Annotated in this window: 100 protein-coding genes and 4 pseudogenes (1 of these 104 running past the window's edge); 23 read left to right on the forward strand and 81 right to left on the reverse strand. The window is 57.9% G+C overall.

Annotation, left to right across the window (positions count from 1 at the left end; translation table 11 throughout):
- The 6 genes from MTR72_RS14645 to MTR72_RS14670 all read right to left on the reverse strand — a co-directional run.
- On the reverse strand, positions 1-408 hold a 408-nt coding region (locus tag MTR72_RS14645; protein WP_341510436.1), incomplete at its 3' end, for a methylmalonyl-CoA mutase family protein.
- 23 nt (positions 409-431) lie between these two features.
- On the reverse strand, positions 432-896 hold the full coding sequence (locus MTR72_RS14650; protein WP_122404163.1) for a GFA family protein: 465 nt from the start codon (positions 894-896) through the stop codon (positions 432-434).
- The gene (locus MTR72_RS14655; RefSeq protein WP_280969084.1) at positions 893-2,758 is read right to left on the reverse strand and encodes a methylmalonyl-CoA mutase family protein; all 1,866 of its coding nucleotides are present in this window, start codon (positions 2,756-2,758) and stop codon (positions 893-895) included. Before MTR72_RS14655 ends, MTR72_RS14650 begins: the two co-directional genes overlap by 4 nt.
- A gap of 83 nt (positions 2,759-2,841) precedes the next feature.
- Complete coding sequence (locus MTR72_RS14660) at positions 2,842-4,857, reverse strand: acetyl/propionyl/methylcrotonyl-CoA carboxylase subunit alpha (protein ID WP_341510437.1); 2,016 nt, start codon at positions 4,855-4,857, stop codon at positions 2,842-2,844.
- Positions 4,858-4,865: 8 nt separating this feature from the next.
- Positions 4,866-6,398: an acyl-CoA carboxylase subunit beta gene (locus MTR72_RS14665; protein ID WP_341510438.1), complete on the reverse strand. Its 1,533-nt coding sequence runs from the start codon at positions 6,396-6,398 to the stop codon at positions 4,866-4,868.
- 445 nt (positions 6,399-6,843) lie between these two features.
- Positions 6,844-7,824 carry a SphA family protein gene (locus MTR72_RS14670; protein ID WP_280969081.1) on the reverse strand — a complete coding sequence of 327 codons (981 nt, stop codon included), beginning with the start codon at positions 7,822-7,824 and terminating at the stop codon, positions 6,844-6,846.
- A 560-nt stretch (positions 7,825-8,384) separates the two neighbouring features.
- Between MTR72_RS14670 and MTR72_RS40345 the strand changes: the two genes are divergently transcribed.
- Entirely contained in the window at positions 8,385-8,633 is a 249-nt protein-coding gene (locus tag MTR72_RS40345; RefSeq protein ID WP_445819589.1) for a hypothetical protein, read from the forward strand.
- Between the two features lie 445 nt (positions 8,634-9,078).
- Here MTR72_RS40345 and MTR72_RS14680 read toward each other — a convergent pair whose 3' ends face one another.
- From MTR72_RS14680 to MTR72_RS14810, 27 genes and pseudogenes are all read right to left on the reverse strand, one after another.
- Positions 9,079-9,969, reverse strand: coding sequence for a helix-turn-helix domain-containing protein (locus MTR72_RS14680; RefSeq protein ID WP_280969079.1), 891 nt, complete (start codon positions 9,967-9,969; stop codon positions 9,079-9,081).
- 402 nt (positions 9,970-10,371) lie between these two features.
- Positions 10,372-11,256 (reverse strand): pirin family protein, encoded by an 885-nt coding sequence (locus MTR72_RS14685; RefSeq protein ID WP_280969078.1) that lies wholly within the window; start codon positions 11,254-11,256, stop codon positions 10,372-10,374.
- Between the two features lie 253 nt (positions 11,257-11,509).
- The gene (locus MTR72_RS14690) at positions 11,510-12,907 is read right to left on the reverse strand and encodes an NAD(P)(+) transhydrogenase (Re/Si-specific) subunit beta (protein ID WP_280969077.1); all 1,398 of its coding nucleotides are present in this window, start codon (positions 12,905-12,907) and stop codon (positions 11,510-11,512) included.
- A gap of 39 nt (positions 12,908-12,946) precedes the next feature.
- Positions 12,947-13,264, reverse strand: a complete 318-nt coding sequence (locus tag MTR72_RS14695) for a proton-translocating transhydrogenase family protein (RefSeq protein ID WP_024337650.1) — start codon at positions 13,262-13,264, stop codon at positions 12,947-12,949.
- A gap of 11 nt (positions 13,265-13,275) precedes the next feature.
- Complete coding sequence (locus MTR72_RS14700) at positions 13,276-14,403, reverse strand: Re/Si-specific NAD(P)(+) transhydrogenase subunit alpha (RefSeq protein WP_341510630.1); 1,128 nt, start codon at positions 14,401-14,403, stop codon at positions 13,276-13,278.
- Between the two features lie 331 nt (positions 14,404-14,734).
- Positions 14,735-15,391 (reverse strand): 3-oxoacid CoA-transferase subunit B, encoded by a 657-nt coding sequence (locus tag MTR72_RS14705; RefSeq protein ID WP_280969075.1) that lies wholly within the window; start codon positions 15,389-15,391, stop codon positions 14,735-14,737.
- A gap of 9 nt (positions 15,392-15,400) precedes the next feature.
- Entirely contained in the window at positions 15,401-16,108 is a 708-nt protein-coding gene (locus tag MTR72_RS14710) for a CoA transferase subunit A (protein ID WP_341510440.1), read from the reverse strand.
- A 70-nt stretch (positions 16,109-16,178) separates the two neighbouring features.
- Positions 16,179-16,901 (reverse strand): acetoacetyl-CoA reductase, encoded by a 723-nt coding sequence (gene phbB, locus MTR72_RS14715; protein ID WP_280969074.1) that lies wholly within the window; start codon positions 16,899-16,901, stop codon positions 16,179-16,181.
- A gap of 35 nt (positions 16,902-16,936) precedes the next feature.
- On the reverse strand, positions 16,937-18,664 hold the full coding sequence (locus MTR72_RS14720) for a PHA/PHB synthase family protein (protein ID WP_280969073.1): 1,728 nt from the start codon (positions 18,662-18,664) through the stop codon (positions 16,937-16,939).
- Positions 18,665-18,794: 130 nt separating this feature from the next.
- Positions 18,795-19,037, reverse strand: a complete 243-nt coding sequence (locus MTR72_RS14725) for a helix-turn-helix domain-containing protein (RefSeq protein ID WP_280969072.1) — start codon at positions 19,035-19,037, stop codon at positions 18,795-18,797.
- Between the two features lie 58 nt (positions 19,038-19,095).
- Positions 19,096-20,058, reverse strand: coding sequence for a VOC family protein (locus MTR72_RS14730; protein WP_280969071.1), 963 nt, complete (start codon positions 20,056-20,058; stop codon positions 19,096-19,098).
- 21 nt (positions 20,059-20,079) lie between these two features.
- Positions 20,080-20,946 (reverse strand): fumarylacetoacetate hydrolase family protein, encoded by an 867-nt coding sequence (locus tag MTR72_RS14735; protein ID WP_280969070.1) that lies wholly within the window; start codon positions 20,944-20,946, stop codon positions 20,080-20,082.
- 30 nt (positions 20,947-20,976) lie between these two features.
- Entirely contained in the window at positions 20,977-21,975 is a 999-nt protein-coding gene (locus MTR72_RS14740; protein ID WP_280969069.1) for a branched-chain amino acid ABC transporter permease, read from the reverse strand.
- Positions 21,976-22,067: 92 nt separating this feature from the next.
- Entirely contained in the window at positions 22,068-22,934 is an 867-nt protein-coding gene (locus MTR72_RS14745; RefSeq protein ID WP_280969068.1) for a branched-chain amino acid ABC transporter permease, read from the reverse strand.
- Positions 22,935-22,941: 7 nt separating this feature from the next.
- Entirely contained in the window at positions 22,942-23,646 is a 705-nt protein-coding gene (locus tag MTR72_RS14750; RefSeq protein ID WP_280969067.1) for an ABC transporter ATP-binding protein, read from the reverse strand.
- The gene (locus MTR72_RS14755) at positions 23,643-24,356 is read right to left on the reverse strand and encodes an ABC transporter ATP-binding protein (protein ID WP_445819580.1); all 714 of its coding nucleotides are present in this window, start codon (positions 24,354-24,356) and stop codon (positions 23,643-23,645) included. The genes MTR72_RS14750 and MTR72_RS14755 overlap by 4 nt, the downstream gene beginning before the upstream one ends.
- Positions 24,357-24,380: 24 nt before the next feature.
- Complete coding sequence (locus MTR72_RS14760) at positions 24,381-25,718, reverse strand: ABC transporter substrate-binding protein (RefSeq protein ID WP_280969066.1); 1,338 nt, start codon at positions 25,716-25,718, stop codon at positions 24,381-24,383.
- 170 nt (positions 25,719-25,888) lie between these two features.
- Positions 25,889-27,691 carry an FAD-dependent oxidoreductase gene (locus MTR72_RS14765; RefSeq protein WP_280969065.1) on the reverse strand — a complete coding sequence of 601 codons (1,803 nt, stop codon included), beginning with the start codon at positions 27,689-27,691 and terminating at the stop codon, positions 25,889-25,891.
- Between the two features lie 1,140 nt (positions 27,692-28,831).
- Positions 28,832-29,418: pseudogene (locus MTR72_RS14770) on the reverse strand (IS66 family transposase zinc-finger binding domain-containing protein); the annotation flags it as partial.
- Between the two features lie 176 nt (positions 29,419-29,594).
- Complete coding sequence (locus MTR72_RS14775; protein ID WP_280969064.1) at positions 29,595-30,035, reverse strand: nuclear transport factor 2 family protein; 441 nt, start codon at positions 30,033-30,035, stop codon at positions 29,595-29,597.
- Between the two features lie 223 nt (positions 30,036-30,258).
- Complete coding sequence (locus MTR72_RS14780) at positions 30,259-31,197, reverse strand: SphA family protein (protein ID WP_280969063.1); 939 nt, start codon at positions 31,195-31,197, stop codon at positions 30,259-30,261.
- A 748-nt stretch (positions 31,198-31,945) separates the two neighbouring features.
- Positions 31,946-32,449 carry a MarR family winged helix-turn-helix transcriptional regulator gene (locus tag MTR72_RS14785; RefSeq protein ID WP_341510441.1) on the reverse strand — a complete coding sequence of 168 codons (504 nt, stop codon included), beginning with the start codon at positions 32,447-32,449 and terminating at the stop codon, positions 31,946-31,948.
- Positions 32,450-32,609: 160 nt separating this feature from the next.
- Entirely contained in the window at positions 32,610-33,083 is a 474-nt protein-coding gene (locus MTR72_RS14790; protein WP_341510442.1) for a hypothetical protein, read from the reverse strand.
- 169 nt (positions 33,084-33,252) lie between these two features.
- Positions 33,253-33,600 (reverse strand): hypothetical protein, encoded by a 348-nt coding sequence (locus MTR72_RS14795; RefSeq protein WP_341510443.1) that lies wholly within the window; start codon positions 33,598-33,600, stop codon positions 33,253-33,255.
- A gap of 806 nt (positions 33,601-34,406) precedes the next feature.
- On the reverse strand, positions 34,407-34,718 hold the full coding sequence (locus MTR72_RS14800; protein WP_280969059.1) for a hypothetical protein: 312 nt from the start codon (positions 34,716-34,718) through the stop codon (positions 34,407-34,409).
- A gap of 44 nt (positions 34,719-34,762) precedes the next feature.
- Positions 34,763-35,929 carry a Rieske 2Fe-2S domain-containing protein gene (locus tag MTR72_RS14805; RefSeq protein WP_280969058.1) on the reverse strand — a complete coding sequence of 389 codons (1,167 nt, stop codon included), beginning with the start codon at positions 35,927-35,929 and terminating at the stop codon, positions 34,763-34,765.
- Positions 35,930-36,107: 178 nt separating this feature from the next.
- A complete protein-coding gene (locus MTR72_RS14810) occupies positions 36,108-37,082 on the reverse strand; it encodes a LysR family transcriptional regulator (RefSeq protein WP_341510444.1) in 975 nt (324 codons plus the stop codon).
- Between the two features lie 267 nt (positions 37,083-37,349).
- Between MTR72_RS14810 and MTR72_RS14815 the strand changes: the two genes are divergently transcribed.
- From MTR72_RS14815 to MTR72_RS14825, 3 genes are all read left to right on the forward strand, one after another.
- Entirely contained in the window at positions 37,350-38,705 is a 1,356-nt protein-coding gene (locus MTR72_RS14815; protein ID WP_280969056.1) for an MFS transporter, read from the forward strand.
- Between the two features lie 42 nt (positions 38,706-38,747).
- The gene (locus MTR72_RS14820) at positions 38,748-39,716 is read left to right on the forward strand and encodes a PDR/VanB family oxidoreductase (protein ID WP_341510445.1); all 969 of its coding nucleotides are present in this window, start codon (positions 38,748-38,750) and stop codon (positions 39,714-39,716) included.
- 233 nt (positions 39,717-39,949) lie between these two features.
- The gene (locus MTR72_RS14825; RefSeq protein WP_280969054.1) at positions 39,950-40,294 is read left to right on the forward strand and encodes a VOC family protein; all 345 of its coding nucleotides are present in this window, start codon (positions 39,950-39,952) and stop codon (positions 40,292-40,294) included.
- Positions 40,295-40,614: 320 nt separating this feature from the next.
- Here the strand turns inward: MTR72_RS14825 and MTR72_RS14830 are convergent, their stop codons facing one another.
- Together MTR72_RS14830 and MTR72_RS14835 are read right to left on the reverse strand one after the other, a co-directional pair.
- Positions 40,615-42,126: an aldehyde dehydrogenase family protein gene (locus MTR72_RS14830; protein ID WP_341510446.1), complete on the reverse strand. Its 1,512-nt coding sequence runs from the start codon at positions 42,124-42,126 to the stop codon at positions 40,615-40,617.
- Between the two features lie 41 nt (positions 42,127-42,167).
- Positions 42,168-42,830: a GntR family transcriptional regulator gene (locus tag MTR72_RS14835; protein WP_280969052.1), complete on the reverse strand. Its 663-nt coding sequence runs from the start codon at positions 42,828-42,830 to the stop codon at positions 42,168-42,170.
- A 97-nt stretch (positions 42,831-42,927) separates the two neighbouring features.
- Here MTR72_RS14835 and MTR72_RS14840 point away from each other — a divergent pair, with 97 nt between their 5' ends.
- From MTR72_RS14840 to MTR72_RS14850, 3 genes are all read left to right on the forward strand, one after another.
- Entirely contained in the window at positions 42,928-43,713 is a 786-nt protein-coding gene (locus MTR72_RS14840) for an enoyl-CoA hydratase/isomerase family protein (RefSeq protein ID WP_280969051.1), read from the forward strand.
- A gap of 89 nt (positions 43,714-43,802) precedes the next feature.
- Positions 43,803-45,311: a malonate--CoA ligase gene (locus MTR72_RS14845; protein WP_280969050.1), complete on the forward strand. Its 1,509-nt coding sequence runs from the start codon at positions 43,803-43,805 to the stop codon at positions 45,309-45,311.
- A 252-nt stretch (positions 45,312-45,563) separates the two neighbouring features.
- Positions 45,564-46,325 carry a glucose 1-dehydrogenase gene (locus tag MTR72_RS14850; RefSeq protein WP_280969049.1) on the forward strand — a complete coding sequence of 254 codons (762 nt, stop codon included), beginning with the start codon at positions 45,564-45,566 and terminating at the stop codon, positions 46,323-46,325.
- Positions 46,326-46,361: 36 nt separating this feature from the next.
- On the opposite strand, the gene MTR72_RS14855 is transcribed toward MTR72_RS14850, so the two are convergent.
- The 3 genes from MTR72_RS14855 to MTR72_RS14865 all read right to left on the reverse strand — a co-directional run bounded on the left by MTR72_RS14855 (position 46,362) and on the right by MTR72_RS14865 (position 50,343).
- The gene (locus MTR72_RS14855; protein ID WP_280969048.1) at positions 46,362-46,961 is read right to left on the reverse strand and encodes an NADPH-dependent FMN reductase; all 600 of its coding nucleotides are present in this window, start codon (positions 46,959-46,961) and stop codon (positions 46,362-46,364) included.
- Positions 46,962-47,570: 609 nt separating this feature from the next.
- Complete coding sequence (locus MTR72_RS14860) at positions 47,571-48,545, reverse strand: SphA family protein (RefSeq protein WP_280969047.1); 975 nt, start codon at positions 48,543-48,545, stop codon at positions 47,571-47,573.
- 202 nt (positions 48,546-48,747) lie between these two features.
- Positions 48,748-50,343 (reverse strand): Na+/H+ antiporter, encoded by a 1,596-nt coding sequence (locus MTR72_RS14865; RefSeq protein WP_341510447.1) that lies wholly within the window; start codon positions 50,341-50,343, stop codon positions 48,748-48,750.
- A gap of 422 nt (positions 50,344-50,765) precedes the next feature.
- On the opposite strand from MTR72_RS14865, the gene MTR72_RS14870 reads away from it, so the two are divergent.
- The 3 genes from MTR72_RS14870 to MTR72_RS14885 all read left to right on the forward strand — a co-directional run bounded on the left by MTR72_RS14870 (position 50,766) and on the right by MTR72_RS14885 (position 54,005).
- The gene (locus tag MTR72_RS14870) at positions 50,766-51,908 is read left to right on the forward strand and encodes an LLM class flavin-dependent oxidoreductase (protein WP_280969045.1); all 1,143 of its coding nucleotides are present in this window, start codon (positions 50,766-50,768) and stop codon (positions 51,906-51,908) included.
- Positions 51,905-52,534 carry a CE1759 family FMN reductase gene (locus tag MTR72_RS14875; protein WP_280969044.1) on the forward strand — a complete coding sequence of 210 codons (630 nt, stop codon included), beginning with the start codon at positions 51,905-51,907 and terminating at the stop codon, positions 52,532-52,534. The genes MTR72_RS14870 and MTR72_RS14875 overlap by 4 nt, the downstream gene beginning before the upstream one ends.
- Before the next feature lie 805 nt (positions 52,535-53,339).
- Positions 53,340-54,005: a GntR family transcriptional regulator gene (locus MTR72_RS14885; protein ID WP_280969043.1), complete on the forward strand. Its 666-nt coding sequence runs from the start codon at positions 53,340-53,342 to the stop codon at positions 54,003-54,005.
- Between the two features lie 19 nt (positions 54,006-54,024).
- Here the strand turns inward: MTR72_RS14885 and MTR72_RS14890 are convergent, their stop codons facing one another.
- The 21 genes from MTR72_RS14890 to MTR72_RS14990 form a co-directional block, all read right to left on the reverse strand.
- Positions 54,025-54,771, reverse strand: a complete 747-nt coding sequence (locus MTR72_RS14890) for an ABC transporter ATP-binding protein (protein ID WP_280969042.1) — start codon at positions 54,769-54,771, stop codon at positions 54,025-54,027.
- 2 nt (positions 54,772-54,773) lie between these two features.
- Positions 54,774-55,556 (reverse strand): ABC transporter ATP-binding protein, encoded by a 783-nt coding sequence (locus tag MTR72_RS14895; RefSeq protein WP_280969040.1) that lies wholly within the window; start codon positions 55,554-55,556, stop codon positions 54,774-54,776.
- Positions 55,557-55,563: 7 nt separating this feature from the next.
- Positions 55,564-56,496: a branched-chain amino acid ABC transporter permease gene (locus MTR72_RS14900; protein ID WP_341510449.1), complete on the reverse strand. Its 933-nt coding sequence runs from the start codon at positions 56,494-56,496 to the stop codon at positions 55,564-55,566.
- Positions 56,497-56,499: 3 nt separating this feature from the next.
- Positions 56,500-57,384 carry a branched-chain amino acid ABC transporter permease gene (locus tag MTR72_RS14905; protein WP_341510450.1) on the reverse strand — a complete coding sequence of 295 codons (885 nt, stop codon included), beginning with the start codon at positions 57,382-57,384 and terminating at the stop codon, positions 56,500-56,502.
- 166 nt (positions 57,385-57,550) lie between these two features.
- Positions 57,551-58,684: an ABC transporter substrate-binding protein gene (locus MTR72_RS14910; protein WP_280969037.1), complete on the reverse strand. Its 1,134-nt coding sequence runs from the start codon at positions 58,682-58,684 to the stop codon at positions 57,551-57,553.
- A gap of 61 nt (positions 58,685-58,745) precedes the next feature.
- Positions 58,746-59,585 (reverse strand): fumarylacetoacetate hydrolase family protein, encoded by an 840-nt coding sequence (locus MTR72_RS14915; RefSeq protein WP_280969036.1) that lies wholly within the window; start codon positions 59,583-59,585, stop codon positions 58,746-58,748.
- Between the two features lie 1,147 nt (positions 59,586-60,732).
- Positions 60,733-61,440, reverse strand: coding sequence for an ABC transporter ATP-binding protein (locus MTR72_RS14920; RefSeq protein WP_280969035.1), 708 nt, complete (start codon positions 61,438-61,440; stop codon positions 60,733-60,735).
- Positions 61,433-62,164 (reverse strand): ABC transporter ATP-binding protein, encoded by a 732-nt coding sequence (locus tag MTR72_RS14925; RefSeq protein WP_280969034.1) that lies wholly within the window; start codon positions 62,162-62,164, stop codon positions 61,433-61,435. Before MTR72_RS14925 ends, MTR72_RS14920 begins: the two co-directional genes overlap by 8 nt.
- The gene (locus MTR72_RS14930) at positions 62,161-63,120 is read right to left on the reverse strand and encodes a branched-chain amino acid ABC transporter permease (protein WP_280969033.1); all 960 of its coding nucleotides are present in this window, start codon (positions 63,118-63,120) and stop codon (positions 62,161-62,163) included. Before MTR72_RS14930 ends, MTR72_RS14925 begins: the two co-directional genes overlap by 4 nt.
- Before the next feature lie 130 nt (positions 63,121-63,250).
- The gene (locus MTR72_RS14935) at positions 63,251-63,982 is read right to left on the reverse strand and encodes a branched-chain amino acid ABC transporter permease (protein WP_341510451.1); all 732 of its coding nucleotides are present in this window, start codon (positions 63,980-63,982) and stop codon (positions 63,251-63,253) included.
- A 51-nt stretch (positions 63,983-64,033) separates the two neighbouring features.
- On the reverse strand, positions 64,034-65,197 hold the full coding sequence (locus MTR72_RS14940) for an amino acid ABC transporter substrate-binding protein (protein ID WP_280969031.1): 1,164 nt from the start codon (positions 65,195-65,197) through the stop codon (positions 64,034-64,036).
- A gap of 174 nt (positions 65,198-65,371) precedes the next feature.
- Complete coding sequence (locus tag MTR72_RS14945; protein WP_280969030.1) at positions 65,372-65,821, reverse strand: DoxX family protein; 450 nt, start codon at positions 65,819-65,821, stop codon at positions 65,372-65,374.
- A gap of 72 nt (positions 65,822-65,893) precedes the next feature.
- Positions 65,894-67,651, reverse strand: a complete 1,758-nt coding sequence (locus MTR72_RS14950) for a CocE/NonD family hydrolase (protein WP_280969029.1) — start codon at positions 67,649-67,651, stop codon at positions 65,894-65,896.
- Positions 67,652-67,940: 289 nt separating this feature from the next.
- Complete coding sequence (locus MTR72_RS14955) at positions 67,941-68,849, reverse strand: LysR family transcriptional regulator (protein ID WP_341510452.1); 909 nt, start codon at positions 68,847-68,849, stop codon at positions 67,941-67,943.
- A 154-nt stretch (positions 68,850-69,003) separates the two neighbouring features.
- Positions 69,004-70,119 (reverse strand): adenylate/guanylate cyclase domain-containing protein, encoded by a 1,116-nt coding sequence (locus tag MTR72_RS14960; RefSeq protein ID WP_280969027.1) that lies wholly within the window; start codon positions 70,117-70,119, stop codon positions 69,004-69,006.
- Between the two features lie 85 nt (positions 70,120-70,204).
- Positions 70,205-71,143: a lactate/malate family dehydrogenase gene (locus MTR72_RS14965; RefSeq protein WP_280969026.1), complete on the reverse strand. Its 939-nt coding sequence runs from the start codon at positions 71,141-71,143 to the stop codon at positions 70,205-70,207.
- A 62-nt stretch (positions 71,144-71,205) separates the two neighbouring features.
- Complete coding sequence (locus tag MTR72_RS14970; protein WP_280969025.1) at positions 71,206-71,775, reverse strand: NADPH-dependent FMN reductase; 570 nt, start codon at positions 71,773-71,775, stop codon at positions 71,206-71,208.
- 116 nt (positions 71,776-71,891) lie between these two features.
- Complete coding sequence (locus MTR72_RS14975) at positions 71,892-72,278, reverse strand: nuclear transport factor 2 family protein (RefSeq protein ID WP_280971337.1); 387 nt, start codon at positions 72,276-72,278, stop codon at positions 71,892-71,894.
- 17 nt (positions 72,279-72,295) lie between these two features.
- On the reverse strand, positions 72,296-73,039 hold the full coding sequence (locus MTR72_RS14980; RefSeq protein WP_280969023.1) for an SDR family NAD(P)-dependent oxidoreductase: 744 nt from the start codon (positions 73,037-73,039) through the stop codon (positions 72,296-72,298).
- Between the two features lie 120 nt (positions 73,040-73,159).
- The gene (locus MTR72_RS14985) at positions 73,160-74,077 is read right to left on the reverse strand and encodes a glyoxalase (protein WP_280969022.1); all 918 of its coding nucleotides are present in this window, start codon (positions 74,075-74,077) and stop codon (positions 73,160-73,162) included.
- Positions 74,078-74,108: 31 nt separating this feature from the next.
- Positions 74,109-74,963, reverse strand: coding sequence for a fumarylacetoacetate hydrolase family protein (locus MTR72_RS14990; RefSeq protein WP_341510453.1), 855 nt, complete (start codon positions 74,961-74,963; stop codon positions 74,109-74,111).
- Between the two features lie 393 nt (positions 74,964-75,356).
- On the opposite strand from MTR72_RS14990, the gene MTR72_RS14995 reads away from it, so the two are divergent.
- Positions 75,357-76,730, forward strand: a complete 1,374-nt coding sequence (locus tag MTR72_RS14995) for an alginate export family protein (RefSeq protein WP_280969020.1) — start codon at positions 75,357-75,359, stop codon at positions 76,728-76,730.
- A 431-nt stretch (positions 76,731-77,161) separates the two neighbouring features.
- Here MTR72_RS14995 and MTR72_RS15000 read toward each other — a convergent pair whose 3' ends face one another.
- From MTR72_RS15000 to MTR72_RS15005, 3 genes are all read right to left on the reverse strand, one after another.
- A complete protein-coding gene (locus MTR72_RS15000) occupies positions 77,162-77,791 on the reverse strand; it encodes a response regulator transcription factor (RefSeq protein WP_341510454.1) in 630 nt (209 codons plus the stop codon).
- Positions 77,792-78,607: 816 nt separating this feature from the next.
- Entirely contained in the window at positions 78,608-78,928 is a 321-nt protein-coding gene (locus MTR72_RS40350) for a 2Fe-2S iron-sulfur cluster-binding protein (RefSeq protein ID WP_445819581.1), read from the reverse strand.
- Entirely contained in the window at positions 78,823-79,566 is a 744-nt protein-coding gene (locus MTR72_RS15005; protein WP_280969018.1) for a ferredoxin reductase, read from the reverse strand. The genes MTR72_RS40350 and MTR72_RS15005 overlap by 106 nt, the downstream gene beginning before the upstream one ends.
- Positions 79,567-80,022: 456 nt before the next feature.
- Between MTR72_RS15005 and MTR72_RS40355 the strand changes: the two genes are divergently transcribed.
- Positions 80,023-80,382: a LysR family transcriptional regulator gene (locus MTR72_RS40355; protein WP_445819582.1), complete on the forward strand. Its 360-nt coding sequence runs from the start codon at positions 80,023-80,025 to the stop codon at positions 80,380-80,382.
- Between the two features lie 298 nt (positions 80,383-80,680).
- Here the strand turns inward: MTR72_RS40355 and MTR72_RS15010 are convergent, their stop codons facing one another.
- The 4 genes and pseudogenes from MTR72_RS15010 to MTR72_RS15025 all read right to left on the reverse strand — a co-directional run bounded on the left by MTR72_RS15010 (position 80,681) and on the right by MTR72_RS15025 (position 85,156).
- Positions 80,681-81,733, reverse strand: a complete 1,053-nt coding sequence (locus tag MTR72_RS15010) for an HlyD family secretion protein (RefSeq protein ID WP_280969017.1) — start codon at positions 81,731-81,733, stop codon at positions 80,681-80,683.
- Positions 81,734-81,737: 4 nt separating this feature from the next.
- Positions 81,738-83,450: an MFS transporter gene (locus MTR72_RS15015; protein WP_341510455.1), complete on the reverse strand. Its 1,713-nt coding sequence runs from the start codon at positions 83,448-83,450 to the stop codon at positions 81,738-81,740.
- 198 nt (positions 83,451-83,648) lie between these two features.
- Positions 83,649-83,903, reverse strand: a pseudogene (locus tag MTR72_RS15020) (hypothetical protein); the annotation flags it as partial.
- 323 nt (positions 83,904-84,226) lie between these two features.
- The gene (locus tag MTR72_RS15025; RefSeq protein ID WP_280969015.1) at positions 84,227-85,156 is read right to left on the reverse strand and encodes an AraC family transcriptional regulator; all 930 of its coding nucleotides are present in this window, start codon (positions 85,154-85,156) and stop codon (positions 84,227-84,229) included.
- 118 nt (positions 85,157-85,274) lie between these two features.
- Here MTR72_RS15025 and MTR72_RS15030 point away from each other — a divergent pair.
- Positions 85,275-86,245: pseudogene (locus MTR72_RS15030) on the forward strand (SDR family NAD(P)-dependent oxidoreductase).
- Positions 86,246-86,622: 377 nt separating this feature from the next.
- Here the strand turns inward: MTR72_RS15030 and MTR72_RS15035 are convergent.
- The 13 genes from MTR72_RS15035 to MTR72_RS15095 all read right to left on the reverse strand — a co-directional run bounded on the left by MTR72_RS15035 (position 86,623) and on the right by MTR72_RS15095 (position 99,651).
- Entirely contained in the window at positions 86,623-87,030 is a 408-nt protein-coding gene (locus MTR72_RS15035) for a carboxymuconolactone decarboxylase family protein (protein ID WP_280969013.1), read from the reverse strand.
- A 434-nt stretch (positions 87,031-87,464) separates the two neighbouring features.
- Positions 87,465-89,279, reverse strand: a complete 1,815-nt coding sequence (gene nifA / locus MTR72_RS15040; RefSeq protein ID WP_280969012.1) for a nif-specific transcriptional activator NifA — start codon at positions 89,277-89,279, stop codon at positions 87,465-87,467.
- Positions 89,280-89,454: 175 nt separating this feature from the next.
- Entirely contained in the window at positions 89,455-90,291 is an 837-nt protein-coding gene (locus MTR72_RS15045) for an SDR family NAD(P)-dependent oxidoreductase (RefSeq protein ID WP_280969011.1), read from the reverse strand.
- 651 nt (positions 90,292-90,942) lie between these two features.
- Positions 90,943-91,131, reverse strand: a complete 189-nt coding sequence (locus MTR72_RS15050) for a hypothetical protein (RefSeq protein ID WP_280969010.1) — start codon at positions 91,129-91,131, stop codon at positions 90,943-90,945.
- Entirely contained in the window at positions 91,128-92,237 is a 1,110-nt protein-coding gene (locus MTR72_RS15055) for a nodulation protein NodZ (RefSeq protein WP_280969009.1), read from the reverse strand. The genes MTR72_RS15050 and MTR72_RS15055 overlap by 4 nt, the downstream gene beginning before the upstream one ends.
- A 273-nt stretch (positions 92,238-92,510) precedes the next feature.
- Entirely contained in the window at positions 92,511-93,299 is a 789-nt protein-coding gene (locus tag MTR72_RS15060) for an ABC transporter permease (protein ID WP_280969008.1), read from the reverse strand.
- 3 nt (positions 93,300-93,302) lie between these two features.
- Positions 93,303-94,223, reverse strand: coding sequence for a nodulation factor ABC transporter ATP-binding protein NodI (gene nodI / locus MTR72_RS15065; protein WP_280969007.1), 921 nt, complete (start codon positions 94,221-94,223; stop codon positions 93,303-93,305).
- A gap of 1 nt (position 94,224) precedes the next feature.
- Positions 94,225-95,934 (reverse strand): nodulation protein NodU, encoded by a 1,710-nt coding sequence (nodU, locus tag MTR72_RS15070; RefSeq protein ID WP_341510456.1) that lies wholly within the window; start codon positions 95,932-95,934, stop codon positions 94,225-94,227.
- A 13-nt stretch (positions 95,935-95,947) separates the two neighbouring features.
- Complete coding sequence (gene nodS / locus MTR72_RS15075) at positions 95,948-96,577, reverse strand: nodulation methyltransferase NodS (protein ID WP_280969005.1); 630 nt, start codon at positions 96,575-96,577, stop codon at positions 95,948-95,950.
- 11 nt (positions 96,578-96,588) lie between these two features.
- Positions 96,589-97,965, reverse strand: a complete 1,377-nt coding sequence (nodC, locus tag MTR72_RS15080) for a chitooligosaccharide synthase NodC (protein ID WP_280969004.1) — start codon at positions 97,963-97,965, stop codon at positions 96,589-96,591.
- A gap of 16 nt (positions 97,966-97,981) precedes the next feature.
- A complete protein-coding gene (gene nodB, locus MTR72_RS15085; RefSeq protein ID WP_445819583.1) occupies positions 97,982-98,641 on the reverse strand; it encodes a chitooligosaccharide deacetylase NodB in 660 nt (219 codons plus the stop codon).
- On the reverse strand, positions 98,638-99,270 hold the full coding sequence (locus MTR72_RS15090; RefSeq protein ID WP_280969003.1) for a NodA family N-acyltransferase: 633 nt from the start codon (positions 99,268-99,270) through the stop codon (positions 98,638-98,640). The genes nodB and MTR72_RS15090 overlap by 4 nt, the downstream gene beginning before the upstream one ends.
- Positions 99,271-99,324: 54 nt before the next feature.
- A complete protein-coding gene (locus MTR72_RS15095) occupies positions 99,325-99,651 on the reverse strand; it encodes a hypothetical protein (RefSeq protein ID WP_280969002.1) in 327 nt (108 codons plus the stop codon).
- 454 nt (positions 99,652-100,105) lie between these two features.
- On the opposite strand from MTR72_RS15095, the gene nodD1 reads away from it, so the two are divergent.
- From nodD1 to MTR72_RS15120, 5 genes are all read left to right on the forward strand, one after another.
- Positions 100,106-101,050, forward strand: a complete 945-nt coding sequence (gene nodD1, locus MTR72_RS15100; RefSeq protein WP_280969001.1) for a transcriptional regulator NodD1 — start codon at positions 100,106-100,108, stop codon at positions 101,048-101,050.
- Positions 101,051-101,691: 641 nt separating this feature from the next.
- Positions 101,692-102,672, forward strand: a complete 981-nt coding sequence (nodD2, locus tag MTR72_RS15105) for a transcriptional regulator NodD2 (RefSeq protein WP_280969000.1) — start codon at positions 101,692-101,694, stop codon at positions 102,670-102,672.
- A gap of 644 nt (positions 102,673-103,316) precedes the next feature.
- Complete coding sequence (locus tag MTR72_RS15110; RefSeq protein WP_280968999.1) at positions 103,317-103,526, forward strand: hypothetical protein; 210 nt, start codon at positions 103,317-103,319, stop codon at positions 103,524-103,526.
- A gap of 121 nt (positions 103,527-103,647) precedes the next feature.
- The gene (locus MTR72_RS15115) at positions 103,648-104,361 is read left to right on the forward strand and encodes a MerR family transcriptional regulator (RefSeq protein ID WP_280968998.1); all 714 of its coding nucleotides are present in this window, start codon (positions 103,648-103,650) and stop codon (positions 104,359-104,361) included.
- Between the two features lie 337 nt (positions 104,362-104,698).
- Positions 104,699-105,811 carry a branched-chain amino acid ABC transporter substrate-binding protein gene (locus MTR72_RS15120; protein WP_280968997.1) on the forward strand — a complete coding sequence of 371 codons (1,113 nt, stop codon included), beginning with the start codon at positions 104,699-104,701 and terminating at the stop codon, positions 105,809-105,811.
- Positions 105,812-106,312: 501 nt separating this feature from the next.
- On the opposite strand, the gene MTR72_RS15125 is transcribed toward MTR72_RS15120, so the two are convergent.
- On the reverse strand, positions 106,313-106,534 hold the full coding sequence (locus MTR72_RS15125; protein ID WP_280968996.1) for a hypothetical protein: 222 nt from the start codon (positions 106,532-106,534) through the stop codon (positions 106,313-106,315).
- 1,580 nt (positions 106,535-108,114) lie between these two features.
- On the opposite strand from MTR72_RS15125, the gene MTR72_RS15130 reads away from it, so the two are divergent.
- The 3 genes from MTR72_RS15130 (at position 108,115) to MTR72_RS15140 (ending at position 110,963) form a co-directional block, all read left to right on the forward strand.
- Positions 108,115-108,495 (forward strand): NolY, encoded by a 381-nt coding sequence (locus MTR72_RS15130; protein ID WP_280968995.1) that lies wholly within the window; start codon positions 108,115-108,117, stop codon positions 108,493-108,495.
- A gap of 655 nt (positions 108,496-109,150) precedes the next feature.
- The gene (locus tag MTR72_RS15135; protein ID WP_280968994.1) at positions 109,151-109,396 is read left to right on the forward strand and encodes a hypothetical protein; all 246 of its coding nucleotides are present in this window, start codon (positions 109,151-109,153) and stop codon (positions 109,394-109,396) included.
- An 841-nt stretch (positions 109,397-110,237) separates the two neighbouring features.
- Positions 110,238-110,963 carry an outer membrane protein gene (locus MTR72_RS15140; RefSeq protein WP_280968993.1) on the forward strand — a complete coding sequence of 242 codons (726 nt, stop codon included), beginning with the start codon at positions 110,238-110,240 and terminating at the stop codon, positions 110,961-110,963.
- A gap of 361 nt (positions 110,964-111,324) precedes the next feature.
- On the opposite strand, the gene MTR72_RS15145 is transcribed toward MTR72_RS15140, so the two are convergent.
- Positions 111,325-112,053 (reverse strand): helix-turn-helix transcriptional regulator, encoded by a 729-nt coding sequence (locus MTR72_RS15145; protein WP_280970893.1) that lies wholly within the window; start codon positions 112,051-112,053, stop codon positions 111,325-111,327.
- A gap of 1,357 nt (positions 112,054-113,410) precedes the next feature.
- Between MTR72_RS15145 and MTR72_RS15150 the strand changes: the two genes are divergently transcribed.
- Positions 113,411-114,127, forward strand: a complete 717-nt coding sequence (locus MTR72_RS15150; RefSeq protein ID WP_280968992.1) for a sulfite exporter TauE/SafE family protein — start codon at positions 113,411-113,413, stop codon at positions 114,125-114,127.
- 445 nt (positions 114,128-114,572) lie between these two features.
- Positions 114,573-115,343, forward strand: a pseudogene (locus MTR72_RS15155) (IS630 family transposase) (it continues 348 nt past the right edge of the window).

Raw genomic sequence — 115,343 nt, forward strand, 5'->3', positions numbered from 1 at the left:
GTAGATGGAATCGATCGCAACGCCGGCCATGCCGACGTCGCCGCCGACGCGCGGATGATCAGAGTCATAGCCGCGATGGGTGGCGAGATCGAAGGCGACCGAGAGGCCTTTCTGCCCCGCCGCGAGGTTGCGGCGATAGAACGCGTTGGAATCCTCAGCCGTCGAGAAGCCGGCATATTGCCTGACGGTCCAGGGCTGGTTGACGTACATGGTCGGGTAGGGCCCGCGCAGGAACGGCGCGATGCCCGGATAGGTCTCGAGGAAATCGAGCCCGGCGAGATCCGCCTCGCCATAGACGGGCTTCACCAGAATGCCCTCGGGCGTCAGCCACGGCTCGGCGCTGCCGGCTGGCGCAGCGGGGGCGGTCCGGTCGAAGGCGACGTCGGCGAAATTGGGAATGCGGCTCATGGCTTCAATCATATCAAAAGCACTCAATCATGATCCGGATGCTGATAGCTGACGATGGTCGCCATCTTCTCCGGTCCGTAATTCTGCTGCGTGGTCTGGCTCGGCAGGTTGGCGATGCCGACCACCCAGCCGAGGCGGGATTCGGTGCCGAACTGCCGCGTCGGGATGACGCGGTCGGGGTGGTCGAAGGTACCGGTCATGATCTCGATCCGGTCGCCGTCGATGCGGCCAAAACTCAGTGGCGTGCCGCAGCCGGCGCAAAAGCCACGCTCGGCGATGGTGGAAGAGCGGAAGAATGAGGGCTGTCCCTTCGTCCAGGCAAAGTCCGTCTTGTTGATATCGGCAAAGGAGGCGAACGGCGCGCCGCTCGCCTTCTGGCACATCCGGCAATGGCAGATCGAAATCCTGGTCGGTGCCGTCATGACTGCAAAGCGCACGGCACCGCATTGGCAGCCGCCGGTGAGAACGGGTTTGCCGGTTTCAGTCATGGCTGCTCCATCCGTCGATAGGCGTCTTGCAGCGTCGCAAGCGCGTCGCCTCCGGCGAAGACAAAGCCCGTGACGCCGGCCGCGCGCAGCGCCGCCTCGCCATCGGTCGGGCGGCCTGCCAGATAGATATGGCGGCCGCCCACCGTTTGCAGCGCCCGGGCGGCCGGTTCCGCCTGACCGGCATAGACCTTGTCGCTGGAACAGAGGCAGGCCAGCGCAGCGCCGGAGGCCTTGAAGGCGGCCACCAGCTCGGCCGGATCGGCAAAGCCTTCGCTCTCGACGGCCTGGATGCCGCCGGCCTCGAAGAAGCTTTTCGCAAAGGTCGCGCGCGCCGTGAAATCGGCAGGCGTGCCGAGATTGGCTAGGAACACGCTGGGCCGCGTGCCGCGCGCCTTCAGCGCCGCATCGGATTTGTCGCGCAGCTCTTCGAACGGTTGCGCCAGCCGGATCGGCGCGAGGGCATCGAATTTGTATTTGGCCTCGCCACAAGGCGCGAGCGCGACGGGCGTCGTCTTCAGCACCGCCGTCTCGCTCTCATTCAGGTTCGGAAACTCGCTGGCGCCGGTCAGGACTTCGCGTCGCTTGGCGATGTTGGCCGCGCGCGCATTTCGCGTCGCCGCGACCTTCCCCTGGAACAGTCCCTGCTGAAGTGCTGCGAAGGCGCCACCGGCCTTCTCGCTCTCCTGGAACAGCGCCCAGGCTGCGTCGCAGAGCTGCGCCGTCAGCGTCTCGATGCCGCCGGCGCCGGCGGCGGGATCGCTGACCTTGGCGAGGTTGCTCTCTTCCAGCAGCAAAAGCTGCGTGTTGCGCGCCACGCGCCGCGCGAACGGATCGGGTAGCCCGAGCGCCAGCGTATGCGGTAGTACGGTGATCGCGTTGGCGCCGGCGACGCCTGCGGCAAATGTCGCGATGGTCGCGCGCAGCATGTTCACGTAAGGGTCGCGCTGCGTCAGCATCCGCCAGGCAGTCTCGGCGGCGATAAACAGCGGCTTCGGCGTTAGGCCGCAGGCCTGCTCAATGCGCGCCCAGAGCAGTCGCAGGGCGCGGAATTTTGCCATCGTCAGGAACTGGTCGGCATCTGCGGCAAGCCGCGCATAGATGCCGCCTTGCGCCTGCTCCAGTGGAATGCGGGCGGCCTCCATAGCGTGCAAATATGCGACGCTGGAGGCAAGCACGAAGGCGAGCTCCTGCACTTCCGATCCGCCGGAATTGTGGATTACCCGCCCATCGCTTGAGGCGAAGGGCCCCCTGAAGCCGAGCGCTACAAGCCCGTTGACCACGCTGGTCACGGACCGTGCAATTTCGTCCCAAGTATATGAGCTTTGGCCCTGGACTGCGCACGCGCCTAAGGGATCGAGCCCGAAGCGGATGTCGCAGGCCCCGGGATCGAGACCAACTGCATCTACATACTCGGCAACGTGAATTGCGGCCTTGCGCGAGTGCTTGCCAACCTGAAGTTCGATGCCGATGCCAGCATCCAGGTGAACGTCCTTCAATGCTCGTGCGACCACGCTGGCCGTTTGATCCAGACCGAAGCCGTGGCTGCCATTGCCTCCCGCGAAAACGAGCGATAGGCCTGTCGCCCCATTCTTCAGATCCTGAAGTGCCTGCGCATTGGCCATCGCCGGGTCCGGGTGGTCGATCCGTTGCACGATCTGCCAAGGCGCCGCGGCCGGGCGCCCTACCAGCGGTACGAAATCCTGAGCCCGCTCGTACAAGGGATCCATCGCGAGCCCATCGTAGGTCTTATTGATCAGCCTCTCGAACGGCGCTCCTTTCAGCACCTCGTTGACCAGCTTGCGCCAGTCGTCATACTGCGATTGCCGAAACTCAGCCGCCAGCGACAGATCAGACGAACTCATCTCAGCCCTCACTAATACGATCCGAAACCTGACAGTCGTCAGCAACCCGATGATTAGGTAGACACGGCGGCTCTGGTGGCACTCTAAGCAAACTCCAAGATCAGCGCGTCCACGGCGAGCGTCGCGCCGACGATGGCGTGGATCTTCTTCACGGTGCCGTCCTGCTCGGCGCGCAGCACGTTCTGCATCTTCATGGCTTCGACGACCGCGAGCGTCTCGCCGGCCTTGACCTCCTGCCCTTCGCTCACCGCGATCGAGACGATCAGGCCGGGCATCGGGCAGAGCAATTTCTTGCCGCTATCGGACGCCGTCGTTACCGGCATCAGCCGCGCGGAAGCCGCCTCAGATTCGGTCCAGACATAGACCGGCACGTCGACGCCCTGATGCGCAAGACGGACGCCGTTGGCAATCGGGCGCACCTGCACCGCAATGAGGTGGTCGTCGACTGTGCCCTGCCAGACCGGATCGCCCGGCTTCCACGGCGACTGCAACAGCTGCGGGTTGCCGACCTTGCCCTCGGCGTCAACGAAGCGGATCGCGATTGCATCGCCCTCGCGGCCGACCTCGAGCGAGATCTCCTGGCGGTCGAGCCACACCGCGCGGCGGCGCTCGCGCTGCACGACGCGCCCACCCATTTGGCCCGAGATCTGCCGCTTGCGCTCCCCGAGCACGTGATCGATGGCAGCGCCAACCGTGGCGATCCGCCGCGCGACCTCGCCCTCGGGCACGCGCACGGCAAAGCCCTTGGGGAATTCCTCGGCGATGAAGCCGGTCGACAGCCGGCCCTCGCGCCAGCGCGGATGATGCATCAAGGCCGACAGGAACGGGATGTTGTGACGGATGCCGTCGATATAGAACGCGTCGAGTGCGGTCGCCTGCGCTTCGATCGCGGCCGCGCGCGAGGGCGCATGCGTGACGAGCTTTGCGATCATCGGATCGTAGTGGATCGAGATCTCGCCGCCCTCCTGCACGCCGGTATCGTTGCGGACCGTGATGCCGTCCTTGCTGGCTTCCGCCGGCGGGCGGTACTTCACAAGCCGTCCGATCGAAGGCAGGAAATTGCGGAACGGGTCTTCGGCATAGAGGCGCGATTCCACAGCCCAGCCGGTGAGCGTGACGTCCTTCTGCGCGATGGCGAGCTTCTCGCCGGCGGCGACGCGGATCATCTGCTCGACGAGATCGGTGCCGGTGACGAGCTCGGTGACGGGATGCTCGACCTGGAGGCGCGTGTTCATCTCCAGGAAGTAGAAGCTCTTGTCCTGCCCTGCGACGAACTCGACGGTGCCAGCGGAATCGTAGTTCACGGCTTTCGCCAGCGCGATCGCCTGCTCACCCATCTTGCGGCGGGTGGCTTCGTCGAGCAGCGGCGACGGCGCCTCCTCGATGACCTTCTGGTTGCGGCGCTGGATCGAGCATTCGCGCTCGCCGAGATGGATCACGTTGCCATGCTTGTCGCCCAGCACCTGGATCTCGATGTGGCGGGGATCGACGATGAATTTTTCGACGAAAACGCGATCGTCGCCGAACGAGGCCTTGGCCTCGGCCTTGGCCAGGTTGAAGCCCTCGGCGACCTCGGCCTTCGAATGCGCGATGCGCATGCCTTTGCCGCCGCCGCCGGCGGAGGCCTTGATCATCACGGGATAGCCGATCTCGTCGGCGATCCTGACCGCATGCTTGTCGTCCTCGATGACGCCGAGATAGCCGGGCACGGTCGAGACCTTGGCCTTCGCCGCGGCCTTCTTGGACTCGATCTTGTCGCCCATCGCAGCGATCGCGCCGGGGTTCGGACCGATGAAGACGATGCCGGCCGCCTCCAGCGCGCGCGGAAACGCCTCGCGCTCGGACAGGAAGCCGTAGCCGGGATGGACCGCTTCGGCGCCGGTCTTGCGGCAGGCCTCGACGATCTTCTCGATCACCAGGTAGCTCTCGGCCGCAGCCGGCGGGCCGATCAGCACCGCCTCATCGGCCATCTCGACATGGAGGGCATCGCGGTCGGCCTCGGAATAGACCGCAACCGTCTGAATTCCCATCTTGCGGGCGGTCTTGATGACCCGGCAGGCGATTTCGCCGCGGTTGGCGATCAGAATCTTCTTAAGCACTGTTATTCTCACAAGGGCAAATTGTCGTGCTTCTTGACCGGGGCCTCCACCCTCTTGTCCTTCAGCATCGCCAGCGCCCGCGCGATCCGCTTCCGCGTCGAATGCGGCATGATGACGTCGTCGATATAGCCGCGCTCGGCGGCGATGAAGGGCGACAGGAACCGGTCTTCGTATTCCTCGGTGCGGGCGGCGATTTTCTCGGGATCGCCGAGGTCGGAGCGGAAGATGATCTCGACCGCGCCCTTGGCGCCCATCACCGCGATCTGGGCGGTCGGCCAGGCGTAGTTCATGTCGGCGCCGATCTCCTTGGAGGCCATGACGTCGAAGGCGCCGCCATAGGCCTTGCGGGTAATGATGGTGACCAGCGGCACGGTGCACTGCGAGTACGCGAACAAGAGCTTGGCGCCGTGCTTGATCAGGCCGCCATATTCCTGCGCGGTCCCTGGCAGGAAGCCCGGCACGTCGACGAAGGTGACGATCGGGATGTTGAAGGCGTCGCAGAAGCGGACGAAGCGCGCCGCTTTGCGCGAGGCGTCGCTGTCGAGCACGCCGCCGAGCACCATCGGCTGGTTGGCGACGAAGCCGACCGTGCGCCCCGCAATGCGGCCAAACCCGGTGACGATGTTCTTGGCGAAGGCTTCCGCGATCTCGAAGAAGTCACCCTCGTCCACGACCTTGAGGATTAGCTCCTTCATGTCATAGGGCTTGTTCGGATTGTCGGGGATCAGCGTGTCGAGCGACATGTCGACCCGCTCGATGTCATCGAAGCTCGGCCATTCCGGCACGCCGTCAGTGTTGTTGGAGGGCAGGAAGTCGATCAGGCGCCGCATCTGCAAGAGCGTCTCGACGTCGCTCTCGAAGGCACCGTCCGCGATCGAGGAGCGCGTCGCGTGCACCGAGGCGCCGCCGAGTTCCTCGGCGGTGACGACCTCATTGGTCACGGTCTTCACGACATCGGGGCCGGTGACGAACATGTAAGAGGTGTTCTTCACCATGAAGATGAAGTCGGTCATCGCCGGCGAATAGACGTCGCCGCCGGCGCAGGGGCCCATGATGACGGAGATCTGCGGAATCACGCCTGAGGCGAGCACGTTGCGGCGGAACACATAGGAATAGCCGGCGAGCGCGGCGACGCCCTCCTGGATGCGGGCACCGCCGGCGTCGTAAAGGCCGATGATGGGCGCCCGCGCCTTCATCGCCATGTCCTGAAGCTTGGTGATCTTCAACGCGTGGGTCTCGGACAGCGAGCCGCCGAACACCGTGAAGTCCTTGGCGAACACAAAGGTCTTGCGGCCATTGACGGTGCCCCAGCCGGTGACGACGCCGTCGCCGGGCACCTTGGTCTTCTCCATGCCGAACTCGGTGGAACGGTGCTCGACGAACATGTCGAACTCCTCGAACGATCCCTTGTCGAGCAGAAGCTCGATGCGCTCGCGCGCGGTCAGCTTGCCACGGGCGTGCTGCGCCTCGATGCGCTTCTCCCCGCCGCCGAGCTTTGCGCCGGCACGACGTTCTTCAAGCTGGGCAATGACTTCAAGCATTCGATTGCGCCTTCCAATATCTGGTCTCAGGCGAGCAATTCTGAGCTCGCTGTCAATTTGAGGCACCGAGCGGGGCGACGGATACAACCGCCTTCGAGACCGACAGCACCCAGCTCCTCATGCCATCCCAGTCTGATCAGTACTCGAGGTGATCCGCAATTTGCGAATCGTTCAGAAAACATCAAGGCGCAGTGCAGCGCACCTGTTTCAGCGAACCAGAGATGTTTGGACGATGCAATAGACGAAGCGCCACTGCGGTCCTCAGCGAAATTTGTGCACACGGATAATGCCATCTTCAACGCGCTCACAGCGACGATCCTTAATGCAAAGGCCGGGCTAGACTGGCCTGAGCGGTACCCTACGCATGATGCCTGCGTACGTCGTGCGGCGAGAGCTCGCGCACCAAAAAAACGAGGCGCCTGTAGCGCCTCAGTTGGGAGGTGTCCTATTTGCTGAAGTGAGGCCTCTTGGGTGCCGCCGTCCCTTCATCGGGAGCCCATAGCCGATAGCTCAGGCTCGCGAAAACACTCCACCCCTTTGTTATCGTAGCCGTGTCGGCAACGGCAATTCCTCCCCTTGCGCGGGAGGAGAACTCGTCGAGGGCCCAAACGTTGAGCGTAGCAGGTCCGAAGTTGTAACCTACCAGAGCGCCTGCCGCCCAAATGTCGTAGCGATTGACATTAATTGCGCCACCGTAGAACGAGCTGGATTGGTCGTTTGTGATTTGGCCCGCGTAGTAGCCGACAGGGCCCAAAGTCCAGTTTCCGATAGTCTTCGTCGCAGTAAACTCTGCATGCAGGACATCGCCGCTCTTGTATTTCGTGAGGCTGCTTCGTGTATTTACCTCTTGAAAAATATTTGCCGTCAGGTTCCATCCATCTTTCAGATAAGAAACAACGAATTCTGGCTGAAAGGTCCACCACGGATTTCCTACGCTATCCAGTCCATTCACACCTTTGGTAGTGCCATCCGGCACATAGATGCCTAGTCCCGCTTTGACGAAGAATCCGCTATCGCCTAACTTCCAGCTCAATTCCGCGGGAACGATATACGTGTTGTGCATGCCGGCCTGCTGGATGTTCACCGGCGAGCCGACGTCGGCCATGATAAATGGCTGCACGATAACGGCGTCGTAGGTGCCGCCCAAGAACGTCCAGCCAGGCACCCAAAGAAAACCTGACGCTTCAACGGCGGCGTGAACCGGAGTGGCCCTCCCTCCCAAGTCGGGAGCGCCCGGCCCCACGATGTTCGATTGATACGTGAAAACTTGATTGAACATATAGAGGCCAGGCGGGGGCGCCGACGCCGCGTTGCCGAGCACTACACCTGGCTTTTGTGCCCAACCTGGATAGCCAAATTCGTACGCATGAGCCGACGACAGCGTTGAAATGAGCGCAGCTGCGGCAACACCAGCTGAGATTTTCATGACGTCCCCTTTGCGTCGCAAGAAAAACGTGGCCGTCCCAGGGCCCCAGCACGAGATCGTCCAGAACAGTTGGAGTTTTTGGATCGATCCGACGACGAGAATTATCGCCACGCAGTCCGCGTCGTTTCAACACTAGAATCACACAATTACTCTATTTCACTTGATATGAGCTCGTTGAACCACAGTAATACGATAACTTGCATCTGAAATACTAGAATCTGTATTTCATATCTATAGTAATGCGGGCATCTCCGCCTTCGCAGCGGCGCTGCTTTATGAACCACCGTCGTTGGACCACAAAAGAAGGTTGCACCGGCCTGAGTCTCGGTCCGACAGTGTGCAGGTCAGATTGGGGAAGCAGGCTTTAGATTGATGAGGCAATCTTGGTGAGGCCGAAAACAAGATCTTAGCGATCGATCTGGCCTTTCGGTATTTCAAGCCAATTTCAGCGTGCACCTCGAGCCCTGAGTACTTCGATCCCCTGCCGTGATAGCGCGCGCATAGGCGAAAGCGTTTCGGCACAGCATGTCGGCCGCTATGTCGTCGTCGCCGATCAGACCCTGGTCCTCGCTGACCGTCTTTTCACAAAACCATCCGGCCAGGCGCAAGCGATGGTGCAATTGAGCGATCTCGCCGGCCGAAGCCATGAGCTCCACTCTGAGGTCGCGGTAGTGCGCAATGGTAGTATCCTCTTTGAGGACGATTGCCGCATGGCGATGCGTCTGCTGACTGAAGGCGAATTGAGCATCAATCTGGATAAAGCCGCGAGGCCGCGACCTCCAGCACAGCGCAACTGGCCGTCGGACTAAGCGTGTCTTGATGACTCTCTGGTAAGGCAAAGCTCCGTCGACTCTAGCCTCGGCAAAGCCACGAGCGAAGAATGTTGCTTGCAACCTCGATTTCGAGGCGATCCCCGCAGATATCGACAAGCGGGTGTGCAGGACGCCTCCAAGCTCTCGAGCGCGAGATCGGGCGGCTTTCGGTTTTCTGGCTGCAGAGGACCGCTGGGGCAGGTCGAGCGTGAGCGTAAGAACTACGCAAAATATCATGAGTTCCAAGAAGAACTCTCTCGGACGAATCTTCGCGCATGGAAAGCTGTGCAAGACTGCTACGATTCACCCAGTCAGACTCTTAGTCGAAGGCCGCTCAAACGCTCATGGCGCTCTCTGTTATTCGGAGGTGCTCTCTTTGTTATGAAAGGACCGCCGAGCGACAGTCGCCCTGAGCGACGAGTTCTGCACGAGATTCGAAGTCCTATCGGATCCGCCGAAATCGGGCCGGGGTCACGCCCGTGAAGCGACGGAAAATTCGCGTCAGGTGCTCCTGGTGCGTGAAGCCGCAGGCGAATGCAATATCCGCTATGCTTTTCGTATCATCAGCGAGCAGCATCTTGGCATGCTCGACCCTCAGGTTGAGTACATATTGATAAGGCGACATGCCTGTCGTCGCCTTGAACAAGCGTATGAAGTATACCCTGCTGCGACCGCAGAGCGAGGCGAGCGTCTCCAGTCGGATGTCGGCGTCAAGATTAGCTTCGACGAACTCGCGTATACGCTGCATCTGGCGAAAGGTGAGTCGATGGTGCGACGTCTTTCCGACTTCAGGCGTAGAATTATTGTAGTTGATGGCAATTAGCCGCTTAGCGATCGCGTTCGCAATCGGCTCGATGAATAACTGCGATGCGGGCAATCGACCTGTGATAGTGTCGCCGATCGCGGTGGCGAGATGCTGAAGCACGGCATCCGGCTCACCCAAGAGCGGAGCTACGCCGCATATCAGGTTTTGTGCTGTCTCGGGATGGCAGAAGAGATCCGAACGTAGGTAGATGTGCGTCGAATCCAGTGGCCCAATCAGGTTGGCGTCGCACTCGTAGTCCCCCGGCAAGAAAAAGACTCCTCCCGGGTGAACCTGGCGCGCGAAGGTTTTGCCTCCGATTGTATAAGTGATGTCGACTGGGCCGTCGCGATGCAGAACCATGAGGCCATGGGGAATGGGACGCAGCTTTCCCTCGTAAGGCCGCTCGCGTTGTACCGAGGCAAACGCGGAAGACCAGTTAAGCCCTTCGCTTGAGCCGCGAATGTCAGCCTTGAACTGCTGCAGGATACCGTGCGTGTCCTCGATTCCAAATACCGGTTTCGATGCCATGACTGTCCCGAAGGCAGACCGTTGATCGGGGCCAAGTCAAAGCGAATGGCGATGGAAAGACAAGTGCTTCTGTAAATCCATTGCCGCTGCGATGCAGCAAGTTTGCAGGCGAAACTGCTTGGTGCATCCTATGTAGCCCCCCAAAGGTAGGTCCCGTTGTAGGAGGACTCAGAACAACCAAAGAGATGCACAAAGTAATTTCCTGCGGATTTTCGTATAGTTATCTGACGCGACAACAGGGCGAGCACCGTGTAACGGCAGAACCAGATCGAATTACGATTTGGCCGCGCCACGAAAATGGTTCGACAACGCCGAACACCGAGTTCGCAAAGCGTGGCCTGCCAGCTCGAATGCTACCTCCAATCTCTTCCCCAAGGCCGAATCCTGTCCGGAGCACCGCCTTTAAAGAGGCGACGCATTGGCAGGCCCGCCGAAACGCCCTGATCTTAGGTCTTCGAAAGCCTCCTGGATTTCGGCCTCGGTGTTCATAATGACCGGTCCGTATCCGGCGATCGGCTCGTCAATCGGTTCTCCTGTAAGTACGAGGACCACCGCATCGCTCTCTGCATGTAGAGCGACGCCCGCTCCATCCTTCGAAAGAAGCACCATTTCGGCTTCGCTGGCTGCCCGAGAGCCTGCTAACTTGATGCGACCGGAGACCACGATGACAGCGCTGTTGTGTTTGTCGGGAACATCCAAGGTCACCGAAGCGTCCGCGTTCAATCGAACATCCCATACGTTGATGGAGGTGAAAGTCTTGGCCGGGCCCCTCCTTCCGCCGAACACTCCGGCAATGACCCGCACTTTTCCATCGCTTCCAAGCAGCTCGACTTCAGGGATCTCGGCCGACACGATCGATTGGTACGCCGGACGCGCTCGCTTATCTTTTGCTGGCAAGTTGATCCAGAGCTGGATCATTCGAAAGGGGCCACCCGTCTTCGTGAATTGGGGCGAGTGAAACTCATCATGGATGATGCCGCGGCCGGCGGTCGTCCACTCGACGTCTCCCGGACCGATGATGCCATAGTTGCCCATCGAGTCTCGGTGTGCGACCCCACCGTCGTAAACGATCGTGACCGTTTCGAAGCCTCGATGCGGGTGGGGGCCAATACCGCGCGGGACCGTCCTAGGTTCGAAGTGGTGCGGACCGGCGTATTGGAGGAGCAGGAATGGTGTGATTTGCGTGCCGAGATTCTGATTTTGATAATACAGAAATGAGCGTACGGGAAAACCATCGCCTAGCCAATATGGCTTTGGATTGCTGTAGACTCCAAGAACTCTTTTCATCGAGCCAGTCTCCTGTTGCAGAAAAGCTTAGAAGCCTGCACGGCAAGACCGCGGCACGAATTCTGAAGATTGCAGCTGCAGATGCAGAAGTATTCTCCAGTTCTTCACCGGAGTCGGGGGGACGCGACTCAACGTCGTCTGCGCAAACACTTGGCAGGCAGAAACCGGTAGTAGGCATTCGCATTCTAGAAGAGACAGTTGGCGCTTGGTCACTCATCTTTGGTCCAAGCGCGACAAAGGCCGGTCGGTCGGACTACATCGCCTTGACGATGTTCTCGGTGACCTTCTTGGCGTCGCCGAGCAGCATCATGGTGTTGTCACGGTAGAACAGCGGATTGTCGATGCCGGCGTAGCCGGAGGCCAGCGAGCGCTTGATGAACATCACCGTGCCGGCCTTCCAGACCTGGAGCACCGGCATGCCGTAGATCGGTGAGGTCTTGTCCTCTTCGGCCGCCGGGTTGGTGACGTCGTTGGCACCGATCGCGAAGGCGATATCGGCCTGCGCGAATTCGGAGTTGATGTCTTCGAGCTCGAATACCTCATCATAGGGGACGTTGGCTTCGGCCAGCAGCACGTTCATGTGGCCCGGCATGCGACCCGCGACCGGGTGAATGGCGTACTTCACCTCGACGCCTTCCTTCTTCAGGATGTCGGCCATCTCGTGCAGCGCGTGCTGGGCCTGCGCCACCGCCATGCCGTAGCCGGGCACGATGATGACCTTGGAGGCGTTCTTCATGATGAAGGCGGCATCGTCGGCCGAGCCGAGCTTGGCGGGCTTCTGCTCGCCCGTACCGCCGCCGGCCGCGGCGGTCTCGCCGCCGAAGCCGCCGAGAATGACCGAGATGAAGGACCGGTTCATCGCGTGGCACATGATGTAGGACAGGATCGCGCCCGAGGAGCCGACCAGCGCGCCGGTGATGATCAGCGCGGAGTTGCCGAGCGTGAAGCCGATGCCGGCCGCGGCCCAGCCGGAGTAGGAGTTCAGCATCGAGATCACGACCGGCATGTCGGCGCCGCCGATCGGGATGATCATGAGCACGCCGAGGGCCAGCGCCAGGATGGTGATCATCCAGAAGTCAAATGCACTTCCGGACAGCACCAGGCCGATGATGAAGAACACCAGCGCCACCGCGAGCGCGATGTTGATAATGTGGCGGGCCGGCAGGATGATCGGAGCGCCGCTCATCCTTGCCGACAGCTTGAGGAATGCGATCACCGAGCCGGTGAAGGTCAGCGCGCCGATGGCGACGCCGAGCGACATTTCGACGAGGCTCTGGGTGTGGATATTGCCGGGCGTACCGATATCGAAAGCCTCGGGCGCATAGAACGCGCCGGCGGCGACCAGCACCGCGGCCATGCCGACCAGCGAGTGGAAGGCGGCGACCAGCTCCGGCATCGAGGTCATCGGAACACGGCGGGCGACGACCGCGCCAATCGCGCCGCCGATGGCGATACCGACGATGACGAGCACCCAGGCGAGGCCGTCCGCCGGCGGATGGCTGGCAAGCGTGGTGGCGACCGCGATCGCCATGCCGATCATGCCGAACAGATTGCCCTGGCGCGACGATGCCGGGCTCGACAGCCCGCGTAGCGACAGGATGAACAGCACCCCCGCCACGAGATACAAGAATGCAGAGAGATTGGCGCTCATCTCAGGTCCCCATTGATCCCTTCAGCCCGAGGTGGCCGCTTACTTCGACTTCTTCTTGTACATCGCCAGCATGCGCTGGGTGACAAGGAAGCCGCCAAAAATGTTCACGCAGGCGAAGATGAGCGCAACGAAGCCGAAGCCGCGCGCCCAGCCCGAGCCGCTCGAAACCATGCCGACGCCGACCGCGAGCAGCGCGCCGACCACGATCACCGAGGAGATCGCGTTGGTGACGCTCATCAGCGGCGTGTGCAGCGCCGGCGTCACCGACCAGACCACGAAATAGCCGACGAAAACGGCGAGGACGAAGATCGACAGCCGGAAGATGAAGGGGTCGACGACCTGTGCAGCATGCTCCATGACGGGTCTCCTTAAACCTTCGGCTGGAAGTTCGGGTGGATCACGGCGCCGTCCTTGGTGAGGGCGCTGGCCTTGACGAGCTCGTCGTCCCAGTTCACGGCGAGCTTCTTCTCCTTCTTGTCGATCATGGTCTCGATGAAGGAGAACAGATTGCGGGCATAGAGGCTGGAGGCCGAGGCCGCGACGCGGCCGGCGACGTTAGTGTAGCCGACGATCTTGATGCCATCGAGGTCGACGACCTCGCCGGCCTTGGCGCCCTCGACATTGCCGCCGCGCTCGACAGCAAGATCGACCAGCACCGAACCCGGCCTCATCGATTTGACCATGTCGGCGCTGACGAGCTTCGGCGCCGGCCGGCCTGGAATCAGCGCGGTGGTGATCACGATGTCCTGCTTCTTGATGTGCTCGGCGGTGAGCGCGGCCTGCTTGGCCTGATACTCTTTCGACATTTCCTTGGCGTAGCCGCCGGCGGTCTGCGCGTTCCTGAACTCCTCGTCCTCGACGGCGAGGAATTTTGCACCGAGCGATTCCACCTGCTCCTTGGTCGCGGGCCGGACGTCGGTTGCGGTGACCACCGCGCCGAGGCGGCGCGCGGTCGCGATCGCCTGGAGGCCGGCGACGCCGACGCCCATCACAAACACCTTCGCGGCGGGAACCGTGCCCGCCGCGGTCATCATCATCGGGAAGGCGCGGCCGAACGCCTCGGCGCCCTCGATCACGGCGCGGTAGCCCGCAAGGTTGGCCTGCGAGGACAGCACGTCCATCACCTGCGCGCGGGTGATGCGCGGCATCAATTCCATCGCGAAGGCAGCAACGCCGGCATCGGCCATAGCCCTCAGCGCAACCTCGTTGCCATAGGGATCCATGATGGCGATGACGAGCGCGCCGCGCTTGTACTGCGAAAGCTCGGACGCCTCCGGGCGCTTCACCTTGATGATGATATCCGCGTCCTTGAGCGCATCGGCGCTGACGGTGGCACCGGCGGCGGTGAACTCGGAATCCGGCAGGCCGGACTTCATGCCGGCGCCCGGCTCAATCGCGACTTCGGCGCCCAACGCTTTGAACTTCTTGACCGTATCAGGCGAAGCGGCAACCCGCGGCTCCGACGGATCGATTTCTTTGGCAATCGCAATCTTCATAACTGAGCCATTCATGGTTTTCACAAAACTCGACGTCTACTCCGGGAATTGCTGTCGCGATATCGACCCCAATCCTTGTGAGCGACTGATACGAAATACCCGAGCGATGTACACAGATGCGCGTCCGCAGTTCCTGATCGACTTACGCATCTCTTTGGCCTGATAATGCTCATGCTGCTGGGGCGGCTAGACAAGCGATGATCTTGTTCGGGATTGTCGGACGGATCGAGTGCGGCGGGAATTTTCAAGATTGGCTTTCGGGGCGTTGCCTTTCGGCAACCTACCGAACCACGTGCGGAGCGAGGTAGACACTGAGACACTCTTACGCCACTTATCCAAGCGCGGAGCGAAAGCTCGCTCCGGTTTTGGCGGTGATCTCCTCGAGCATCACCCCGGGAGCGAGTTCAACAAGGGCCATCCCTCCGTTCTTTTTATCAATCGAAAAGACGCCAAGATCCGTGATGACCATGTCGACCACGCTCTTTCCAGTCAGCGGCAGACTGCAGACTTTCAAGAGCTTAGGATCCAGCGCGCCATCTTTGGCCTTCGCCACGTGCTCCATGACGACGACGACCTTTTTGACGCCGGCGACGAGGTCCATAGCCCCACCCATTCCTTTGACCATTTTGCCGGGAATCATCCAGTTCGCTAGGTCGCCGTTCTCTGAAACCTGCATGGCACCGAGGATAGAGAGATCGACATGACCGCCACGAATCATCGCAAAACTGTCAGCACTCGAGAAATAACTCGTCGTCGGCAATTCCGTAATCGTCTGCTTGCCGGCGTTGATGAGATCGGCGTCTTCTTCCCCTGTATACGGAAACGGTCCCATACCGAGCATACCATTCTCGCTCTGAAGCTGAACGCTAAGCCCCGCGGGAATGTAATTCGCCACCAGGGTCGGAATGCCGATACCGAGATTCACATAGAATCCGTCGCCGAGTTCTTTGGCAGCCCGCGCGGCCATTTGTTCGCGGTTCCAGGGCATGATGCTCTCCTAGGCCGCGTGCCGGTCGCGCGTCGTGCGTTGCTCTATACGTTTCCGGATATTCGGCACATGGACTATCCGTTGAACGTAAATGCCAGGCGTAACGACATGGTCGGCATTGATCTCGTCAGAGTCGACAAGATGCTCGACCTCTGCGACCGTTACCTTCGCAGCGGTCGCCATCACCGGATTGAAATTACGCGCCGTCTTCCGGTAGACAAGGTTGCCTTCCGTGTCGCCCTTCCAAGCGTGGACGAGAGCGAGATCAGCAACGATGCCTTGCTCCATCACATAGGTTTCGCCGTTGAATTCGCGCAATTCCTTACCTTCAGCGACGACCGTGCCTACCCCCGTTTTCGTGTAGAACGCCGGAATACCGGCCCCTCCTGCGCGAACACGCTCCGCAAGCGTTCCCTGGGGATTGAATTCAATTTCCAGCTCGCCTGCTAGATACTGCCGTGCGAACGCTTTGTTCTCACCGACATAAGAGGAGATCATCTTCTTGATCTGTCGTGTATCAAGAAGAACACCAAGCCCAACGCCGTCAATGCCCGCGTTGTTCGATACAACGGTCAAACCCTTTACGCCCGAAAGTCGCACTGCCTCGATAAGCACCTCCGGAATGCCACATAGACCGAAGCCACCGGCCATGACAGTCATTCCATCCCGCAACAGTCCGGTGAGGGCACCTACCGCGTCCGAATAGACCTTTTTCATTCTCTGCTCCTGCGGTGCTTTGTTCCCGATCGCCCTTTTTCGTCGATCACAACTTTCTTCGCGCGACCATCTACGCCATGTACTGGCCACCATTGATAGAAATAGTCGAACCCGTGATAAAGCCGGCCTGCTCGGAAGCGAGAAATGCGACCGCACGGCCAATCTCCTCGGGTTCGCCGAGACGTCCCAGGGGGATAAGAGGCAGGATCTTGCTTTTGAGTACCTCCGGCTCGATTGCCGCCACCATCTCCGTGCCGATATATCCAGGACAAATCGCGTTGACGGTGATGCCCTTACCGGCGTTTTCTTGAGCAAGCGCCTTGACGAAGCCGATGTCACCGGCCTTCGCGGCCGAGTAATTCACCTGCCCCATTTGGCCCTTTTGTCCGTTGACCGATGAGATAACGATGATGCGTCCCCAGGAACGTGCCCGCATCCCCTCGATCACCGGGCGCGTCATATTGAAGAGGGAATCCAGATTGGTGCGGATGACATCTGACCATTGCTTCTTCGTCATTTTATGAAGAAAGCCATCACGCGTGATCCCCGCGTTGTTGACCAACACTTCGATCGGGCCGATCTCTGCTTCAACCCTCGCTACTCCGTCCGCGCAGGCATCGTAGTCTCCAACATCCCACCTGAAGACCGCGATGCCCGTCTGTGTATTGAAGTTGCGAGCGATCTCATCGTTGCCTGCATAGCTCGCTGCAACTCTGAAGCCCTGCATTTGGAGGCTCTTTGAGATCGCTGCCCCAATTCCGCGGGTCCCCCCAGTCACTAATGCAACACGCATTCAACCCTCCCATCCGCTGCATCATCGAGAACGGCTCATTCTGTTTCTACTCGGACGTAACGGCCCGGCGCTGGCTCGATTGGCCGAAATCTCGCATTTCCGAATTCCGTCGGAGCCGGCTTGGTGCCGGACCATTGCTTTTTCAGCCATTGGTCCCAATCGGGCCACCAACTGCCAGACCTCTCTTCCGCGTTGGACAGCCATGCCTCGGCTGTCGGCGAGAGCTCTTCATTGACCCAATAGTTGCGCTTGTTGCGTGAAGGGGGATTGATCACCCCGGCAACATGACCGCTTGCCGCCAGCACGAAGCGAGTACGCTTGCCGACTGTCCGCGATGTCGCGTAAGCCGTGCGCCAGGGAACGATGTGGTCTTCGCGAGCGGCGAGCAGATAGGTCGGGACCGCGATGCGCGACAAATCGATACGGACACCACATTGCGTGGTCCTGTTCGGACTTTTGATGTTGTTCTCAAGATACGTATTGCGGATGTACCAGCAGTACATCGGCCCTGGAAGATTTACCGAATCAGAATTCCAGTAGAGTAGATCGAAGGCATCTGGGGTCGCTCCCTTCAAATAGTTATTCACCACATACGACCAAATAAGGTCATTGGCCCTTAACATTGAAAAGACAAGACCGAGCTCCTTGCCGGGCAGCAATCCGCCTTTGCCAATCTTAGCTTCGCATGCCAACACATATGGCTCATCTAATAAGAGGCCCAGATCTCCGGTATCGTCGAAATCAAGCATCGTTGTCAGCAACGTCAGGCTTGCAAGCTTCTCCTCTCCTTGCGCGGCGAGCACCGCCGCAGCGCATCCAAGTATAGTCCCCCCAACACAGAATCCGAGGGCATGAGCCTTCGGACTTCCGGCGATTTCGACCACAACATTGAGGGCTTGAAGCACGCCGAGTTCGACGTAGTCATCCCACGTTAGATGCCCGAGCGCCGAATCCGGATTGCGCCAGGAAATCAGGAACACCGAGTGCCCCTGCCCGAGCAGATAACGAACGAACGAGTTATCCTCAGTGAGGTCAAAAATATAGAACTTGTTGATGCAAGGCGGCACGATCAGGATCGGCACACTGCCGACGGCTTCTGTCGCGGGTGCGTATTGGATAAGTTGGATGAGCTCGTTCTCGAACACGACGTAACCAGGAGTGACCGCGAGATTCCCTCCGACTGTGAATGAACCCTCGTCGGTCGTCGTAATATGACCTTTCTGAATATCCTCGATCAGATTCTTGACGCCATTCATCAGGCTTTCGCCACGGGAGCGTACAGCCTCCCGGATAACCTCGGGATTGGTCGCAGCAAAATTGCTCGGACTGATAGCTTCCGCATAAAGGCGAGCATAGAACCGTAGCTTCATCCTCGTCCGCTGATCGACCGCCGCGTGTTCAACGAGTTCGTGCAGAGAATTTATTCCAACGAGATAGGTCTGCTTGAGCGTCTCAAAGTACGGGATCTCGCTCCACATAGCGTCCTTGAAGCGGGTGTCTGCCTTTCGCTCCGCTGCTGATGGTTTCACTTCGAGACCGAAGCTCGAGAGAACGATGCTTCTCCACATTTCCCACAGATGCTCCGCTGGCAGGAGATACCTTTTCTGTGCATCAGGGAACGGCAAGGCCCCCAAGGAAGGCGCGTCCCTTTCGCGTTGCGCGCTGCCTGAGCATGCTTGATCGAATCGATGGAGTATATCCTCTCCGGTCTCGAGGAAACTCTTGAGCACGCTGACAAGATTGAAGTCGCTTGAACTACGCATGGTGATCTTCTCCTCGCTCAGAGCGCAATCAACGACGCGACGGTCGCGCTAACCGCGTAAATGTTCGTATCGTCTGCCGGCCTGTCCAGTGATTGAACTTTTGAGGCCGACTTACGTAGCACTGCCCCGCTTACGAGGACTCTCCTTTCAAGCGAACTCCTGGGTTCGGGTTGCCAATGAACTCGATGCCAGCCTTTTCGAAAGCGTTCCGTATTTTTTCGATCGTCTCGAAGTGTGCGCCAATGGGGCCATCCTCGAGACCCTCGAGTCTGCGAACCGTGGAAATCGCAACTCCTGACTGCAGCGCGAGCTCATATTGCTGCCAGCCCAAGAGAGACCGCGCTGCCTTGATTTGACGTGTAATCACCAGCATTGGTCCTCCCGCCCGATCGAGAGCCAAGCATCTTCGCTCGCATTCTTGCACGCAGCGCTCACGGGGTCGCAGCCTCATAGTTGAGCGCGAAATCTGCTGGAGGGACCGGTCCCCAAACGTAGAACGCATCTTCGCCAGGGTGATCTTCCGCGTTCCAATCATAGTTAGCGGGAATGTAGTCGATATCGGATGAGTACTCCGAATAACTTCCCCACGGATCCCGAACGTAGTGAAAGTAATTCGATCCCAACACGTGGCGGCCGAGCCCCCATCCCGCCGAGAACCCTTTGTCGGCCATCTGCATGGCGCCCATGCCGATCTGATGGATGGACTCGACATCCCAGCTTAGGTGGTGCAATCCCGGACCAGTAGACTTGGCCAGGGCAATAAGATGATGGTCGCTACCGTGAATCCCGTGCATGAACGCGATCCCGTCGCCTGATCGATCCGACAGTCTCAAGCCGAGTACCGATCCATAAAACTGGATCGTGCGCGAAACGTCGGATGCGAAGATCAGGATATGCGCCAAGCGTCGCGGTCTGACTGGCGAGACTGTGGAACGTTTTGGGGCATTCTGCACGCCGACGAGACCTTGCTCGTTGAAGCAAGCGGGCTTCTCATTAGGGGAGGTCTTTTCCCCGACTCTGATCTCGATCAGAAGCCCATCTGGATCCCGAAACCAGATCCCATCGGATTCGAAGCCGGCCGGAGGATCGAGTTGGCGAACATTGTTTAACCTCAGACGTTCGCGAAACCTCGGAAGATCGTCGGCGAATGCACCAAAGGATAAATAAGAAAGCTTCTTCCGTGAGCCTTCGGTGACGATGCCCCAGCAGTGCGAAGCACCGTGAGTTCTCACCGCCAGACCGGCTCCTTCGGTGCGGACATCAAGACCAAATGACGAGTAGAAGCGCTCGGCATCCTTTAGCGCAGGAACAGTCAGACTGAAATGATCGATCGAATGGACTCCGAGTTCTCCGGCTCGCCGTGTTGGCTGGACATAACTTTTGATCTGGGTCATGTTTCCTCACTGCCGTATTTGCTACCGGCCGGCTTCCTCGGCGACGGGATTTCGCAATACGCCGATTTTTTCGATTTCGACTTCGCAGATGTCGCCTGGTTTCATCCACAACGGCGGCTTGCGCGCCACTCCGACGCCGGAAGGGGTTCCTGTGACAATCAAATCTCCCGGCTCCAGCGTCATCGCTTCGCTGATGATTGATATCTGGGTTGCGACGTCAAATACCATCGAGTCGATTGCTGCACTCTGAACGATCGCTCCATTGAGGCGCGTTTCCAGTTTTAGTCCTGAGCAACCGGGCGGCAGTTCGTCCGCAGTTACGAAAATGGGGCCGAATGCGCCAGTACTGTCGAAATTCTTACCGATCGTCCATTGCGGCGTTTTGTTTTGGTAGTCGCGGATCGACGCGTCATTGAATATCGAGTACCCGGCGACATAGTCGAGCGCCTCTCGCTGCGGGATATGACGGCCGTATCGGCCGATGATTGCAACAAGCTCTCCCTCGTAATCCAGTTGCTCCGAGGCAGATGGACGCACGATCGGGTCACCGTGGGCGATGAGACTCGAATTCACACGTGTGAATAAGGCTGGATAGTCCGGCTGATCGAAGCCGCTCTCGCTGGTATGGTCGAGATAGTTCAGCCCGACGCAAATGATCTTTCCTGGGTTTCCGATCGGCGGGAGGTGCCGGACCAACGACATGTCGATCGCAGGGCCATTGAGCAGTCGGTTAAAGCCCGCTGATAAGCACGCATGACCTGCTTCGATCAGCTTGTTGAGGTCGCCCGGATATTCAGGGTCGCCGGAGTAACGTCCGACAAATCTTCCGGCGCCGGCGTCCACAGCCAGGCCTCGCCGTCCATTCAAAGCAACTGACACGAAGCGCATCGTTTTGTCTCCGGTTTGTCTCGAGATCAATCACGTTAACCGTTGCAACACCCGCTGCGTCGGGAGCAAGCGCACCTGGTAACGTTGGGTAATCTCTCCCCATACGCCTCTCGGCATAAACAGCATGGTAAAGACGGCGAGTCCGCCGAGGATAACCAAATAGAGGCTGCCGAACTGCGACAGGTAGAAGGTGAGCGCCCACAGGATCAGAACGCCAAGTATCGGGCCCTCGATCGTACGCACCCCGCCGATCACCACGACGAAAATCACGTAGGCCGTCCAATCCGTGACGCTGAAGGCGGCATCAGGCGAGAGTCGCGCCTTCTGCAAATAAACAAGCGCTCCGACCATGCCGGTGGCAAACGCAATAGCAATCCAGAGAAAATAGCGGATGCGGCCGGTACGGACACCGACGCTGCGTGCTGCTGCGGCATTGTCTCGACTGGCCGCGAGCGCAAGCCCCATGGGAGAACGTACAAAGAAATAGATGCCTACCGTTATCCCGATGGCGAGTAGAAGAGCAGACCAATACATCAGCACGTCCCGTGCAGCTGCGGGGCGCAAGCCAAACAGGAATTGAACCGTCTTCAATCCGATCATCTGCGACAGTTCGTTCGGCGCGATCGAGATGCCGGTACCTCCTCCAAGGAGCTTAAACTGAGCACAGACAAGGCGGAGAGCCTCCGCCGCCACCCAGCTGCCGATTGCGAAGTACGGTCCTTCGAGACGAAACAGCAACGGCCCCAATATCGCGGCCAATACGGCTGCGATAGCCCCAGAGAGGATCACCGCGGTCAACGGATCCATTCCCACGATCAGGATCGCGCCAAACAATGAGTAAGCGCCCACACCGACAAATGCCTGCTGACCCACTGAAACCAATCCGCCCCAACCGGCCAACAAATTCCACAATTGCGCGAGCGAAAGTACTGTGAAGACGAAGATCAGATCCTGGATCAGATTTCGCGGTGCAATTGCTGGCAATGCGCAAAGCGCGACCAGGAGGACGACAGCAAGGATTGCGGCCATCGTAGATTGCCGAGTGCCGACCTGAACACGCCACACAGGAGAACAAGTCATAGTCCCTTCGGACATAGCTGGAGCTTGAACGCTTGCAAGAGTCATTGCCGCCTCGACGGAAAAAGTCCCCGCGGGCGCATTACCAGAACCGCGAGGAACGCCAAATGCCCTGCCAGAATCTGCCATTCCGGATTGATGCGTGCCCCGATAGCCTGTGCAAGGCCGAGTACAATGCCGCCCGCGAGCGTACCCCATAGACTGCCAAGACCGCCGATGATGACCGACTCAAACGCATATAGAAGTCGTGCTGGACCGATCGACGGATCGAAATTCGCGCGGATACCAAAGGTCACGGCGGCGATGACGGAAATCGACAAGGATAAGCCGACGGCGACGGCGTATACCGTACGCTCGTCAATGCCCATTAGTTGAGCGACTATTGGATTGTCGGCGGTCGCACGAAACGCTCGGCCAAGCGACGTGCGATAGAAGATCAATTCCAAGAGCGCGACCGCGGCAATTGCGCTGAAGAGAGCTGTGAGTGGCGCGAGACCGATATTCAGGTCCGGCCCCAAAGCAATCGAAGCGGATTCGAACGCGCCTCCCTGAAGCCGATGGCTATCAGCGCCGTAGGCGAGCAGCAGCCCATTCTGAATGATTATGGAGAGACCGAACGAGACCAGCAGCGGCGGAAGTATATCGTCCCCGAGCACGCGCTCCAGCACAAGGCGCTGCAGAAGGAAGCCAACAGCGAACATTACGATAATGATGAGAGAAGCGGCTAAGATCAAAGGCAAACCGAGCGCATTGGTTAGGGCCAGCATGAGATAGGCGGCAAGTACAATCAGATCGCCGTGGGCGAGGTTTACCAGTCGCATGATTCCGAACATCAACGACAATCCAAGCGCAAACAGTGCATAGACGCCGCCGAGGAGTACGCCTTCGATGATCGTCTCAATGCCGTTCATCTTCACCTCACATCCCGAAGTAGGCTGCCCGGATCGCGTCGTTGTCTGTTTGGGATGATCGGCCTTGTAGCGTCACCCGACCCTCTTGTAGGCAGTAGAACCGGTCCGTAGAACGTAGGGCGCGGGCGACGTCCTGCTCAACCACCACAACTGCGGTGCCGCTTTCGCGAATCTTCGGCAGCATTCGGTAGATATGCTCGACGACTATGGGAGCGAGCCCAAGGCTGATCTCGTCGCATAACAGAACGGACGGATTTGACATTAGCGCGCGGCCTATTGCGACCATCTGCTGCTGGCCGCCGGAGAGAACGGTCACGGCACTGCGGCGGCGTTCGTGCAAGACTGGAAACATCTTGTAGACTGCTTCCACATTCCAGGGGGTCGTCCGCTCGCCGCCATAGGCCCCGATCAGTAAATTCTCTTCGACGGAGAGCGAGGGAAACAGATGCCGCCCCTCTGGTACCAACGCGAGCCCAAGTCTGACGACACTGGCTGCAGAGCTGTCGCCGATGGCGCGGCCGACGAAATGGATGGTATCGGGACGGTTGCGCACCAGACCAGCCATTGATTTCAACAACGTCGACTTGCCTGCGCCATTGGCCCCGATCACCGCAACAGCTTCGCCCTTACGCACTTCAAAATCGACACCGAACAGCGCCTGAAAATCGCCGTAAAATGCATCGAGCGCTGCGGCTGTGACGAGCGCGCTCATGCAGGTACTCCCATATAAATGGCGTGAACCTCTCGAGAGCGCATCACCTCAGATGGATGGCCAAGCGCGACAATTTTACCGAAGTTCAGCACGACGAGGCGCTGCACTACGGCAACTAGTGCATGGACCACGTGCTCGATCCAAATGATGGTGACACCTTGTTGATGGATTGTGCGTATCGTCTCGACCAGCTCGTGACACTCGGCGTCCGTGAGGCCGCCACCAATTTCATCCAGTAACAACACGCGCGGGTGCGTGGCGAGCGCCCGAGCCAACTCCAATCGCTTGCGATCGAGGAGCGGCAAGGCACCGGCCAAACGATTTGCCTTGCCTTCGAGGCCCGTTAGGACAAGGATCCGCCCACAATGCTGAACGGCCGCGGCTTCAGGCATGTTGGCGCCGAACAATGCGGCGACCGAAAGATTCTCAAACACCGAGAGATGGTCGAAAGGCTGTGGGATCTGGAACGATCGTCCGATGCCGACGCGACAGCGATCCTGGGGCGAAAGATGTGTAATCTCGTTACCGTCGAGAATAATGCGACCTGAATCCGGCCGCACCATTCCGGTGACGAGGTTAAATAGGGTCGACTTGCCCGCGCCGTTGGGACCGATCACGCCCAGCGCGTCGCCCTCGGAGATTCGCAAATCGATGTTATCGGCGACCACGATTGCCCCGAACCGTTTGGAGACGGTGTTGAGTTCAAGCATGAATATTCCCGAACGAGCCGGCTCTCAGCTAAGAGCTTGCATTTCGCCACCGAGCGGTATCTGAGACGCGTGTCTGTTCTCGGTAATGACCATGTCGTACTTATCGCCCTTAAGGCGCCACTGGCCACCGACCAGTGGTGTCTTGGCGATGTTCTTGGCAGCGAACGACGGCACTCTGTCGGATCCGAACTCGATCCGACCAACGATCGTATCGAGCTTAGTCGCGCCGATCGCTTTTGAAATCGCTGCGCCGTCGCCCGAATCATCGGATCTCTTGATCGCGTCTACGGCTACCTCAAAAAGCGAGTGCACGAAGCCTATGAACTGGGTCCACTGCTTGCCCGAAGCCTGTTCGTAGCCTCTCGCAAGCTCTGCCGCGCTTGTGCCGTTCAAGCTGGATTTGTAGGGGTGCGTTGGCGTCCACCAAACTTCGGTAGAGATGTTGTTGCCACTCTTACCCAGTGCCTGTACCGCAGTCGGGAACAGGAGCGCCTTAGCGACGGATACGACCTTCGGTTTGAAGCTCTTTTGACGCGCCTGGTTCCAGAAGGTGGTGAAATCCGGTGGGATAATTACGCCGGTGACGATTTCCACGTCTGCATTGCGAAAAGCCGCAATCTGTGAACTGAAATCATCCGTGAGATTCTGAAAGCGACCGGAATCGGTGAACTTGTACCCCTGTTTGGCGAGCACCGGCGGGAAACCGATCTTTGGGTCACCCCATGCATTGCCGTCGGCATCATTCGGAAAGAGCGCCCCCACCATCTTGTTCGTCGAGACTTGGCTCCACATCCCCGTAAATACGTCGATGACGTCCTCGAGGCCCCAGAAGTAGTGATACGTGTAGTCGAACGGCTTCCAGCTCTTCGGGTCTGCTGGATTCGCCTGGCGACCAATGAAATTGGTCTGCCAAGGCGCGAGGCTTGAGATGCAGGGGATCTGCTCTAGCTCGCATTGCGTCGCAACGGGGTTTACGGTTTCTGGCGTAGCCCCGACCACCATGAGAGAAACGTCGTCACGGGTTATCAACTCTTTGGCCATTTCCGCAGCGCGGTTTGGATTAGACTGGCTATCCTTGACGACGATCTCGATTTGACGTGTTTGTGAGCCGACCTTGATGCCGTCCTTGAGCGACTTTCGGAATTCTGTAAGTACGAACTCATCGGCTTCCGCAAATCCGGCTAATGGTCCACTCTTAGGTGAGACGTAGCCGATTTTGATGGGCTTTGCGGCTTGAACTGCTGAGCTGAACCCAGTCAATGTCCCGCCGATGGCTGTGCCGACAAGACCCTGCAAAACTCGGCGTCGATTCGGACGCGGTACTTTGCGTCCGTTTGCGGCATTTCCTCTGTCTTTGTTCATGATCGATCCTCCCTGTCGCCGCTGCGGCGGCGCCACATCTGTTGACACGTGTGAACGTCTTTCATCATGAAAATGGACTCCTGGACCGCAATTCGGCGGCTTAGGCATCTTGCCTCTGCCCTGATTTTCGAATGGCGTGGATGGATGATCCGTAGAGTCCTACCCTGTGCTCAAGCGATTCCGACGGCCTCTGGCCCATCAGTGACTTCTGTTCGCCGGCCGAGCACCCTCCCGAACACCTCGACCAGCACGTCAGACGCATTCGGAATCGCTTCTTTTGCCCGCCACGCCACGTACAGGTCGGGCCGGACCACGACGCAACCGTCTTCATCGACTTCACTCAATCGGTACCAGTCTGCATAGATATCGAGCGCATCGCACCCTGCGGGACCGATGCTGACCACATCGACTTCTAGTCCGTAAGCCGCTTCGACGGCGACCGCTGCATCCTTCCAGCACCCGCCGCCGATACCAGTTAGCAGCGTGAAGCGGCCCTTGCCTGCAAGGTCCAGTGTAGACTTCCGCTTGCCTCGCTGTTCGACCCACGCATGCGGAAGGTGTGCGCCCGGCCAAGTCGTGGGATGGTAGTGAAGTTCATGGTCGCGTAGGAATGGCGGCTCAGGCGAAGCATCTGATACTATGGCTGACGAAGCATAGCGCTGGTTCATCTCGACGCCGTGGCAATTGAACTCATAACTCTTGTTCGCAATCGCCTGGTAGATGCTGCGCCGTCGATTCTTGCCTTCTGGCGTCGGCGCCTTGCGCGCCTCTATAGTCTCTCGCGCCTTCAAGGGATCAGAAGATGATAGAAGACCGAGCGCCTCGAAAATCAGCCCTGTATCCCTGATGCTCTTATTGGCGCGCTTGACGACTTGCCTACCCACGGGCTGCCGCTCAGCGGAGTACGTATCGAGCAACGTGGGCGATGCCCGGTTCTCGAGCACTAGCTTCAGCTTCCAGCACAGATTGTAGGCGTCCTGGATCGAGGTATTGGAACCGAGCCCATTAGTCGGCGGATGGCGGTGCACAGCATCACCCATGCAGAAGACCCGTCCCGCCGCGTAGTTGCTGGCGTACATTTCGTTTACTGTCCAGGTCGAGGTCGAGCGAATGGTGACTTCCAAGCTCTCATCACCGACCAGGTTACGGACGATTTGCACTGCATCGTCCGTGCTGATCTTGGGGGCTCCTCGTTCCATGTCGTAACCCCAGATGAACAGCCATTCGTTCCAAGGACGTACCATGCGCACGACGCCAGCCCCGACGCCCATACGCGCTCCAGGCTGCAGGACCCAGTAAAGTACACTTGGACGGTGGGCTACGTACTTGGTCAAATCGACTTGAGCCACAATGTTCATGCTGCCAGAGAGTCCCATTTGACCCTCCATCGGCAAGCCGACAACTTCGGCGACACGACTACGCGCGCCGTCGGCGCCGATTAGATATTTGGCGCGGATCTGGTAGCTCTCGCCAGATAGCCGATCGGTGATCGTCGCCGTGACGTGATCGGAATTCTGGACCAGATCAACGAATTCACTATTGAATCTGATCGCAGTTCCGCGCTGGCCGGCAGCTTCCAGCAGAATAGGCTCGAGAAGATTTTGCGGCACATCACACATGCTGGTGGGACTCGCCAGCTCGTATTCGGCGCGGCGCGTCGGGTGGTTACCCCACGAATAGAGGCGGCCAAATTCCTCGCCGGCAAGGCTGTCGCAGAAAACATTGTTAGCCATTAAATTCTGTGGCGTTCCCTGAGCGATGACCTTCTGCTCGACGCCCAGCTCACGGAGGACCTCCATCGCTCGCTGATTAGTGATATGAGCGCGCGGCGTATCAGCCAGCCATCCGAATTTAGTCACGAGTAGGTGCTTTACGCCATACATGCCAAGCAACGCGGCTGAGGTCGCACCGGCCGGACCACTGCCGACTACGAGAACGTCAGTCTCGATCAAAGGTTTGCTTGAAGTGTTCATGTCGTCCTCTGTTTGGTGGCTTGGTCACCCTGCTTTCCGAGTCGCGGTGGGCCCTCACTCCGGCCCAATCGGTGACGGTACGAAAGATAATCGGCTCGGCACGCATCCATGATGTCGACACCAAGTTGGATCAGCCAGGCGTCCCGACGCGGCATCGTCCGAGCATGGTGAACTTCATTGCGCCTCGCGACGACTGACCGCATCAACGAGCATAGAGACGCCAGCGACATCTGAAAGCAGGACGACTCCCGCACCGACGCGCATCTCCATGTCCTCCCATTCAGGAAATCCGTGTCGAGCGGCACGGCCGTTCCCGAACCGAACACCGCGCTATTGTTGCGAGCAGTAAGCACACGTGGCCGAGCCTTGTTTCAGACGGCTCGAATGCGAGGGGCGCGCAGGCGCTATGGCCATGCCATCGATGCTCATGACGTTTTCTCCCAATTTCTTGTAGGTGGAAGTTAGCGACGGCTCCGACTTCCGGCCTGCACGAAATCAACTGGAAACTGCACGAAATTGAAAAAATCATATCCGATCGAGTCCCGGTCCCGATCTGTCTCCGCGTAGATCCGATTGCGGGCCGGGGTCACGCCTTGCAACGCTGCAACATTGGCGTCCGACGCTCTCGTGCTTGAAACCGCAGGCGAGTGCAATGTCCGCTATGGTTTTCGTTAGCATCGGGATCGCGCATCTTGGCATCCGCGCCTCTCTGATAGCGCACAGTTCAATATACCTGCTGTGCCCTTGAAAGGTAGGCGAGCATCTCCATCGAATGAGGGGTCACGCGTCGCTTCTAAAACTTGCGTGCGGGCCGCATCTAACCTACGATTTGGGTGCTCGAGAGCGATGAGCCGCTTTGGCGAGCGCAGCCGCAATCAGCTCGATACCAACTGAGCAACCGACAATTTACCCGTCATGGTGCCGCCGATTGCGTCGCGAGATGCTGGAGCACAGCATCTGTCTCGCCCAACAGGGCGAGCTCTGCCGCCTAGTAAACTTTGACTCGCAGCAGAGATCGAAGCTAAGGTCGAGGCTCGTCGAATTCACACGCCAAATTAGAGTCATCGCTCATTGGCGGTCCGCCCCAGCAACTGTTTGATTTCCAAACAGTTGATCGGCGATAGTCAAGCCGAATGACGTGCGGTTGAGCCGCTGATGCTGACCGAACTTCTCGAACATGATCATCACCAGGAGGCTCGGGCCAGCCTAACCGAGCGATGGCATGGAACGGGGCCGCCGCCTGGCTGATCTTCTCGCAGTCGCGGCAGGAGAACTTCTCCCGGAACGTCTCGATCACCTTCCAATGGCGCGGCACCACTTCCAGCGTCCGCGTCACGTCCTCGCGCGAAGGCGATTGCTGCCGCAGCATTCACACGCGGTCGGCCCGTCGATGACCACCCGGTCCCGGGGAGGTGGTCGGGGAAGGTCGGGCGCTCGGCGCGCTTGCGGATAACTTCCCGCACCCTCGCCGGTCTTGGCCGCGGCCTATTCCGCCGCCAGCTCGTCCTCGGTGGCGTCGGCTTCCAGCCCTTCGAGTGCCAATGCCAACTGCTCGATCAGCCGCGCCGAACGCTCCGACGGTTGCCCTTAGATCTGATGGTTTAACTTGGCGATCTGCAGCTTCTGCTGAGCCATCAGCGCTTCGTCTTCCGACGCTTTCGCGGGCGACCGCGAGCTCGGCAGCGATCTCCAAACTTCGCGCGCTCGACCGCGAGTGCCTCTTTCAAAGCGACAATGTCATCCGGATCACTTGCCGGAGCGATACGGTTCAGGACAGTCCGCTGAAGCTCGACTGATGCGGGAGCGCCTCGCGCCGAGGTCGCCGAAGTACCTTTCTGGTGATCGGCGGCCTCGCGCCGAGACCGCCGAAGTACCCATCTCGCGATCCTCAGTCCTCAAAACATTATTTGTTGGTCAACCAAGGATAGCGGGCGGTGTCCTCGTCGCCGTAGTCAGGGTCGAGATAGATGAACAGGCGCTGGATCTTGAAATCACGAATCTCGAACACATCACACCAGCGACCGGCATGGGTGAGGCCGGCGCGCCACTCGCGCCCGTTCGTGGTTCGGCCAGAGCTGGTGCCCTCCACCACGACAACGTCGCCCTGGTGGATATAATTGAAATTGGCATAGTCGTGCTTAACCGCCGCGATAATTTCCCCGACCGACGCGAACACATTCTTGACTGCCTGGACACCATCGACGACCCCAAACTTCGGGAAATATAACTGAGCGTCATCAGCGAAAAGTTCGAAGATGTCATCGCCCCGGTCGAGACGCTTGAGATACTCCAGCGCCACCGATTTACGTTGCTCGTCCGTCATCGTCTGCGTTGTTACCGCCATCACTACCTCCTGGTAAATTGAGAATACTACCTCAGCTGAATTCGCAACCCAGGCGCCGACTATTTCTACGCCTGCGGCACTTTCGATTTCCCAGCGTACGGAGCAAGGGACGTCGCTAACGTGCTGTATGCATCCTGATCGGCGTCTTGCGACCAACCTTCCCCGTTACGATCATGACATCTCAGTATTTGGGACGAATGTCGCGACGTTGCGGACTCGGAGATCATTTATGGATCAAAGGTCTCTTAGGTACGGGCGCTTCGTCTGGACCCCAAAGCCGAAAGCTGAGGGTTGCGAGCGCAGTGAATCCCTTCGCAATGCCAGATACGTCCACAGGGCCACCGGCAGTTGCTCCCGACGCGCGGGCGGAGACCTCTTGTGTCGCCCACACGCTAAAATTTGCGGGTCCGAAATTGTAGCCTACAAGGCCGCCGACCGACCATATGTCGTATCTGTTCGCGTTTTGAATCAAGTTGCCGTAGTAGGCGCTGGACTTGTCATTGCTGACTTGCCCGACATAGTAACCTACGGGTCCGAAGGTCCAGTTGCCTATGGTCTTGGTGGCCGTAAAGTCCGCGTGCAGGATGTTGCCCGTCCTATAACCAGTGATCCTATTTGCGGTATTGAATTCTCCGTAGATGGCTGCGGACAGGTTCCAACCATCCTTCAAATACGATACGATCGCTTCCGGCTGGAACGTCCAATACGGCTTTCCGATGTTTCCTGTGCCTCCAGGACCGGTAATTGTCCCATCAGGCACAAACATCCCGAGACCGGTCTTAACTTGAAAGCCAGTATCCGCGATCTTCCAGCTTAGTTCCGCCGGGACTATATATGTGTTGTACATCCCGGAAGCCTGTGCATTCAACGGACTGCCTGCGCTTTGCGTAACGAACGGCACTACTACAACCGCATCGTACGTAGCTCCCAGAACCGTCCATCCTGGCACGAACAGGAATCCCTGAACGTCGACCGCTGCCTGGAAGCCGGTTTTGTTTCCAATCACCCCGGTCACAGGTCCAACGATATTAGATTGGTATGTGAAAAATTGGTTGAACATGTAGATTCCTTCCGGAGGAACCCCTGCGCTTGCTCCAATAAAAATTCCACTCTTTTGTTGGCTGGGCGACGCTTCGTATCCGTTCGCGGCGCTCAAGCTCATCGAGATACTCGCAACTACAATCAGGGCCTTCCTAACTCTCATTTCCAGTCCCCCTTGTTAAGACTTCCAACCAGTACAGAGCTTAGCGCTCGAACCGCGCTCACTCGCTTGCTGGCGTCGTCGACGCGACATCGTCTGAAAGAGAGGTCGGGCCCGCGCCGCTACCTTCATGACTTCAGCTAAATGAAAGGACAACTTTGAAACGACCGCCGCGTTGTGATTTCGGCAGCGCGTGGCAACTAGGCATGTCTTATAGTTAGCTAACGCACTAAGAACGTTGGCTCGCACCGGTTGTTGAGAGGAATCGTTCGGCTACTGTGAGTACTGTGTCGAACCCGGTCCCTAGAGGAGTATGCACGCTGGGTTCGAGGCACTCGCTGATCGATCTTTCCCCAGCGACCGGACACGTCGATCGGGGGCGCTAGTGCCATGGCAGCGATACCGACACTAGCTTCACCGAATTGCCGCGGCCGGCTGCGAAGCCAGGGCGCGCTGAGAAAAACACGCTTACCTTCTAGCCATTGTCTCGGAGAGCGCACTCTGTCGAGGTAGCAGCAAGGGAGACAATCAGCGACCGCAACAAGCAACACGAGTGGCGTTGGCCGAAGGACTGGCCCACGTTCGCACACCCGACGATATTCCAGACGATAATCCGGGTAGCCAATCCTGCTGCCATGGGAGCATACTTTGCTATGCTGTCATGCATCAACCTGTCGTGTCAGCTCCCGCTTACTTCAACAAGCGCCACCTATTGCCGATCCCTCCGATCGCAATCACGTCTGTCAGTGACAGGCTCCTCGGCCTTCGTTTTTGCACACAAAGCCAACAAATTTTGCTTGATCGCCAGGAGCGCGCGCGAGGTGGCTTCCAGCTCTTCTTCATGTACGTCTCTCAGTACCGCGCCATCGAAAGTCTCAACATTCTTTCGAATCCCCTCCAACAATTGCAGTGCCTGTTTAGTCAAATAGACCCGGTTAACCCGGCGATCGGCCGGATCGATTTGTCGAATGACAAAGCCTGCCGCCTCAAGACGATCAATCAATGTTCCAAGGGCGACCTTTCCCAGATCGAGACCGTTGGCGAGTCGGGTCTGCGGCAAGCCATCGTTGCGCGCTATAAATTCAAGCACCCACCATTGCGAGCGCGTAATTCCAAGAGGTGCCAGGGCCCGGTCGAACATAAGCCGTCGCAGCCGGGAGACATCATGGATGAGGCTTCCGAGGCGGAAATCAAACTCCGATTGATCGACCATGGAGGAGCAGGATGGCCTGGAACGGCAATGACAGGATGTGCTACGAGCTTGCATTTCGGCCGACACCGCGGGCGTGAGGACCAATGATTTCGGTGAGATGTTCGGCGACTGCTGTGCGGTATCGAGTTTTCGTCATGAGCAATCGCGTTGCAGAGTTGTTCTAGTCGCCCGCCGGGTAGTATCGCAGCGATCGACCGATGATGTCGGCGGTTCGGCGGAACAATGTCCAAACACCTCGAGCCCGTCCGAATCGTTCGACGTTGCTTCCTTTGGTCGCGCAGCACCCTTCGTCGGGATGGAATAGCTTCTTTACAGAATCGTGCGGAACCAAAACGGGCTGTCGGGGTCGGTCGGCGTGCCAAACATTGACCAGAGCAGTTGCAAGCGGCTCGTTGAGGATCGTCACGCGCGGGTCGATGAACATCGGTTTGCCCTGGAGCCCGACCGGGAGCTCAGTACCACGCAGCATTCGCTTGTGCTCACCGAGATGAGGTGATTCCTGCACCTTCGTCTCGGTCGTTCCCTCACGCGAGGCGTGGTTGACCCTATCGATCGGCATGGAGACACCGCGCACGTCTGACGGCTGGACACACTTCTGGCGCGTGGCAGTACATTTCTGTATGGCGATGGTCACACGCGAGTGCTTGCCGAGGCGCCGCTGAATTCAACGTGAGATCAATGAATCGCACACCAGCATGCGCCAGAGCTGCGTACTCCGCCCGGCACTCAGCGAATTGTGCGTGCCGCTTAAGCAATGGTGGCTTCTTCGGCATCGGCGCTCAAGCTCTCCAAGTACTCCGGCCCTAAGTTGCGTTCTCGCTGTACGATGCGCCGTGCCTCCCAACCTTGGGCAGGCCCGTCTTGCGCCACGCCTCAGGCGTGACGAACGCAACGCGCCACTTCGGCGGCTCTTTGCAAAATCTGTTCGTGTACTCGTCGAGCGAGAGCACGCACCAATGACCGTCGCGGTAAGTCTTGTCACTTGGCGTGTCTTGTTCGAGCGCAACGCCCACGCCGATGCAAATCACACCCTGCTTCATGAAGCCGTTACACGATGCGCAAACGGCGCGATCATTGCGCCGCGCGGTCGCACTTCGAGGCTTCTCGCAGTACCAGCAGGTCTTGGCCTCTGCCTTGGCAACCCTAATCACGCTCGCTCTCCAACTTCGCGGTAAAGCAGCCCGATCGGTCCATCGGCCAGAACGTTCAAAGGTTCCTCTCCCTGTCGCGGGACCGCTCCATATAGTCCACGGCCATTTTTGGGAGAGAATAGACAACGAGCGCAACGTTCATCCTGCACGAAATATGTAAATTTCTGCACGAAATTGAAAAAACAGAGCAGCGGGGAGATCGATACGCCAGGAGGGCCCGGGAGCGACGCCGATAAAGCGCAGGCGCGAATGGAGACCTCCGCAAGACTGCGGGTCTCGTCCGCCAGCACATTGAAGGGAGCGACGAATACCAGGCACGTGCTGCGTCACTAGAATATGATTCATCGACTTGATTGTGAAGGCGGCCTTCTGGGACGTAGCGAGAGCTTGAATTCACGGCCACTGCTATGCGCACGATCTATTGCGAGCACGTGAATGACTCTAGATCATGGACGGATCGCAATTTCGTTGAGACTCGGACCCGAGGCGGGTCGCCTCCTTGGGCAGGCCTCAATCCCGCCGGCGCCTTCAGTGAGTTCTTCTTTGCTTCGAAAGCCCTTCTCTCGCTTCGGAGCCACTCGGACTGGGCGCATTTTTCACAGAGTCATTCCATCGAAATGCGTCACTTGAGGCCCAACGTGCTTTTGTCGTGCAACTCCGTGTCGCTCGAGATCGGCTTAGGAATGGAACGCCAAGAAACGAAGCGCCCGTCGTAAGAGCGCTCCGCATAATCGTCTGCGAATGGGCAGCGGCGTCCTTCAGGTGGGCACGTGCGCGTATCGCACCTGAAATGACGCCGAACTTTCTCAGTCCAGCACGGTTACTTTCCCGCCCGGATTTTCGGTGACTGCAAAGGTTGTGAAATATTCGATCTCCGGATACATGCCGTAACGTTCGAGGATCCCGTCGAGCCATGGGCCTTGGTAGAATGCCTTGGCGTCGGCGAGCGTCTCCCACTGGTAGACGCCGCCCGCGGTTCCGGTCTCGCTCCAGATGAACTGCTTGCGTATCAGTCCCTTCGCCTCCCCGAAACTCTTGGAAATCTTCTTGAAGTGCGCTTTGCAATCCTCGCGCCCAATGTGCGAGGGTAATCGGTAACGCACGATTGCTGTAATCATCATCTGCTCCGTTGTATCGTCGCGAGTGATTTGGTTGCCGCGCCTCAGAAACCAAGCTCCGGCGGTTCGCCCGAATACTCGTAGGCTTTAATCGGCCTACCTTGGGAGATCGCTTCCAGCTCGCGATCGAACAGACGCCGCATCCGAACGATGCAGACATCCGTGCGGCCGAGATGTTCAAGGCTACGATCCGCGATTGCTCCCTGGCCACCCTGGGCCACCGCGTCCTCGATCAATAGGAAGCGCGGATGATCGCGGAAATCCTCGAGAACCGCCCTGCCGTCAAGAATATCGTGGGCGATGTCCGATATCTTACGCGCCGATTTAATCCGCTCATCGTTAGCAGCACGCGCCTCTTCGAACGCAGCACGATCTTCTTCGGGTATGCGCACAAACTGCGTCATGAACAATATGTGGTTCTCGTCGTCCGTCGGCACGAGCGTCAGATAAGAGTCACGCCAACCGCCGAATGTCAGACCACTGAACGGTGGAATGATGATTCGCATCGTATTTGGAAATAGATATAGCGTCGAGCGGCGCTTGCCGTTGCCTACGCTGCTATATCGCACCATGCCAAATGGCATTTCTTCCGCGGATGTTTCTGGCACCTTGATCTCATCACGGCCAAGCATTTGATGCGAACCACTCGGACTGTGCACGAACGACAGATGCGCTTCGTCCGCTTGATTTTCGTAAGTCTGAAACCAATTACAGGGAAACTCTTCCACTATGTTGTCGATCACTCCCTCGCCTTCAAATTCTGGAAATGGCGGGAACGCTGGCGGTTCGCCGTCGCCAAAGTAGGCGTAAATCAACCCCATGTGCTCTCGTGTCGGGTAAGCGGCAACACGCACTCCCGATGCCGCCCCTGAAGGCGACTCCCCTGGTCGCTCCACGCATGCTCCGCTGCCGTCGAATGTCCAGCCATGATAGAAACAACGTATGCAATCACCACGCACCCAACCCGTCGACAATTGTGTGTTGCGATGCGCACAACGGTGGTCGACTACGAAAGCCCGACCGGACTCACCGCGATACAGAGTGAACTTTTCACCCATGATCAATATCGGTCGCGCCGTTCCGCGCGCCAGGCTCTTCGACATGTAAACGGGCTGCCAGAATTTGCGCAAGAAACGTCCACCGACCGTATCGGGTCCCGCGAGCGCGTAATCCATGCCCTTGCTTTTGAGCTGTGTCGTTCGTCCATCCATCGCCGTCCTCCTATTGCTGATCATATCCTCGCTATCAAGCGGGATCGATCGTGCCGCTGCTCGCAAAGTTATAGGAACCAGCACTGGCGTCGAATAGATCGAAATCGCTGCGATTTACGCAATGACTTATATTGTAACGGATATGAATTTGATTTCTCAGGAGAGGCGGAGTGCAAGCCTATTTACTTGTCGCGGGCCTCTTGCGCTTTTGAGCGCCCGGTCCCGGCGTTGGGTTCTGAGCCGTCGCCGTCTTCAGGCAATTTATGAAGAGGTTTTCGGCGCTCCCGCTTTTATTCGAGCGCAGTCTTGCTACACAGACGGCCCATGGCGACAATTCGTCTGCCACCGGAAGACAGCGCACCATATTAGTTTCGCGATCGAGCCACCGGGCCAGCGCTGTGGGAAGCGCTGTTAGCATTCCCGCATCACGTACCAACGAAAGGAAATAATGCAATTCGAGTGCTTCGACGAAAACCGGATTGCGGCTTTGCGAATGCATTAGCAAGTTGCGCTCGACCGCCCGCCGCGTGGATGTCTCAATCGGCATCAGAACCCAACGTTCTCGCGCAAGGTCAGCCCAGTCGAGCATTCGTCGACGCGTGAATGGATGACCCGGCGCCGCCACCACAACCACCTGCTCATTGTAGAGCACCTCGACCAACAGTTCCTCGTTACCAAATTGCCTTACGTCAAAATGGGTGACGATCAGATCGCATTTGCCGCTCGTCAGGTCCGCAATCAGCCCGTCGGCGAAGTTGCTGCGGATTCGGATTGTCAATTTTGGCGCCTGCTCTGTCGCGAGCTTGATCGCCTCCACGAGAGCCGTTGGCGAGAATGCACCCATCATTCCGACCGTCAGGGTACCGCCGACTCCCCGTGATAAAGCATCGAAATCCGATTCAGCGCGATCGAACTGCGCCATGATCTGCTGTGCGTGCCAGATTAGGGACTGCCCGACCGCTGTCGGCGTGATACGCCTGGTAGTGCGCTCGAACAACCTTGCGCCGAGGAGCTCTTCGATCTCGGTCAGACCACGAGAGATCGCCGACTGCGATGTATGTAGAGCATTTGCGCTACGGCTTACGCTCAACTCGCGCCCGACCGCCTCTATCAGCCGCAGATGCCGCACCGTCAACTTTTGTTTGAACTTCACGAGGGCCTCCTCTCACTCGGCAACACAGAACTTTAGCACGATGGCCAGACCTTACTATCCATATCGCGTTTGATATAAATCCTTGCGAGAATCTCAAAGTCACGGGCGTTCCCCTCTGGGCGACGGCTCTATAAGTTTCATGCTTGCCGAAGAGTCGCGGCAGCGCATGCGCTGCCAAGCGATATGCGCAGCGGCTGTTCAACTCGACACAATGTGTGGACGCACACGAGAATAGAAACGCAACACCAGACCTTCGGGGGTACGGCCATGGCGACTGCGGAAGTTGTCAACGTCTCGGCATTGATCGACCGAAAAGTGAGCGGCTATCAATGGTGGTTGTTCGCGATCTGCTTCCTGATTTCGCTGATCGACGGCCTCGACTCGCAGATCATGAGCGTGACAGGCCCGATGATCGCTCGCGGATTGAAGCTGTCGCCCGGCGCGTTAGGGCCACTTCTATCGGCATCGCAATGGGGGGCGCTGATCGGCGCTTTTGGGATCGGCTTCTTTTCCGATCGCTGGGGACGCCGGCGGATGTTGCTCGTTTGCGGCCTTCTGTTCAGTACGGCAACGCTCGCGACGGCGTGGGCGGAGAGCTTCAGCACTCTATTAACATTGCGCATCGTTACTGGCCTCGGCATCGGCGGTGCGGTGCCCTGCTATCTTGCACTGGCCGCTGAATACGCGCCCGAGCGCAATCGAGCGGGCGTCGTTGCTGTCGTCCTTGGCGCCGTTCCCTGCGGCGGCATTCTCGCTGGCCTGCTCGGTGCTGGGTTGCTCAGTAGTTTCGATTGGCAGACGGTCTACAAGGTCTGCGGCGCGCTCTCGCTTCTTATCAGTCTTTTGCTATATGCCTCGTTGCCGGAATCCCTTAGCTTCATGATTACTCGCGGTTTCGATGTCGACAAGATCCGTGCTGTTCTGCAGAAGCTCGCGCCGAACCGAGGCTATGAAGCGACAACTCGATTCGTGATCAACGAGGAGATTAAGCGTGACGCCCCGGTCCGGCATCTTTTTACGGAACGGCGCGCCCCGATGACAGGCCTGCTGTGGATTGCCTTCTTCATCAATTATCTTGTGCTAGTCGGAACTCTGGTGTGGACGCCCATGCTACTGAAGCAAGCTGGCATGTCGATCGCCGAGGGATCGCTTGCGCTGACATTCAACAATATCGGCGGCATCATCGGCATTGTCGTCGCCGGACAATTGTTCGATCGATTTCGCTCGTCGCTATTTTGGCTGCTGTCCGGAATGTTCCTGGGCGGAGCGCTGGCGACCGCGCTCATCGGCTATTCGGTACCGAGCTTCATCGAGGTCTGCATCATGTCGACGCTTGCCGGCCTGCTGATCCCGGCCGGGTTGAGCGGTCTTTACGGCGTATCGGCCCTTATCTATCCGACGTTCATGCGGTCCACAGGCATCGGTTGGAGTTCAGGTTTCGGCCGCGTCGGAAGCTCCATGGGCCCAGTGCTGGTCGGTTTGATGTTCGCCGCCGGCTGGTCCACGCCTCTAACGACACTCTCGCTGGGCCTGATCGCACTCGCCAATGTGGTTTGTGTATGGCTGATGAGCATTCTAATTAAGCGGCGGTCCGCCGCGGCAGCGGCCTCCCCAGCGGAGTAAAGCAACCTCGGTCATGGTCTAATAAGCTTAGGATCGACAGTCGTGACGGTAGCCGCGAATCCCATCGAAACCGTGATTGCTGAAGTCCGTCCGGAAGCGACCGACATTCTCTCCTTCGAACTTCGGCCGCGAGCGGGTACAATCTTGCCACCGTTCACGGCGGGTGCGCATGTGGAAGTTTATCTTCCCGATCTGCAGATCCGCAGCTATTCGCTGTTAAACGACCAGAATGAGCGCGACCGCTACGTCATCGCCGTACGCCGCGATGCAAACGGTCGAGGCGGTTCGCGCTATATGCACGATCGCCTGGGAAAGGGCGACGCGCTCACGATCAGCGCGCCGCGGAACCATTTTCCCTTGGTGGAAGACGCACATCATACTGTGTTCATCATTGGCGGGATCGGAGTCACACCGATCCTGTCAATGGTCCGGCGGCTGGAACAGATCGGCCGATCCTGGGAGATGCACTTCGGCGCGCGCAGCCCGGCTCACGCAGCCTTCTACGACTATCTAAGAGCGTTCAACTCGACAACGTCCAGCCGCGTCCGCTTTTATTTTGATGGAGGCGTCCGCGACGACATGCTTGATGTCGGCTCGCTGATCGCGCCGCTCCCTTCAGATACGCATCTCTATTGTTGCGGACCCTTAGGCATGATGGACGTGTTCCGCGGCGCGACCGCCGCGCGGCCGGCAAAAACCGTGCATTTCGAATACTTCGCTGGCGCCGCGGTCGGCGAGCCTTCCGGCGGCTTCGACGTCGAATTAGCGCAGTCTGGCAAGACGCTTACCGTGAGACCCGGGAAGACGATCCTTGAGGCCATGATCGAGGCCGGTTTGGACGCGCCCTATTCCTGCCGTGAGGGAGTTTGCGGCAGTTGCGAGACTCGTGTCCTGGCCGGCATACCCGACCATCGCGATCTTGTGCTAACTGCGTCCGAACGCGCACGCGGAGAAACCATGATGATATGCTGCTCGGGCAGTCTCAGCTCGAAGCTGGTTATCGATCTGTGATGTGCGAGTACAAACGCCTTTCGCGTTTTGTGCTATGTGTAGGGACGGCATCTTCATCCCATCGATTAAGACCGCGTCGATACGATGACGTGGCCACAATGTGCTCGCCTACAAGAACATCGCCGGTCCTGACGAGTTCAAGCCCATGCGATTCCAAGCTTTGATGGTGCGACGCTCGGTAGGAGAATGACACGCCCGCCGAGCTCGCGGCATCGCAAACAAGGATGCATCTGATGAATACCATTCGCATTTTTGTGCCGATAGACAGGATGGATGCCACGGCATGGTTCTATTCCGACGGCCTCGGCCTCAGAGAAGTTGAACGGGCTGGAGATAAGCGAGTTTTTCTTTCGGGCGAGGGGCAACTAGTTGAACTAGTCTCTCTTCTGGCCCCCCTTCTGGAATCGCGGACATATGTCAGGTTTCATGTTCACGGACTTGATGAATGCCTCAGGTATCTCGTATCGCAGGGTCATCTATCGCGCGAGAGCCTGGCAGAACCATGGTCTCATAGGCGGCAAATTGAAGTCAGCGACCCGGCCGGTAATATAATCACGCTGTTGGATGCTGCCGGCTAGTCTCCGAGGACCCCGGCATGTTCCGGGTCAGCAGTGAGGCCCAAGGACTATCGGTTTACAAGCCTGGCATTTCCCGCAATGCGCACTCGACACACGTCGTCGAAACGACGACGTAACCGTTGATCCAGGTATTCACCACACGCTTAAGCCACGCGTTGAAGCGATCGTGAACCGTGGTGAGCAGGCTCCCCCTCTGGAGAGACCGTCAGCTTGGACTGCCAACTAGGAGGGACTTACTTTGCCACCAAGACCGAGCGGACTTTCCACCGAGAGGCTGTCTATAGAACTCCGCGAAGTGATAGCCAATTCCAACGGCGAACTCAGCGGGTGAGATTCACCGTTATGTTCTTCGTCTGTGTGAAACTGTCGAGCATCGCCGCGAGCGAAAACTCGCGGCCCAAGCCGCTCTGTTTGTAGCCGCCATAGGAATGACCTGGAAGCTGTCCGCCTCCTTGGTTGATCTGTACCCAGCCCGCTTCGATGTCTCTCGCGGCTCTTAGCGCCTTGCCGATATCGTGGGTCCACACATAGGCGGCAAGCCCGTAATGCGTGTCGTTGGCCATCTTGATGACCTCTTGTTCGTCTCTCCACGGGATCGCGACCAGTACAGGTCCAAAGATTTCCTCGCGCGCCAAGCGCCATGCATTGGTGCCTTGGCCAAAAATGGTCGGCCTTAAGAAATAGCCTCGGGGTAGCGACGTGTCATTCTCAGGCAGTCCTCCGCACAAGAGCTGGGATCCGCTCTGCTTCAATCCATCTTCGATGTAGTTGCAAACTCGGGCGAATTGCCGCTCGTTGATGATCGCGCCTATATCAGTCTCCTCGGCCAGGGGATCGCCGACACGGAGTTTGGAAGACGCTTCGACGAGTCGCTCCAGAACGCTGTCGTAGATATCCCGGTGCAGGAATAAGCGGGAGCCAGCAGTGCAAGATTGGCTTTGTCGACTGAAGCGCATCGCGGCAATAATGCCTTCGACAACCCATTCGTCCGTAGCGTCCGGAAAGACGATCGAGGGGCTCTTTCCACCTAGTTCGAGCGAGACCGGCAAGATGCGCTTGGCTGCGGCTTCCATGACCAATTTGCCGACCGCCGTTGACCCGGTGAATGAAAGCTTGGCGACCAGCGGATGGTTGAGCAGCGGCGCTCCGCATTCCTGCCCGGTCCCGCTTAGCACGTTCAGCGTTCCCGGAGGAAGAAATTGAGAACAGATTTCTGCAAGGGTCATCACAGCAAGCGGGGCATCTTCGGCCGTCTTCATGACCATGGTGTTTCCGGCGCAGAGCGCTGGAGCAATCTTAACCGCCGCCAAAAGGAATGGTGCGTTCCAGGGAATCACGGCGGCCACAACGCCCAACGGTTCGCGCTGGGTAAAGCTGAGAAGATCATGGCTAAGAGGTAGGGTTTCGCCTTTAAGTTCGGACGCAAGCCCTCCAAAATAGCGAAAGATCCCAGCCGAGCTTTTCACTTCCGGCCGGGCCTGCGTTCTGAGGGCGTTTCCCGTCTCTTCGGCGATCTGTCGAGCAAGTCTTTCCTGGTCGGATTCGATCTTATCGGCGATGGCAAGAAGGAGACGACCGCGTTCGGCCGCCGATGTTCTTCGCCAAGAATCGAAGGCGGCAAGCGCCTTCGCGACCGCTAGATCGACATCCTCGACCCCTCCGCGCGGAACAGTCGCGATGATCTGCCGCCGACCTGGATTCTCGACCGTGAGCACCTCCCCCGTGCGCGCCGGGAGCCACTCGCCACCGATAAGCATGAGTTGTCGTCGGATCTTCTTGTCGTCAAGCGAACTGTTCAAATTTTCCTCCGTTACGATCTGCCCGTCGCCCATCGAATTCAATGCCGCGGCAACTCAAGGAGCTCCCCTCCGCATCAGGAATATCGCACCATCTCGATGACCAAATCGGCGAATACTCGTCCACCGATGCTGATGTGATCACGCATCACCCGAGCTGCGGTCTCGCCGTCCCCCTTCATAATTGCGCTTACGATGTCACTATGGTCCTTGAAGGACTGGAGAATCCGTCCCGGTCTTTGGAAGGGATATCTGCGGTAGACGCGCAGTCGCCCTCGAATATCCTTGACGCTGGCTTCCAGGTAGTGATTACCGGATCCCCGATATATCAGCTCGTGAAATTCCTTGTTCAGAGCGTCGTACTGACCAAAGTCTTCGTTCCGAACGAACTCTTCGCTACGATCATGTATCTTGCTTAGCTCATCACGATCGTCCGCCGACATGCGAGAGGCGGCAAGCTTGGCCGCCACGCTTTCGAGCTCGGTCATGACCTCAAACATCGAGATCACTTGGTCGACACTCAAGAGCGTCACGACGGCTCCACGACGCTGCCGCAGTTCCACCAGGCCTGCCGACGAAAGCTGAATGAGGGCCTCGCGGACGGGCGTCTTGGAAACGCCAAAGCGCTCAGACAGCGGCTGCTCCTCCAGACGCGCCCCCGGCAAGAGCGCTCCGGATTCGATCTCGCCACGTATCCACGTCCTGATCTCGTCGGTCCGATACTGCTTCTTAGCCTGCAATCCGCGCCCCTGGTCTTCGCCGTGGTGGCCACTTCGTGGAGTATTTACATATTTTTTTTCGTTTGACAAAGATATTATGCCCATGAAATAAAATATCATGAGCGAACAAAGGGCGCATGGTCCGGCCGGTCACCCAACACTGCAGATCGAGGACGCGGTCGCGCGCATCCGCCTGAATCGCCCCGATCAGCACAATCGTTTCGAGCCAGCGGACATCGAGACAATGGCGGTGATGTTGCGCGAGTTGTCCGCTCGAAGAGCCGTTCGGGTCGTAGTGATCACCGCGCGTGGACCTAGTTTCAGTTCCGGATTTGATCTGCAAACGCTGTCGAGCGACCGTGCTCGCGAATCCACGGCAGCTTTCGCATCGCTCTGCGATACGCTCGAAGCGCTCCCCATCCCAACGATCTGCGGCCTCAATGGCAATGTCTACGGTGGCGCTACCGACTTTGCGCTGGCGTGTGACATTCGAATTGCAGTGGAAGGAGCATGTCTCACTATGTCCCCTGCGCGACTGGGTATCGAGTACTACCATTCAGGCTTGAGGCGATATGTAGAGCGGCTCGGACTATCCGAGGCGACACGCCTTTTCCTAACGGGCGATCAAATCAACAGCGCCGAAATGCTTCGGATCGGCTTCCTCAACGAAATCACCGCGGCCGATGCTCTTGAACCCCGTTTGAGCGCGATCGCGCTGATGCTTGCGCAAAGGTCTCCAGTCTCTTTGCGGGGACTAAAAGCGTCGCTGAACGCCATCGCGCGCGGCACAGGTGACGCGGGCGCCATCAATGTCAGATTCTTTGATAGTCTCACGTCGTCAAGCGCGCAGGAAGGACTACGGGCCTGGATAGAGCGCCGTCTACCGAGATTTGCCGACCCGTGAATCAAGGAAACGATGACCTGCCGAAACGAACACCATCTCGGTTCGAGTTGACGCGATTCGAAAGTTAATGAATCCAGTTTGGCGCGACCATGAACCTCTTTCATCTTATCCGCAAAAGCATTCCTGCCGTCGACAGCCCATTTATCGAAGACCTCGACAATCGATCTTTGACCTATGGGGATATGCTCACGCGGTCGGGACAGATGGCCAATGTTCTGACTGCGCGCGGCTTGAAGCCGGGAGATCGCGTCGCTGTTCAAGTCGACAAAAGCATCGACAATTTGATGCTCTACCTCGGTGCCCTTCGAGCCGGCGTGATCTATCTCCCATTGAACACCGCATATACGCCTACTGAACTCGACTATTTCGTCAGCGACGCAAAGCCTGCGCTCATCGTCTGCGACCCTAAGAGGCGCGATACCATCGTCGAGATGGCGCACCGCAACGGCATTTCTTGGGTCGAGACGTTGGACGCAAGAGGCAAGGGCACTCTTTCTGAAGCTGCTGCAGATCTCGGGCCCGACTTCGCTGATATTGAGCGTTCCAAAGGTGATCTTGCTGCCATCCTTTATACATCTGGGACAACCGGCCGATCAAAAGGGGCCATGCTCACTCACGGCAATCTGTCGTCGAATGCGCGGACCCTCAAGGAATATTGGCGTTTCACGAGCAAAGACGTTCTGATCCACGCATTGCCAATATTCCACACGCACGGCTTGTTTGTGGCTTGCAACACGCTGATGATGGCAGGCGGATCAATGATCTTCATGCAGAAGTTCGATGCGGACAGGATTATCGACCTTCTTCCGAGGGCCACCTCGATGATGGCCGTTCCAACCTTCTACACGCGGTTGCTCAACAATGCGGCTCTGACGAAGGAGGCTTGCTCCGGTTTTCGGCTTTTCACCTCTGGATCGGCCCCCCTGCTTTCGGAAACCCACCTTGAGTTCAAAAGACGAACTGGTCACGCCATACTCGAACGATACGGAATGACCGAAACCAACATAACTACATCGAATCCCTACGAAGGAGAGCGCATCGCCGGCACGGTCGGAGTTCCATTGCCGGACATAGATCTACGCATCGTCGATCCCGACAGCGGGCGTCAGCTGCCGCATGGAGAGGCGGGAATAATCGAAGTCCGCGGTCCATGCGTGTTTTCGGGGTACTGGGGCCTGCCAGAGAAGACCAAGGCCGAATTTCGTCCTGATGGTTTCTTTGTTACAGGCGATATCGGCCGCTTCGATGCGAAGGGCTATCTCACAATCGTTGGCCGAGCCAAAGATCTGATCATCAGCGGTGGCTTCAATGTCTATCCCGCAGAAGTCGAAGCAGAAATCGACGCTCTGGCAGGAGTCGTGGAATCTGCCGTAATTGGCTGTCCTCACCCCGATTTCGGTGAAAGCGTTACCGCGATTGTAATACGCCAATTGGATTGCACGTTGACCGAGGAAGACGTCCTGAATCATCTGCAAGGCCGCTTGGCAAAGTTCAAAGTGCCTAAGAAAGTGATCTTTGTGAGCGAGTTGCCGCGCAACACAATGGGTAAGGTTCAGAAGAATATCCTTCGCGAACAAAACAAGGATCTGTATCAGTGAGCATCTTACGATGGTCGTTCGGCTCGCCGATCCTCTCCAATCAAGGCGAGCTGCGGGGCGCGAACAGCTCGATTTGATCCGGAAAGACGAGCAGCTCTCTACTTATAGTCGGGTCCCTAGAACCCTGTGTTCGGCACGGCCAAACAATGGAAACGAAGGTTAGTCGGCCACATGCAGCGGGCCTGATATCTTGCTTTAAGGCAAAGGCCAGTCCGGGCTTAAGCTGGACATTCGGCAAGGGAACATTGAACCATGAGCGAGCTTCTCGACTATTTCGGCAAGGTTGCATTGATTACCGGCGGCAGCACGGGAATTGGTCGGGCGACGGCGCTGGGGTTCGCGCGACAAGGTGCAAAAGTTGTGGTTGGTGACCTCAGTGAACAGGGTGAAGAGACGGTTGCAGCAATCAAAGGGGCTGGTGGCGAGGCCTTGTTCGTCAAAGTAGATGTTTCAAAAGAAGATGATGTGAAAGCGTTGGTCGAGGCAACACTTGGCAGCTACGGACGCCTGGATTGTGCGTTCAATAACGCGGGCGTGCTTCCACCGACGCTTCCGCTTGCGGAAGTAGACGAAGCGACATTCGACAAAGTGATCGCGGTGGATCTTAAAGGTGTCTTCCTCTGCATGAAGCACGAGATCCTGCACATGTCCAAACACGGAGGCGGCGCCATCGTAAATACCGCGTCCATCGCAGGAGTAATCGCCGATCCCGGAATGGCGCCCTATGTGGCCGCCAAGCATGCAGTCATTGGACTGACCAAAGCGGCCGCAGTGGATCATGCCAAAGACGACATTCGTGTAAATGCCTTGGCGCCTGGCTTGGTCGAGACCGGGATGACCCGGAGATGGTTGGATGATCCTGTTATGCGCAAAAAGGTGCTTTCAGGACCTTTGTTCGAACGTGCGGGCAAGCCGGAAGAGATCTCGGGTATGGTGCTGTTTCTGTGTTCGCCCATGTCATCCTTCACGACCGGACAGACTTTCATCGTTGATGCGGGACAGACCACCAGATAACCGGCATCGCTTCACCAAAGCCCTCTATTTTTTAGGTCAATCTGCTTTCACCACCTGCTCGCGCCCGGCCTTCGTGGCGTTTGCCCACCAAGCCAATTCATCCAGCATGGACTTCAAGGAAGGCTGCAAGACCGCATCGACCTCGGACATCGGTGCATTCTGCCCAATCGGCGACACCTTGAGAAATTCGCCGCCTGACAGATGCACGGCGTGGCGCAACGGCACCATTTGGAGCTCGACCGCGATGTTGCGCAGATGTTCTACTGCACGCGCGCCCCCGACCCCGCCATAGCCCATGGCGGCCATCGGCTTTCGATTCCACTCTTTGTAGGCTTGATCGAGCGCATTCTTGAGCGCTCCTGTGATCGAGCGGTTATACTCCGCCACGACGAAAATATATCCATCGAAATCCGCGAGCTTGCGCTGCCATTTTACGGCGCGTTCATCCGACGAAGGCAGCCACAGGTTGGACGCCGCCTCGTTGAAAAACGGAAGATCGTAATCACGCAGATCAACTAGCTCGAAAGTCATCTCATCCCGCCTCTGAGCTTGTTCGAGCAGCCATTGTGCCGGCTTGTCGGCGAACCGCGTGTTGCGGGTTGAGCCGATGATGATAGCAATCTTGGGTTTGGTCACGAGATGGCCTTTCCTACGGATGTCAGAATCCGCCCGCGATGCATTGGGTTGCAGCAATCAATTCGCAGTCATTCTTCGAGCGCAGGTCTCGAGCGAAATCGACGCTGACTCCACCCAAACTATGACAAACTAGACCGCAATAACAGGCGCAGCCGCACTCCGTTGTTCGAAGCAGTCGAACTCCGAGTTAGACTGCTTCCCGCCGCGCCGCCCTCTTCTCGTCGCTCAACCGTTTTAGAGTATCGGGCATTTCACACGCGGATTGTCGACGCTCGTAATAGCGACCTGACGGCCACCCCCGCCGCAACGATTTCAGAGCCGGTTCGAACAGAGGTCCGCCGACGGCGTCCAGGCTAAATCAATACCTTGGTCTTTTATGAGACGCCTGGTTTCAGCAACGAGATCTGCAGTTGAAGTGTTGATTAGCTGATCAGCATCGGTCGGTCCTGTCAGCGCCGACCACTCGCACGCCGATCCAATAAGCCTCCAGGTCTCGTACCTGAGGGATAATCATGAACTTGAGACCATCATCACAAGACGGAGCCGAGAATGGGGTTTACCGCTGGCATCCAACTCATCGCAGACTCTCCAAATCGAAACTCGCGGACCTCAGAACGGTGTTATGAGGCGCAGAACAGCTTGGTAGCCTTGGGGCCGGTTTTCGACGCCGAATTCCTTGAAGACGTTGGCGATGACTTTTGCACTCGAGCTAGACCAAACGAGCCCGGGTCCGATGCCGAACGCGCGCTGTCGTGACCCGGGCAGCGCGGTCCCATCGATTTCGGTGTTGGTGATTTGCTGAAAGCCATAGCCGGTAATCCCAGCCCGCCATTGATCGGACAGCGCATATGATGCAGATAGGCTGAAGGCTGCTTGCTGGCCTGGCTGCGCTGATCGTGTCCCAGACGACCTCGCGAGATCACGGTTCTCGCCGCTCCAGTCGTAGATCAGGCGGCCACTGACTTCCCAAAGTTCGGTCGTGCGCCACGTAAAGGCGTAATAGGGCGAGATTTGCCAGATATTCTGCCCAACATTTGAAGGGCGATCGCGATTATAAGAGCCCGTCGGGGCTACGATCTGCAACCCAAAGCGCATCGAGAACGGCCGCCCGAGTAGAGAAAGCTGACTCCATTGTATCTGGGGGTCGAACGTGACGTCTCCGACGCTCGTATTTGTGCTATCGGAGCCGGCGAAATCGTTATGAAGGTAAACAAGCGGAATGACCGCATCGAACCCAAGATTGCCGCCGAGCAGCTTCAATTCAGAAACGTAAATCGGGTGGATATTGATGCCCGCGATTGTCTGCTGGTTTCGGCCCGGCACCTTTCCGCCTTGGGTATCATTGAGTCGCCAAGCCTGATAGCCGCTGCCGACCGTCTCAAATGTAAAACCGGGGCCGCCATCGCCGTCGAGGAAACTAAAGGTGCCAAGACCCATGGAGGGCTGCGGGATGGCCGACTGGGCACGACCGACGTTAGGCGTGCTCACTATTGCGCCCGCGAGCCACAGACCCGTCAGGATATGAAGCGCGGATCGACGAGCGGCGCAGGCGCTGTCGGTGACAGGAACCGCCAACGTGATCATCGACCGGTTCGACCTGCGCGCCATCTGACAGTTGTCCTGTCCACCCATCCAACCACTGCAGCGCGTAGCGGTCTACCAGCGCGCTGCATCGAAGGCTGTACTACTCTCACGCGCCTTGAGGCGACGAAAGGCTATCAAAAAAGAACGCAGAGTTCGCTTTAACGAAACAGCCACCCCTTGCTACCCGAAGGAAGCGGAGCAGTCAGTAATCGCCGCGCGCCGTTATTTTTCGTGCCGAGAGCTCCTCCAGATCGAGCTCCTCCTCGAATTGGTGAAGGAGACTATCGTGGACCAATCCCTCTTGGAAAAGATCGAGAAGCTCCTTTCGGGCTGCCGTGACAGCTGAAAGTACGGCTCGCGCATGCTCTCCTCCAACATGGTCATTCCTATTGGAGTTGGCGCCTTGATCGCGGGCGACCTTGGCGCGCCATTCGTACTGCGCAATGATACGGTCAGCGTGCGCACCATTCAGGTTATGGCTGTGATCGCGGACGGCCCGAAGCTCGGCTTCCGCGATTCTCAGGCGTAAATCGCTCTCAGTCAACGTCGGCGCCTGTTCGAGCACAAAGTCGCGACCCGCAATGGCCCTCGCAAGCGGTGTGAGGGTTCCGCCAAGGACAAAGATCGTTCCGGCGATCACGCCAAAGGTCACGATCAGAACGAAGTCTCGTCCCGGGAGGTCAGCGGGTAAGCCCAGTGCCGCGGCGAGACTTACAACGCCCCGCATGCCGGCCCAGCTCATGAGCGCGGGAATGGTCGCAGGTGGATACGGATCGCGCCGCCTGAGCGACGGAACGAGCGCGCGGGGAATGTAAGTGGCTGGAAAAATCCACGCCGCGCGGGACAGAATGAGTGCAGCCAGAATTGCCGCAATCGCCGGAAGAAGGTCGACGATCGTCCTCCACTGACCGCCGGCGCGCTCAACCACGCCACGCAGGGACAAGCCTATGATGATGAAAAGGAGTGATTCCATCACGAACTCGGCCACGTCCCAGACCGCCCGCGCTTGCGTGCGCGCGGCAGCAGACCATGTCCTATGCTGATGGCGGCCAAGAATGAGGCCGCAAGCAACCGTTGACAGGACTCCTGATGCTCCGGCGGCCTCGGCGATGATATAAGACGCCCAGGCCAACAGAAAAGTCCAGATGACCGTCAGACGAGCATCGGCGAGAAGGCGAGCTATGGACGCTGACAGGTACCCAAGCATGAGTCCGATGCCGATTCCGGCCATGGCCACATACAGAAATGTCATGCTCGCTTGCCCTATCCCGAACGTGCCGGTCATCGCGGCTGTGACAGCAAGCTGAAGCAGGACCAGGCCGGATGCATCGTTGACGAGACTTTCTCCTTCAAGCAGAACGACAACGCGCCGCGGGAGCGGGAACCGCTTCAAGACGGCCTTGGCCGCAACCGCATCGGGCGGTGAAAGGATCGCGCCAAGAGCGAAGCAGACAGACCAAGGCAATTCAGGCTTCAGCCAATGCGCTACAACTGCAACAACGACTGTTGTTAGCACGACAGCGCCCGTCGCCAGTTGGAAGATGATCCTGAGGTTCGCGCGGAAATCGGTCCAGACGGTAAAATAAGCGCTGGCGAGCAGAAGCGGCGGAAGAAAAAGGACCATAACAAGGTCCGGATCAAACTCGATGCCAGGAAGCCCTGGAACGAGCGCGATGGCGATGCCGCCGGTCATCAAGACCGACGCACGCGGAAGCCTCAGCCGCGACGCAAGGGTCTCCAGCACGACAGCGATCATCAGCAGGACGAGAAGGATCTCGAAGCGCGACTGAGGCGTCATCGTGCACGAACTCTTGCGTCATCCAGCAGGCACCGCCTCGGCAAAAACGATCTTCTGGCCGATGACCGGCTTGGGCCAGCCAAAAAGAGCCTACTGAGGAGAGCCTTTTGATCGTCCTCTTGGCTGTCCCTGGATGTGCGGACGACCGCCCAGGCGGCCACAAGTTAGCCGGTTTAAAGCCAGCGAAGAGCCAGGCGGTTTCGAATTCGGTGTTTCATCACAGCGAACAGTCGCGCCCTCCTTGTGTCACGTAGTGGGCCAATAGCCATTGCGAACGAGCCGATTACCCTTGAAAAGTTCATGCATCTCGTTTGCCGTTGTCAGCGATCCTCCAGTCTGGCATTTCGCCGTCGACCGGCAGGCCGAGACCGCAAAGGATCAAATCCCACTTCGCCGCCGAGGAGTATACATCGATGAGTGGAATGCAGTTTGGGATCTTCACCGTTGGCGATGTCACCAACGACCCGCTCACCGGACGTACGCTGAGCGAGCACGAACGGATCAAGGCTACGGTGGAGATCGCCAAGAAGGCTGATGAGGTTGGCCTTGACGTGTTCGCCACCGGCGAGCACCACAACCCGCCGTTCGTTCCTTCCTCGCCCACCACGCTACTCGCATTCATTGCCGCGCAGACCAAAAACCTCTTGCTCTCGACGTCCACGACGCTGATCACGACCAACGACCCCGTCAAGATCGCCGAGGATTTCGCCGTGCTGCAGCACCTCGCGGACGGCAGGGTCGACATCATGCTTGGGCGCGGCAACACCGGGCCGGTATATCCGTGGTTTGGCAAGGACATCCGCGCCGCGATCGCGCTCACCGTTGAGAACTACGCGCTACTGCGGTCCCTTTGGGACAATGAGGTCGTGAACTGGGAGGGCAAGTTCCGTACGCACCTGCAAGGATTCACGCTCGCGCCGCGGCCGCTAAATGGCGTGCCGCCGTTCGTCTGGCATGCGTCCATCCGCTCGCCCGAGATTGCCGAGTTGGCCGCATATTATGCCGACGGCTTCTTCGCCAACCATATCTTCTGGCCGCCATCGCACACACAAAGAATGGTGCAACGTTACCGCGAACGCTTTGCGCACTACGGCCACGGAACGCCGGAGCAGGCGATCGTAGGTCTCGGCGGTCAGGTCTTCATGCGGCCAAACAGCCAGGATGCCATTCGCGAGTTCCGCCCGTACTTCGATAACGCGCCGGTGTACGGCCATGGCCCGTCTCTGGAGGACTTCATGTCTCAGACCCCATTAACTGTCGGTTCTCCGCAAGAGGTCATCGATCGCACGCTGAGTTTTCGCGATTACGTTGGCCATTATCAGCGACAACTCTTCTTAGTCGACCACGCTGGCCTGCCGCTCAAGACCGTGCTCGAGCAGCTCGATCTGCTCGGTGGGGAGGTCGTCCCGGTGCTGCGCAAGGAGTTCGCGATCGGCCGTCCCGCCGACGTACCTGGCGCCCCCACGCACATCTCGCTAGTGGCCGCCAAGGAAAAGCGCGCCGCGGAGAAAGAGGGATCGTCGGCGCTCAAGGTCGAGCTTCCCGAGGCGGAGGGGCGCTCATGACTACTATCGCAGTGGTGGCTGGCGGACTGCGTGAGCCGTCCTCGACGCGGCTATTGGCAGACCGGCTGGCGGGAGCCGTGCGCGCGAACCTACCCGCTGCCGAGCTGAAGGTGTTCGAGTTGCGCAAGTACGGCCGATCGGTCATGGACATGATGCTGACCGGCTTTGCGACGTCCGATCTGGAGCAAGTGTTCGAAACCCTTGCCGACGCGGACGCGCTGATCGCTGTGACGCCGGCGTTCAATGCGTCCTTCAGTGGGCTGTTCAAGTCTTTTTTCGACGTGCTTCCCGAAGGGACGCTAAAGGATATGCCTGTGCTCATCGGCGCCACCGGCGGCACCGAGCGCCATTCTCTGGTGCTGGAACATGCGTTGCGGCCGATGTTCTCCTACTTGCATACGATGGTTTCCCCGACCGCCGTTTACGCCGCAACCGACGACTTCGGAGGAGCGGGCTCGTTGACTCTGAGCGGGCGCATCGAAAAGGCGGCGGCAGAGTTCGTGCGATTGATCGTTTCATGTGGCGCACGACAGCGGTTCGTCGAAGGCGCTGATGATCTGAACGAGATGCAACGCCTCCTCCGTGGGCTCGATGATCCACATGCGATCTCTGAACGGGACCTTTAACAATAGGCAATCGAAAGGAGATACCACCATCCGTCGCGCTTTGGTCCTGACGCCCCCGGGCCACGAGCGGCTGGGGCGCGACATGGCCCAACGTCTCAGGGAACATTTGCAGGATTGTTTGCCGGCGCGGTCATGCACACGCCCGTCGGCGTGACCGAAGAGGCCCTCAAGTGCGCATCCGACTTGAAACGGATGGCATCATTGCGGCGGGTGGCGGATCGACCATCGGACTTGGAAAAGCCCTCCCGCTGCACACTGGCCTTTCTCAAACCGCCATTCCCACGACTTACGCCGGCTCCGAAATGACGCCGATCCCGGTCAAATCCAGGACGGCGTGAAGACAACGCAGTCCGATCCCGAAATCTTGCCCAAGACGTCGAACAGCCCACTTGTGGTCGCGCGGATCGCGTCGGCTGCCATCAGCGCCCTTTTTTCCCGCCTCTGACTTTCGGCAAAGATTCAAGCGAAAGGATTCGATGTTTCCTTCCTTGCGAGGCTTTACGCTTGCTGAAGAATTTCGGCATGTCCAAGCCAGCCGTGAAGGCGAGCAAATTTGTGGAGACTTGAAAGATCACTGTAGCGGGGCAGCAACCGACTCAGCCGCTGCAAACCGGAATATATATAATCCTGCGGTTTATATTGACTTTTTCTTCCTGTCGGCGCATTCTTCAAGATTGCTTTGAGTCGATGTGTGATCGCTTGCCGGGTTCACTGCACGGGAATCCTGGTAGCTAGAGAAGACGGACCTGTTAGGCAGCATTCCATGGCATCCCGGGTCGGGCTTTCGCCTGTTGGCCGACGAACAATGGCTTCAATTCTGACCGACCGATTGCGGCAAGACCTTCTGACAGGCGTGCTTCAGCCGGGCGCCCGTTTGACTGTGAAAGAACTTAGCGATCGGTATGAAGCTGGCGCGATTCCATTACGTGAGGCGCTGTCACGGCTTTCTTCAACCGGGCTCATCACGGCCGAGGACCAGCGAGGGTTCCGCGTAACCGAGATTTCGGAGGAGGAGGTATTAGACATCCAAACACAGCGCGCGGAGCTAGAGTGTGCTGCGCTGCGAAAGTCCGTCGAGACGGGTTCTCTCCAGTGGGAATCCGACCTGCTCGCCATCCATCATCAACTAGCGCACATCCAGTCGAAGCTGGATGGAGGGCCATTGGCCAGCAACCCGGAATGGGAAGCGCAGCACTGCAAGTTCCACTTGCAGTTGGTCAGCGCCTGCGGATCGAAATGGCTGCTGCGCTTCATACGGACCCTGATTGATCACAGCTCCCGCTACCGCCAGATCGGCGCATACGCCATCTTAAGTTCTGAGGTTCGACGTGATATCGCAGGGGAGCACAAGGCCATCCTCGATGCTGCGCTCGCCCGCGACGCTGATCTTGCTTGCGCGTTACTGCGATCGCACTACCGCGCGACCACGCGAGCAGTGGTCGACTTTATCGAGAGGACACGGGGAAAATGATTGACCCTAACTCCTTATGTCACGCTATCCCATCGTTTGTTTCGCGCGGGGACCGCCCCAGATAAACATCGGCGAGTCGACTATCGGAATCAAACTTGCGCCATTCTTCGTCACCGACTTCCAGCACGATTTTGCCAAGAGACATAACGTAAGCTCTGTTGGTTGCCTCGATTGCGATGCGCACGTTCTGCTCCACCAGCAAGATGCCGAGCCCCGTCGAGCGCAGGCGCTGAAAGATCGTGAAAATCTCCTTGACGATTCGCGGCGCAAGACCCGTCGATGGCTCGTCCAGAATCAGAAAATCTGGCTGCAGCAGCAGCGCGCGAGCCGTAGCCACCATTTGCTGTTGGCCGCCGCTGAGCAGGCCAACCGGCGTGTGGAGCCGGTCTCGCACCAATGGAAATAGGTCGCAAATGTCGTCCCAAGAGAAGCGTCGCTTCGCTGCGCGTGAATTCCCCTCGGCCTGAGCTATACGAAGATTGTCGCGAATCGACATGGGCCCGAACAGTCTTCGGTTCTCAAGCAGTGCGGCTAGGCCGACGGATGGCCGCATGTGCGCAGGGAGCGGCGTGATGTCTACATCATCTTTTAGGATACGCCCCGAGTTCGCCCGGTTGAAGCCCATCAACGTCCTGACAAGAGTAGTTTTGCCGGCTCCGTTAACGCCTACTAGAGCGACTGATTCGCCGGGAGCGATGAACAGTGAGACACCCTGCAGAATCTGTTGTAGGCCATAGCCGGACCGGATTGAATCCAATCGAAGCATCACTAGATCCCCAAATAGACCTCGTGGACTCGGCGGTCATTCTTGACCTCCGCCACCGTACCACTGGTTAGGATCTCTCCAAAGTTAAGCACATATATATGGTCCACCACATTCATGAGGTCCATGTCGTGCGAGACCAAGAAGATTGACATGCCGTCTGAGTTAAGTTGGGCAATCCACTCCCTAAGATGTTCGATTTCCTCGACGTTGAGTCCAGACGACGGCTCGTCCAGCATCATGATCCGCGGCTGGCCGACGTTGGCGCGCGCGATCTCAAGGATGCGCCGCTGACCGCCGGTCAGTTTTTTTGCCGGCGTGCACTTGAACGCTTCAAGCCCAAAGCGACGGCACTCTGTCTCGGCCATCTCCAACATCTGTCGCTTCTGGCGCGCTGAGTGTGGGGTGCCAAACATGTCCCCAAGCATCGAGCTATTCGTCAGCTTAGAGGTGCCAACCATGATGTTCTCGAGAACAGTCATTTCCTCGAAGACCTTTGGGGTCTGGAACGTGCGCACCATGCCACGCCGGCATCGCTCTTGGATGGAGAGAGCAGTGATGTCTGCACCGTAGAGTTCGACACGACCGACTTGGGGCCGCATGAAGCCCGAGGCGACGTTGAACAATGTCGTCTTGCCTGAGCCGTTCGGGCCTATCAGCCCGGTTATGGATTTGCTCGCGATCTCGATGCTCACCTCACGCAGAATACGGAAGCCGCCGATCGCGAGCGATACTCCCGCGATGCGCAGATCAGGCGAACCATTTTGGACATGGACGTCCTGTAGCATCGCAACCTCAGTTCCTTCTGCCGATGACCTGCTGCACTGTGCCGGCTATGCCGCCCGGCATCAGAGTAACCACGAGGACCAGCGCGAGACCGAACAACACTTGGTGAATATGTCCGAAGGCGCCGAGGTAGTGAGGTGCGAGAGTGATAAAGAGCGCGCCGATAACCAGTCCCGCAAGGTACTGCGCGCCACCGAGCACCGGGATCAACAAGAACGTGATGCTCTTGACTATATCGAAGGAGTGGACGCTCACGAATGACGTGTAATGTGCGAACAGGCTACCGGCGAGGCTGCCGAAGATCGCGCTTAACACGAAGACGCGCACCTTTAGCCCGCGATTGTCCACGCTGAGGCTCGCAGCAGCGTCGGCGTCATTGCGCATTCCCTGCAGCATCAGGCCGGTGCGGCTGTTGATCAGATTGGATGCAATCCACAGGCATGCGGCGAGCACCGCCACGGTGAGATAGTAGAAGGAGATCGGGGTGTTAAGTGCATTGCCGGCGATTACGATTGTCGGTATCCCGCCAATCCCCAGTTCGCCACCAGTAATGCCTACCCACTCGAAGAACAACGAATGACCAATGATGCCGAGGGCGATGGTGGCAAGTGTAAGAAAATACCCCTGCAGACGCAGGATTGGCCAACCGAGTAGAAGGGCTATCGTCGCCGACAGCAGGGCACCGCCGGCGATGTCGACAAGCCAGTGCACACCATAGTGGATCGAAAGATAAGCCGTCGTGTAGGCGCCGACCCCATAGAACAGCGCCTGGCCGGCGTTGATGATACCGCAAGTCCGAAGCAGCAAGCCGACGCCGAGACCAGCGATTGAGTAAATGCACGTAAAGACGAGGATGTCGACGATCTCGCGGTCGAATAGCTGCGGCAGGACGAGCGCCAAGATAGCGGCTATAGTAAGGACAGGCCTGATTACGAGACGCATCGTTCAGCTCCTACGCAGACCACGGCCGAGCATTCCGTTCGGGAGGAAGATCATGATGAGGATCAGCATCGCGAATGTAATCGCGTCCTTGTAGGCCGAAGAAACCGAGACAATGGCGAGAGACTCCAAGAGGCCGATCGTGATGCCTCCGACAGCCGCACCGATCGGGTTGGTCAGCCCACCCAGAATCGCTGCCGCGAAGCCCTTGAGCGTCAGGATTAGCCCGATCTGGTGGTCGACGGGCAGAACAGTTGAGATCAACACGCCCGCAATGGCGCCGAGGAGGCCGCCCAATGTGAACGTAAGCGTGCGCATCAGCGACACATTGACGCCGATGCTCATCGCCCCCTCGTCGTCGATGGAAGCGGCCATCATTCGCATGCCCAGCATGGTGTGTCGGTAGAATAGTCGGACCGCGACGATCGCCAGGCTTGATAAACCCATCAGCCAGAGCGCTTGGCTTTGCAGGACAGCGTCTAGAATGATCCACACCTCGATGGGTTCATAGGCCGGGAGACTGAAGCTACCGGAGCCAGCGAACTGGAGAACAAGAGCCGCGAGCGTGATTGCCAATCCTAGGGTCAGGAGAAGGTATGAATCGTGCGCAGCATTGCGTATTCGCATGTGCCGGACAAAGGCCAGATCGACTACTAGTCCGATGACCATACCGCTGGCGATGCCGGCAAGAGCGGCAACCGGATAAGGCCATCCTGCCGCGGAGACGGCCAAAGAGGCGAATATTGCTGCAATGATGCTGAACTCGCCCTGCATCGCATTGATGACTCCGCTGCCCTTGTAGATCGCGGCGATGCCAAGACCTATCAGAGCATAGACGACACCGTTCATGATTCCCGCGATGATAGATTGAATCAGCAGGCCCAGCGTCACGATACACCTTCGTCGTACGAGTGTCGTTTTCCGGAAGCGACCAGGAGTGTTCGCGTTCCGCCAATGATTCTGACGTCTGCCGACCGCGGACGCCGGACCTTAGTGGATGGATGCCCCTGTCACATCGTGACTGGCCAAGGTAATGCTGTGGGCACCTAGAGCTGTCTCAGTCGGCGATGCGATAGTCCATGCGCGTGAATTTGCCGTTGACGACACGCGAGAACACGTAATCCGACAGCTTGAGGCCAGTCATGTCGGGCGCCAAGAAGTTATAGTCGGCGTTGACCCCTTCGAATTTGCCGCGAACAGCCTCGCATAGCTTGCCTTTGGCCGGCTCGGGACCGGTGCTCGCGAGGCCCCTGACAAGGACGTTTAGCGCGTCCCAGCCCCATGCCTCGATCGCTTTCGGCGGTTTGCCGTATTCCTGATGGAACAGCTTCACAAACTCCGTCTGACGCGGCAGCGGGTCTTCGGCAACGAGGTATTCGGGAAAAATGACATCGCTGACATTGGATCCCATCGCCTCGACAATATGATAGGGTGATTGCCCAAGCACCGAAAGGATCGGCTGCTTGATCTGCAAAGCGCGAAGGTTGCGTACTGGAGTGCCGGTAACACCGACAACGAAGAAACCGTCCGGATTCATCGCACGCAGCTTTGCCGCCTGTGTGGTTGTGTCCGTCGCGGCGATCTCGAACGTTTCGCTGCCGGCGATTTCGACGCCATATTGACCGGCGAATTTTTGTAGTTCGGTGAAGACGATGCGGCCGTAGCCTGCGTCGTAGAGTGCTGCCATCCTCTTTAGCCCTTTGTCCTTGGCGTAGGATAGGAGCGCACGCGCGTTCAATTCCTGTGATGGCGCGATGTGGAGCACGCACTTTCGTTCCTTCTCCACTGCCGGGCCAAGACCGGAGAATGCGATCTGCACCATCTGTAGAGAGTCGGTGATCGCGCCGATGGCCACCGAAGACCCGGTTTGGCTGGCACCGAGTAGCGCGACGACTTTGTCGGTATAGATAAGCTTGTTCGCCTTAGTGATAGCGGTATCCGGATTGGTGCCGTCATCCTCGTGAATGATCTGAACTAGTCGCCCGTTGACGCCGCCCCGGGCATTGATGTGCTTCGCAGCCAGAAGAACGCCGTTCAGTTCTGAACGGCCAATCGACGCCCCACCGCCCGTCAGAGGGAGGATGACTCCAATCTTGATCGGGATACCCTTGATTTCCTCCGCCTGAGCCTGGGTAAACGCGACCACGCCCGCCAGAAGAACGGCAGCGCAGACTTGAAATCCATTTGACATCACGTCGTTACCTCCCCCTTTCATTGCGCGTTGCCTGTTGATGTATGGCAGTCCTCTTAGGCTACTTATCAATCTGCTCGCGGCTTACGATGGGATTGCGGACAACGCCGATCCCCTCGACCTCCACTTCGACTATGTCGCCAGGCTTCAGAAAACGCGGCGGCTTCATTGCCAGACCGACGCCACCTGGCGTTCCGGTTGCAATGACGTCGCCAGGTTGCAGGGTCACTGTATCGGTGATGTAACTGATAATTCTCGGGATCGTGTGGATCAGGTCCCGTGTGTTGGCGTCCTGAACCGTCTCGCCGTTGACGCGCGCCGTGACTCGCAAGTTATTGACGTCGGCAATCTCGTCCGTTGTTACGACGACCGGCCCGATTGGACCGGACCGATCGGCGTTTTTGCCCAGCGTGAATTGACGCGTCTCCAGCTGCTTGGCGCGGGCGCTCAGATCATTGAAAACCGTGTAACCTGCGACAGCTTGCATGGCATTCTGTTCGGTAGCAGCCCAGATAGGCCTGCCTATGATGACGGCGAGCTCAACTTCCCAGTCGAGGCCATCCTCTTTAGGAGGTACCGGAACGGGAGTACCATCCACTACGAGTGTCGACTCCCAACGACCAAACACCATTGGGAACTTCGGCTGCTCAATACCCGCGACATCGAGAGATTCGACGGCATGGTCGCGATAATTGATGCCGACGCAGAAAATGCGCGAGGTGCGGGGGACCGGAGGAGCGAATTCGACGTTCGAGGCTTCGAAGATCTCCCCATCTGCGGGGATCTTTCCGACGGCGAGCTCCTTGTAGAATGCATCGACTGGTCCGAGCGACCGGATCAGAGAACCATCCTGGCGCGCAATACAGCGCTGCCCGTCCTTTAGAAACCCAACATAGCGCATGATTTGCCTCGTGTTATCCAGACTCTTGCACTGAAGCGGAGGCGACAGACCTCCTTTCGGGGCAGGTAAGTAAAAAGAAAACCGCCGATTGATGGCTAAGCCAGATCGACGCGGTCTGCGCTTGCCTCCGAACTTCCAACTGACTGCAGGCGCGCGCAGCGGACCTGTGCAGATGACGCCTTTCGTTATCTCCCCTGCGTGTCGGCGCAGCGCCGTTCTCGTGTGCCCGCAAACCTACGCATCATGGCGCGGCCCGTCAACAGAAAGATATATAATCCGTTACTTTATATTGAAAGTCCAAACCAAGGGATAGCGGCCTTTTGGCCCCTTTTCATGTGATGGCGGCGCAACGAGGCCACGCCGCAGCGGGTTTTCCATTCCTCCGCTGAAATTCCCATAACGCTCCGGGATCCGCGATCGGTCCGCGCTTGATGAAGTTTATATATTTTCACCGGATGGGACACTGCTGCCCTTGGCTGCCAAGTTTGCCATGACCACGAGAGTGGATCCGAACAAGGGTCGCCGGCGCGTCCGCGCGTAAGCGTGAGGAGCGAGAACTGAAAATTGAGAAGCAGCCGATCGAACTTGCTGCGCTTGGCGGCTGCGTTTCCCTTTGTCCCCGCTTGCCTGAATACGCGAGCTTCGGGTAGAGGCGGTCGTTCCTTGATGCTCCTGCGCCGCAAACCTGCCCCTAAGAGCCCGGTAGAGGCGCGTCTTTGGTATCGATAGGCTGCTTCACGATAGCGATCGGGCGCCCCCCACCCGCAAACGACTTTGGCCCGCTCCGCAACGCCGAGAGCCGCCGCCGCAGTTTCTTGGTTTCAAGGAGCTTCCCTTCGCTTCGCCCCTCGGCCTGCACAAACTTCGTAGGGTTCATCCATCGAAATGGACCACTTGAGGCTCCAACATCCCTTGTCGTAATCGAACGTAGAACCCAACGTTCTCGCGCAAGGTCACCCCGGTCGAGCATTCGTCGTCCCGTGAATGGATGCCCGGCGCCGATACCACAACCACCTGTTCATTGTGTAGCGCATCGACCAACAGTTCCTTGTGATCGCCGGAATTCATCTATCACCCGTGATGGGTTCGTTCTCGAGCCGCCACTCAGGGTCGGAGTGCAAGCAACCATTGTAGACCACCGATGATGCTAGATACCAAGGAGGGCCTTGCCCACGGTCTCGTCCTTTTGCAGTTCTGCCGCAGTTCCTTGGCCGACCAGCTCGCCATTTTTGAGCACGTACCCGTAGTCGGCAAACCGCAATGTCAGGTGAGTATTTTGCTCCACCATCAACACGCTCACTCCACTGGCGATGATCCGAGGAAGGGCGCTGAACAACTCTTGGGTCAACAATGGAGAAAGCCCGAGCGACGGCTCATCAAGCATGAGCAACTTCGGTGCGGTCATGAGCGCACGACCGAAGCAGACCATTTGCTGTTCGCCGCCACTCATTGTGATAACGGCTTGGCCGAGCCGTTCGCCGAGGCGCGGAAATAGCGAAAGGATGAACTCCAGCCTGTCCTTCGCGCCTTTTGCCGCGCGTTTAGGATAAGCACCCATCAAGAGGTTTTCTCGCACGGTCATGTCGCCGAACAAACGGCGTCCTTCCGGCACCAAAGCGATTCCCGCTTCGACCAATTGCCAGGTGGGCAACCCGAGTAGGGAGCGGCCCTCCAGGCTGACCTGCGCACCAGACCGGGTGGGCACCAATCCCATAAGGGCTTTGAGCAAGGTCGACTTACCAGCGCCGTTGGAGCCTAAGATCACCACGATCCGGCTCCGGTCTAACCTGAGCGCCACATCGCGCAGAGCCATGTGCTGGCCGTAGAATACAGAAAGCGAACGAACTTCAAGCATTCTCGGTCCCCAGATAGGCACTGCGGACGGCGGCATCGACTAGCACCTGCTGCGGAGCACCTTCCGCGATCTTTACACCAGCGTTCATCACCACACAGCGGTCGCATAAATTGGAAATTGCCGACATTACGTGCTCGATCATAATGATCGTGCTGCCCTTCTGATTGAGGCTGCGAATAAGCTGAATGCCCGTATGTAACTCGGCAGTGCTGAGCCCGGCGAGCCATTCGTCGAGCAACAAGAGTTTTGGCTGAGCGACAATTGCGCGCGCAAGTTCCAGTCTCTTTTGGTCGATATAAGTAAGCTCGGAGGCTGGCCTGTCGAGCGAACTCTCTAACTCGACCCGAGTTAGGCACTCTTGCACGCGTCTTTCCATCTCGCGAAATCCAAGCCGGTGCGCGACAAACGCAATGCCGGCCAATACATTTTCCCGCACCGTCAAATGCTGAACAACCCGAACCAGTTGAAACGTTCGTCCAATGCCCGCGTGGAAAACTGCATGGGCAGCCATCCCGCTGATGTCCGTGCCGTCAAGGGCAATGCGTCCTCCGTCCGGCCGCAAAGCCCCCGAAATCAAGTTCATTGCAGTCGTTTTTCCGGAACCGTTGGGACCTATCAAGCCAAGTATCTCGCCACGGTTGACGGAAAAGGTGACAGAATTGACTGCCCGCAGCCCGCCGAATCTTCTGCTTACGCGATCAAGCTCAAGTAAAGGCGCTTTCAACGGACGGCCTCCAGCTCAGACCTTGGCATTAGGCGCGCGAGCAGCAGTCTGCCGCGACGCGCCACGAAACCATAGATGCCGTCGGGCAATAGATAAACAATGATCATGAAAATGATACCAATCAGCAGGGTGTAGTGATTGGGAAACTTTGTGCCCAGCAGTTCAAACAAGATGGTCATCGGGATTACGCCGATCAGAGGACCGAAGAGCGATTGTGTTCCACCCAATAGAGCCATGATCAAGATCTGAAATGAGACCGCGGAATTGAAGGCGATCGTCGGATCCACATATGTCCAGCGCGGAGCCATGACGGCACCAGTCAGGGTGATGAATACTGAGCTGGCGACGAAAAGCGCCAGTTTGGTCCTGGTGGTATTCACTCCGAAATGTCCAGCCATGACTTGATCGCCACCAATGAGGCGCAATGCGAAACCGACCCGCGAGCGGTTGAGCGCGATGCCCACCGTAAATATGATCCCCACCATTGCTAGAAGCTGCCAGAAGATTTGGCTCTGGCTGGTCTCGAGAAACACATAACGTCCGACTGAATGGGTGACCTTGATCTCGTACCAGTTGACGAGTTGCCGAACCAATTCGGTCACACCGAAGGTGAAGATGACGAAATAGACGCCGGCAAGCCGCAACGTCGCCATCCCGATCAAAAGCGACAATCCGCCTCCAATTGCAGCCGCAACCAAGAGGACGATCGGCCAAGACATGGACTCGCCCAGAACAGCCACTGTGTACGCCCCGATACCATATAGGGCCGCACTAGCGAGAGAAATGTACCTCGTAGGACCACAAAACAGCCCCCAAGCCGTTGCCATGACGATATAGCTCAGCGCGTTGATGGCGAAGGACAGGTGATAATCTCCGATAAAAAGCGGGAGAAGAGCCACCAACGCGCAGCATGCAACCACCCATCCGTAAGCCAAAGCAGAGAATGCTTTATTCATGTCGAGCTCCAGAGGCCGCGCGGGTAGAACATCAGGGTCAGGATGAACACGGCGTACACAACAGCAATCGTAAGACTTGGATCAAGGAAGGCTGTAACGAACACTTCGACGAGACCAAGCAGCAAACCAATCAGCAGCGCACCGGCAATATGCCAACGCCAGCGATAATCACGACAATCAACGCCTTCATCGTGAACGTCACGCCAAGCTGCGCGGAAAAAGTGATAAAGGTGCTGAACAGTACGCCGCCAAGCGCGGCAACTGCACCGCCCAATGCGAAAGCGAGAGCCGAGGCACGTACAATATCGACGCCGACGAGGGATGCCCCGACTTCATCGGATGCCACTGAGCGCAACGCAGTACCGCTCCGCGTCCGCGTCAAGAAAAACCAAAGCACAGTACCAATCACCAATGAGCAAAATAACGCTATGAGGCGATTAGCTGCCATGACCGCACCGAATATGGCAACCGGTACGCTCAGGTATGTATAACTGGTGAAGTTGCCACCGAACAGGACAAGCAGTAGCCCCTGGATCGCGAACGAGAGTCCAAAGGTGAAGAGAATCGAATCCGTCTCGAGCGCACCGGCGTCCGGCGCTCGCTGGACAAGCGGCACCAACATTCCGCGGTAGATGCTCCAAGAAAGTCCAAAGATCGCCGGCGCGACCAACGTTCCAGTGATGAGCGGGCTCAGCTGGAAATGATTGAACAGCACGAAAGCCACGAAGCAGCCAACGACGATCATCTCGCCGTAGGCGAGGTTCATGATGCGAGCGACACCGTATTGCAATGTTAAGCCCATTGCAGTGATGGCGTAGATCGCACCGAGCGAAATGCCGGACAGGACGGCGTTCAGTAACATGGGAACTCCCATATCCGGCTAACCAGCAGGTCATAGATTGGGCGCTAAGCCTCAGTTGGACTTCCGCCACACCGGCTTTGGAAAGACCATTTCGGTCGCACCGGAATTTCCATCGTGAGCTAACCCGGCTAGTTCGCCGTTTTGCCACTGGCCGACCTTAGGCGCGTTGGTCATTTGTTGCCCGGCGAACGACACTTCGCCAAGAATCGTCTTGAATGTTCCTTCCTTCAGGCGGGTGGCAATACGTTTCTGATCGAGACCGACCTCAGCAATGACCTGCTCGAGCGCCTGTAGGGCAGCATACATCGTGAAGCTGCCAGAACGGTCAGGTTCTTGGCCGGTCACTTCCTTGTGGCGTGCGATATAGGATTTGGCATCGTCGCTTTTGGGATCGATGCCGCCGAGCGTCATTACGCCTTCAACAGCGCTGCCAAAGCGATTGCGATAGAGCGGGAACGCCCCACCGATTCCAATATAGAAGACGCTCGGATTGTAATCGAGCAGTTGCGCTTCTTCGGTAAGCGCAATCGTATCCGGCGGATAAGAGAAGGCAACGAAGACCTTCACGTCCTTCGCCTTCATCTCATTCACGATGGGCGCGAAATCCTGTGTCCCTGCAGGATAGGTCTTGTCGAACTTTATCTCGAACCCATTTTTCTTCGCCGCTGCACGAAAGCCGGCAGCAAGATCAATGCCGAAGCCATCGCCGACAGAAACCATAGCCACACCGGCATCAATTTTTCCAGCTTCTCTTAACCGCTTGAGTTGCTCCACCAATGCGTCGGCGTACGAGGCGCTTGTACCCGAGAGCCAAAAGCTGAGCGGCCAACGCTTCGCCAGCTCTGGGGCCCTGTCGGTGATGGCGGTTGGCGTGATCAGAAGACGCTCGGAGCGAGCGTAGAGTGGCGCGACAGCGAGGTTGATAGCTGTGCCCCAAGGAGCCAGCATTAGATCGACTTTGTCCTGCGTTAGAAGCCGTTCGGTGGCACGTACCGCCTCCTCCGAACTGGACCGATCATCATGTTCGATTAGCTCGATCGCTATCCGTTTGCCTGCAACGTTCAGCCCGCCGCGATCATTGAGCTCTTTTATCCAGAGCTTGTAGTTGGGCACCTGGGTCGTCATTGCCCCGCCCGAGTTGGGACCAGTCTTGGAAATGACGTAACCAATACGAACCTTCTCCTGCGCGACAGCAGCGAAACTGCCTGCGATCATCAGGCTTCCAACTATCGTAGCTGTCTGCGCCCTTCGCAGCATCGATCGCATCATCTTCCTCCTCGGTTACACTCTCATTTCGTTCGCATACGCCGGCGAGCGGCATTTTCAGTCGGAACGCCGACCCCTCGTCATGAAGTTTCCTTGGATTTCTCGGCTGGTCGCCGCCGGCACTTATATGTTCGGTCCGCGAGCGCCGACCAGAGGTGTCCGCTTTACGCTGAGGCTGAACCTACCAGGACCACTCGCCAGGTAGAGAACCAGGCCGCCAATGATCGCGACATTCTTGAAGAGATGTATCACCTGCCCAGCTTGAGCTTCGGGCGGATACGTCCAAAAGCTATGTCCGATCCACGTCGCCATAACCACAAACACAGCAAGCCCGATCGCCGTGAATCTTGGTATGAAGCCCGTCAAGAGCAACACGGTCCCACCGATCTCGGCAAGCAGCGCAAGCGCGGAAAGCACCTCCGGAAACGGCAACCCCTTCGCGGCGATCAACGGCGCTAAACCGATTGGATTCCCGAGTTTTCGGGTCGCACCGAACAGAAATAGTGCCGCAAGGCAGATTCTCGCGATCAGCAATGCAACATCATTAGAACGGACATATGGCTCGCGCTGCATATCGACGTCTCTGAGAGGGAAACCATGAGATGAACATGACTTTAGCCAGGAGCGAAGAGCGCCTGAACCGATCTACTTCTCCGCCGGAATGATCGGCAGCAGCAAGTGAGATGGATGGTCAGCGGTGTGGTAGACCTTGTGAACAACCGTCTTGCTTCGGCAGATGTGATACGGAGCGTACTCTACGTTCGTCATGGCACAGACGCCCGTCGGAACATCCATGCTCATGATTTCGAGGCAGATTCGGTGCCCCTTGTTGAACTGATTGGCAGTCGACAAGATTTCAATCTTGTACTCGTTGATCTCCCCTGGCACCACGGGCTTTCGCGCCTCCCTCGTCAACTTGTGGAATGGCGCCCATGGTTTTGATCTCGCCTCATCCAGCGCTCGATAGGATGCCTTCAGCCAGCCTCGCGTAAGTTCCCGCTCCTTCAGGTCGGTCGGGACGTCACGTTCTCCCTCTCTGGCCGTCACAACGGACACGTCCGGGCCCACGTCCTTCAGGACCACGATCCAGTTCGTGTCATCGTCGTCGATTGCGGCGTAGAGCGTCAGACTAATCGGACCGGCAACGAGAAGATCCTCGGGCAACGGGTCCGTCATGTAGCGCAACTTCTGAATCTTCCTCGTCTTAGTGAGAGGCATTTGCACGAACGAGTCCGGCTCATTGTCAGCATTGCTGGTGTGGCTAGAGGGCTCGGGCGCCTCCTCAGTTAAACGCTCCCAACCGCTCAAAAACATCTTCTTCCATTGCGTCTCAGGCAACGGCCAGTCGGCCCCGGTCCGCCACTTGTTGGCTCCCATGACCCAATACTTGACAGCGGGCTCGTCCATGATGCCCGTCTGCTTTCCCTTCAGCCAATGGTCGAACCAGCGGATAATTTCATCGTGGTACGAATGGAATGGACGCTCAACATGCGCCGGGCCGGTGAAAATCAACTTCTTCGGCGCGTTGCAGTTCTGGAAATAGTGCTGCGCCCCCTGCCAATGCATCTTGTACGTGTAAGCATAAGCACCGGACCCCGTGTAAAACGGAATCTGGATCTTCTTGAACTTTTCCTCAGCCTTCGTCAGTGTCGCCTCATCTTCGTAAGGATCGACCATCACCTGATACATCAAGCCTGAACGCTGCCCTTTTTGGGTAAGAATGTTGTAGAGGTTGGCGTACATCTTGTAATCGGGGTTCGCCATTGCCTCCTTCCACCACGTCTCGTGGGGTTCGGGCAGCACTTGGGGGATTCCTCTACTTTCGTGAACGCAACTGAAAACGTCCAAGAGATACGGCATTGTCTGGATCACCCCTCCCGGATGAAAATCACGGAAGCCCCAGATCTCCCCGTATGCCGAGCACGCATCGTAAGGAAAGATCGCCTTCAGATTTGGATGCTGCTGCGCCGCCGATCGCCACTGCTCACCGGCGAAAGCCGAAATTCCGATCATCCCGACGCTGCCATCACACCAAGGCTGGGCGACGATCCATTCTATGAGATCATAATGATCCCATTCCTCCTGCATAAATTCGCCTTCCGATTTCCCGACACCACGAGATTGGGCGATCACATGCACATAGCCGTTCTTGAGCAGCCGCCGCGTGTCGCCGGCCTCAATCGGGCCAAACCACAATGAGGAGTGCGCAGGCTGCGGTGGAATGACGTCAGCCATGCCGGGATGCTGCATATCCTTGTTATGCAAGGCACAGGCGTAGAGGACCGGGTATTTTCCAGATTCCGCGGGACGAAACACGTCGACAGCCAACCTGGCGCCGTCCCGCATTGGCACCATGACGTCGAGGTCTTGGACGATTTGGTTCTGCGCTCTATCCTCGGTCAATTGCACCTCCCACTGTTCCTGAATGTTTGAACAGCACACCGCGGGACTAGTAGTCCCAACGCGAGCCTTCGTTATGCCGCGTTCTTACTGGGAGAGTGAATCGTTGGAAAATGAATGTTATCGCTCCGACGCATCAATGCCGTTTATGCATCGGGCTGTTCTCTCATTGAGGACTGGCGAAGCTAAGTGGACGGGTCATGGCGTCCGCTTCGGCTCGGTCGGATGGCAGGCACCGCGCTTGCGATCTTACGTTCCTGATAACCGGAAAGGCGGCAGGTAGATCGGCCCGTCAGAGATTCAGAGCCTCTTCTTTCAGCAGGCCTCGCACCCAAGTGACGGCATAAACCCCAGCCAGATGTGGTGGGCTTTGAATGCCCTCGACTAACGGCGGGATATCTATCGGACACGGCAGGATTTTGAGCGGCCAATGCTTGATATATTGCTGTGCTAGACGCGTATGGACCGTCGCGATGCGCTTCGTGCCGACAATCAATTCCGGCATGAGTGTGAAATTGGGTGCGGTGACATCGATCTGCCGCCGCCTTCCAGACTGCCTGATGTGACGTTCCTCAAAGGAAAGATGATCCACATCATACATGAACGGCTTTACAGCTATGTGCCTCATACTGAAGTACCCCTCCAGAGACAATGTTAGGGGAGCAGCGTCAGCATCAACAATGCAACAATACTTTTCCGAGAACAACGGCATGAACGGGAGATCCTCCGAAGCGTATGCTTCTGGAATGATCAAGATGTCGATTTCTCCACGCTCCAGCTGCTCCAAGAATCGAGTGCCCATCACCGGCAGTATTTCCACCTGCAATCCAGGTGCTTCTCGACTGATCCTTCGCAACACGCTTGGCAGGAGTACGCTCGCGACGAAGTCAGAAGCCACGATGCGCATTTCATGAGATAATTTCGAAATGTCTAACTGGGGTCTCGCTGATATAACCGTCTGCACACGGATAATCACCTCGCGAACAGACCCAGATAATTGTTCCGCAAACGGCGTAAGCTGCATTTGACGACCAACTTTGACAAGCAACTCATCACCAAAATAGACGCGCAAGCGAGCCAGTGCAGCACTCATCGCGGACTGGGTCACGTACAATCTTTCGGCCGCGCGCGTAACGCTTCGCTCCGTCAACAACGCATCAAGGCTCACCAATTGATTTAAGTCCAGATTGCGAAAATGCATCGGAGCCTCTCAGCTGGGTTACAATTTACTTTAGGTCATATGTTCAGATACGGTTTCCCGCCCGCCCCGTTATACGAAAGGATGGAGGCATTCTCCTATTTCCTTGCAATCCACGGATGTCGATCGACGCTTGCGGGATCCCCTTCTTCCAAATTCAAGGCCAAACACGCGGCGCAAACAGCTCAATCTCATCTGAGAAGTCGCGCACTTTAACGGATCCAATCGCCTCGAATTCATCGAGGTTAGCTGCGAACTCTCTGGTGGCTAAGACCTCGCGGCCAATCTCCTTTGCCACCGCCTGCAATCTGCTTGCGAGATTTACTGCTGGACCCACGACAGTAAAGTCGAGACGGTCGATGCCGCCCACATTGCCGTAGGCCACCTGCCCAAAGTGTAAAGCCACTCGGAATGCGAGCGATCGACCAGAAGCGCCAAGCTTCTCACGCGCATCCAACAGTGCAGAGTAGGCCCGTCTGCGCCCCATATCAGGACTCTCACCATTACATGGGGGAAAAATGGAAAGCAGGCCGTCGCCTATGAACTTCAGAACCTCTCCCGAGTGCTTGGAAACTGCATCGGATAGGGCACCGAAATAGTCGTCTAAGAGCGCAACTATCTTGTCGATCGGCTCGACGTTGCTCATTCTGGTGAATCCGGCGACATCCGCGAACATCATCGGAGTTTCTAGAGTGGTGTGAAAACCCCGACGAACATGACCGTCCAAAACGCGACTGGCCTGTTCGCGACCGATATAGGTCGCCAAGAGCTCCCGGGTTTGCCTTCGTAACACCATAGGCTCGAGGGCAATGGCAAGACCCTGCGCGGCGTCCTCAAGAGCGGCGACATGCGAGATCTTCCATCCTGATTCGCGGTCGGTCGAAAAGCTCACGGCGTGCAAACTGCCATCACTAAAACGCATCGGAATCGCAAGGTAGTCCGTCTCGCCGCTTTCCTTCAAAGCGGCCAGCATGCGATGATCGCGAGGTTGAATTCGATCGAGGCGTCTGCGGAAAGGACGTTCGGTTCGATAGATCACGTCAAAAGGGCTGCCGGCGAACCCTGGAGTCTCGCTGATGTCGTGAGGGACCTCGTATTTCTCGATGCTCCCGGAGCGCCGGGACCATAGAAGCCCAGTAGCCCAGGAGACGGGGCTCAATACGCGCGGAGACAGCCGTACTCGGGACAGCGGGATACCGCTCGCCAACAGGTGATCAATGACGCCGGACAACAGCGCTTCTGGTCTCTGAAGATAGCGACCCTCTTCGATCAACCACTCTCTCGTTGAGTCATGCCGCACGCTGGATCTCTACTGAGCCTTCGCCATGTCGATCAAACGATCGCGGGATTAGTCACGGCTAAACTCTCGATTGCTGAACGGCTTGGCGCAGTACTTCAGCACTCCGCTGGAGCGCCTTTGCCTCGCCATCGTCCATATCAGGATCGAAGGTGCGAATGATCCCCCGCCGCCCCAACATCGTGGGAAGCGACAAAGTCGTACCGTAGTTTGGGTGATAGGAGCCCACTGGGAGCACCAGCCTTTCGTCGCGGAGAATGACATTTGCGAGCCGAGCGGTCACAAGCCCGATCCCGAGTTGGCTGGCCCCACTGCCTTCGATAATGGTTATGTTGGCATATCGGACCTCCCGTTCGATGCGTTGTTTGAAGTCGGAGAAGTCGGGATTGCTTTTTCCTTCAAATAATTTTCGGATAGGCGCCCCGCCGATGCGAGCGGAGGACCACAGAAACACCTGCGAAATCCCGTGTTCGCCGACGACTTGCGCCTCGACCGCCGATGGATGCACGCCGAACTGCTCCGCAAGATGGAATCGGAAGCGTTGAGTATCGAGAAAGGTGCCGGCGCTCAGTACGCGTTCATGCCCCGCTGTCTCTCGCGCGAGATCGGCAAGCGCATCTGGTGGATCCGTCACGATGAGCAGAATAGCGTCTGCAGCCGCCTTCAGGATTTTCGGTATCAAATCACGGTAGATTTCTGCATTTGCGGACAGAAGGCGCAAGCGCCCCTTGGGATCGTTCCTGTCCGTTGCACCGCCAGTCCTTTCGTTGATCCCTGCGGTCACGATCACAAGGTCGGCGCCTTGAAGATCGGGATACTCACCGGCCAAGAGCTTCACGGGTCTAATGAGGGCTGCACCATACTGGATGTCCGTAACGGTGCCTTCGGCTCGCGCCCGGTCCCTATTGACGACCACGATCTCCTGTGCGCTGCTGGAAGTCACCAAGGCCAGTAAGCAAGCCCTACCCACTCCTCCAATGCCAACGAGACCAACCTTCATGAGAACCTCCGACCTTCGGTCACTTTGGTCTGCGATCGGGCTGGATCATGGACCCTTCTTAGTCAGCCCGTTCGTCTTATGATTTGGGCCCAAGACATCAGCGATTGCAAGAGTTCGGAGACCATGGATCTTGTCGGCTCGTCGTGGAGACGCCCGTCCTCGGAAAATCGAGACGTCGCCTGACCGATCATCACTTCGGGCTTATTGACAGGAAAGGCGTTAAGGTAGACTAGCATCTGCCTCAACTGATACTGGGCCCTGGAGGTCCCAAGAATTCCCCCGCTCACTCCCATAATCGCCACCGGCATGCCGTTGAACGGTTGAAGGGGACCCCGCGAAGCCCAATCGATCGCGTTCTTCAGCGCTCCCGGAATCGAATAATTGTATTCGGGAGATACGAATAGGACCGCGTCCGCTGCCGCCACTTGCGATCGGAAGCGTGCGACCGCCGCAGGATAACCGACTTCCCGGATATCTTCGTTGTAATGAGGCAGGTCGCCGATTTCGGCTTGGGAAATTGTCATTCCAGCCGGCGCCAATTCACATGCCGCTCGGAGAGCTGCGGAATTGTAGGATTTCCTGCGCAAGCTCCCGGAAATGCCGAGCACGTTGAGTTTCTTGCTTTCGGCCATAACTTTGTGCTCCTACTACAGCATGGCAGCCCGCGACAGGTCCTATTGATGTTTATCTGCCGTGGCGGCGACTTTTCTTCGCCGGCCCCTTCGCCACGCCGCCGCAAAGTGTCGTATCAGGTGGTCCGTGGAATGGGCGTGGGCTGATAGGCAAGCAGGCTCCACTGACCGTCTTGTCGGATCCAGATCGCGAGCGAGCGATTGTCCAATTGCCTTTCGGAGCCGGCGACCGCAACTCGCGCGACCATCCGTCCCACGACCATCGCCATGTCACCGAACACGCGTATTTCCTCTTCGGGCCTCGCTATTGCGAAGTACTTGAAATGACCCGATTCGACGTGGCCCAGATACTGCTCCTTCGTGTCGCGTTGACCGTTAGAATGCGTGTATACGAGCTTATCGGAGAGCAACTGATCGAGCGTGGCGACGTCGTTGTTCAACATTGCCTTGTAGCGACGATCTTCAAGTGTCTTAATCTCCGTAGTCGCTGTAGGAGCCTGCATATGAGTTCTCGTCCCTTTCAGAGCGTTCGACCGGCATCGAGTTTGAGCTGGCTTCCCGTCATGTGAGGCAATGAATCACCGAGCACGAACGCGGCGTATCGTCCCAACTCGTCCGCTTCCACGACCGACCCGAGCGGCAGCGATTGGGCAGCCTTTTCCAAATATCCCGGCATGTTGCGGGTCGCCTCGGTGGAGGTGGTCCCCGGAACTAGCGTGTTTACACGGATTCGGTGCGGAGCCAGCTCAATCGCGAGGGCATGCATCATGGCATGCACCCCTCCTTTGCTTGCCGCATAGCCCATAAGGCCGGGAACCGGCCTGAGGGCAGCCGATGACCCCGTAGCCAGGATCGATCCGCCTGCACCTTGCCTTACCAGAATCCTTGCCGCCGCAGCGACGGTGAGGAACGTGCCCGTCAAATTGACTTCGATGGTCCTCTTCCAATTATCCAAGCTCAAGTCGATGGCCGGCGTCTGGTCGCCTATTATGCCGGCATTCGCCACCGCGGCGTCGACTTTACCGAACGAGCGTTGCGTCACCTCGAACAGGTTAGAGACGCTTTCTGGATTTGAAATATCTGCATAGACCGCCGTCGCCTTCGCTCCACGCCGCCGGATTTCTTCTGTCGTGGACTCAAGTTTTTCCAGCATTAAGCCAGCAGCAACGACCGTCGCTCCGTCGGCAGCGCATGCGAGCGAAACAGCCCTTCCGATCCCGGATTCCGCGCCGGTAACGACGACGACTTTCCCGTAGAGAGCCATATTTGCCACTCGATTCGATAATCGACGAGTCTTGCGCGCTAATCGTTGAGCATGGCGCCGGAGTCGATCTTCAACTCACCTAACCGATTAGGATCCCAAGCCCCGCGACAAAGATGCCTGCTACGACTTCTGGAGGGCCTCCCACGGAGCGAAGTGGGAATGGTGTTCCAACCAGGCACGCGGCGGCACAGTCCCCCATCGGTTGACGAGCTTCACGTTGGATAGGTCGGGCGGACAATCCACCACTCGCGGCTGGAAATCGGCACCATCATGCATGATCTCCATCTCCGAAGAGCATTCGACGAGAAAGCCGGCAGGGTCAACGTAGTACGTGAACAGATTGTCGCCGGCTCCATGTCGGCCCGGCCCCCATACCATTGAGCGATCGACTGCATCGAGAAGGTCACCTAGTCTCATGAAATCGGTGAATTGCGCAAACTCCCACGCAAAGTGATGCAGCCCCGGTTCTCCGCTCTTCGCGATCCCAACCGTGTGGTGACGCCCGTCCGCCGCGCGGAGCCAAATCAATTCGTTGTTGACCGTACGCTCTGATAGCTTGAGACCAATCGCCTTGCTGAGCTCTGTGTAGATCGTCCACGGGTCACGCGCAGCCAGATTCACATGGCAAATTCCTTTCGGATGAATGCCCGGCCCGGGATATCTACGCCGTTGCGTCTCGGGCATTGGCGTGTGAACCTCGATGACGTGCCCTTCTGACGTGGCAAATGTCACGGAGCGTGAAATGCAGTCGAGCGACGGCTGCTCGCTCAATACACGCAATCCAGCTTCGCGAATCTTGACCGCGGCCCGATCGACTGACCCAGCGTCCGGCGCCTCCAGTCCGACGCACCGCGCCGCGTTTTGAGTCGCCTGGTAGAGGACGAGCTCGGCGTGCTTTGAACCGGAGCTCAATATGGCTTTGGCATCGCTGCGCTCGACCAGCTGGAGCCCCGTGATATCGATTGCATCCTTTACACAGGCATCTAGATCCTGCACGTTCAAGGACATGTAACTCTGGCGCACCACGAGTGGGGTCACGGAAGTCCTCCCTAGATTTAATTAGACTTGATTAGGCCGCGATGGATGCTTGCGGCTCGTCCTTAATTGGATTGCGCAGAATGCCGATACCCTCGATCTCGATCTCGCAGACATCACCATCTTTCATGAACAAAGGCGGCTTGCGCGCGAAGCCGACTCCGGCAGGAGTGCCGGTTACGATCACGTCACCAGCCTCCAGGGTGAATACCTCGCTGGCGAAAAAGACCAGGTCGGCAACGCTGAAGACGAGATCATGCGTATCGGCAGACTGGACGACTTGACCGTTCAATCGCGTTTCTAGGCGAAGGCCAGCGGCGCCCCTGGGCAATTCGTCCGCCGTCACGAATTCAGGCCCGAAGGCACCTGTCCCGTCGAAGTTCTTGCCGACCGTCCATTGAGGCGATTTGAACTGATAGTCCCTGATAGATGCGTCATTGAAGATCGAATAGCCGGCAACGTGGTCGTGCGCGTTCGCGCGGGATATCCGTCGACCTCCCCTTCCGATGACAGCAACGAGCTCGCCCTCGAAGTCGAGCTGTTCGGACTCCGAAGGGCGAAGGATGGCTTCATCATGTCCGACGAGGCTCGAAGCGAAGCGGGGGAAAAATGGCGGATAATCCGGAACGTTCTTGTAAGGACTTTCCGCGGCATGATCGACGTAGTTCAGACCTACGCAGATGATCTTGGGCGGGCGCGAAATCGGCGGAAGGAAGCGAAGGCCGGCTGGATCGAGCGCCTTTCCTGCCGAATTGGCCACCGCAGCCAACGCGCCCGGCCCCTCAGCCAAGAGCTCGAGTAGGCTTTTTGAGCCGAGATCCAACAGGTCGCCACCCTTGCGGACGGCCAAACCTTCTCTTTCATCTTTTCGGTAGCTGACAAACCGCACGCCTAGTCTCCTCGGAATGACGTGCCGGCCGATTTGCCAGCGGGAGAACCTAGCGTCAAGCTGAGGCATTACATCCTCGGGCTCGACGTGCGAACCCCGTGTTCGGCGACGGCGAACACCAAGATGTCTCCGGTCAGTACGAATCCCTTGTAATGTCGGCGAGCGGACAGCTCGCGCAATCGCATTGACCGGATTGAGGTTTAAACGTCCCGGTTGGAACTGGTTACATATGCGAATTCCGTACGTGCTTTCGCCGCAGATCCACGATGGAGCGAGAACGATGTTGCAAGTGCCCGCCGCATTTGGACTTCGATCGTCCTCGTGACACCTGCGATAGACGGACGGCCACGAGCCAGAGCTTGCATCCTGCTCGGTTTCCTCCTGCTCGGCACCATGTTCAGCGGAACGACCGCCGCGCTTGCGCAACAGACGACCGTGAAGGAGACGGTGGCACCTGCACTCAAGTCATTGCGTTACGATGAAGACTATCGTTACTTGAGTGACCCGACGAAACGCAGTGATCCATGGGATGCGATCAAGTACATTCCGCTTGGCTTCCCGAGCTGGTTTTTGAGCCTGGGCGGTGAAGTGCGAGAGCGCTTCGAGAGCTATTCTGCAGGAAATTTCGGTGTTCCAGGGAAAACCGGCGATAGCTACCTGTTGCATCGCGTACTTTTGCATGCAGACCTGCACGCTGGTGACAGCGTTCGCGGATTTGTGCAGCTTGGAAGTCATCTTGCTCCGGGAAAAGATCTTGCTGCGCCGCCCTATTTCGATGTTTCTGACGTGCAGCAGGCGTTTTTCGATATTCGGCTTCCTGTGACTGGAAATGCGAATATTGATCCAGATGTGCGGATTGGTCGTCAGGAACTGGCGTTTGGCGCACAGCGCCTGGTCTCGATAAGGGACGCCCCCAACGTCCGCCGAGCTTTCGATGGTTTCCGCATCGGCGGCTCGATCGCTGATGTTCGGCTGGACGCGTTTGTCACACGGCCGGTCTTGCTGCACGCCGGAGCTTTCGACGACTACTCCAGTCCCTCGCAAGCGTTCTGGGGCCTGTACACCACGGTGCCAAAAGGCGTGATCCCCAACTCTGGGCTAGACCTCTACTACCTCGGATTCGAGAATAGAAATGCACTGTTTAGCGCGGGAGCGGGCGTAGAGCAGCGACACGCCATCGGCGCACGCGTTTTCGGCGGCGCCGCCCCATGGGACTGGGATTGGGAAGCGCTTGGGCAATTCGGAAGCTTTGGCCAACAGGAAATCCGCGCTTGGGGCTTTTCGACAGATACGGGCTATACGTCAGCTGTCGGCAGTTGGAAGGCTCGGAGTGGCTTCAAGGCGACGGTCGGCAGTGGGGACAGCAATCCGCAAGATGGCAAGCTTGGCACTTACGGCGGATTTTTTCCAAAGCTCGCTTATTTTAATCAAGCCGGTTTGATCGGCGCCTCCAATGTTGCCGACTTGCAGCCGTCGCTCACTCTCAGGCCGACCGATCAACTGAAGATAACGATGGCCTGCGACTTCATCTGGAGACAAACAATCAAAGATGCCGTCTACACGTCCGTGGGAATTCCGATTGCCGGGACGGCAGGAGTTCCGGGACAATACAGCAGCACGCAGTATTCCATCGACCTCTTCTGGCAAGCAGACCGTCACGTCTCGATCAATGCCGGATACGTCTACGTGGACGTAAGCAGGTCCCTCCTAAAGGTTGGCGGCCATAACTCGAGCTTCAGCTACATCTCAGCTGCGTATTCGTTTTAGACGTCGAGATGCTGTATCGACGTGCTGAAGCAAGACTCCCGATTTCGTCAGCACTGGATTGATCTCCCCCAGCGTGGGCAGCAGCACGCCCAAGGCGGAAAGCGGGCCAGCAAGCTAATCCAACCAGGTCCCGCCGCTGGATCGCTGGGCAAGCCCTCTGGGCTCCTTGATGTTGCAACTTTAAGAGACCCCTCAGAATTCAACATCCGGTCTGGGAATTCCGACGCATCGTCCTTGTCGTTATAGAGGATTGCTCCACCCCAGCGCTCCACTCCAAAGCATCTTAGATCGAGCGCAAGAGCGTGCTTGGGCTAGAAAACGACAAACTCGCTGGCTTTTGCGCGGCAAGATTGCGCTGCGACTTAGTCCAAGTAATTGCAAGCCGCTGAGCTTGGGTCCGCTCGCGTCAGCGAGCTGGGCTGCAGGAGCGCTCATCTTTGAAAGAGCGGCTGCAGGACTTCCCGTGATATCACAAGGCGCACGAGCTCCGTTGTGTTCCGCACCGCAAGCTTTCTGATCAGATTACTCCGGTAGGTCTCCACCGTGCGCGCACTTAACCCAAGGATCCGGGCGATCTCTTTCGTGTTTTTTCCACTTGTTAGATGCGACAGCACTTCGCCCTCTCGATGTGTAAGGCGTGGCCGTCCCCGAAATTGCATCTTATTCACGTAGGGCCGGCGTACGCCTAAAACCCCAACGACTGCCCGCACCAGATCTTCAGGTGCAACGGGTTTCTTGAAAACGTCCGCCGCTCCATGCCGCAGCGCCCTCACCGCCGTTGGGATATCCGCGCGCTCCATGACGATGATGATGGGCACCGTGCATCCGCCACTTCTGAGGCGTGCAAGCAGGTCGACGGCAGATCCTGCTTCGCCCGCCAGGTCGGCTACGATACAGCCTGCTTGAGCGTTTCGTACTCCGACCTGGAGACCGGATGGTTCGTCACAGCGCGCGACCAGCAGGCCAGCGCCTGAAAGAATGTCGAACAATTCGTGGTGGTTGCCGCTTCGGTCGACGTACAGCAGCACGCTCGAACCATCGGCACTGCGTGAACTCGACATCACTCGCACATCCGTACTTGTTTGTGTTCCCAGACGCGCCGTGGCTCACAACGGGAATGCAGACTTCGATGATAGGCCAACTGGCATAGATGCCCGGAACACTCGAAGTGCTCGCCGATGTTGATCATGCTCAGCTTGTCCGTCAGCCAGTGCTCCCTGAACGAAGGCTTCGCTTTGTGGAAATTGACCTACCCACCAAACGCCCTGCGTACCACCATAGCCGAGATCTCGGCATTTCCGGTCCCAAGCTGTGAGAGGCTGGCACAAGGAGTGCAGATCTCGAAGTGCGGCCCCGACTGAATTTAAGATCAGCGATCCTTGTCGACCTGTGCGCGAAGTTGCGGCTCCGAGCGCCAGTATTATTTCCCGATTAGATGCGCCACTTTCGACGGGTTTATTTTTGAATATAGCGATAGTTTCATCGCGCTTGCGTGTCAGGTCCACTGGTAGAGAGATCAACTATATCCTCTTCCAGTCAAATTTTTGCTCTTGGCCCGACCTTCCCTCGGTGGGGCTCATGCCCACAAGGCCTCTGTCCCGGTATTTTCTCCAATCAAGCCTCACGGGTGTTTTCCTCGCGGTTGCAGGGAGGCAGCTTTCCTCTCATCCAACACTCGCGAACTTCGAAACGTAAACAAGTCACGTTAACAGAACTCCGCGTTCAGCTAAATGGAACGGTGCGTAGCGCAGGCGACAGCGTTGAGGACCGACAGCGCACGACGAAGCGTTAAAGTTGCGGGCTAACGCAAGCAGAGACCAAGGCGAGGGAAACGGCCTTTCGGGAAGGCCGCAACGTCAACGCGGACCTCCTATAGGTCAATGACCAGTTTGTCGCCGCGGCACCCCGAACAGCAGATCATCATCGTTCGACCGGTCGCGCGTTCGTCCGCTGTAAGTACCAGGTCGCGATGATCGGGCGTACCAGCGGGGGACGCGAGTTTCGCAGGCTCCGCACACCCCTTCCTTGCACGAGTGGGGAGCATCCAGCCCGAGAGCGTGCAACGTGTCCAGAATACTCCTGCCAGGAGCGACTAGGAGCGTTCTACCCGATCTGGCAAGTTGGACCTCAAACCCGTGTGAAGCTTCTTCTCGCGGCTCCGCACCGAAGTATTCCGTGTGATCTGTTGCGCCGGCCACTTCGATGTCGCTTCGCGAAAGTCCCTCATCATCTTGATGGGCCCGCAGCAGTACAGATGGGCGCCTGAGTCCGCCCTCTCGACGATTGAAGATATGCCTATCTTCCGGGAATTGCTCTCTCCGAAATAGAAGTTGACGGTTGCATTGTCCACACGCGAGAGTCTCTTGATATCTTCGTAGAAGGCGGCATGTCCATGTGTCTTCGCGCAGTAGTGAAGTTCCCAAGATCGAGCTAGACACTTCAGGCGCTGCACCATCGCCCAAATCGGTGTTATGCCAATCCCGCCGGCGATAAACACGACGTGCTTCGCGTCCTCGACCAGTGGAAAACTGTTCCTTGGAGAACTGATGATCAGTTCGCTACCCGGTGCGATGCAATCGTGCATGTAGACCGATCCGCCGCGGCTTTGTTCGTCTCTTCGGACGGCAACGACGTAGCGGTGCTTGTCGCACTGGTCGTTCAGAAGAGAGTAGCTGCGGGTCATCGACCCAGGCAGATGAACATTGATATGGGCCCCCGCGGTAAACGAGGGTAGCTCGTCTCCCGACGCGGGGCGCAGCTCGAATGAAGCGACGTCTAGTGCTTCGATCCAGATGTTGCTGACCCTTACTTTGAGGTGCGCCGACGCTGCAGTCACGATCGTTGCCTATCATTAACTATTCGACGCGCTTACACAGCGGTGTTCGCGAGCTTCACAGAGCCGCTTCGTAAGGTGACCGGCGCCAAACTGAGATCTCGGGCCATGACCGCCCCGGTCACGCTCATGATTTGCGAATCTAGCCCATCACCCAGCGAGATAAGGAAGCAGACCGTGAATATCCATAGCTGATACCGGCTTATCCCCCTATCCACCAGTGCACCGCGTTCAGACTGCTCATGGCATCTCGTCTCCCTATGCCGCTTTCCAGAGGCCCCGCCTTCGACGTACGCTGCCGCGACTTCGGTACCGGTCAGGTCGCTCTCTCCAGTATAGGTCCCCTTCTCCCTTGATCTAGCTCCTCACGGTTTGACATTTGCGTACCTATTCATATCTGGCGTGATATGGATTTGCGTCCGACCTTTTGGTGATAGATTCGATGCTCCTGTCCAATGGGTGAATGCTGGGAAGTTCAGACAGAGACTGACGATCAGGCACTTGCGGTTGATAGAGGGGGTGGGGCGCGAGCTGAGTATGAGCCGCTGTGCGCAGGTGCTGCATACTTCACAATCCGCAATTTCTTGCGGTCTCAGCGAAATAGAAGACCTGCTGGGCGCGCGCCTATTCGATCGTACGACGCGACGAATTGTACCGACATCGCTAGGACAGATTTTGATCTGGCATTCCGATCAGATACTGGGACAGCTTGCTCGCGCTGAGGCAGACTTCGATGCCCTGTCTCGCGGGGTGCGCGGCTTCCTCGCGTTTGTATGGAGGGCCTGGCAGACCCTCACTCGCAAAGTCCAAAGGACGTAAACAAGCCTTGCTAACAGAACCTAGGGGAGGAGAGAACTCAGAAGACTTGATTTGTGCACGTGAAGCGTCTCGGTCGCTTCGCTATCGTCCGGCCTCCGAAGCTCACGCCACGTCGCTCGCAATGGCGACGTCCTCGTTGGCTGGAGCGTCGACGCACTTCACGCGTCAGATGTCGAGTACCAGTTTGCCGCCAACGCAGCCCGAAACAAATTATCGTCGTTCGACCGCTCGCGCCTTCGTCAGCCGCAAGAACCAGATCGCGATGGTCGGGCTGCCGAGGACTGCGCCGGCAGGCCAACTACTGTTCACTTGAGAGGAATGGTTCCGAGGCCTTGTCCGTCCTTACGACGACGGACAGACCTGGAAGCAATCGTTCGAGATGCTGTTGATCGGGGTCGATCGAAATCCGAATCGACAGGCGTTGCGCGACTTTCGTAAAGTTTCCCGTCGCATTGTCAGGCTTTAGGATGCTGAATTCGGCCGCGGTCGCGCCCGAGTAGTCTTGAATGCGTCCATGATAGACGACATTTGGAATAGCATCGACTTTGAAAGTTACCGGCTGCCCAACCTCCATATTGTAAAGTTGGGTTTCCTTGAAATTCGCAACTACCCATTTCGTATCGGGAACGATCGACATCAGTTGCGTGCCTGCAGTCACGTATTGACCGATTTGCACTCCAACTTCGCCTAGTTTACCATTCCGCGGCGCGATGATGCGCGTGTTCTCGACGTCGATCTCGGCCAGTCGATGGGTTGCCTGCGCACTATCGATCGCCGCCTCAATCGACGAGCGGTTTACGATGATCGTGGCCAAGTCCTGGTGAGCTACATCAACCGCTGCCTGCGCCTGGGCGACGGCGGCTCGCGCAGCGGAAAGCGTCGAATTAGCCGCATCGAGCGATGCCTGCGTGGCCACGCCTCGTCCCTCAAGACTGCTAGTGCGGTCAAAGTTGGCTTGTGCCGTGTCAAGCGCGACCTTCGCACTCGCGACCAGGGCCTCGCTTGCACGAATCTTGGCTTCCGCCGATCGCTTGTTCTGTTCCGATACGGCCAGGCCGGCCCTCTGCTGTGCAAGATCGGCTTCGGCTTGTAGCAGCCTTTGGCTCAGTATACGATCATCGATCTGGACCAGCAGATCACCTTTCTTGACCCGTTGATAATCAAGAACCGGTACTTGGGTCACATAACCCGAGACCCGCGGACTGATTATAGTAACCTGACCGCGGATATAGGCATCTTCCGTCACGACGACTTGCGTCCGAAAGGGCGGTAATTGCCATGCGTGAAGTAGTAATAGCACGCCAAAGACAGCGATTAGCGATACAAGTATCGTTTTTATCCATTTTTCCATGTGCTTACGAATTACTCGACACCCGCGCGTCGTTGGTCACCGTTGTTGATTCCACCCGTGACGGCCGATATCCCAAAATGATCCCCAGCACGAGGATTCCTAAGGTCCCCGCAGCACAAAGCGCTATGAGTAGAAATGCGTCGTTGTAAGCGAGCACTGTCGCTTGTTGCGATTGGCGCCGCGCCACATTGGCCACAGCTTCCGCACTCCTAAGGCGATCATCCGGTAGCACCCCGCGATAGACATTATTAATCCGATCGAGTTGCTGAGCGACGATGGGATTTGATTGCAGAACCGGCTCAATTAGCCGACTCGAATGAACTCTCTCTCGAACCACTACGAAACTGCCGAATGCGGCGCTTCCCGCGAGCGCTCCCAGGTTCTGCGACAGCAGAAAAACGGCCACGAAACTGGACATCGTCATCGGACCGCTGCTCTGAGCAAGCGCCGTCCCTGCCGACAAGGCCGGAGGAAGGAAAAGGATCCCACCGAGCGCGATCAGAGCTTGGCTCAGATACATGTTTTCCGGACGCGTCAGGACTGTTGAATGAGAATCTACGTAGGCCCCCGAACTAATTAAGGCGAGTGCGAGCGCGGGGAGCAACGCCGTACGCTTGGCCTCCATAATCGCACCACACAGGAGTCCGCCAAGTATCGTGGCTCCTATTATTGCAACGTAAAGAGACCTACTCTGTTCGCCCAGTAGGCCGAACGATCGGAATAGGCCGTACGCTCCCGCCGTTTGTTCCGACAGGACGAAGCGAAAGAGAACTAAAGTTACCGCGAATCGCAAGACGATTGGGTGAGTGAGCCATTGGAGATCGATCAGTGGCCTTGATCGGTGAAGCTCAATGAGCAGCGCTGCGCATATCGAAGCAATGGCAACTGCGGAGCATACTCCAATCCAGCGGACCTCAAACCACCAGTAGTTCGTGCCTTGGACCAGAACGATAGCAATCAAACCAAAGCCGATGGCGAGTAAGGGATAGCTAACGAAATCCCAGACCTCGAGCACGTTCTCACGAGCGATAGGCGTGAGATGGAGCGCTAATACGGCGGCGAGCGAACATAGCGCCAACCCGAGCTCCATGGTACTGAGCGCTTTCCACTGGCCGTAATCCAGCAGCGACGTCGAGATCAGTCTCGTGAAGGTACTACCGATCGTTGAACAAGTGAGGGATAGACTTATCGCCCAAGTTGGTTTCAGCGCAGGCGGAAATGCTTCCATCATGTAGAGCATGCCTAGCGTGGACATCGGTGCAGCCGCAATGCCCGCGAAGAACCTCAGTATGACAGCCGTCCTGAGGTCAACCACATAAACATGCAACAACGCTGCAGCCGAGAAACTGACGATGCTCACGACGGTAAACATCCTTAGCCCAAACTGATTGCGTATCTTGACAAGCAGAATGGACAGACTGACATTAGGAGCCATGTAGGCTGCATTCAGCCATGTCGCTTCTGATATCGAAGCGCCGAACGCGCCAGCAATCTGCGGTATGTTGACCGAAGTCATGTTCATACCAAACCCTTGCGTCATCCACACCAGCACGGAGGCGCAGAAATACGACGCGGTTAGATAGAATGGTCTTCCCGATGAGGGCCCGAAAAGCCGCAAAGACATTAACGTCTTAACTCCCTCGTTGCGCTTTGCCGCAACCGCTGTTTGGGCTCGGCTTTCTGATGCTCGAGGAAGACCCGGCGCGCAGAGGCACATAGATCGGCTGGATTCTTGCTTCCGCGCACCGCCAAGCGGCCGCTTCTTTGTCTAGCGGAAACGATAGCGCCGCATGGACGATTTAACAGCAGCGCCGTCGCGAACACCGCGTTCGCTTCGCTAGGACAACACTGGCCGAGATGACGCGATAACGGACATTGCGTATTTAGGCTCGATCGCGCGCGACGATAGATCGGTCTAGCAGGGTATTGAAGAACTGAGTTCGCAAACGAAGGCTGAATCGTCGCCATCGTGGATGTAGAAGGCAACGAGCCTGCCCACGGTGCACATCATGTCCCATCCGCGACCACAGAACAGATCATTCTAGCCGTGCCCTTCCCATGAGATCTCGGCGCAGGCCGATCTGTCGGCGTTGCCGTAGCGCACATCCAGGAAGCCTTGGGGAGCTCCAAAGGTTCTTTCACCATCGGACTTGCCCCGGAAGGTGAGATGCGGCCCGGAGCAAGCCATGCGCCTCGTATAGCCGCACTGCCTTCCCGCTCACCCCTAACTGGCGAGCAGCTTCGGCAGAGCGGAGATAAGATCACAAGTCCGCCAAAGCGCGTCCTTCCTCGAATGATTCGTTCTATCAAGGCCTTCCCAAGGGCCGGTGCAAGAGGTAACCGCCAGGAGGCCGATCGCGTCCCCCGATTGCCGCTGCTTTTCTGATCAAAATCGTGCAATAACCCCATAGTTTAACAACAGGTCTTGAGCGAAAACGAAGGCTTCTCTCACACGAGATCACACTCGTGACTGTAGACAACCACCACCACGGACTAGGCGCCACTTGTTGTCGCAAGCGTTCGGCGCTGATACTCTCGGGGTGAACAAGCCATCATTCTTTTGAAGGCGGTGCTGAAAGCGCTCTCAGATTCATATCCAAGCGAATACGCGATCACCGCGACATTTTCATTCGAGCTACGAAGCCGATTGCTGGCGACAAGCATTCGCCAGCGGGTAAGGTATTCGATCGGCGACGTGCCGACGAGTTGCCGAAATTTCTGCGCGAAGGTCGACCGCGACATGCCCGTCAGATGACAGAGTTGTTCCAGGGTCCAATTACGTGCTGGATCAGAATGCATGGCATTCATAGCCGCACCTATCTTCGGATGTGACAGGGCAAAAAACCATCCGACACCGACGCTCGTCGGCGACGCCAAGTAGAGTCGCAATACCTGCACCAGCATGATGTGCGCAAGATGCTCCGCTACGAGTATGCCGCCCGGCTGTCGACTGCGCACTTCCGACGCCAACAAATCGAGCGACCAGCGCAGCACCGATGCCTGATTAGAGGCTTCCCTCACCTTAACGATCGGGGGCAGTGCACCGAATAACACGTTGGCGTAATCATCTGAGAAAGCGAAGCGCCCCCCGACGAGGAAGAATTCGCCACCTCCATTACACGTCGCAATGCCGTTTTCAGCGGCTTTGTAGATCGGGCGCGAGTCAACCGGATCGAGGGATGGATCGGCTGTGAGATAAAACGACCGTCCTCGTGTTAGCAGAAAGCAATCACCATGTTCGAGGTGAATGATTTCGTTGTGGCCGTCCACGGAGACCCAGCATGATCCGCGCACGACAGCATTGAACTTGATGCCTTCGTGCGATGGGAAGCTCAGCGACCAGTTACCGCCCGCATCAAGGCCGGCGGAAACGTACGTGCGTGGTCTCAGCAGGGAGAGGATGGCGGAAAGAGAGTCAAACATACGATCCGGACGATCACGAAAGAAGATCGGATTTTAGCGCATGGAGTGCACGATTTCCATGCGGTAGTCGTTCCCGCTACGCGGATCGTCCGCCAACTATGTGCTCGCGAGGATTGAGATGTCTTACAAACAGGCCCCCCTCGGTTCAGGTTTTGGACCACGGACAACCACTAGGGACGTACTTGAGGATAATGACTTGACGGGAAAAGTTGCCATCGTGACCGGTGGTCACTCCGGCCTTGGCTTGGAGACAACGCGCGCGCTCGTGGCAGCCGGCGCTCACGTTCTTGTCGGCGCCCGGCGACCTGCGGCTGCCCGAGATGCGTTGGCCGACCTCCCAACCATCGAGATCGACGAACTGGATCTTTCAGATCTAGATAGCGTCCGGCGTTTTGCGAAGCGCTTTGTCAATTCGCGTCGACACGCCGACATTGTGATCAACAATGCCGGCGTAATGGCATGCCCCGAAACTCGCGTTGGCCCGGGTTGGGAAGCCCAGTTCGCGACTAATCATCTGGGTCACTACGCGCTGGTGAACGGACTATGGCCGGCGATTACCGGCGGCGCAGGTGCACGGGTTGTTGCGGTATCCTCTGCCGGTCATCACATTTCGGGTATTCGTTGGGATGACGTGCAGTTCGCTAACGGTTACGACAAGTGGCAAGCTTATGGACAGGCTAAAACCGCAAACGCGCTCTTCGCGCTGCATCTTGATGCGCTTGGTAAGAGCGAAGGTGTACGCGCGTTCTCATTGGATCCAGGTAAGATCTTCACGCCCTGCAACGACATCTGACGAAGGAAGAGATGGTCGCTCGCGGATGGATCGACACGAACGGTAATCCTGCTGATCCGACGTTTAAGACGCCGCAACAAGGAGCGGCAACTCAGGTATGGGCCGCGACGTCTCCGCAACTGAAGGACCTGGGTGGCCTATACTGTCAGAATTGCGATGTCGCTCCTCCAGCCGAGGGAGATAAAGCCACTTTCGAAGGTGTGCGCAGCTACGCGAGAGATCCGGACCAAGCCGCCCGCCTCTGGGCGCTCTCGGCCGAACTCACCGGCATTAATGCGTTCGGCGACAACGGATAAGGCGCTTTCGCGGACCGTCTCTTATCTCCCTATATCTATCCTCGTATCGATACCGACGGAGCGGCTTGGCGTCGAACCAAGCCGACCGCTCTTAGAGGTCGTACGCCGTCGCGTCGCGCAAAGAAAATAGAATCCGAACGGCGCTCAAAGCGCCTATGTGGCGGCCGATGTGCCAATGGTCTTCGTGCCACACTCAACGCTATTGTCTCTCACCGAGAGCTTAGGTCTCCGGCGCGTCGCACGCCGGAAATATGCCGAGACTTCTAATGTTGGCTCGCCTCGTCAACAGCTTCGCACGGCGCACCCCGTCGCAAACTTCCAGACGGCGCTTGCAAACGGAGTGGCAAAGCAAGTCGAAGCGGTAGGCGCGCCCCCTCCTATTTGGTTGTATCAGATGCCTCCTTCAATTCTTCTATGGCTTCGTGCGCCGATCTGAACGCCTCGGCGCCGGCGGGAATACCGCAGTAGACGGTCGCATGGAGAAGGATCTCCATTATCTCTTCCTTGCTCACACCGTTTCTCACAGCGCCGCGGACATGCGACTTCAGTTCCGTGGGGCGGCCCAAGGCCGTCAGAATCGCCAAGTTCAGCATCGAACGCGTCCGTCGATCCAGACCGTCGCGCGCCCACACGGCCCCCCAACACCACTCCGTGGCCATCCGCTGAAACGCCATCATGAACGCGTCCGATCTAGCGAGAGATCGGTCGACTTCGTATGCACCAATCACTGCACGTCGGACCTCAAGTCCGCGTTCGAATAGTGTCGTACTCGATCGATCGCTCATGTACGATTCCTTTCTGACGTCAGATCATCTGTTGGAGGTCGGTTATCGCGTGAAGCGCCCCCGATCATTCGCGAGCACTCCACACCTGGTGGACGACGGTGATGTGGCCTTTCATCGCGAAGTTCGAGACTATCAGCCTCGAAGTTGAACCGGTCCGTTCTGCAGCGAGGATTGCAAGGCCGCTTCAAGCACACGGACGACCGGATGCACCTCCGCCGCGGACGCCAGCGGCGTCCGACCTTCGAGAACCGCCGACGCGAATTCACGGTACTGCCGATCGAACGACTCGTCCCGCAAGCGGGCGCGGTGATTTCGCTCGGGGCCAAGTCGCCCCCGAGGGCGGATCCATTCCCTTCAGATTGCGATGAGATTGCCTATCGGAGATCGTCCTCGTACAGCTATTCGGCAGTAGCAGTTCCGACCGATGTCGTCGTTCAGAACCGCTTTATCTCGATTCCATATTTCCTCAGCGCGTAGCCAATCTGGCGCGGCGTTAGTCCGAGCAGGCGCGCTGCTTTTGCCTGCACCCAGCCAGATTTTTCCATGGCCGCAATGACACGTTCGCGATCGGCCATCTTCGCGCCACTAACGAGAACGGTGCCGGGAGGCCCCAGTGAGGCCAGTTCGCCGCCGACAGGCTGGGTCGCTTCAGCTAGCGGAATGATGGACTTTGCGGGCACCGGTGGCATGGGTGCGGGCTGGTCTGGCCTCTCGTCCGACGAGCTTTTCCACAGCATCGCGGAAAGGCACTGGCCGTGGCAGCATGCAAAGTCACTTCTCACGATCGATGATCCGGCGCACAGCGTCGCTGTCCGCTCGATGCAGTTTTCGAGTTCGCGGACATTTCCCGGAAAGCCGCAGTTCATCAGTACATCCATCGCACTCGCCTCCAACGTCAGAGTACGGTCGTTCTCGTTATTGAAATTTCTGAGGAACTCCCTGGCAAGCAGCGGAATATCACTGCGTCTTTCGCGCAGCGGCGGCAACAGTAAGGGAACTACGCTGATGCGATAGTAAAGGTCCGCGCGGAACTCGCTCCTTGCGACGGCCTCTTCAAGGTTCTTGTTGGTCGCAGCTATCACTCGAACATCGACCTTAATAGTCTGGTTGCTGCCGACGCGCTCAAACTCCTGCTCTTGCAGAACGCGCAGCAACTTCGCTTGGAACGGAGCTGAGATCTCGCCGATCTCGTCAAGAAACAGCGTTCCTTTGTCAGCAAGTTCGAAGCGCCCCTTGCGCGAGCTGAACGCACCGGTAAAGGCGCCTTTCTCATGACCGAACAATTCGGATTCCAGGACGGTCTCAGGAAGCGCCGCGCAATTCAGCTTAACGAACGGGCGCCTGGCGCGGGACGATGATTCGTGAATGGCCTTGGCTACGAGTTCCTTTCCGGTACCGGATTCGCCACGCAGCAGAACCGTGCTGTTCGATCTGGCTACAACCGCAATCTTCTCGAGCAGCCCGCGCAGCGCCGGACTGTCGCCAATGATCCCATGGACGTGTAGCTTCTTGCGCTCCCGAGCGGGTTGCCTCAGCTCTAGTACTTGCTTTTGTAGCCGGTCTTTCTCCGCCATCAGTCGTTCGCGATCGCAGGCGAACAGGCGATGTAACTTCACTGTTTGTCCCACCAGGTTGGCGATCATGGCGAGCAGTCGCGCATCGTAGTCGAGCCGGAGACTCGACCTATCGTCCCGGATACGGTCGACCGTCAGCGTACCCACGACCTTCGGATCAATGCGAATCGGAACCCCGATGAACGACACTGGCATATCATCAGAGGCGCCGAGCACTTCCCGGTCGGCAGCGCTGAATACCGGCTCCGCGGCCACGTTCTCGGCGACAAGAGGCCTGTCCGTCGCGATGATCTCGTCGATTGCCTTCCGCGGCAGTCGCATCCGGTAACGTTCGTCGCTGCCTTCGCTCCAGCCGGCGCCCACTGTAATGTCCGGCATGCCGTCGTCGTCGAACAGTGAGACGATGCCGTGTCGCATCTGCACAAACGATTGCAGAAGACCAACAACGTTGGCCAACGTGACTTCGAGCCGACAAGGAGCGGTGAGTATTTTCGATATTTCGAAGATGCCGGTCAGCGCGCTCTCACGCAACGGCTCCCCCGAGAGCTTACCCTCCGGCTCAGGTTGCGAGGCAGGTCTTTCGAGTGAGGAAGGGATATCCAGCATGAGGCGGTCTCCGTTGTCTTGATCATCCTCCCTGGTGCCTTGTCCTGGTTGGCGAGCTTCGTTTTGCATGTCACTCTCGATCTAACGCCAAGTGTTGACGAGATGACATAGAACCGTAACACCTTTTCATGGCACGACGGTAAACTTACGGTGTGCCTTCATTTCATTTTTGCGGATTGCGTGCGCGTCGTCAGCGGAGAACATAAGTACCGCTGCTGCAGCTCAAGTCAGCTGGCCGGCCGATTCACAGATGTTGCCCACCATTGATCGGCACCTCGGCCCCCGTGACATAGCTCGCCGCATCCGAGCACAGGAAGAAGATGACCTTGGCCACTTCATCCGGGGTTCCCACTCTGCGAAGCGGGATACTTGGCACGAGACGCGCTTCTGTGTCGGGCGATAACATGTCCGTCCTGATTTCGCCGGGCGCGATCGCATTCACGCGAATGCCATGCGGCGCATAATCGTGGGCCATTTCGCGTGTGAGGCTCGCAAGCGCAGCTTTCGACGTCGCATAGGCACTGCCGGCAAACGGGTGCACCCGCGAGCCCGCAATCGAAGTCACATTCACGATCGATCCTGACGCGGCTCTTAGCTCGTCAAACAAACCCTGCGCCAGCAGGATCGGGGCCACCAGGTTGAGATGGAACACCCTCATCCAGGTCTCGATTGACGTCGTCAACGACGTCAATCGATCGCCCGCGGGCGTTTTCGGTGAGACACCGGCATTATTCACTAGCGCGTGCAAAGGTGCACCGGCCAAGCGTTTCTTGACCTCAGTGATCGCGCGCGGCAGCATTCGATGATTGCTGAGGTCGATCTGGACATGATCTTCGTTCCCTGCCTCCCAGGGGCATCGCTCGCCGTCGAACGGTTGACGCGCGCAAGAAATGATGCGCCAGCCCGCCTGCGAGAACAGCTTGGCGGTAGCATGCCCAATTCCGCGCGATGCTCCGGTGAGCAACATCGCCTTCTGTTCTCCGCGATGAACACGGGGTTTATCGGCCTGAAAGGGGCAACCCAAATGTGTTTCGGGCACCGGGCCTTTGATCAGATCGTCATTTGGCAGATCCAGACCCACGCCCGCCTCCTCTCCTGCTGCGCGCCGCACGCGTAGCAGGATTTGGGCCACTGCGATGCATGTAAATCCGCTTCCGTTTTGCGTCCTAATGTCGCGCACGCGGAATGCTTGGCGGGTTCAAGACGCGGTGCGTGTGCTTTGTGACAGCGATGGTGCATCAGCTACGTAATGTCGCGAGCACACTCGCCTGCGTCAACACAAGGCTACGAGCCGCGCTCTCTTTCCTGATCGCACAACCGGAAAAGCCAAAAGATGGCCAGCGCCTCTCGCCGAGGCAACGATCGATCAGGATAGCGGCCGTGGCCAGTAGCCGCCTCAACTGAAAAGCTGACGTTACCAGCTTCGTACGTTAGTTTCGTCGGCGACTGATGCTGACTTCATGGCGCCCTGCTCTGCTGTGTCCAGCACTGGCACATCGCCGGGCAGATTGATTCCGGACCACGACCTGGCGTACTGACTCTTTCCTCAAAATAGTGGATCTCGAGAGCGCCCGTCCGCACCAGCGAGTGCCGACCGCCAAGACTCGCCGGCTGAACGGAGACCCTTTCGATATATTCATCCGCGATCGACCACCGATTAGCTTCGACTTGCGGATCCGCCCCGGGGCGACGACGTAGACGTGTTCCACCTCTTTAACGCGGCGGCGGCAAGTTAAGGGTCATTGTTGTCGACGTCGAACTTCAGCGGAATATATTCGGCTGCCGCGTCGGTCTGTTCTCCGGTGGAAGTTCCCGGCAGAGCATCACTTTGGGCAGACAATTGCCGCCCCGAAAAGATCTGCCAATACTGCTGGATGCAAAAAGCGGCAATCAGATCGATCAGGCGGGCTATGGCTTTCATGAAGTCACGAGCTCTTGCGAGGTTTGTTCAATCACGATCAAGCGGCTCGGATCGTTCAAATCGAATTCTATAACGCGTGGGGCAAAGAGACGCGCATAGCGCGTGAAGGCGCTCGTCGGGGGAAAACGGATCACGGTGTCGCAGCGCGCAAGGAGATACATGTCGATGAGGGCGGAAAAGCCGCCCTCGGCTCCGAGCGCGGCGTTGTGCAATGGGCCGGTCTGAGGTGCCTGGAACCTTTTTGGGATCGTGAAAACATCAGGAAATATAGTCGAAACCTTCTCAAGGACGAGCGCGCTGTCCGTGCACAGGAAAGCCCTCACGGGTTTTGCGTGGGGTAACCCCCTAGCCTTATCAATGGCATTACAGACCTGTCGCAAGGCGCGCTCCGGGTCAGCCCAGTAGGGAGCATGCCCCATAATGTCCTCGCCGTTGCCATGCCGGACATGGATGCCGATTACGCTGCACGATTCAAAGTGCTCGCGGTAGATAGCATCAATCCGAGCCTGAATTTCAGGTCGTGGCTTGATGCTCCGAAAGATTTCTCGTTCGGCCTCCTGATCGCAGCGCCACATCAGGCAAGCGTCACACACAACCGTGTTAGCGTCACTATCTTTCTGACTTTGGAATAGTTGGTCGAGTTCGTCGCGTTCCCGGAAAATCTGCTCGTCCGGGCGATAGACGCAATCGATGGAAGGCTTGTTCCACCATGCGGGGAAGAATGGTCCCGGAAATGAACACTGATTGATCTCGTCGTCGCAAATCACCCGCACGCCAGCAATGCCTTGAACCGGTTTGAAGAAGACTGGAAAGGCATTGGTGAATGGCTCATCGAGATAACAAGATCCCCGCCAATCAATGGCTAGCGTCCGTCCTGTCTGCTTTGCAAAACGCCAGGCTGCCGCCAGTGACCACAAGCAATCGCCGAACCCCGTACGTCGTCGGGAAACTACAAACCGGTCATTCCTCGAACCGCTAGCCATCTGCATTGCCTCTTCCCGGGCTCCTGTTTGGACAAGAGACGTCATTGCAGACATCTCACTCATCTCGTCCGACGCCATGGCCTGAAATCGCGGTGCCGGCGAGCTGCGTCGGTAGAACTTCATAGCAGCGCTATCCCTGGTGAGCCGCGTTCTTTCAACAGTTTGCGTATTTTCTTCAGCGGTGTTGCGTCGACGTGCCCGATTTCAGTCGGATGCCAGATGCCACCCTGTGCGTCGGATGGCCTGGCTCCCTTACATGCAGCCGATAGCAGCGAACGTACGATAGCCCTCAAGCCATGCAGCTGCTGCTCTGGCGGGTTGAGTAGCCTCGAGCTATCGCAAAAGAGCATCGTGAGAAGGCATCAATTCACTTTGGCGTTTTGGCGGAATTTCATGTCAACGCAGCAGGCGGCGGCGAAACAGGACCGTCGACACGAAGAAGGGCAACACCGCGTACAAGCAAAGCGCACCGACATGCAGCACAGCGTCGCCGGCGCCGCGCTCAAGCATCACCGGGCGAATGAGGTCGACCGAATGTGCGAGCGGCAACAAGCCGGCGAAGTGCTGAAATGAGCTGGGCAGTTGGCTTGCCGGAAAGACCGCGCCACACAGAAACACCATGGGCGTAAGAATGAGCGACTGGTAAAACACGAAGTAATCGTAAGTTGGCGCAAGAGCTATGACGACCATTGCCAGGCTGGCGAAGACAAGGCCAGTAAGGGCGACTGTTGGTATCGCACAGAAAATGGACGTCCAGGATGCATAACCCAGCGTGGCAGCGACAATCCCGATTGCTGTCCCGGCCAGAACGGACTTACTAGCCGCCCACACCAGTTCACCTAGAACGATATCGCCAAGCGTGAGCTGTGTGAACAGGATTGCCTCCCAGGTGCGCTTGGCATCCATGCGAGCAAAGGCCGCATATAGGGTTTCAAAGGTCGCGGATGTCATGGCGCTGATCGCGACCATACCCGCCGCCAGAAAAGCGATGTACGAAGTCCCCTCAACCCGTCCCACGATGAGTCCGAGGCCAAAGCCGAGACCAAACAGATTGGTTATCGGATCTGCGAGATTGCCGAGAAGCGATGCAAGCGCGACTTTCCTCCATGCCAGAAAATTTCGACGCCATACCGCGATCCAGTTGTATGCGTTAGCGGGCATAACCGCCGCATAAGCTTCACCCATCGCTCATTTCTCCATCTCGCGCCCGGTCAACCGCAAAAACACGTCCTCGAGATTGGGCGGGCGCTGCAGGACGCGAAGGTCCGCTCGCCCCCGCAGGTGCACGCGGACCTGCTCCGGGTATGGCGCATAGCAAAAAAGCGTTTCTCCACTCACTTCGATGTGCCCCGCATAAGGCCTGATCAGCTCACGGAGCTGAAGTGGATCACCGCCATAGATTTCGATCACGTTGCAGCCGATATGCTCGTCGATCAAGGCGTCGGGCTTGCCTTCGGCGATCTTGCATCCACTCTCAAGCACGCACAGCCGGTCGCATAGGCGTTCGGCCTCTTCCATGAAGTGAGTGGTCAAGAGGATCGTCTTGCCACGCGCAAGCAGAACTCGCAGGCGTTCCCAAATCAGGTGGCGTGCATGCGGATCCAGACCAGTTGTAGGCTCGTCCATCACGAGTAGATGTGGATCATTAATCAGGGCACGCGCGAGTGTCAGCCGCCTCTTCATGCCACCGGACAACTCGGAGACGCGCACGTCCGCCTTGCTTTCGAGGCGCGCAAACTCGAGCAGCGATGGCGCGACCGCCTCGATCTTGCGAGCGCTCATGCCGAAATAGCGGCCAAACACAAGCAGATTCTCTCGCACGGTGAACTCGAGTTCAAGGTTATCGAACTGCGGCACCACGCCGATGCGCACACGCGCCACACGAGAGCGGGCAGGCACAGGCTCATTGAGGACCGTAATCTTGCCTGCGTCCGGCGAAATCATGCCGAGGAGCATACGCACAATCGTGCTCTTGCCAGCTCCATTTGGCCCAAGCAGGCCGAAGCATTCTCCGCGCGCAACCGAGAACGACAGTTCATTGACGATGACCTTGTCGCCAAATGACTTTTTCACGCCGGCAAGGTCGATCGCTACCGTGGACATGTTCATCTTAGGCTGACAGAAGTCGTTCCGCAGACGATGGCTTCTTGACGACCGTTTTGGTCCAGAGCAGGCCGTCGCACCACACATGCTCGACACGCCCCCATTGGCAGGCCGCGGCAGCATCCGGGAAGAATCCCCGTCCGTGCAGGTTGGCGCTCGTGTTGCAGAGCAGCGGAATCCCCGTGAGTTGCTCAAATTCGACGAGAAGCGCGGCGACTTTGTGCGGAGAGTTGCGGGAGATTGTCTGCAGCCGCGCCGAGCCGTCAAGATGGACGACAGCGGGGACCTTGTCGCGCCATTCCGCCCGGGTCTGGTGATCGAACAGCATGTAAGGATCTGGCGTACCTGGGCTAAAGATCTCTGGCGCCCTATCCTCCAGACAGATCGGCGCCACCGGCCGGAAGTGCTCGCGACGCTTGATGTCGTTGAGATGATCCTTCATTGCCGGGGAGGTCGGCGCTGCAAGAATGCTTCTGCCGCCCAAAGCCCGCGGCCCAAGCTCGGCGCGCCCGGAAAGGAAGATGACCGGCTTGTCCTCGGCGAGAATCGCCGCAAGTTCACGCAGACTGCACGGCGCCGCCTCCCAATCCGGCGGAAGCTCGCTGTCCTGCAGGGCCGGACCACTGTAGACTGACCATTCCAATGGCCCGAAGCCATTTTGCGCCGCCATCGCGCCGCAAGCAGCGCCGATTGCCGAGCCACTGTCATTCGGAAACGGCGGCACCCAAACATCGTCGAACAATCCCGTCGCACGAAGCGCGCTGTTCCACTTGATATTGAGACCGCAACCTCCGGCGATACATAGATTTCGCGCTCCCGGAAGCGACGAGTGTCGCAGCAGAACCATCGCCATTTCCTTGACAAGAAGACCTTCCACGAACACATGAAACGACGCAAGGACGTCCTCCGCTCGCTTGCCCGTCAGGCGCAATGCGCTTGCCTCGAAGAAGTCGTGCATAGCTGCAAGAGACGATTCCGCATTGTTGATGTCCGCGCGGTAGCGACGAGCCTGCTCCGTGTCAGCGGCGAAGCGCTTTTCATAGAGCTCCTGAAACACTGCCACGATGCTTTCGTCGACAGAGCCAAGCGCGATGTAAGCCATCAGCTTGCCGGCGATGCCCAAATCCCAACTGGAGCGGTTCGGCTGCCTGTAAGGGCCGAAGTGAAGGCCCGCGGCAGCATAGGCATGGCCGATCATCGGAAACAGCGATGCAATGAGCCGTGCCCCCCGAGGTTCGACATAGTAAAGACGTGGAAAGATGCAGCCGTCCCATACCAGACAGAACGCGGGTTTTCCCGCGCTGGCAAATGGACTGGTGCTATATGCTGACGCGACGTGGCCCGTGACGTGCGGGTAGCTCTTATATGGAAACACCTTGCCTCCGAGGATCAGGCCAAAGCCGTCGACGGAATCAAGAAGGCCCTCAGCATGGCGCTCGACATATGGCGCCCCTTTCAGCGCGATCGGCACAGCTCCACTTAGGACCTGGAACTGCGACTCAATCTCCCCATCCCAGCCGTCGATGACGAACTGATCGATATCCCGCGGATCCAGGCCATGCTCCGCCAAGGCGAGCACGACTGCATCGAGATTCTCGACGGCTTGATAGCGTGGACCGTTGCCGCACTTCTCTTGCTCGGTGCAAAAGACAAGCCGCCCGTCCTCCACGACAGCGATTGCCCCGTCATGTGTTAACTTGATGCCGCAGATGCGCATACGACCCCCTGGTCTAGTGACCGACGTTTGATTGTTCTGACGAGTGACCCGGCTTCCGGAACCGGACGATCAAGCAGTCTTCGTTGACCGACTCGGTGTGGCAGTGCAGACGCTCGACCTCCGATAGGCTCTCGTTGAAGAGAGCGATCACCGTTTCGGCACCCGCAGCATGACCCCATCGTTGACATGTGGCATCACGTGCGGACCCGAAAATCAGAGCTCCATTTGGCGCAAGCATACTCACCAGGTTGCGGATAGCCGCATGCATCTCGACAATGTCGTTGAGGTAGTAGAGAACCTCGGCCACGACGATCAAATCGAACTGCTCAGTGGTCGAGAACCGCTGAATGTCGCAGTTTACCCACGTGATATGTGACCACTTCCGGGTCCGTAGTCGCGCTCGCTCGATCGCCTGCGGCATGACATCGACCACGGTGAGTCGTTCGCATAGCGGCGCCAGCATGTCCGTGAACGCACCGGCTGCACATCCCACTTCGAGGGCATACGCGACATCTCCATTGCAACGCGACATCCGGAGCATTTGCGCGTATCGCTCCTGCTCGAAAGAACTACTGTCGAGGCGCCATGGATCGTCGACAGCCAACTCTCGCTCTAATAGCTGATGGTTTGCGTCCAGGATCATGAGCCAATCACCTACTTGCAGGCAGTCGAACGATCGCGACCGCAAACACTCTTCGTTGCCGTCAGGCTCGATGGACGGTGCGAAAACCCCGCCTTACGAATTGTTCCAGACATTCCCCATTTACTTGCAGCACTTCGTCCAGTGTTCGGATGCAGGATGACAGACTGTTTTTCCCCTTCGGCCGGCACATTGGCGACCTTGCGCGATAGCCAATCGCTGTTGCTCAATGTACAAAGCGCATAGGCCTTCAAAGGAAGTAAGAGAAAGATATTGATCGGTGTGTGGAGCGAGAAGCCGAGAAACCGCAGTTCGCGAGCACGAAGGGCTGCCACACTGCACCGGACCATTGTCATTGCTGCAATCGTCAATCCCGTCCACCAGGGCACAGAGCCGACGATTAGGAGCTGTGCGAGCGCAGCCAGTGATGAAAGGGCGAGAAGCAACGGGCCGAGATTTTGCCCGATAACGTCTAGCGTCAGATAGCCATCGAGCTCTGGCAGCAGGCGTAATGCAAGGAACGTGTCCCGGAAGGTACTGCGGGCCCAGCGGAGTTGCTGACGTAGATATGGCCCGAGGCTGTCCGGGACGACCGTTGCTGCGATCGCGTCCGAGACGTATTCGGTGCGAAATCCCGCCTTGAGCATGAGGATCGTTAGATGGCGATCCTCGCCGAAATCGCTCGGCTTCCCACGAAAGAATTGCGCTTCGTATTGATCAAGAAGCAAGGCGAGCGCGGAGCGACGATACATGGCACATGGGCCGCAGCAGCACATGACGGCACCGAAACGCGCCTGCGCCGCGCGCTCTTCGTTGCACGCCAACCAGTATTCCATATCGATCAGCCTGGTCAGCCAGGTTTGGCTGCGATTGCTCGCTATCAACTGACCCATGGCCGCACCGATTTGCGGGTCATGCATCTTCGATACCAGCTTCGTGACAACGTCAGCGGCAAGTATCGTATCCGAGTCGACGTTGAGCACCAGGTCCCCGGATGAGCTGCGTATTGCAGCGATCTGCGCCTTGCGTTTTCCAACGTTGTTTGCCAGCAAGATGATGCTGAACCTCGGATCGTTCGCATAGATTTTGTGTACAGGCGCGACAAGGTCGCGATTTGCAGATCCGTCGTCGACCACATAGACCTGTAGCTTTCCGGTGTAGTCTTGACTCGCAAGCGACTCCAGACATTCGGCGAGCGTGATTGGATCCTCGTTGAAGCATGGCACGATGACGTCTACACTGGGAAGGACCGCCTCCGATCGTCCCAGGTTGTCCTGCAGCGACGAGTTAATCGCCGGCTGGGCATAAAGCGCTTGCGCGCTCTTGTAGATCGTCGAGAGCAGCGCATAAGACGAAACAGCGACAGCACTGGTTGTAGCGAGCAGGTCCATAGGGTGTCAGTTTTTTTCAGTGAAGTTGAGGGAGTGGACGGATTACAAACCCGCGCCGTTGTAGTGCCGGGATCAGATGTGACAGCGCCTTCGTGGTCTGATCACGCAGCGTGGCATCAGTGCACGGTCGCTCCTCATCAGGAGGATATCCGTCGTGCAGGAGCACAATTGCACCCGGGCGAACGCTCGCCAGTACTGAATTCACAATTCTATCAACCCCGGGGCGGGACCAATCTCTCGGATCGACCGACCAGTGCACAGCTGTGAGACCAGAGCTCGCTGACACAGCGAGCACCTCTTGTGTCCACTTGCCGTAAGGTGCTCGCATGTGCCTGGGTGAGGCCTGCGGGCACGCCGAACGGATCGCCTCGCTCGCCATCAGCACTTCATCGCGTACCTCCGCTGGTCCGCATCTGGATAGATCCGGATGCGTCATCGTGTGGTTCGCAACCTCGTGCCCTTCCGCGACCATTCGTCGAATGAGTTCAGGTTGTTCGGTCGCGTACGTGCCGATCACGAAGAACGTCGCCGGAATCCGATGTTGCGCCAGCACATCGAGCACCTCTGGCGTGCAAAATGGATTTGGCCCATCATCAAAGGTCAAATAGACGGGGCGACTTCCGCTCACGTCAGCGTAGTCGCAACGGACAGCAGATAAGGTGAAAGGCTCTTTCACAACTCAGGCCCGTTCCGATCGATGATCGTCCCGGCCGGCCACTCGCTTATCGCGCGTCCAACCGGGAAAACCACCACGATCACGTCTTCGATGCGGATCGGCGACAAATTGGGATAGACATCCGGATGCGTGGAGCGGACGCGAATGCCAGACATAAGGGTGGCGAGCCCCCGCCTTTCGACCAGTCGGGTCATATGCTTCTCAAGCGCAGGCCGAACCGTACCAAAGCCGAATGGCACCCCAAGCTCATGCAGTATCGGATACGTCACGCGCATTGCGTGGCTGATTCCCAGCCCTTCGAGATCCGGGCGCACCGCATACAAGCCCAGTTCGGCAACGAGTAGATCGACCCCACCAATCTTGATGAAGCGGCGTAGTAGCCCGACATGAGCAGCTACCCCGCGCGCGTCGTAGCCGATAATGCGGACCTCAGGCCTCGCCCCGGCCCAACTTCGGTTGCGCTCAAATGGCTGCGCATTGAACGCACCGGTCGGCCCGTAACTCTTGCGGAAGAAATCGGCGAGTTCGGCATGATCGGTGAGCTGCAATTCGCTTTCCCAGCGACGTCTCCACTGCACTTGAGCGCGTGCAGAAGGAGCTTCCGCGGCCCCGGATACGGCAATGTTCATGGCGGGTTTCCTTGCGCCGGTGGAATCAAGAGCGGAGATGGTCACGTGAACTCGCTAGTCACCGAAGCGCTGATCATCACTGAAATGCGCTGCCATGCCTTGGAGTTCGGCACCCCGCGCCCACAGCGCCCCGTTCGCCTTCGCTTGCGACGAAGCGATCGCATGGTTCGCGCTCGTCATCCGGCCAATGCCCTGCGCGAGATATCCTGGAAGAAGCCGACGAGGTGATCGGACCAGCCAGAACCTGTCTGCACCACGGAGCTTTTCCGCCTCGTCTAGCATCGCTGTCGACGTTTTGAGGTCTGAGGGCTGGCCTTCGATGCGCGGGGCCTCATCGATGGCGCACCGGAGTGGCATCAGATCAAACTGGTTTTTATGCATCTTCGACGCGCCCTGAATGCGGTGGACAGGCGAGCCATTTGGGAGAGAGCCGCCTGAATTACTTGGCATCCGCAATCTGCGCCTGCCGCTATTTCGGAACACTAGAATGCAGCTGAACGCGCTCTCAAGTGTACGCGGGTAAACCTCCAATATGGAAACGGATGGAGCACGCATACCAAGGTTTATGGAGATCTGCCTGGCATCTCGATCGAGCGAGCTTCGCACCGAGAAGAAGCGACGCGGCTCACACGGCGCGCCCATGGCCGGCCTCGAAACGCATGCGGCGACTGCTCGCACGTCCAGGCGTTTTTCTCTGAGCCCGCGTGAACGAGCGGCAGCCATCGTGGTATGCCTGATTAGTTTTCCAAACTGATGTTTGCTATCCAACATCCCGCAATTTGGTAAAATCGATTGTTCAGATGGAACACATCCACAGGATGGATAGACTCACAACATGCGGTTCAAGGGACTTGATCTAAACCTTCTCGTTGCGCTCGATGCTCTGATGACGGAGCGCAACCTCACAGCGGCGGCGCGCAAAATTCACCTGAGCCAGCCCGCTATGAGCGCTGCGATCGCGCGGCTGCGCACCTATTTCCGCGATGAACTATTTACCATGAGGGGTCGCGAGCTCGTCCCGACACCTGGCGCGGAGACGCTTGCAGGTCCGGTTCGCGAGGCCCTGCTGCACATCCAACTCTCGATCATATCGCGGGACGCGTTCGACCCGACTCAGTCGAGCCGACGCTTCAGGTTCATTCTCTCCGATTTCATGACGATCGTCTTTTTTCGCAAAATTGTGGACCGTATTGCACAGGAAGCTCCCGCGGTGCGCTTCGAATTGCTGCCATTTTCCGATGAGCCCGATGAGCTGCTCCGCCGGGGCGAGGTCGACTTTCTCATTCTGCCGGAACTGTTCATGTCGAGCGCGCACCCTAAGGCGACGCTGTTCGACGAGACCCTCGTATGCGTGGGATGCCGCGCGAACAAGCAGCTATCGCGGCAGCTTACGTTCGAGAAATACATTTCGATGGGGCACGTTACGGCCAAGTTCGGACGGGCGCTCAGACCAAACCTCGAAGAATGGTATCTGCTTGAGCACGGCGTCAAGAGACGCATTGAGATCGTTGTGCAGGGCTTTAGCCTGATTCCGCCCATATTGTTAGACACAGGCCGCATTGGCACAATGCCCTTACGACTCGCCAGACACTTCGAAAAGCGGATGCCACTGCGGATCGTCGAACCACCGCTCCCCCTGCCCACATTCACCGAGGCTGTGCAGTGGCCTGCGTTCCACAATACCGACCCGGCGAGTATTTGGATGCGGCGGATATTGCTGGAGGAAGCATCCAACATGGCATCTGGGCATCAGGAGCCTCCAACTCGCAGGCGCTGCTAGTCTCACCATAAGCCGCTCTCGGCACGTTCCAAAAACGCTAACAATCCTTCGACGTGCTCGGCCGCTTTCGTCACTTCAACGTCTCTGGGGCGAAGCTGCCAGAGACGGCGATCGGTTGCGAAGACTTGCCGAGTGGTGAGCGTGGTGACCTCGCAGGTGAGGTTTGATGCGCTTGAACTGCAAACAGGCGACGCCCGGCACTATCGCGGCAGAACACGCCTCCTCCAGTACGATAATGTTTGGCTTGCCCGATAAAATCGCTTGAACCACACACTGCGTCAGGTTGTAGGTTGGCCGCCGTGACTAACGCTGCGCTACGCCGCCGTCGCCTGGGCGCTTTGGCGAACTCACGGCGCTGGCCGAACACTGGGTTGATCTGCCATTAACCAACTGACCGGGTCCTGTTGCGTGGCTCGCCGGAAGCGGCGAGACCGATCAGCTTCGGGACTCCTGACGGTTTCCGGCCGCTGCTGGTCGGCCTACCGCCTTGCTCTCCATTGTTGCGGTCATTGCACGAGCGTCTTTTCGCGATCGCACGATGGAAACGATGTCCATTCGGGCGAGCCAATAGGACCTCTCCAGACGCAGCCGTCACTGCTCGTTATATGCGTCGCAATTGCGTTCGTGCCGGATAAGAAGACATGCGTTTCAAAGGCCTGGATCTAAATCTTCTCGTCGCTCTGGATGCTCTGATGACTGAGCGCAACCTCAGCGCAGCGGCACGCAAGATTAACCTCAGTCAGCCGGCCATGAGCGCAGCCGTTGCCCGGCTGCGCTCCTATTTCCGTGATGAGCTGTTTGGGATGAGGGGCCGGGAACTTGTCCCGACCTCACGCGCGGAAGGACTCGCAGCTCCAGTGCGCGAGGCTCTAACGCAGATTGAGCTCTCAATTATTGCGCGGGACGTGTTCGACCCAGCTCGATCGAACCGGCGATTCAGGATCGGCCTTTCTGATTTTATAACCGTCGTATTCTTTCGAAATGTCGTGGAGCGCGTCGCGCGAGAAGCGCCCTCCGTTAGCTTCGAACTGGTGGCGCTCACCGATGAGCACGATGAGCTTCTCCGCCGCGGCGAACTCGATTTTGTTATCTTGCCGGAATTATTCATGTCCAGCGCGCACCCCAGGGCGGCCCTATTCGAGGAGAGACTCGTCTGCGTAGGTTGCTGCACGAACAGCCAACTACTACGGCGGCTTACATTTGATCGGTATATGTCGATGGGCCACGTGGCGGTTAAGCTCGGAGGTTCGCGCAAGACGCCGGTCGAGGAATCCTTTCTACTCGATCTCGGTCTCAATCGGCGCATCGACATTCTCGTGCAGAGCTTCAGCATGATCCCGCCACTGCTGGTAGGCACGAACCGCATAGGGACGATGCCATTAGGGCTCGTAAAGCATTTCCAAGGAACGATGCCTCTTCGGATTGCCGAGCTTCCGCAGCCATTCCCCGCCTTCACTGAGGCGGTCCAATGGCCTGTGCTTCACAATAGCGACCCGGAAAGCCTGTGGATGCGAGAGATATTGTTGCAGGAGGCTACCCGCATGGCAGCTGGACAAGAGCCCTCCATCATCTGCACTTCGGAACGAGCGGATGCTGCCGGAGATTTCGCACGATCCGTCTAACAGATAGAATGTGCGCTCCCCTCCTCGACATCACTCGGATCGATCAACGCCTTGCCAGGCCAGCCGTTGTCGTAAGGACGTTCGCAAGATCTGCGAACCTCATATCCCAACGAATGTCTCAACGCACAAAATTTAGGCTCGCCTCACTGGAATTCATGGTCGCTCTATAAAGATCGCCGCAGCGGACGGCTATCACGACGACGTTGTGTAGGTCTTCCGCACGTTGGCATGAGGCTCCACGTGCGAGCGGCGGCTCGGACTGTTGGCCTGGTTTTAGAGACAGGGACGTACGTTGCACCAGGCCGCCGGGCGCACCTGCCTCGATACAGCAGGATCGGCGCTGGGATGTCGTCGTCAACTCTCCGAATCAGTAGTGGCTCCCGATGAGCGGAGATGCTTCGGCTTCTTAGGAGTCGTACCACCACGCACAGTGAGCGTGGTGGTCATCGATCATGCACATGACCACGATCTCTTGCGCTGTCGAAGCAAGCATCGCGCACGCGTGTTGCCCTGTCGCATCACCCGGGAGTACATCGCATCTTCGTCGCTCCGCGCCGCGGGTCTGACTTCTTTTGGCCTTATCGCAGCCAAACGTCTTGACGACGTGCGCTGCCATGACGCAATGACAAACAAGGAGCTGAACGTTGGAGCAATGCAGCGGCGTGTTCGATCCGGAAGAGCTTTCCGTCCTGGGAAGCCTTTATGATAGTGCGGTCACCGCGCTACCCCCATCGATGCAAAATCCGGAAAATCGCACAGCAATCGCCAAACTCATCCTGGAGCGTACAGCGGCTGGCGAGGCTCAACTGGCATGCCTGACGAACTTGTTGATCACCATTTCTCCTCAGGGTTGATCCCCCGCCATTCTGAGGATAGTCACCACTCTCGCGCTGGAATGGAAGACGATCCGGCTAGAGCTTTGAAATAGCTTGAATCACACGTGACGTCAGGTTGTAGGCTTTGAAATTGAACAACATGAGCAAAGCTACACCACGAAGGCGTCGATGGCGCATTGGCGAACTTGCAGAGGCGACCGGAGTAACGGTACGCACGCTGCACCATTATGAACACACCGGGCTCCTAGCAGCTTCAGAGCGTACTGACGGCGGCCACCGGATGTACGACCGCGAAAGCGTGCAACGGGTTCACCAGATTCGGGCGCTACGTGAGCTTGGCTTTTCCCTTGTCGAGATCCGTAAAGCTATGGAGGGCACGACCTCACTCACCGACCTTCTGCGCAAACATCTAGAGCGGATAGAACTTCAAGTCGCTCGAGCGACTCTGTTGCGAGATCGTTTGCGCAACATGACCATCGACAGTGAGATCCAGGTAAGTGTGGATGAGCTGCCTGCCACCCTAAATGCCATGTCGCGGGTCGAGACGCGTAGTCAGACGTCCCGATGCACCTGCAAGTTAGCTGCAGATCGCGAGGAGCGGTGGCGGCGGATCCGCGACGACCTGCGTGATTGTATGGATCGGGGCGAGCATCCTTGCGGCGAGCGGGCGAAGGCTGTCGCAGTTGCAGCACGCTTGCTGATCAGCGAAATCGCCGGCGCCGATTCACGCGTTTCGATGATCCTGAAGGTACTTGCCCGATTAAGCGCCCCCCGTAGTCTGGCTGGTTGGGATCCCTGCCTCATGCAATATCTCGATCTCGCCCTTGGCGGGTTGGAGGATCAGCCGTACTGACGTCCTCATGACCGGCTCCGCACGGCATTGCCGATCGGCCCTGGCAATCTGAAAACACAATGACGCTTGGTTGATCGGCGACTCTGATGCGGGCCGACAGTTTTATGGACTCAAACGGACAGTCGTCATGACCTCGCCGATCGGCGCTGCCTGACGCATTGATCGAGGCTCCCTTCAAAAGGGGCTTGAACCGCACGTAACGTCAAATTGTAGGTTCTACCGTGGTCGCAATCTGGCCGACATAACGCAAGCTTCGCTTGGCAGGCAGCCTCGACGTGCAGGCACCTCTGATCACAGCTGCTGTCGGTTCACTTCAGGCGAGCATTGGGGCTCTACAATGTTAAATGGACGTTGCGCTTCTGCTGCGAGTGTAGCGCTTCTCTTCTGCGCCCTCGCCTCGGTTGCGCGCGGCTCCGACGTCAATATTGCCGTGGCTGGCCCAATGAGTGGAAGCAGCGCTGCGTTCGGTGCGCAAATGCGCGATGGTGCGGCTGCTGCGATCGAGGCGTTGAACGCTTCTGGCCTACTTCTCGATACCAAGGTGATATTGAGTGTCGCCGACGACGCTTGCGACCCGAAGCAAGCTGTCGCAGTCGCGAATAAGCTCACAACAGAGCGGGTCCGGCTAGTCGTTGGCCATTTTTGTTCTTCTTCGTCGATCCCGGCCTCCGAGATCTACGCCGAAGCAGGGATCATTCAGGTGTCACCAGGCTCGTCAAATCCTCAGCTAACAGAACGCGGCCTTGAGACTGTCTTTCGGATCTGCGGCCGCGACGATCAACAGGGCACCGTTGCCGCTGAGTACATTCACCGGAACTACCCTAACGACAAGATCGCAGTGCTCGACGACAAGAGCACCGCAGGCAAGGGTATCGCCGACGTGGTAGAAGCACAGCTTCAGAGATTCGGTGAACAAGTCATTCGGCGAAGCTATGTAGCCGGTGAAAAGGATTACAGGGCGCTGGTCTCAAGAATGAAGAAGGATCGGGTGCGCGTCGCCTATATTGGCGGCTATCATACCGAAATCGGATTATTTGTACGCCAGGCGTCAGAAGCAAGAGCGGGACTCATCGTCATGGCGAGCGATCCGTTGATGACCTCTGAATTCTGGGCCATTACAGGCAGCGCTGGAAATGGCACGTTGTTTACCTTCATGCCGGACCCCGCCAGGAATGCCAATGCGGCCGGCGTGGTGGCCGCACTCAAAGCTTCCAACCTGTCCGCTGAAGGCTACACGCTTTACGCCTATGCAGCCGTGCAAGCATGGGCAGAGGCGGTGAACCGGACCGGCTCTTTCAATGCTGCGCGCGTCGCCAACGCACTTCGTTCACGGCCGATCGATACCGTGATTGGCCCAGTCCGGTTCGATACAAAGGGAGACAATGCGGCTCCTGGTTTTCTGGTTTACCGCTGGCAAGACGGCCGTGTTGAAACTGTCGAGCAGAACTGATTGGCATCAACGCCGTCTCTCCAAATCCAAAGTGACACGGATGATGAGACGCACTCAGCTCGTTGGAGCAGCGATACTCGCAAGCTCTCTTATACTTGCATCTTTCGGAGCGTTTTTCGCATTCGTTGCAGCGGTCGCAGAGTTACCCGATGTCGACCTGAGCGAGACGCTACGTCCGATGATAGACAAATAGCAGCCGTGCCGAGCTGATCTGGCTCGCAGGCACAGGACCTCTGAAGCGGCTAACGATGCTTCTGGTCGAGCACATGCTTGGTGTGGAGGCGCTTCGCCAACGTCCATCAAAGTAACGGCCGGACCCCCATTTGCGCATTCTCGTGACCCACTCACATGGTGCAAGCTCAGATCCACGCACCAGATGGAGCCTGACGCTCGATTGGCCTGCCAACTTCTCAGACGGGAAGCCACAGGCGCTCATGGTTGAGGGTCGTCCGGTACACACCATTATGGAGAAACTCGGCGATATCTGACCGCCAGGTGCTCCTATTTGGGGGCGAGCTTTGGATTAGGAGTGTTTGCGAACCGCTTTATCAACTCATCCGCAGCCGAACGCTCTTCGTCCGCTTCGATCTCGCGGGCCTTTTCAATGAAGGCCCGCGATTGCTCAGGGTCATCCTGCATCTGCGGGAGGCCGGAGCTGGTGGATAGTCGCCGACGAGACTCCATGGCCTTCGGCTTATGGGGATCGAGGATTTTTTCTGGCACCTTCGTGACATCTGGAGTCCAATTTACAGGTATTTGCCAGCGGTCACTGCTGCGACCTTTCTGTCTTCTCAATCATGGCCGGTCATCGCTGCACCAAGAGGGCAGGAAAAAAACTAACTGACCCGCGTTCGATGTAAGAGATGAGATTCGTGCGCGATCCACGAACTGGATGCATCCCATCAACACTTTCGATTTTACCAATTTCGGCCAAATACCCATAAGTCGATCGCCGGTTTCCGGAAAGCACATCTCACGAATGTCGTGTGAGCAATGGACCCTTTTTGCTTTCAGCATAGTCACAGGCCAATTGAAGGTTCTCGTGGCTGCATCGCCAACGACACCCATCAATCTTTGGAATCGACGCACGTGCGGCGCAAATGCGGTTGGATGGCTAATCGCAACGTCTGGCGCGCAATCTATCGCGCTGGCGCCTCCCCCTTTGCAATCATACTAAGGCCCTGCAAGAAGATCGACTCTCACGCACACTGCTTGGCCAAGGTAAATGCGTGCGCTGCATAGAATTCGGGCAGGCGAACTGCCCTCCACGCCGGTGCGGGCTGGACTTTTTGCCATGACCAGGCGGGCAGCATCGACGATGCGTCGCTGTCGCGGCCTTCAAACAAGGCAGTGCAGTCAGCTATCCGACCACGCTAAGCGCAAGCCACATATCCTCCGGCCAGGACGAGGCACTGATGTCGATCGGTGTGACGAGACCAGCCTCGCGATCTTACTGCCCACCCCTGCACGTCGTGTGATCGTGGAGTCTCACTCTGCTCGCGTCCCCAGTCTTCGTCGGCGGGCGGCCCCCACACCGACTTCCTACAGACTGACGCCACCCCATCTCATTCTATGCGCCGGCGCTCTTCGACCATATCCCGGCGCGGTTATCCCTTATCAGAACTCCTTACATCACCATCGGAACGAGGCGTGGACGTGCGCGATCTGCCGGTCTTGTCTCTCAGCGCGCCCACCTTCCAGGAGCCCATCCGCGCCCTCACCGTGCCAGGCAGCGCCTGGCAACCGATGCAGAGAGAAACCGCAGACGTATGTGGCGGAAGTTATTTCTGGGTTGCCTGGTATGGGCTGGGGCATTTTTTTCTGGCATGATGAGGAGGCCGGTCTGGACCGGCTAACGGCGCACCTCAGCAACAGCTTCGTCCAGCGCCAAGCGCTCTGTATGGGGCTCTGCCTGTCGAGGCCTCCGGTTACGTCTGGATCGCTATGTCAGGCGGCAAGCAATCCCGCAGCAGTTCGGGCCGCACTTCTCGACTTGCCGTCATCAGCGGTGTCCCCGCTGGCTGGAGTCACTGCCACTGCCCGACGCACTGGACCGGCTCGACGGTCCAACCAAATGACGGGGCATCTTCAACGCGTTCGCAGCGTTCTATACCTTCCATTCCACCTTTGCGGTCCTTTCGCGGCACATGCCTGCCACCCTCTCCGTTCGGCGACCGTGCGTGCGCACTTTGCCTTGCGCAGCAGCCATTCGTTCTATCGCCAGCCTGCCGTCTCGCGAACGGGAAAGCACGACAAACCGTTACTCAGCCGCTGCCTGCATTTAACTACTTTGGAGCAACACCGTGGAACTTGACCCGCGATCAGAGGACCTCGAGGATCGCATCGACCTGCAACTCGACATCGTGGCCGCCCTCATACGCGAAGAAGGCAACGAGCTCGAAGCGATCCGACTGCTAAACGCACTCACAAACCAAATGATTACGGCGGAACTGGAGCTCGGCCAGCTCGGCGATACGAGAACCGGGGGCAGCACCGGCGACCAGCAAACGAGGCAACTGTCGCGAGACCGTGGCGTTTACTACCCAGAAGACCTTCAGGTTTTGGGACGCCTTCTCGATCAGGCCGTGGCGGCATTGCCGGCAGAGCTGCGAACTCCCGCCAACCAAATGAAGATTGCGAAACTAATTCTGTCACGTGCAGCAGCCGACCGAGATTTCATTTAGCTTTTTCTGCAGTTGATGGCGCGGTTATCGAACGTCTATCGCTGGGCTGACTGCTACGGCCGTACGCACCAGGGATCGGCGACTTGACGTCTATGGGCTCACCGGCCAATAAGCGCGCCGGTACCGCTGGCTTTTCCATATCACAACTGTTCGCCACCATGCTCGAAACGGAGCCCGCCGAGAGCAGGAGGCCGCGCAGGATCGAGCAAAGGACGACGGCCCGCGGACACATGTCAGAAAGCAAACAAGCAGTGTCCGGAAAACGCCTCGCGCTTCCAGAAATGCTTCCTTGCTTGAGACTGCGAAACGAGCGGAACGATCCATTTTCATCATGTTCGGATTTAGTCGTGATTGGCATGGTGCCGATCGTCGATTATTGACCGATACCGAGCAACAAGAGGACTGCGGCAACAATCCGCGCGAACAACGCAAGCTCGTTTCAACCGTTTCAGAATTATTCGAATGCGCCTGGCAATACGACATTCGGGGTCATCGGAACTACAACAAACATCTATAAATTCATTGAAGCATCGAGAGCAGCTCGATGTCCGAGCGTACTGCGGCTCTGATGTCTTACTTGCTGGGACAAACCACAGACTCTCGGTTGGCTTTTGCGAAGGTACTTCCTTGTATCAGGACGTCGTGGAGTGTTGAGATGGATCAGTTGTTATCCGAGCAAGTGCAGATGCAAGATGCTATCGTGAGCGTCGCATTTGATAAGGCATGGCGCTTTGTTGAGAAGGATCCGTTGCTGGCGCATAATCGCAAGACGATCCTCCATAGCCGGTTGTGCACTTTCCTAGAGTCTTCGATAAGGAAGGGCGAACGGAATACTTTGAATCTGGCAAACGAGGCGATACGCAGCTTGCGGGCTGAACTGGCGCCGTCGACCGAGCAATAAGGCGCTTGGGGACCTTACGCGGCGGGAAAACAACCGGGGCAGAGCGTGGTGGAGCTGACCTTCCTCCACTCATGTTCAGCCCCGCTGAAGACGAGCACGTTCGCGACGACTGTGGCCTATGCAGCTCTTCTGGTGACCCCAGACCAGTAACCTGGAACCCAGAGCAAGTCGGCGACGAGACGGGACAGCCGCGCTAATATTCGCTGGCGCCAGAAAAAGGCCATACCTGTTTATCGCCTGACCTTTGGCTTGGCACGAGCTTGCGCAACTTCAAGCAAGAGCCTCATCAAGCGCAGCCGCAGCGGCTTCTTGACATCCGTCGATCGAGGTCGAGGTTGAGGAACATCGTGCTAAGCTTGTGATTAGTCTGAGCCAAAGCGATCCAGGCCTGTGATCGATCATCGCCGCATCGCTCACGATTGCAAGCGGCAGCACGACCGTCCTGCCGGAAGAATGAGCTTGAGCGCACGAGAGGCGTCCTCGATCAGCGGTTTTCATTTGCCGAACTCTCTGAATAACGAGCATGCACGGGACGTGTTGGCGCAGCCTGGCCTTGTCGCTAGTCAGCGACAGCGGGAGCCAAACAGCTCGCAGCATTGCGTCCCGTCACAGGCCATCACGAACGGATCGTATTCAAAGAAGCATCTGCGCGAAGCGCGCCAGTATCAGGCCCCAGCATTTCGGTCGAGCCAGTGCATGGCACGTTGCGCGCTCCACAATCTGACGCGGCGTGCGATTGGCTCCACTTCTTTCCAAGACATGTTGTGCGGCAGTTACAGCAATTCGCGATCATATTGTTAAACGCACGGCGCCGGGGGGACATCGAAAGGAACGAACTCGAATGAAGACTTTTCTGATTCTGACCGCAAGCCTCGGCGCACTCAGTGTGGCCGCTCCCGCATTCGGCACGGACTTGGCCGGGCAGCCCGTCAAGGTTAAGGCGCCACCGCTGCCGGTCGCAGCCCCGATTATCGACTGGTCCGGCTACTATATCGGTGTCAATGGCGGTTGGGGAACGAGCCACAATTGCTGGGATTTCAATGGCGTCACTCCCGAGGGCTGCCATAATTCGACTGGCGGGACCATTGGCGGCCAGATTGGCTATCGTTGGCACATCTTCAACATGGTCTACGGCATCGAAGGTCAGGGCAACTGGGCCGACTTCAGCGGCTCCAATGTCAGCACCGCCTTTCCGGCAAACACCGTTGGCACCACGACAGATGCGTTCGGTCTACTCACGGGGCATATCGGCTACGCGTTCAATGCCATCCTACTTTATGGAAAGGGTGGTGCTGCGGTGACCAGCAACACCTATCACCTCAACTCGGTAGCTTCTCGCACCGAGCTTGGCAACAGCAATGATGTGCGTTGGGGTGGCGTGCTGGGCGCCGGTGCCGAAGTCAGCCTCACGCCGAACTGGTCAGCTGGCGTCGAGTATAACCACTTGTTCATGCAGCGCAGCAACATAAGCTTTCCAGCGTTTCTCGGCACTGACCGCGCCCACCAGGACGTCGATCTCATCACGGCACGGCTCAATTACAAGTTTGGCTCGCCCTTTGCCAAATAGAGACCTCCACGCGGTTGCGTGAATCGGAACCCCGACCACCGGTCGGGGTTCTTTCCTTGGCTGCTCCTCCTCTCGCTGCCGACCCCCAGATCCCAGTTCCGAAGCACCAGGTGCGAGCTCGTCTGAGCAATGGATCCACCGGCTGGATGCTGTGTTGCCGAGATGCCCGCAACACACTGGGGGACCAGGTCAGTCGATTCGAAAATTCATCGATCTCATGAAGTCCCACAACCTCACGCAGCGTGAGATAGCGGACTTGCCCCGAGGAGCGTCGTGTCTGCGAGCTCGCTGAAGGTGCCATGCTCAACATGCCAGAAGCTGGAAGCCAACGATTTGGCAGTGGGCGCCCGTTCCTCAAAATTCAAAGAACATTGAGGCGAATAGCCATAGCGACCGCTTGAATTCGGCTGGTCGCACCCAGCTTCCGCATCGTATTCTTGACATGAAAGTTGACTGTATTCTCGCTGATTCCCAGGATCATTCCGATTTCCCATGACGATTTCCCCTCCGCCACCCACCGCATGCAACTGATCTCTCGCTTCGATAATGCCACTTTTCTTTCGCAACCATCATCATTGCACGGACGAGCGATCTCGCTATAAGCGGTGTGAAAGAGACAGGCCAGCGCGTTGAGATGGCCGATGCGGTCCTGAGGATCAGCATCGTCGAACGCAGATGCAAACGACACCACAGATATCCGCCCCAACGGGCCAAACAACGGCACGCTCATGCCGTGCTTCAGCCCCGCCTCTCTCGCCTCGTCCAGTACGCGTCTCTCGTCCGGTTGAAGTTGATAGTGGTCGGCGAGTTGATCCCACAAAAAAGGGCGCGAAAGCATCGGCGTTCGCCGGACCACCGGATCGATAGTGTGGTACTTGCGTTTGAAGTATCGGTCGCACCAGTCTGGCGGCCACTTCACAGCCACAGTCGGAGGTGGATACTCCGCCAGCCGAAGTGGCTCAATGAAGTTGAGAGCGCCGTACGCGACTTCACTGAAGCCTTCCTTGGTGGCACAGCCTACAAGAAGCTCAAACAGCGCTTTGAGCGAATGTGTCTGGTTCGCGCATTCTGTGAAACTAAAGAGGTCCATGATGGGCGCTTCAGTACGACGATCGAGCTCCCCGTCGTAGTGTTCGATTGCGCTTGTTTCAGACGGAGCCAAATTCCAGTCCATGAGCTGAAGTCGAGGGTTAGTTATTCGTGCAGTCTGAGCGCTCGCGCTGTGCCGGGCGCCATTCGTTGCCCTGCCGCCGAATGCGCCGGCATGATCGCATCAAACACCCGAGATAGCGCCATCATCTCTGCTCCGAGGCTGAGCGGAAGTGATCGGTCCAGTTCGCCGATAGCGCACTGGCCCAATCGGAGATCGTTGCCCGTCATCCGTGTTGAAGGACGGTGCCATCGATCCGAACCCAACAGTGTCCCCTTTGATGATGCCGGCAGTGATGGAAGGTCCGCGGGTCCTGGACTGTGCTGTCGACAAGAACCACACAGCTCCAGCGGCTAGAGGCTCGGCTCTGTTGAGCTTGCATGGCGAGAAACCGCACTCGCGTTCGAACGACGCTTTGGTTTGTCTCGAGGCCGAGCACGACGAGATCCTGGGCTTTGATCTGCGCGATACAGCTAAGCTTGAGCGGCTTGCCGGCGCGGGACCCGAGGAGCGCCCTGTCAGCATCCATTCTCTGCTTAGGGACGAAGAGAACAACAGAGTCATGTCTTTTCCCGATCTTGCGAATTGCCATCGCTAACCGTTCGCCGATCCTCCGCCGTGCGACGGCGCCGGTGACGCGATCGGTGAGCAACACGGGACAGTCGAGGCAGAAGCCATACTCCTCGCATCCTTGTGCGGCGTCTCACCGAATCCGTCCGGCAGGCTTGGCACAAACGAGCCGAACGTGCAGAAACGGGCCACGTCAAAGGCGCAACGAGAGATACTCGTAGCCGCGCGATCTGCTTGATGCGGAGGACACTTTGCATGCGCTTCTCCAGCAGGGAGAGGACCCGCGCCAGACTAGCAAGTGTCATACCAACTGTTGATTTCACCAAAATCAAACGTCGCAGAAAGGGCTTCGAACGCGCACGGTTGGGTGCGAGGTAGGTGCGTCGAAGCATTTCTGACATGCGGAGGAAAGGCGACAGCACCATTGCGAGGCGCGGCACGAGGTGAGTACACCAAGAAATGCAGCTCACATGGGCGACCCCCTCGAGTGGCGCCTCCTCACGGCCTAACCGCAGCCCTATTCCAGCCAGTCAAGTACCAACTTCGGCAATTGATGAGACGGTCCACACATGGCACTCGATAAGAACTGACTGCACCTCCGGCCAGCGATCCCCGCGAAGCGCTTAGATCCGTCCCCAAGCAGAAACACAATTAGACCGCACCTGATGCACGAATCATGATGGGCTCGGTGGAAAACGGCGAAGATCGCCGCCAAGATCGGTGAAGCATGGCTTCTCTGCTCTTCGCGATCATCTCACTGCTGTATGCGAGCGTTGGCCAGGCTGGTGGCACTGCATTCCTCTCGCTAATGGCATTTTTTGGTATGTCATCGACAGAGATGCGCCCGACGGCGCTTGGTCTCAACATTGTCGTCGCGGCTTATTCTACGTGGCTCTTCAACCGCAACAAGGTCGTTGACTGGGCAATCCTGCGCCCGCTTCTCTTTTCGTCGATGCCAGCGTCGCTTGCCGGTGGCTTGATTGTGCTCGAGGACCACATGTACAAGACGCTCACCGGGCTCGTTCTTCTTCTGGCGAGCGCAGTGATGATTATGCAGCGGGGACGCGCTGCCGATCGTGTTTGCGAAACTCCGCTCACGGCGAGCGTGAGCATTGGCGCGGCTCTTGGCCTGGTTTCCGGTCTGACCGGCGTGGGCGGCGGAGTGTTCCTCGCGCCGACGCTCATCACACTGAATTTGGCATCACCGAAGCAGACCGTCGCGATATCGCCCCCTTTTATTCTGGCAAATTCCACAGTCGGCTTCGTTGGAGCTCTTTTCAGCGGCCAATTTCCCTCTCCGGATTTGGCTCTTTACGCTATCTCCGCGCTGGCGGGTGCGGTCGCTGGAACGGTAGTCAGCCTGAACTGCCTGAACCCGGCAGGCATCAGATTTATCCTCGTGGCGGTTCTGCTCGTTGCCGGCATCCAGTTGGTTCTCGCTTGAAAGTCTCAACTCCCATCCTTCGCGGGATTGGCAGGAGTTCCAGCATAGTCAGATCGGGGTGCAACATGATGGAGGCCGCAGCTTAAGTCTGGTCCGCGCGCCTTGCCTAACTCTGAAAGCCGCCAACGCGACCACAAAAGCTGTAGGGTCGAGCGACGATGGGGCGGATCACCTCGTGCATCCCAGCTGATCGTCATGAGCCGAGCGGTCCTTGCCTAGTCACATCCGTTTGCGCTTCCCATTTGGCGTGAGGGTCAATGTTGTCGGCGCGCGCGGATGAGGCGTACCTCATCTCGTCTATGGCTTGCGCGGCACTTTAATCTAGCGCGCAGTAACTGCAGGAAGAAGAGCACCTAGTGTCCCGAGTCACAAGTTCGCAATCGTAGATTCGCAGTAGATTCGCATCGCTGTGCCAAGAGGGAGGCAAACAGCGACGGAGCATCTGATGGCGGTCCAGCAACTTGCCCCCCTGACATTGAGCGATGAGGAGCGTGCCGAGCTGGAGTCGCTGACAACGCGGCGGAAGACGGCGCAGGCGCTGGCTTTGAGAGCCCGGATTGTGCTGACCTGCGCAGAGGGAGGTCAGAACACGGAAGTGGCGGCCAAGCTGGGCCTGGACCGGCAGACGGTGGGCAAGTGGCGGCGCCGCTTTGTGGAGCGGCGCGTGGACGGGCTGCACGAAAGCCGCGCTCCGGGGGCACCGCGCACGATTGACGATGCCCGCATTGAAGCGGTGATCGTCAGGACGCTGGAGAACTGCCCCGAGAATGCCACCCATTGGAGCTCCCGCGGCATGGCGTAGGCCAGCGGCCTGTCAGTGTCGACGGTGCAACGTATCTGGAGGGCCTTCGGGCTCCGCCGCACCGGCTGGAGACGTTCAAGCTCTCGACCGATCCGAACTTCGTGGCCAAAGTACGCGGTGTCGTGGGCCTTTACGTCTCGCCGCCGGCGCACGCCATCGTTCTGTGTGTGGACGAGAAGTCTCAAATCCAGGCGCTGGATCGCAGTCAGCCGATGTTGCCGATGCGTCCCGGCCAGCCGGCTCGAAGGAGCCATGACTACAAAAGGCACGGCACCACATCGCTGTTCGCCGCCCTCGACATTGCGACCGGACGGGTCATCGGCAAGTGCTATGGACGCCACCGTGCCGCCGAGTTCCGCAAGTTCCTCGACGAGATCGAGGCCGCCGTGCCGCGCGAACTTGACGTCCATCTCG

The organism is Bradyrhizobium sp. ISRA442, assembly GCF_038085055.1.
Classification (GTDB): Bacteria; Pseudomonadota; Alphaproteobacteria; order Rhizobiales; family Xanthobacteraceae; genus Bradyrhizobium.

Bases quoted from the DNA above. Each gene is read 5' to 3' on its own strand.
- MTR72_RS14755 (WP_445819580.1), bottom strand. From the start codon at position 24,356: ATGCTTGAACTCAACACCGTCTCCAAACGGTTCGGGGCAATCGTGGTC.
- MTR72_RS15145 (WP_280970893.1), bottom strand. From the start codon at position 112,053: ATGGACCTCTTTAGTTTCACAGAATGCGCGAACCAGACACATTCGCTC.
- MTR72_RS14735 (WP_280969070.1), bottom strand. From the start codon at position 20,946: ATGCGCTTCGTGTCAGTTGCTTTGAATGGACGGCGAGGCCTGGCTGTG.
- MTR72_RS15010 (WP_280969017.1), bottom strand. From the start codon at position 81,733: ATGGAAAAATGGATAAAAACGATACTTGTATCGCTAATCGCTGTCTTT.
- MTR72_RS14945 (WP_280969030.1), bottom strand. From the start codon at position 65,821: ATGCAGCGCGAGCCATATGTCCGTTCTAATGATGTTGCATTGCTGATC.
- MTR72_RS14745 (WP_280969068.1), bottom strand. From the start codon at position 22,934: ATGAACGGCATTGAGACGATCATCGAAGGCGTACTCCTCGGCGGCGTC.
- MTR72_RS14875 (WP_280969044.1), top strand. From the start codon at position 51,905: ATGACTACTATCGCAGTGGTGGCTGGCGGACTGCGTGAGCCGTCCTCG.
- MTR72_RS15055 (WP_280969009.1), bottom strand. From the start codon at position 92,237: ATGAAGTTCTACCGACGCAGCTCGCCGGCACCGCGATTTCAGGCCATG.
- MTR72_RS14700 (WP_341510630.1), bottom strand. From the start codon at position 14,403: ATGAAGATTGCGATTGCCAAAGAAATCGATCCGTCGGAGCCGCGGGTT.
- nodC (WP_280969004.1), bottom strand. From the start codon at position 97,965: ATGGACCTGCTCGCTACAACCAGTGCTGTCGCTGTTTCGTCTTATGCG.
- MTR72_RS14930 (WP_280969033.1), bottom strand. From the start codon at position 63,120: ATGAATAAAGCATTCTCTGCTTTGGCTTACGGATGGGTGGTTGCATGC.
- MTR72_RS14720 (WP_280969073.1), bottom strand. From the start codon at position 18,664: ATGCGTAGTTCAAGCGACTTCAATCTTGTCAGCGTGCTCAAGAGTTTC.
- MTR72_RS15025 (WP_280969015.1), bottom strand. From the start codon at position 85,156: ATGTTTGACTCTCTTTCCGCCATCCTCTCCCTGCTGAGACCACGCACG.
- MTR72_RS14865 (WP_341510447.1), bottom strand. From the start codon at position 50,343: ATGACGCCTCAGTCGCGCTTCGAGATCCTTCTCGTCCTGCTGATGATC.
- MTR72_RS14750 (WP_280969067.1), bottom strand. From the start codon at position 23,646: ATGAGCGCGCTCGTCACAGCCGCAGCGCTCGATGCATTTTACGGCGAT.
- MTR72_RS14785 (WP_341510441.1), bottom strand. From the start codon at position 32,449: ATGGTCGATCAATCGGAGTTTGATTTCCGCCTCGGAAGCCTCATCCAT.
- MTR72_RS14725 (WP_280969072.1), bottom strand. From the start codon at position 19,037: ATGCTGGTGATTACACGTCAAATCAAGGCAGCGCGGTCTCTCTTGGGC.
- nodI (WP_280969007.1), bottom strand. From the start codon at position 94,223: ATGAACATGTCCACGGTAGCGATCGACCTTGCCGGCGTGAAAAAGTCA.
- nodU (WP_341510456.1), bottom strand. From the start codon at position 95,934: ATGCGCATCTGCGGCATCAAGTTAACACATGACGGGGCAATCGCTGTC.
- MTR72_RS14760 (WP_280969066.1), bottom strand. From the start codon at position 25,718: ATGAACAAAGACAGAGGAAATGCCGCAAACGGACGCAAAGTACCGCGT.
- MTR72_RS14830 (WP_341510446.1), bottom strand. From the start codon at position 42,126: ATGGGCGACGGGCAGATCGTAACGGAGGAAAATTTGAACAGTTCGCTT.
- MTR72_RS14845 (WP_280969050.1), top strand. From the start codon at position 43,803: ATGAACCTCTTTCATCTTATCCGCAAAAGCATTCCTGCCGTCGACAGC.
- MTR72_RS14690 (WP_280969077.1), bottom strand. From the start codon at position 12,907: ATGAGCGCCAATCTCTCTGCATTCTTGTATCTCGTGGCGGGGGTGCTG.
- MTR72_RS14940 (WP_280969031.1), bottom strand. From the start codon at position 65,197: ATGATCGCAGGCAGTTTCGCTGCTGTCGCGCAGGAGAAGGTTCGTATT.
- MTR72_RS14730 (WP_280969071.1), bottom strand. From the start codon at position 20,058: ATGACCCAGATCAAAAGTTATGTCCAGCCAACACGGCGAGCCGGAGAA.
- MTR72_RS14665 (WP_341510438.1), bottom strand. From the start codon at position 6,398: ATGCTTGAAGTCATTGCCCAGCTTGAAGAACGTCGTGCCGGCGCAAAG.
- MTR72_RS15095 (WP_280969002.1), bottom strand. From the start codon at position 99,651: ATGCATAAAAACCAGTTTGATCTGATGCCACTCCGGTGCGCCATCGAT.
- MTR72_RS14780 (WP_280969063.1), bottom strand. From the start codon at position 31,197: ATGAGCTTGAGCGCCGCGAACGGATACGAAGCGTCGCCCAGCCAACAA.
- MTR72_RS14870 (WP_280969045.1), top strand. From the start codon at position 50,766: ATGCAGTTTGGGATCTTCACCGTTGGCGATGTCACCAACGACCCGCTC.
- MTR72_RS14710 (WP_341510440.1), bottom strand. From the start codon at position 16,108: ATGAAAAAGGTCTATTCGGACGCGGTAGGTGCCCTCACCGGACTGTTG.
- MTR72_RS15135 (WP_280968994.1), top strand. From the start codon at position 109,151: ATGGATCAGTTGTTATCCGAGCAAGTGCAGATGCAAGATGCTATCGTG.
- MTR72_RS14890 (WP_280969042.1), bottom strand. From the start codon at position 54,771: ATGCTTCGATTGGATTCAATCCGGTCCGGCTATGGCCTACAACAGATT.
- MTR72_RS14705 (WP_280969075.1), bottom strand. From the start codon at position 15,391: ATGCCCTGGAACCGCGAACAAATGGCCGCGCGGGCTGCCAAAGAACTC.
- MTR72_RS15120 (WP_280968997.1), top strand. From the start codon at position 104,699: ATGTTAAATGGACGTTGCGCTTCTGCTGCGAGTGTAGCGCTTCTCTTC.
- MTR72_RS14695 (WP_024337650.1), bottom strand. From the start codon at position 13,264: ATGGAGCATGCTGCACAGGTCGTCGACCCCTTCATCTTCCGGCTGTCG.
- MTR72_RS14815 (WP_280969056.1), top strand. From the start codon at position 37,350: ATGGCGACTGCGGAAGTTGTCAACGTCTCGGCATTGATCGACCGAAAA.
- MTR72_RS14860 (WP_280969047.1), bottom strand. From the start codon at position 48,545: ATGATCACGTTGGCGGTTCCTGTCACCGACAGCGCCTGCGCCGCTCGT.
- MTR72_RS14965 (WP_280969026.1), bottom strand. From the start codon at position 71,143: ATGAAGGTTGGTCTCGTTGGCATTGGAGGAGTGGGTAGGGCTTGCTTA.
- MTR72_RS14920 (WP_280969035.1), bottom strand. From the start codon at position 61,440: ATGCTTGAAGTTCGTTCGCTTTCTGTATTCTACGGCCAGCACATGGCT.
- MTR72_RS14825 (WP_280969054.1), top strand. From the start codon at position 39,950: ATGAATACCATTCGCATTTTTGTGCCGATAGACAGGATGGATGCCACG.
- MTR72_RS14995 (WP_280969020.1), top strand. From the start codon at position 75,357: ATGTTCAGCGGAACGACCGCCGCGCTTGCGCAACAGACGACCGTGAAG.
- MTR72_RS14840 (WP_280969051.1), top strand. From the start codon at position 42,928: ATGAGCGAACAAAGGGCGCATGGTCCGGCCGGTCACCCAACACTGCAG.
- MTR72_RS14680 (WP_280969079.1), bottom strand. From the start codon at position 9,969: ATGGCATCGAAACCGGTATTTGGAATCGAGGACACGCACGGTATCCTG.
- MTR72_RS14765 (WP_280969065.1), bottom strand. From the start codon at position 27,691: ATGAACACTTCAAGCAAACCTTTGATCGAGACTGACGTTCTCGTAGTC.
- nodD2 (WP_280969000.1), top strand. From the start codon at position 101,692: ATGCGTTTCAAAGGCCTGGATCTAAATCTTCTCGTCGCTCTGGATGCT.
- MTR72_RS14655 (WP_280969084.1), bottom strand. From the start codon at position 2,758: ATGAGTTCGTCTGATCTGTCGCTGGCGGCTGAGTTTCGGCAATCGCAG.
- MTR72_RS14670 (WP_280969081.1), bottom strand. From the start codon at position 7,824: ATGAAAATCTCAGCTGGTGTTGCCGCAGCTGCGCTCATTTCAACGCTG.
- MTR72_RS15090 (WP_280969003.1), bottom strand. From the start codon at position 99,270: ATGAACATTGCCGTATCCGGGGCCGCGGAAGCTCCTTCTGCACGCGCT.
- MTR72_RS15150 (WP_280968992.1), top strand. From the start codon at position 113,411: ATGGCTTCTCTGCTCTTCGCGATCATCTCACTGCTGTATGCGAGCGTT.
- MTR72_RS14915 (WP_280969036.1), bottom strand. From the start codon at position 59,585: ATGCGCTATGTTGGGTTTCTAAAGGACGGGCAGCGCTGTATTGCGCGC.
- MTR72_RS14805 (WP_280969058.1), bottom strand. From the start codon at position 35,929: ATGGATGGACGAACGACACAGCTCAAAAGCAAGGGCATGGATTACGCG.
- MTR72_RS14910 (WP_280969037.1), bottom strand. From the start codon at position 58,684: ATGTCAAATGGATTTCAAGTCTGCGCTGCCGTTCTTCTGGCGGGCGTG.
- nodS (WP_280969005.1), bottom strand. From the start codon at position 96,577: ATGATCCTGGACGCAAACCATCAGCTATTAGAGCGAGAGTTGGCTGTC.
- MTR72_RS14740 (WP_280969069.1), bottom strand. From the start codon at position 21,975: ATGGCCGCAATCCTTGCTGTCGTCCTCCTGGTCGCGCTTTGCGCATTG.
- MTR72_RS14800 (WP_280969059.1), bottom strand. From the start codon at position 34,718: ATGATTACAGCAATCGTGCGTTACCGATTACCCTCGCACATTGGGCGC.
- MTR72_RS15015 (WP_341510455.1), bottom strand. From the start codon at position 83,450: ATGTGCCTCTGCGCGCCGGGTCTTCCTCGAGCATCAGAAAGCCGAGCC.
- MTR72_RS14980 (WP_280969023.1), bottom strand. From the start codon at position 73,039: ATGGCTCTCTACGGGAAAGTCGTCGTCGTTACCGGCGCGGAATCCGGG.
- MTR72_RS14850 (WP_280969049.1), top strand. From the start codon at position 45,564: ATGAGCGAGCTTCTCGACTATTTCGGCAAGGTTGCATTGATTACCGGC.
- MTR72_RS15140 (WP_280968993.1), top strand. From the start codon at position 110,238: ATGAAGACTTTTCTGATTCTGACCGCAAGCCTCGGCGCACTCAGTGTG.
- phbB (WP_280969074.1), bottom strand. From the start codon at position 16,901: ATGCGTGTTGCATTAGTGACTGGGGGGACCCGCGGAATTGGGGCAGCG.
- MTR72_RS14650 (WP_122404163.1), bottom strand. From the start codon at position 896: ATGACTGAAACCGGCAAACCCGTTCTCACCGGCGGCTGCCAATGCGGT.
- MTR72_RS14885 (WP_280969043.1), top strand. From the start codon at position 53,340: ATGGCTTCAATTCTGACCGACCGATTGCGGCAAGACCTTCTGACAGGC.
- MTR72_RS15115 (WP_280968998.1), top strand. From the start codon at position 103,648: ATGAGCAAAGCTACACCACGAAGGCGTCGATGGCGCATTGGCGAACTT.
- MTR72_RS15050 (WP_280969010.1), bottom strand. From the start codon at position 91,131: ATGAAAGCCATAGCCCGCCTGATCGATCTGATTGCCGCTTTTTGCATC.
- MTR72_RS14955 (WP_341510452.1), bottom strand. From the start codon at position 68,849: ATGCATTTTCGCAATCTGGACTTAAATCAATTGGTGAGCCTTGATGCG.
- MTR72_RS14970 (WP_280969025.1), bottom strand. From the start codon at position 71,775: ATGGCCGAAAGCAAGAAACTCAACGTGCTCGGCATTTCCGGGAGCTTG.
- MTR72_RS14775 (WP_280969064.1), bottom strand. From the start codon at position 30,035: ATGGCGGTAACAACGCAGACGATGACGGACGAGCAACGTAAATCGGTG.
- MTR72_RS14900 (WP_341510449.1), bottom strand. From the start codon at position 56,496: ATGCGTCTCGTAATCAGGCCTGTCCTTACTATAGCCGCTATCTTGGCG.
- MTR72_RS15060 (WP_280969008.1), bottom strand. From the start codon at position 93,299: ATGGGTGAAGCTTATGCGGCGGTTATGCCCGCTAACGCATACAACTGG.
- MTR72_RS15000 (WP_341510454.1), bottom strand. From the start codon at position 77,791: ATGTCGAGTTCACGCAGTGCCGATGGTTCGAGCGTGCTGCTGTACGTC.
- nodD1 (WP_280969001.1), top strand. From the start codon at position 100,106: ATGCGGTTCAAGGGACTTGATCTAAACCTTCTCGTTGCGCTCGATGCT.
- nifA (WP_280969012.1), bottom strand. From the start codon at position 89,279: ATGCAAAACGAAGCTCGCCAACCAGGACAAGGCACCAGGGAGGATGAT.
- MTR72_RS14935 (WP_341510451.1), bottom strand. From the start codon at position 63,982: ATGTTACTGAACGCCGTCCTGTCCGGCATTTCGCTCGGTGCGATCTAC.
- MTR72_RS14895 (WP_280969040.1), bottom strand. From the start codon at position 55,556: ATGCTACAGGACGTCCATGTCCAAAATGGTTCGCCTGATCTGCGCATC.
- MTR72_RS15035 (WP_280969013.1), bottom strand. From the start codon at position 87,030: ATGAGCGATCGATCGAGTACGACACTATTCGAACGCGGACTTGAGGTC.
- MTR72_RS14685 (WP_280969078.1), bottom strand. From the start codon at position 11,256: ATGAAAAGAGTTCTTGGAGTCTACAGCAATCCAAAGCCATATTGGCTA.
- MTR72_RS14975 (WP_280971337.1), bottom strand. From the start codon at position 72,278: ATGCAGGCTCCTACAGCGACTACGGAGATTAAGACACTTGAAGATCGT.